The organism is Pusillimonas sp. (genome assembly GCF_035515275.1).
GTDB lineage: Bacteria > Pseudomonadota > Gammaproteobacteria > Burkholderiales > Burkholderiaceae_B > Pusillimonas.
The window spans coordinates 1-87,249 of sequence record NZ_DATJBQ010000178.1 but is presented as its reverse complement, the minus strand read 5'-3'; the positions used below and the strand labels follow the sequence as shown (position 1 = coordinate 87,249).

86 protein-coding genes and 1 tRNA gene are annotated in these 87,249 nt (G+C 59.6%); 51 read left to right on the top strand and 36 right to left on the bottom strand.

Annotated features, from left to right (window positions below; genetic code table 11):
- Positions 1-44: 44 nt before the first annotated feature.
- Entirely contained in the window at positions 45-557 is a 513-nt protein-coding gene (locus VL003_RS13285) for a hypothetical protein (RefSeq protein WP_325443255.1), read from the top strand.
- Here the strand turns inward: VL003_RS13285 and VL003_RS13280 are convergent.
- Positions 484-762 carry a helix-turn-helix domain-containing protein gene (locus VL003_RS13280; RefSeq protein ID WP_325443253.1) on the bottom strand — a complete coding sequence of 93 codons (279 nt, stop codon included), beginning with the start codon at positions 760-762 and terminating at the stop codon, positions 484-486. The two genes, VL003_RS13285 and VL003_RS13280, sit on opposite strands and share 74 nt — an antisense overlap.
- A 223-nt stretch (positions 763-985) precedes the next feature.
- Between VL003_RS13280 and metX the strand changes: the two genes are divergently transcribed.
- From metX to VL003_RS13255, 5 genes are all read left to right on the top strand, one after another.
- Complete coding sequence (gene metX / locus VL003_RS13275) at positions 986-2,254, top strand: homoserine O-succinyltransferase MetX (RefSeq protein WP_325443250.1); 1,269 nt, start codon at positions 986-988, stop codon at positions 2,252-2,254.
- Entirely contained in the window at positions 2,251-2,904 is a 654-nt protein-coding gene (gene metW, locus VL003_RS13270) for a methionine biosynthesis protein MetW (protein ID WP_325443248.1), read from the top strand. The genes metX and metW overlap by 4 nt, the downstream gene beginning before the upstream one ends.
- A gap of 39 nt (positions 2,905-2,943) precedes the next feature.
- A complete protein-coding gene (locus tag VL003_RS13265; protein ID WP_325443246.1) occupies positions 2,944-4,185 on the top strand; it encodes a muropeptide transporter in 1,242 nt (413 codons plus the stop codon).
- 47 nt (positions 4,186-4,232) lie between these two features.
- The gene (locus tag VL003_RS13260) at positions 4,233-5,015 is read left to right on the top strand and encodes an exodeoxyribonuclease III (protein ID WP_325443244.1); all 783 of its coding nucleotides are present in this window, start codon (positions 4,233-4,235) and stop codon (positions 5,013-5,015) included.
- Positions 5,016-5,129: 114 nt separating this feature from the next.
- Entirely contained in the window at positions 5,130-5,705 is a 576-nt protein-coding gene (locus VL003_RS13255; protein ID WP_325443242.1) for a YceI family protein, read from the top strand.
- Between the two features lie 82 nt (positions 5,706-5,787).
- On the opposite strand, the gene VL003_RS13250 is transcribed toward VL003_RS13255, so the two are convergent.
- On the bottom strand, positions 5,788-6,513 hold the full coding sequence (locus VL003_RS13250) for a hypothetical protein (protein ID WP_325443240.1): 726 nt from the start codon (positions 6,511-6,513) through the stop codon (positions 5,788-5,790).
- A 166-nt stretch (positions 6,514-6,679) separates the two neighbouring features.
- Here VL003_RS13250 and VL003_RS13245 point away from each other — a divergent pair, with 166 nt between their 5' ends.
- Positions 6,680-8,056 (top strand): diguanylate cyclase, encoded by a 1,377-nt coding sequence (locus VL003_RS13245; protein ID WP_325443238.1) that lies wholly within the window; start codon positions 6,680-6,682, stop codon positions 8,054-8,056.
- Between the two features lie 55 nt (positions 8,057-8,111).
- On the opposite strand, the gene VL003_RS13240 is transcribed toward VL003_RS13245, so the two are convergent.
- Complete coding sequence (locus VL003_RS13240) at positions 8,112-9,065, bottom strand: class I SAM-dependent methyltransferase (RefSeq protein WP_325443236.1); 954 nt, start codon at positions 9,063-9,065, stop codon at positions 8,112-8,114.
- A 130-nt stretch (positions 9,066-9,195) separates the two neighbouring features.
- Here VL003_RS13240 and VL003_RS13235 point away from each other — a divergent pair, with 130 nt between their 5' ends.
- Together VL003_RS13235 and pyrE are read left to right on the top strand one after the other, a co-directional pair.
- Complete coding sequence (locus VL003_RS13235) at positions 9,196-10,641, top strand: iron-containing redox enzyme family protein (protein WP_325443234.1); 1,446 nt, start codon at positions 9,196-9,198, stop codon at positions 10,639-10,641.
- A gap of 178 nt (positions 10,642-10,819) precedes the next feature.
- On the top strand, positions 10,820-11,494 hold the full coding sequence (gene pyrE / locus VL003_RS13230; RefSeq protein WP_325443232.1) for an orotate phosphoribosyltransferase: 675 nt from the start codon (positions 10,820-10,822) through the stop codon (positions 11,492-11,494).
- A gap of 46 nt (positions 11,495-11,540) precedes the next feature.
- Here pyrE and gatB read toward each other — a convergent pair whose 3' ends face one another.
- From gatB to gatC, 3 genes are read right to left on the bottom strand one after another with little or no spacing between them, the layout of a single operon-like run.
- The gene (gatB, locus tag VL003_RS13225) at positions 11,541-12,995 is read right to left on the bottom strand and encodes an Asp-tRNA(Asn)/Glu-tRNA(Gln) amidotransferase subunit GatB (RefSeq protein ID WP_325443230.1); all 1,455 of its coding nucleotides are present in this window, start codon (positions 12,993-12,995) and stop codon (positions 11,541-11,543) included.
- Positions 12,995-14,527: an Asp-tRNA(Asn)/Glu-tRNA(Gln) amidotransferase subunit GatA gene (gene gatA / locus VL003_RS13220; protein WP_325443228.1), complete on the bottom strand. Its 1,533-nt coding sequence runs from the start codon at positions 14,525-14,527 to the stop codon at positions 12,995-12,997. The genes gatB and gatA overlap by 1 nt, the downstream gene beginning before the upstream one ends.
- Before the next feature lie 2 nt (positions 14,528-14,529).
- The gene (gene gatC, locus VL003_RS13215; protein WP_325443227.1) at positions 14,530-14,835 is read right to left on the bottom strand and encodes an Asp-tRNA(Asn)/Glu-tRNA(Gln) amidotransferase subunit GatC; all 306 of its coding nucleotides are present in this window, start codon (positions 14,833-14,835) and stop codon (positions 14,530-14,532) included.
- A gap of 158 nt (positions 14,836-14,993) precedes the next feature.
- Here gatC and VL003_RS13210 point away from each other — a divergent pair, with 158 nt between their 5' ends.
- The 5 genes from VL003_RS13210 to rodA are packed head-to-tail and all read left to right on the top strand — an operon-like array spanning position 14,994 to position 20,716.
- Positions 14,994-16,037, top strand: coding sequence for a rod shape-determining protein (locus VL003_RS13210; protein ID WP_325443225.1), 1,044 nt, complete (start codon positions 14,994-14,996; stop codon positions 16,035-16,037).
- Positions 16,038-16,086: 49 nt separating this feature from the next.
- Positions 16,087-16,971: a rod shape-determining protein MreC gene (gene mreC, locus VL003_RS13205; RefSeq protein WP_325443223.1), complete on the top strand. Its 885-nt coding sequence runs from the start codon at positions 16,087-16,089 to the stop codon at positions 16,969-16,971.
- A 13-nt stretch (positions 16,972-16,984) separates the two neighbouring features.
- Positions 16,985-17,533 carry a rod shape-determining protein MreD gene (gene mreD / locus VL003_RS13200; RefSeq protein ID WP_325443262.1) on the top strand — a complete coding sequence of 183 codons (549 nt, stop codon included), beginning with the start codon at positions 16,985-16,987 and terminating at the stop codon, positions 17,531-17,533.
- 10 nt (positions 17,534-17,543) lie between these two features.
- The gene (mrdA, locus tag VL003_RS13195) at positions 17,544-19,583 is read left to right on the top strand and encodes a penicillin-binding protein 2 (protein ID WP_325443221.1); all 2,040 of its coding nucleotides are present in this window, start codon (positions 17,544-17,546) and stop codon (positions 19,581-19,583) included.
- Positions 19,580-20,716 carry a rod shape-determining protein RodA gene (gene rodA, locus VL003_RS13190; protein WP_325443219.1) on the top strand — a complete coding sequence of 379 codons (1,137 nt, stop codon included), beginning with the start codon at positions 19,580-19,582 and terminating at the stop codon, positions 20,714-20,716. Before mrdA ends, rodA begins: the two co-directional genes overlap by 4 nt.
- 211 nt (positions 20,717-20,927) lie before the next feature.
- On the opposite strand, the gene mutY is transcribed toward rodA, so the two are convergent.
- Genes mutY through VL003_RS13175 form a run of 3 tightly spaced genes read right to left on the bottom strand, consistent with a single transcriptional unit; the run spans position 20,928 to position 23,622 of the window.
- Positions 20,928-22,046, bottom strand: a complete 1,119-nt coding sequence (gene mutY / locus VL003_RS13185; RefSeq protein ID WP_325443217.1) for an A/G-specific adenine glycosylase — start codon at positions 22,044-22,046, stop codon at positions 20,928-20,930.
- Complete coding sequence (locus VL003_RS13180) at positions 22,046-22,954, bottom strand: cell division protein FtsX (RefSeq protein ID WP_325443215.1); 909 nt, start codon at positions 22,952-22,954, stop codon at positions 22,046-22,048. The genes mutY and VL003_RS13180 overlap by 1 nt, the downstream gene beginning before the upstream one ends.
- Positions 22,951-23,622 carry a cell division ATP-binding protein FtsE gene (locus VL003_RS13175; protein WP_325443213.1) on the bottom strand — a complete coding sequence of 224 codons (672 nt, stop codon included), beginning with the start codon at positions 23,620-23,622 and terminating at the stop codon, positions 22,951-22,953. The genes VL003_RS13180 and VL003_RS13175 overlap by 4 nt, the downstream gene beginning before the upstream one ends.
- A 92-nt stretch (positions 23,623-23,714) precedes the next feature.
- Here VL003_RS13175 and VL003_RS13170 point away from each other — a divergent pair, with 92 nt between their 5' ends.
- The 3 genes from VL003_RS13170 to VL003_RS13160 all read left to right on the top strand — a co-directional run bounded on the left by VL003_RS13170 (position 23,715) and on the right by VL003_RS13160 (position 26,849).
- Positions 23,715-24,893, top strand: a complete 1,179-nt coding sequence (locus tag VL003_RS13170; RefSeq protein WP_414708309.1) for an amino acid ABC transporter permease — start codon at positions 23,715-23,717, stop codon at positions 24,891-24,893.
- Positions 24,894-25,982, top strand: a complete 1,089-nt coding sequence (locus VL003_RS13165) for an amino acid ABC transporter permease (protein WP_325443209.1) — start codon at positions 24,894-24,896, stop codon at positions 25,980-25,982.
- Positions 25,983-26,177: 195 nt separating this feature from the next.
- The gene (locus tag VL003_RS13160) at positions 26,178-26,849 is read left to right on the top strand and encodes a YiaD family glycine zipper/OmpA-like lipoprotein (protein ID WP_487047256.1); all 672 of its coding nucleotides are present in this window, start codon (positions 26,178-26,180) and stop codon (positions 26,847-26,849) included.
- A 50-nt stretch (positions 26,850-26,899) separates the two neighbouring features.
- Here VL003_RS13160 and proB read toward each other — a convergent pair whose 3' ends face one another.
- From proB to VL003_RS13130, 6 genes are all read right to left on the bottom strand, one after another.
- Positions 26,900-28,048 carry a glutamate 5-kinase gene (gene proB / locus VL003_RS13155; RefSeq protein ID WP_414708310.1) on the bottom strand — a complete coding sequence of 383 codons (1,149 nt, stop codon included), beginning with the start codon at positions 28,046-28,048 and terminating at the stop codon, positions 26,900-26,902.
- 67 nt (positions 28,049-28,115) lie between these two features.
- Positions 28,116-29,240 (bottom strand): GTPase ObgE, encoded by a 1,125-nt coding sequence (gene obgE, locus VL003_RS13150; RefSeq protein ID WP_325443205.1) that lies wholly within the window; start codon positions 29,238-29,240, stop codon positions 28,116-28,118.
- A 129-nt stretch (positions 29,241-29,369) separates the two neighbouring features.
- Complete coding sequence (rpmA, locus tag VL003_RS13145) at positions 29,370-29,630, bottom strand: 50S ribosomal protein L27 (protein ID WP_325443203.1); 261 nt, start codon at positions 29,628-29,630, stop codon at positions 29,370-29,372.
- A gap of 30 nt (positions 29,631-29,660) precedes the next feature.
- The gene (gene rplU / locus VL003_RS13140; protein WP_325443201.1) at positions 29,661-29,972 is read right to left on the bottom strand and encodes a 50S ribosomal protein L21; all 312 of its coding nucleotides are present in this window, start codon (positions 29,970-29,972) and stop codon (positions 29,661-29,663) included.
- 103 nt (positions 29,973-30,075) lie between these two features.
- Positions 30,076-31,302, bottom strand: a complete 1,227-nt coding sequence (gene argJ / locus VL003_RS13135; protein ID WP_325443199.1) for a bifunctional glutamate N-acetyltransferase/amino-acid acetyltransferase ArgJ — start codon at positions 31,300-31,302, stop codon at positions 30,076-30,078.
- Between the two features lie 232 nt (positions 31,303-31,534).
- Positions 31,535-32,023, bottom strand: a complete 489-nt coding sequence (locus VL003_RS13130) for a MarR family winged helix-turn-helix transcriptional regulator (RefSeq protein ID WP_325443258.1) — start codon at positions 32,021-32,023, stop codon at positions 31,535-31,537.
- A 299-nt stretch (positions 32,024-32,322) separates the two neighbouring features.
- On the opposite strand from VL003_RS13130, the gene VL003_RS13125 reads away from it, so the two are divergent.
- Genes VL003_RS13125 through VL003_RS13100 form a run of 6 tightly spaced genes read left to right on the top strand, consistent with a single transcriptional unit; the run spans position 32,323 to position 39,599 of the window.
- Positions 32,323-34,662: a bifunctional salicylyl-CoA 5-hydroxylase/oxidoreductase gene (locus VL003_RS13125; protein ID WP_325443197.1), complete on the top strand. Its 2,340-nt coding sequence runs from the start codon at positions 32,323-32,325 to the stop codon at positions 34,660-34,662.
- Entirely contained in the window at positions 34,659-35,441 is a 783-nt protein-coding gene (locus VL003_RS13120) for an SDR family NAD(P)-dependent oxidoreductase (RefSeq protein WP_325443195.1), read from the top strand. The genes VL003_RS13125 and VL003_RS13120 overlap by 4 nt, the downstream gene beginning before the upstream one ends.
- Positions 35,442-35,467: 26 nt before the next feature.
- Complete coding sequence (locus VL003_RS13115) at positions 35,468-36,319, top strand: enoyl-CoA hydratase family protein (protein ID WP_325443193.1); 852 nt, start codon at positions 35,468-35,470, stop codon at positions 36,317-36,319.
- Positions 36,319-37,494 carry an acyl-CoA dehydrogenase family protein gene (locus VL003_RS13110; RefSeq protein ID WP_325443191.1) on the top strand — a complete coding sequence of 392 codons (1,176 nt, stop codon included), beginning with the start codon at positions 36,319-36,321 and terminating at the stop codon, positions 37,492-37,494. The genes VL003_RS13115 and VL003_RS13110 overlap by 1 nt, the downstream gene beginning before the upstream one ends.
- Before the next feature lie 29 nt (positions 37,495-37,523).
- A complete protein-coding gene (locus VL003_RS13105) occupies positions 37,524-39,164 on the top strand; it encodes an AMP-binding protein (RefSeq protein ID WP_325443189.1) in 1,641 nt (546 codons plus the stop codon).
- A gap of 27 nt (positions 39,165-39,191) precedes the next feature.
- The gene (locus tag VL003_RS13100) at positions 39,192-39,599 is read left to right on the top strand and encodes a RidA family protein (RefSeq protein ID WP_325443187.1); all 408 of its coding nucleotides are present in this window, start codon (positions 39,192-39,194) and stop codon (positions 39,597-39,599) included.
- Between the two features lie 439 nt (positions 39,600-40,038).
- Here the strand turns inward: VL003_RS13100 and hemL are convergent, their stop codons facing one another.
- From hemL to thiD, 3 genes are all read right to left on the bottom strand, one after another.
- Positions 40,039-41,316 (bottom strand): glutamate-1-semialdehyde 2,1-aminomutase, encoded by a 1,278-nt coding sequence (gene hemL / locus VL003_RS13095; protein WP_325443185.1) that lies wholly within the window; start codon positions 41,314-41,316, stop codon positions 40,039-40,041.
- Positions 41,317-41,431: 115 nt separating this feature from the next.
- Positions 41,432-42,097, bottom strand: a complete 666-nt coding sequence (gene thiE, locus VL003_RS13090) for a thiamine phosphate synthase (RefSeq protein ID WP_325443183.1) — start codon at positions 42,095-42,097, stop codon at positions 41,432-41,434.
- Complete coding sequence (thiD, locus tag VL003_RS13085; protein WP_325443181.1) at positions 42,090-42,893, bottom strand: bifunctional hydroxymethylpyrimidine kinase/phosphomethylpyrimidine kinase; 804 nt, start codon at positions 42,891-42,893, stop codon at positions 42,090-42,092. Before thiD ends, thiE begins: the two co-directional genes overlap by 8 nt.
- Before the next feature lie 158 nt (positions 42,894-43,051).
- Between thiD and VL003_RS13080 the strand changes: the two genes are divergently transcribed.
- The 4 genes from VL003_RS13080 to VL003_RS13065 all read left to right on the top strand — a co-directional run bounded on the left by VL003_RS13080 (position 43,052) and on the right by VL003_RS13065 (position 45,176).
- On the top strand, positions 43,052-43,216 hold the full coding sequence (locus VL003_RS13080; protein WP_325443179.1) for a rubredoxin: 165 nt from the start codon (positions 43,052-43,054) through the stop codon (positions 43,214-43,216).
- 41 nt (positions 43,217-43,257) lie between these two features.
- Complete coding sequence (locus VL003_RS13075; RefSeq protein ID WP_325443177.1) at positions 43,258-43,848, top strand: YqgE/AlgH family protein; 591 nt, start codon at positions 43,258-43,260, stop codon at positions 43,846-43,848.
- Entirely contained in the window at positions 43,841-44,239 is a 399-nt protein-coding gene (gene ruvX, locus VL003_RS13070) for a Holliday junction resolvase RuvX (RefSeq protein ID WP_325443175.1), read from the top strand. Before VL003_RS13075 ends, ruvX begins: the two co-directional genes overlap by 8 nt.
- 259 nt (positions 44,240-44,498) lie before the next feature.
- A complete protein-coding gene (locus VL003_RS13065; RefSeq protein WP_325443173.1) occupies positions 44,499-45,176 on the top strand; it encodes a lysophospholipid acyltransferase family protein in 678 nt (225 codons plus the stop codon).
- A gap of 175 nt (positions 45,177-45,351) precedes the next feature.
- Here VL003_RS13065 and VL003_RS13060 read toward each other — a convergent pair whose 3' ends face one another.
- From VL003_RS13060 to mpl, 8 genes are all read right to left on the bottom strand, one after another.
- Positions 45,352-46,200: a symmetrical bis(5'-nucleosyl)-tetraphosphatase gene (locus VL003_RS13060; RefSeq protein WP_325443171.1), complete on the bottom strand. Its 849-nt coding sequence runs from the start codon at positions 46,198-46,200 to the stop codon at positions 45,352-45,354.
- Entirely contained in the window at positions 46,197-47,375 is a 1,179-nt protein-coding gene (lptG, locus tag VL003_RS13055) for an LPS export ABC transporter permease LptG (RefSeq protein ID WP_325443169.1), read from the bottom strand. The genes VL003_RS13060 and lptG overlap by 4 nt, the downstream gene beginning before the upstream one ends.
- Positions 47,376-47,448: 73 nt before the next feature.
- Positions 47,449-48,168: a monofunctional biosynthetic peptidoglycan transglycosylase gene (gene mtgA / locus VL003_RS13050; protein ID WP_325443167.1), complete on the bottom strand. Its 720-nt coding sequence runs from the start codon at positions 48,166-48,168 to the stop codon at positions 47,449-47,451.
- Positions 48,169-48,172: 4 nt separating this feature from the next.
- The gene (gene aroE, locus VL003_RS13045; RefSeq protein ID WP_325443165.1) at positions 48,173-49,027 is read right to left on the bottom strand and encodes a shikimate dehydrogenase; all 855 of its coding nucleotides are present in this window, start codon (positions 49,025-49,027) and stop codon (positions 48,173-48,175) included.
- Positions 49,024-49,920 (bottom strand): energy transducer TonB, encoded by an 897-nt coding sequence (locus VL003_RS13040; RefSeq protein ID WP_325443163.1) that lies wholly within the window; start codon positions 49,918-49,920, stop codon positions 49,024-49,026. The genes aroE and VL003_RS13040 overlap by 4 nt, the downstream gene beginning before the upstream one ends.
- 21 nt (positions 49,921-49,941) lie before the next feature.
- Positions 49,942-51,828 (bottom strand): ribonuclease catalytic domain-containing protein, encoded by a 1,887-nt coding sequence (locus VL003_RS13035; RefSeq protein WP_325443162.1) that lies wholly within the window; start codon positions 51,826-51,828, stop codon positions 49,942-49,944.
- 62 nt (positions 51,829-51,890) lie between these two features.
- The gene (locus VL003_RS13030) at positions 51,891-52,478 is read right to left on the bottom strand and encodes a YqiA/YcfP family alpha/beta fold hydrolase (protein WP_325443160.1); all 588 of its coding nucleotides are present in this window, start codon (positions 52,476-52,478) and stop codon (positions 51,891-51,893) included.
- Positions 52,475-53,860 carry a UDP-N-acetylmuramate:L-alanyl-gamma-D-glutamyl-meso-diaminopimelate ligase gene (mpl, locus tag VL003_RS13025; RefSeq protein WP_325443158.1) on the bottom strand — a complete coding sequence of 462 codons (1,386 nt, stop codon included), beginning with the start codon at positions 53,858-53,860 and terminating at the stop codon, positions 52,475-52,477. Before mpl ends, VL003_RS13030 begins: the two co-directional genes overlap by 4 nt.
- A 110-nt stretch (positions 53,861-53,970) precedes the next feature.
- On the opposite strand from mpl, the gene VL003_RS13020 reads away from it, so the two are divergent.
- From VL003_RS13020 to VL003_RS12985, 8 genes are all read left to right on the top strand, one after another.
- Positions 53,971-54,465, top strand: a complete 495-nt coding sequence (locus VL003_RS13020; RefSeq protein ID WP_325443156.1) for a TlpA family protein disulfide reductase — start codon at positions 53,971-53,973, stop codon at positions 54,463-54,465.
- Between the two features lie 82 nt (positions 54,466-54,547).
- Complete coding sequence (gene aroQ, locus VL003_RS13015; RefSeq protein ID WP_325443154.1) at positions 54,548-54,982, top strand: type II 3-dehydroquinate dehydratase; 435 nt, start codon at positions 54,548-54,550, stop codon at positions 54,980-54,982.
- Positions 54,983-55,067: 85 nt separating this feature from the next.
- A complete protein-coding gene (gene accB, locus VL003_RS13010; RefSeq protein ID WP_325443152.1) occupies positions 55,068-55,523 on the top strand; it encodes an acetyl-CoA carboxylase biotin carboxyl carrier protein in 456 nt (151 codons plus the stop codon).
- A gap of 7 nt (positions 55,524-55,530) precedes the next feature.
- Positions 55,531-56,877, top strand: coding sequence for an acetyl-CoA carboxylase biotin carboxylase subunit (gene accC, locus VL003_RS13005; protein ID WP_325443150.1), 1,347 nt, complete (start codon positions 55,531-55,533; stop codon positions 56,875-56,877).
- A 60-nt stretch (positions 56,878-56,937) separates the two neighbouring features.
- On the top strand, positions 56,938-57,861 hold the full coding sequence (gene prmA, locus VL003_RS13000; RefSeq protein WP_325443148.1) for a 50S ribosomal protein L11 methyltransferase: 924 nt from the start codon (positions 56,938-56,940) through the stop codon (positions 57,859-57,861).
- 16 nt (positions 57,862-57,877) lie between these two features.
- Positions 57,878-58,885: a zinc-ribbon and DUF3426 domain-containing protein gene (locus VL003_RS12995; protein WP_325443146.1), complete on the top strand. Its 1,008-nt coding sequence runs from the start codon at positions 57,878-57,880 to the stop codon at positions 58,883-58,885.
- An 8-nt stretch (positions 58,886-58,893) separates the two neighbouring features.
- A complete protein-coding gene (locus tag VL003_RS12990) occupies positions 58,894-59,832 on the top strand; it encodes a carbohydrate kinase family protein (RefSeq protein WP_325443144.1) in 939 nt (312 codons plus the stop codon).
- Positions 59,833-59,864: 32 nt separating this feature from the next.
- Positions 59,865-60,365, top strand: a complete 501-nt coding sequence (locus VL003_RS12985) for an outer membrane lipoprotein (protein WP_325443142.1) — start codon at positions 59,865-59,867, stop codon at positions 60,363-60,365.
- Positions 60,366-60,518: 153 nt separating this feature from the next.
- On the opposite strand, the gene VL003_RS12980 is transcribed toward VL003_RS12985, so the two are convergent.
- The 5 genes from VL003_RS12980 to VL003_RS12960 form a co-directional block, all read right to left on the bottom strand.
- Entirely contained in the window at positions 60,519-61,082 is a 564-nt protein-coding gene (locus VL003_RS12980) for a YggT family protein (RefSeq protein WP_325443140.1), read from the bottom strand.
- 159 nt (positions 61,083-61,241) lie between these two features.
- Positions 61,242-61,844 carry a histone H1-like repetitive region-containing protein gene (locus VL003_RS12975; RefSeq protein WP_325443138.1) on the bottom strand — a complete coding sequence of 201 codons (603 nt, stop codon included), beginning with the start codon at positions 61,842-61,844 and terminating at the stop codon, positions 61,242-61,244.
- A 160-nt stretch (positions 61,845-62,004) separates the two neighbouring features.
- On the bottom strand, positions 62,005-63,171 hold the full coding sequence (locus tag VL003_RS12970; protein ID WP_325443135.1) for a ribonucleotide-diphosphate reductase subunit beta: 1,167 nt from the start codon (positions 63,169-63,171) through the stop codon (positions 62,005-62,007).
- Between the two features lie 18 nt (positions 63,172-63,189).
- Positions 63,190-66,099, bottom strand: a complete 2,910-nt coding sequence (locus tag VL003_RS12965) for a ribonucleoside-diphosphate reductase subunit alpha (protein ID WP_325443134.1) — start codon at positions 66,097-66,099, stop codon at positions 63,190-63,192.
- Positions 66,100-66,456: 357 nt separating this feature from the next.
- Positions 66,457-66,894 carry a CopD family copper resistance protein gene (locus VL003_RS12960; protein ID WP_325443132.1) on the bottom strand — a complete coding sequence of 146 codons (438 nt, stop codon included), beginning with the start codon at positions 66,892-66,894 and terminating at the stop codon, positions 66,457-66,459.
- A gap of 154 nt (positions 66,895-67,048) precedes the next feature.
- Here VL003_RS12960 and VL003_RS12955 point away from each other — a divergent pair, with 154 nt between their 5' ends.
- Positions 67,049-67,573: a hypothetical protein gene (locus VL003_RS12955; RefSeq protein WP_325443130.1), complete on the top strand. Its 525-nt coding sequence runs from the start codon at positions 67,049-67,051 to the stop codon at positions 67,571-67,573.
- 62 nt (positions 67,574-67,635) lie between these two features.
- On the opposite strand, the gene gltX is transcribed toward VL003_RS12955, so the two are convergent.
- The gene (gene gltX, locus VL003_RS12950) at positions 67,636-69,054 is read right to left on the bottom strand and encodes a glutamate--tRNA ligase (RefSeq protein ID WP_325443127.1); all 1,419 of its coding nucleotides are present in this window, start codon (positions 69,052-69,054) and stop codon (positions 67,636-67,638) included.
- 115 nt (positions 69,055-69,169) lie between these two features.
- Between gltX and VL003_RS12945 the strand changes: the two genes are divergently transcribed.
- Positions 69,170-71,635 carry a bifunctional acetate--CoA ligase family protein/GNAT family N-acetyltransferase gene (locus VL003_RS12945; RefSeq protein ID WP_325443125.1) on the top strand — a complete coding sequence of 822 codons (2,466 nt, stop codon included), beginning with the start codon at positions 69,170-69,172 and terminating at the stop codon, positions 71,633-71,635.
- Between the two features lie 19 nt (positions 71,636-71,654).
- Here VL003_RS12945 and VL003_RS12940 read toward each other — a convergent pair whose 3' ends face one another.
- The gene (locus VL003_RS12940; RefSeq protein ID WP_325443123.1) at positions 71,655-72,329 is read right to left on the bottom strand and encodes an alpha/beta hydrolase; all 675 of its coding nucleotides are present in this window, start codon (positions 72,327-72,329) and stop codon (positions 71,655-71,657) included.
- Positions 72,326-72,889 carry a ribosome biogenesis factor YjgA gene (gene yjgA, locus VL003_RS12935; RefSeq protein WP_325443121.1) on the bottom strand — a complete coding sequence of 188 codons (564 nt, stop codon included), beginning with the start codon at positions 72,887-72,889 and terminating at the stop codon, positions 72,326-72,328. The genes VL003_RS12940 and yjgA overlap by 4 nt, the downstream gene beginning before the upstream one ends.
- A gap of 61 nt (positions 72,890-72,950) precedes the next feature.
- On the opposite strand from yjgA, the gene pmbA reads away from it, so the two are divergent.
- From pmbA to erpA, 6 genes are all read left to right on the top strand, one after another.
- Positions 72,951-74,318 carry a metalloprotease PmbA gene (pmbA, locus tag VL003_RS12930; RefSeq protein ID WP_325443119.1) on the top strand — a complete coding sequence of 456 codons (1,368 nt, stop codon included), beginning with the start codon at positions 72,951-72,953 and terminating at the stop codon, positions 74,316-74,318.
- Positions 74,319-74,611: 293 nt separating this feature from the next.
- Positions 74,612-75,040, top strand: coding sequence for a 50S ribosomal protein L13 (gene rplM, locus VL003_RS12925; RefSeq protein WP_325443117.1), 429 nt, complete (start codon positions 74,612-74,614; stop codon positions 75,038-75,040).
- Positions 75,041-75,049: 9 nt separating this feature from the next.
- Entirely contained in the window at positions 75,050-75,442 is a 393-nt protein-coding gene (gene rpsI, locus VL003_RS12920) for a 30S ribosomal protein S9 (protein ID WP_325443115.1), read from the top strand.
- A gap of 183 nt (positions 75,443-75,625) precedes the next feature.
- Positions 75,626-76,684, top strand: coding sequence for an N-acetyl-gamma-glutamyl-phosphate reductase (gene argC / locus VL003_RS12915; protein WP_325443257.1), 1,059 nt, complete (start codon positions 75,626-75,628; stop codon positions 76,682-76,684).
- A gap of 40 nt (positions 76,685-76,724) precedes the next feature.
- A complete protein-coding gene (locus VL003_RS12910) occupies positions 76,725-77,507 on the top strand; it encodes a DUF6776 family protein (protein WP_325443113.1) in 783 nt (260 codons plus the stop codon).
- Positions 77,508-77,579: 72 nt separating this feature from the next.
- Positions 77,580-77,948: an iron-sulfur cluster insertion protein ErpA gene (gene erpA / locus VL003_RS12905; protein WP_325443111.1), complete on the top strand. Its 369-nt coding sequence runs from the start codon at positions 77,580-77,582 to the stop codon at positions 77,946-77,948.
- Positions 77,949-77,979: 31 nt separating this feature from the next.
- On the opposite strand, the gene VL003_RS12900 is transcribed toward erpA, so the two are convergent.
- On the bottom strand, positions 77,980-79,098 hold the full coding sequence (locus tag VL003_RS12900; protein WP_325443109.1) for an anhydro-N-acetylmuramic acid kinase: 1,119 nt from the start codon (positions 79,096-79,098) through the stop codon (positions 77,980-77,982).
- Positions 79,099-79,112: 14 nt separating this feature from the next.
- Positions 79,113-80,495 carry a M23 family metallopeptidase gene (locus VL003_RS12895; protein WP_325443107.1) on the bottom strand — a complete coding sequence of 461 codons (1,383 nt, stop codon included), beginning with the start codon at positions 80,493-80,495 and terminating at the stop codon, positions 79,113-79,115.
- Between the two features lie 130 nt (positions 80,496-80,625).
- On the opposite strand from VL003_RS12895, the gene tyrS reads away from it, so the two are divergent.
- The 8 genes from tyrS to VL003_RS12855 all read left to right on the top strand — a co-directional run.
- Positions 80,626-81,855, top strand: a complete 1,230-nt coding sequence (tyrS, locus tag VL003_RS12890; RefSeq protein WP_325443104.1) for a tyrosine--tRNA ligase — start codon at positions 80,626-80,628, stop codon at positions 81,853-81,855.
- Between the two features lie 10 nt (positions 81,856-81,865).
- A complete protein-coding gene (locus tag VL003_RS12885) occupies positions 81,866-82,504 on the top strand; it encodes a YbhB/YbcL family Raf kinase inhibitor-like protein (protein ID WP_325443102.1) in 639 nt (212 codons plus the stop codon).
- Between the two features lie 222 nt (positions 82,505-82,726).
- Complete coding sequence (gene glyA / locus VL003_RS12880; protein WP_325443100.1) at positions 82,727-83,971, top strand: serine hydroxymethyltransferase; 1,245 nt, start codon at positions 82,727-82,729, stop codon at positions 83,969-83,971.
- A gap of 46 nt (positions 83,972-84,017) precedes the next feature.
- Positions 84,018-84,494, top strand: a complete 477-nt coding sequence (gene nrdR, locus VL003_RS12875; RefSeq protein ID WP_325443098.1) for a transcriptional regulator NrdR — start codon at positions 84,018-84,020, stop codon at positions 84,492-84,494.
- A gap of 15 nt (positions 84,495-84,509) precedes the next feature.
- Positions 84,510-85,679 (top strand): bifunctional diaminohydroxyphosphoribosylaminopyrimidine deaminase/5-amino-6-(5-phosphoribosylamino)uracil reductase RibD, encoded by a 1,170-nt coding sequence (gene ribD, locus VL003_RS12870; RefSeq protein ID WP_325443096.1) that lies wholly within the window; start codon positions 84,510-84,512, stop codon positions 85,677-85,679.
- Positions 85,680-85,746: 67 nt separating this feature from the next.
- Positions 85,747-86,373 carry a riboflavin synthase gene (locus VL003_RS12865; protein ID WP_325443094.1) on the top strand — a complete coding sequence of 209 codons (627 nt, stop codon included), beginning with the start codon at positions 85,747-85,749 and terminating at the stop codon, positions 86,371-86,373.
- A gap of 89 nt (positions 86,374-86,462) precedes the next feature.
- Positions 86,463-86,553: transfer RNA gene (locus tag VL003_RS12860), tRNA-Ser, on the top strand.
- Positions 86,554-86,731: 178 nt separating this feature from the next.
- A partial coding sequence (locus VL003_RS12855) for a tyrosine-type recombinase/integrase (protein ID WP_325443092.1) occupies positions 86,732-87,249 on the top strand: 518 nt, incomplete at its 3' end.

Genomic DNA, 87,249 nt, shown 5'->3' with positions numbered 1-87,249 from the left:
CATAAATTTGCCCAGATAAGATCCAAGGTACACAGGAAGACGCCATGAGGCAAATTCAAATTTTTGTACTGGCCCTATTAATGACGCTGTTGGCGGGATGCTCTCCCGAGTACAACTGGCGCGAGGTCTCGGTGGACGACGGGGTCGGAATGGTGCTGTTTCCTGATAAGCCGCGTACTCACACCAGAGCCCTGCAGTTCTCGGGTCACGATGTTTCCTTCAACCTGACCACCGTCGACGTTGGCGATACGATTTTTGCAGTGGGGCACGCACGCTGGCCTGCCGCCATGGCCGGCGACCCCGCCTTGCGCGAAAGCATGGGTCAAACGGTTATTGCGTCGTTGTATCGCAATCTGGGTCTCGAGGCGCCGGTCGAACTGCCCGAATTTGGTCAACGATTTGAACTACAGGGTGGAAAATCCGGCAGTATGCTGCTTCAGGCGCAGGTGTGGGTAGCCGACACTGGCTTGGTCGAAGGCCTGGTCATGGGGCCCGCAGATGGCTTTGAACATGAGTCCGCACGGCAGTTTCTGGATTCGCTGGCAAAGACGCGCTAAAAACCGCCCTATGAAGCAGGCCTGCATGGTGCGCGGCGGTAATGGCGGCCTGGCGACCGCGCACCTGCAGCTTGCGACAGGCATTCTGAATATGAAAGTTGATGGTGCGTTCAGTTATGCCAAGGATGGCGCCGATCTCCCAGCTGGTTTTCCCCAGCGAAGCCCAATGCAGGCATTCGAGTTCGCGCCTCGATAGCGGCTTCATATGGTCTCCCGTGGTTCGCGGTGGTAATGCCCGCGTATATTTATATTTCTTTGAATAAGCAAATGTATCAACTTTATTCGTTTAGGTAAATCAAGGGCCTCCCCAATACAAGGTCGTAAATGTCGCGCGAAGGGCGCTGATGCTAGAATAGAAGGATGTATGTGGCGCCGATTTGCCTGATCCGCTTGCGGGCGCCTGATAAATCCAGCTAAAGAAGGTCCATATGGTCCCGCTGCATATTTCTTCCGAATCCGACGCATCCACATCCCCCGACGCCGTGGTGGTACCCGCAGGGTCCGTCGGTCTGGTCACCCCCCAATTCATTTCGTTCACCGAGCCGTTGCAGCTCAGCAGCGGCCAGGTATTGCCGTCTTACGAGCTGGCCGTTGAAACCTATGGCACGCTCAATGCCGACCGCAGCAATGCCGTACTGGTCTGCCATGCACTGAACGCATCGCATCATGTGGCCGGCATGTCGGCCGACAACCCCAAGGACATCGGCTGGTGGGACAACATGGTGGGCCCTGGCAAGGCGGTGGACACCGACCGTTTTTTTGTCATCGGCGTCAACAACATCGGCTCGTGCTTCGGCTCGACAGGGCCGGCCAGTATCAACCCGGCCACCGGCAAACCCTGGGGCGCCGCATTTCCGATGCTTACAGTCAAAGACTGGGTGCTGGCCCAAGCGCGGCTGGCCGACCACTTCGGCATTGAAAAGTTTGCGGCTGTCATGGGCGGCTCATTGGGCGGTATGCAGGCATTGGGTTGGGCCATTACTTGCCCCGAGCGCATTGGACATTGCATTGTCATAGCCAGCACGCCCAGGCTGTCGGCCCAGAATATCGGCTTCAACGAGGTGGCCAGGCGCGCGATTATTTCCGACCCGGATTTTCATGGGGGTGATTACTACGACCACGGCACGGTGCCCCGTAGCGGCTTGTCGGTGGCACGCATGATCGGCCACATTACTTATTTGTCTGACGATGACATGGCCGCCAAGTTCGGCCGCACACAGCGATCGCCGGGCAAGAACGGCGAATACCACTACGGCTACGGCGTTGAGTTCGAAGTTGAGTCTTACCTGCGGTACCAGGGCGAGAAGTTCTCGACCTACTTCGACGCCAATACGTATTTGCTGATCACCCGGGCGCTTGACTACTTCGATCCTTCCAGAGCAACGGGGGGTGATCTGGCCAAGGCGCTTAGTATGGCAACCGCCGAGTTCTTGCTGGTGTCGTTCAGCACCGATTGGCGTTTTCCGCCCTCAAGGTCGCGCGAAATCGTACAGGCCTTGCTCAAGAACAAAACGCCGGTTACGTACTCTGAGATTGACGCGCCCCATGGGCACGATGCCTTTTTGCTTGAAGACCCCCGATATCATGCGGTGGTGCAGGGCTACTATGACCGCATCGCACTGCAGTTGGGCTTGCCCGGGCGGCAATCCGTCAACGGCGTGCTGGCAAAGCAATCGCGAACCGGGGTGCCGACATGAGCCACACACCAAACCTGGCTGCGGGCAGCGCGGCAAGTCATGATGCCGGACTGGCGTTGCGTCCCGATCTGGCCCGCATCGCCAGTTGGATAGATCCAGGCAGCCGGGTGCTCGACCTGGGCTGCGGAGACGGCACCTTGCTGGCTTACTTGCGAGACCGGAAAAGCGTCGAAGGGGCGGGGGTCGAGTTTGACGACACGCGGGTCATTACCGCCGTGCGGCGTGGGGTGCGGGTGGTGCAGCAAAACCTTGAAGAAGGGCTGGCGCTGTTCGATGACCAGCAGTTTGACTCGGTGGTATTGTCGCAAACCTTGCAGGCCATGCATCATACCGAGCATATCCTGACCGAAATGGCTCGGGTGGCGCGTTGCGGCATCGTGTCGTTCCCCAATTTCGGCTACTGGCCGCACGGGTTTTCAATTCTGCGGGGGCGGATGCCGGTAACGGGCGAGATGCCCTATCAGTGGTACAACACGCCGAACATCCACTTGTGTACGCTTAAAGATTTCGAAGACCTGGCGGCCAAGCTCAAGCTGCGCATTACGCATCTGGCCACTTTCAATGGCGAAAACGAGGTAAAGTTTCTCGCCGGCTGGCGCAGTACCTTGGCGGTCTATCGCTTTGAATCGCCTATGGCGGCGCCAAAGTAAGAATCATCTGAACTCAATTGGGGGGCGATCATCGCTTCATTGACCAATGTTTACACCAGCCCGCGTGTGTTCCCGCTGCTGGTGCTGGGCTTTGCCAGCGGATTGCCGCTGGCGCTTACCAGCGGTACCTTGCAAGCCTGGGCCACCGTGGCGGGCGTATCGCTGCAGAACATCGGCTTTCTTACCCTGGTTGGTACAGCCTATACGCTGAAGTTTCTGTGGGCGCCGCTGATCGACCGCTATGCACCGCCATTTTTAGGGCGCCGACGCAGCTGGATGTTCTCCTGCCAGGTGCTGCTGGCCATTACCATAGCCTGCATGGGTCTCTTGTCGCCGGCAAACAATCTGCTGTGGCTGGCGCTGCTGGCGGTGTTGGTGGCGTTCTTGTCGGCCACGCAAGACATTGCCTTTGACGCCTATAGCACCGACGTGCTGCGCGACAACGAGCGGGCGGCCGGGGCCGCCCTGAAAGTGCTGGGCTACCGGCTGGCCATGATCGTGTCCGGCGGGCTTGCGCTGGTGCTGGCAGGTAGCTGGCTGGGCTGGGAGCATACCTACATGCTTATGGGTGCGTTCATGCTGGTTTGTGCCGTGGCCACTTTGCTGGCACCCGAGCCCGAGGTGGTGGTGGCGCCGCCGCGCACGTTGGCCCAGGCCGTGGTTCAACCCCTTGCCGAGTTCTTCAGCCGCCGCGGTGCGGTCATGATCCTGCTGCTGATTGTTCTGTATAAACTGGGCGACGCTTTTGCGGGCGCGCTTTCGACCACCTTCCTGCTGCGCGGCGCCGGCTTCAGCACCGAAGAGGTGGGCATGGTCAATAAGATATTTGGTCTGGCCGCCACTATTGTGGGCGCCCTGGCGGGCGGGGCGCTGATGTCGCGCATGGGCCTGTACCGCTCGCTGATGTGGTTCGGCATACTGCAGGCTGTGTCCAACTTCGGTTACTGGGTGCTGGCGGTTACGCCGCCTCATCTATATTCCATGGCCCTGGTCGTGGGCGTGGAAAACATCTGTGGCGGGCTGGGTACTGCTGCGTTCGTGGCGTTGCTGATGGCGTTGTGCAACCAACGTTTTTCAGCCACCCAGTTTGCCTTGCTTTCGGCCCTTTCGGCCGTGGGGCGTACTTATTTGGCAGGGCCGCTTACACCGCCGCTGGTCCAGAACCTGGGCTGGCCCACATTTTTTGTCTTGACGGTGCTGATCGCCGTGCCCGGCTTGCTTCTGCTGTGGTGGAAGCGCCGCGACATACGTGCTTTGGACGCCACACTGCAACAAGCCTGATGCGGCCGGCGAGGTTCACTGTTTTTTTGAGTTAGGGTGATGTTGTCATGCTTCGTGTCATTTCTGCCAACCTGAACGGCATACGTTCGGCAACCAACAAGGGGTTCTTGCCTTGGGCCCAGGCACAAAACGCCGATTTCATCTGCGTGCAAGAGCTCAAAGCGCAAGAAGCCAATATGACGCCGGAAATGCTGACGCTGCCGGGCGGCAAAGGCTATTTTCATTACGCTGAAAAAAAGGGCTATAGCGGGGTTGGCGTGTACACGCCCCACGAGCCCAACGACGTCATCGTGGGTCTGGGCGTACCCGAAATCGATGCCGAAGGCCGCTATCTTGAACTGGTGTACGACAAGCTGGCGCTAATTTCTCTTTATCTGCCCTCGGGTTCCAGCGGCGAGCACCGGCAAGCCGCCAAATTTGCATTCATGGAGCATTTCTTCGGCCATTTGAACGACCTCGCGCAGCGCGGGTGTCAGGTGGTCTTGTGCGGCGACTGGAACATCGCCCACAAAGAAATCGACCTTAAAAACTGGAAAGGAAACCTGAAAAACAGCGGCTTTTTGCCCGAAGAGCGTGCGTGGCTGACCCGAGTGTTTGACGAGCTGGAGTGGGTTGATGTGTATCGCAGCCTTTACCCGGACGCAACGGGAGACGCCTATACGTGGTGGAGCAACCGGGGCCAGGCGCGGGCCAATAATGTGGGCTGGCGCATTGATTATCAGATTGCCACGCCGGCCATTGCCGCCACGGCCAAACAGGCGTCCATATATAAAGAACAATGGTTCAGCGACCACGCGCCGTTGACCATCGATTACGACTGGGCGCTTTGACGGCTATCGCGCTGTCGCCCCATGGTTTATGCTGGCAGGTGCCTGACTTCCGGTGTCGCGGCGCCGCCATACTTGCGCCGGTTGATCTGGGCCTTTATCTGACCAGGAGCCATCATGAAGATTGTCGCCAGCGCCTTTTGCATAGCGGCCCTTGCCGCAACAAGTAGTGTTCAGGCCGCGCCCATACGCTACGAAGTCGAACCCACCCATACATTTGTCAACTTCGAGGTGATTCATTTCAATACCTCGACCGTGCGCGCCCGCTTTGACACGGTCAAGGGATTTGTCGAGCTTGATCGCGAAGCCGGTACCGGTAGCACCGAAATGACCATCGACACCGCCTCTGTCAGTTCAGGGATCGAAGGGTTCGACAAGCATCTTAAAACAGCCGACTTTTTCGACGTTGAAAAATTCCCCGAAGCCAAATTTGTCAGCAAAGAGTTCAAGTTCAACGGCGACAAGCTTCAATCGGTGAAGGGCGAGCTTACCCTGCTTGGCAAGACACAGCCCGTAACCCTGGACGGCAAGCGGTTCAATTGCTACGACCAGCCGGTACTTAAGGCGCCGGTGTGCGGCGGTGATTTCGAAACCACCATCAAGCGCAGCCAGTGGGGCATGAACTGGGGCATCGACATGGGTGTGCCCGACGACGTCCGGTTGTTGATCCAGATCGAGGCGGTAAGAAAATAAAAACCGGTCCCTTACATACGCACGAGCCGGCCTCTGACGAGCAGGCCGGCTCGTGCTTGTCTGGCGCGGTCAGGGCGCTGTGCTAGCGCACCGGCAGGAAGTTGAAGAACAGCAGGCCCTGCATGTAATTGATACCCACGCGGCGAATGTTTTCGTCAAGCAGGTTGGCCACCAGATCAAGACGACCAATCAATTGGCCGAACTCTCGCTCGAAGCTCAGGTTTGTTGATTCGTTGGAAATCTCGTTGGCCAGCAGCAGTGGTTGGCCATGTTGATTGCGTCGGCTGGCCAGCAGCCAGGCAGCGGCTTCGACGTTACGGGCTGCGTTGTACACGTGGGTGGCTTCCAGCATGTCCGAGGCATAAAAGCGGATTTTTCCCCCATGTGCCTGAACGATCATGTCGCTTAAACCCAGTACAAAGGCCGCAACCCGGTCACCCTGATATTGCGGGTCAAGCGCAACTGATAATATCTGGATGTCGCGCAGACCCTGCAGGCCCGGCGGCGGATGGCCTGACTCGATCGCCATGCGGCCGGCCAATATGGCAGCGTCAATGTCGGCAGCGCCCGTTTTGCGCCACTCGCTCGGGTTGCGGCGATATAATTTCTCTAGCAGCCGAGTCAGGCTGTTGAGGTTATCGCGCATGGCAATCGTAACGGTTCGATTGAAATCGGTCTGGGCCAATTGGTCAAACGACATCGTCTCGGAAGCCGGCCCCTCACCACGAGACACCGACGCAGGGCCTGTACACGCAGTTAGCCCTATTCCCAAGGTAACGATCATCAGCGCAATTCGGCTATGATTCATGCCGCTCCTGTTGCCATTGCTGTTTTTGCCAAGGCCGACCCTACCCTGGCCGGGTTTATCGCCCAAGACTTTATCAGAAAACCCGTGGCGCGCCTTTGACGGTGCCATGGGAGCCAAAATCGGGCCGGTCCAACCGCATCGGCCCACAGTTTGACAGGAACCACATATGTTCAGCTTTTCCACCGAGCAGCTAGCCCTTGAATGGCAAGCGGTGCTCGCGCGATTTCCGCGAGATGTCATCGAGCGGGTGGGCGAGCTCGGTGAGCGTAATCAGGTTGTTTTGGCCGACCATTTTTATGCTTGTTTGCTGAACGACCCTGCCGCCTCAAAGCTGTTGTCGCACGACCAGGTCCGAGACAGGCTGCACGGTTCACTGTGCGCCTGGGTATCCACCGTTTTTTCTGCACGTATCGACGACGACGTCAAGCCGCTGGTTGCCCTGCAAAAAAATGTCGGCCAGGTCCACGCGCGCATCAACGTGCCCGTTCACCTGGTATTGCGGGGCGCGCGCCACCTAAAAGAGCGTTTCGCTCAGGTTGTTCGCGAAGACACAGACCTTGAGCCGGAGAAACGGCTTGAAGGCATCATGTTCATGCAGTTGATCATTGACCTGGCCATGGAGATCATGGGCCAGACCTACTCCAGCTCGCACGAACGCAATAGCCGCAGCCAAGAGGCCTACCGGCTGTTCTCCGTCGTCCAGAACGTGGCGACAGAAAGGCAACGCCAACGTGCGGCGCTGCTTGATTGGGAAAACAAGCTTATGTTTGACCTGGCCGTGGGCCAGGATGGGGCGGTGCTGCCTCGCATCGGCGCCAGTGAGTTCGGCTTATGGTTCAGGCACAAGGGCGCCCATGCTTTCAGCGGGATGAGCGAGACTGCCGACATACTCAAAAGCATTCAATCCATCGACGACGAGCTGCTGCCCGCTTTCTCAGCTAAGAACGGCGAACCTGTCGATCGCTCGCAACTGCTTCGCGAGCTGCGTAACGTTTCTCAGACCGTGGCCTTGTCGCTTGATTCAATGTTCCAGCAGACCAGCGAACTTGAAGCCGGGCGCGATGCATTGACCAGGCTGTTGAACCGCAAGTTCCTACCGGTGGTTCTGTCCAAAGAGGTGGCCCACGCTCGTCAGCACGACACAGGTTTTGCCATACTTACTTTAGACGTCGACCACTTCAAAAGCATCAATGACGCACACGGTCACGAGGCAGGCGACATGGTGTTGCAACAGTTGGCCGTGCTGCTCAGTGATAACAGCCGGGCAGGCGACTATACCTTTCGCCTGGGGGGCGAAGAGTTTTTGATTTTGCTGGTCGATATCGACGAAGAGTCTGCGCTGCGGGTGGCCGAGAAACTGCGTCGTACCGTCGCAGCCGAGCCGTTCGATTTGCCCGGCGGCGACCATAAGCTTTCGATCACGATGAGCATCGGTGTGGCGCTATACGACGGCCATCCCGATTACCAGCATACCTTGCGTCGCGCCGACAAAGCCCTGTATCAGGCCAAGCATTCGGGCCGCGATTGCATTGTGGCTGCCTAGAAAAGCCGCGAAAGCGTCAACAGCCTGCGGCGCTGCTCAGGGGGCTTCGCGGCGTTCAAGGCTTGCTGACCTGCAGCAATACTGCGGCAATGCGTTCGGCGTCCCGGTAGCCCGGGTTATCCAGCTCTTCGCCGAATACGTCCGGATCCAGTTCGCGATAATGCCAATCTGCCGTGGCCTTTTCAAGGATCGGACGTGCGCTTTTCAGAAACGTATCCTGGCCGTCAACAATGGTCGCCCCGGTGTAAAGAAGCAGGGTTCCCCCTGGGGCCAGGCGCGACAGTGCGGCCGTTAGCATGGCCACCGCCAGGGCCTGCCCGTGGCTGCCGCCACCATGCCTGTAGGTGCGTTCCAGCGGGTCATTAAGGTAAGGCGGGTTGGCCACCACCAGGTCGAATTCGCCTGCCACGCCATCGAGCAGGTTGCTGCGACACAGCTGGAGCCCCCCCGCGCCGGCCATTTGAGCGTTCACCGCTGTAAGTCGCAAGGCGGCCTCATTGATGTCTCCGGCCCATACTTCGGCCTCAGGCCTTGCCAGTGCAATGCTCAGCGCGCCGGCTCCGGCACCGCAGCCTATGTCAAAAGCGCGCCGGATGGGTTGCCGGCGGCTTTGCAGGTAAAGCTGAATGGACTGAGTGAAGCGATAGGTGTCAGGGCCAAAAAATACCGCATCTGTTTCCGACGTGGGAAAGCCCGAGTGCCAGTAAAGCTGGTCATCAAGGGCGGAAAGGCGAAGGCGGCTTTTCCAGCCGCCTTTGATGCGCACCGGCAGCAGCGCCTGTTGCATCAGCTGGTATAGCTCGGGCGAGATTGCATCGGCCTTGAACGGGCGGTTCCACCCTAGAACGCCGCGCATGTCGGTGGCCCATTGGTTTTCGGGGCGGCTGTTTACACGGGCGTGCGTGCTGGGGCTGGGGGTGGTAAAAGAGTAGTCGTGCCGGCGTGCAAATGCGGCTAAACGCATTAGCGCCGGGTCTGCATGTTGCAAGAAAACGGGTTGATCCTGCATGGGTACCCCCGGGGGTGGGCAAGGGTTCCAAATTAGCATGGGGCCGAGCGCAGCGGCAAATGCCGCGCTTGGTCGGCCCCGGGCATGTGGGTTGCTATTCAAAGGCATTTGGCGAGCTTGGTGAAATCGAATGCAGAACAGAACTACTAGCGAATCAACCCTGGGCTGGGCCCTGAGCGAAGATCACCCTTCTGGTGTCGGCCAGGCACGTGCCCACTACGAGCTTCTGTATCAGGCGCCTGCACAACAAGGGTCGGAAGCCTCTTTCGACTACCTCGAGCAGTGTCTGGAACAGGCCGGCAAACTGCCCTGCGATCTCCCCGCGTGCGAGTCGGGCCTGATCGAATGGATGGCACAACGGCACGAGATCGTGGGACGCCAGTATCTCGACTACCTCCAGGAACGGGAAGCCGGTGCGCCCCGACGTTATTTTTCCAGTCGGTCGCATGCCTTGTACTTTTTGCGCGGGGTGGCGCCGACCAAGCTGGTGGACGGCGCCTGGCTTTACGGCGCTTTAAGTCAATGGTGGGACGACCGTTATCGGGGCCTGATCCGTATATATCTTGAAGAACTGGGCGAGGGGCTGCCGGCGGACAACCACGTGGTGATGTACCGGCGGCTGTTGGCGGCTAACGATTGCGAGCAATTGGATGCATTGGATGATGCGCATTACGTGCAGGGTGCGATTCAACTGAGCCTGGCGCGAAGCGCCTCGCACTATCTGCCCGAGATCATCGGTTTTAACCTGGGGTATGAACAGTTGCCGCTGCATCTGTTAATAACCAGCCACGAACTGAAAGAGCTGGGCATCGACCATTACTATTTTCAGGTGCACGTTACGGTAGACAACGCCGGTAGCGGCCATGCGCGCAAGGCCCTGGAAGCAGTAACGCGTTTAAAGCCGGCCATGGGCGACGACAAAAACTATTACCAACGTATACGGCGCGGCTATTTGCTGAACGAGTTGGGCAAGGGCACCGTCGAGGTCATTGACTCTTTTGATCTCGAGGCCGAAATGGCGCGCATTATGGCGCAAAAAGCGGTTCATGGGCGGCACATGCATTCCAACAGATGTAAGGTGGCGGGCCGTACGATCAATCAGTGGCTGTCCTGCGTCAACGATATTCCCCGTTTTTTGAACGAGCTCGAACGACACGGATGGTTCAAAAGAAATTGCAATCCCGAGCAAAGCCGTTTCTGGAATCTGCTTTCCCAAGGGGGCGATATGTTCGGTGTCTTCAGCGGCTACGAGCGCCAGGTCATTCACGATTGGATCTGGGGCGATGCCCTGCCCAGGAAGGCTCGCAGCCTTGGCCCGTCGGAAGGCAAGCACGGGCAAAGCATAATCGGCAGTATGTCGGCCGCCTCGTCCGGTGCAATCGATGCGGGCCTGCCCACTGACGCTGCGGGCGACTTTGCGGCAGAGATGCGCAAAATGGAAGAGCGTCTGGTGCAGGCCTCTGATCGTCGCGAATTGATGGCCGAGCTGGTGCGCATGCTGGACCCTTCGGTGCACCATACACCGCCGGGGTTGTTGGCGACACGGATGTTCAGTCGCTTGCTGCGCGCGGCCTGACTGTTGCGGAGCGCGCCTGGTGGGTCGGTAAAGCAGGCCCGGAATAGGGGCCAGGGATGCGTTAAATTTAGCTGATCGAACTTTTTTTGGCCGGCAATCGCTGCTTTTCGGGCCATCGGTTTTATGACCTGCGGTTTATGCTCGATAATACGGCTTTCAAGTATTTATCAGTTGAGTCATGGCCGACACCAATTCCCGCACCGACTTCGTTCGTTTTTCTCTAGAGCAGGGCGTATTGCGCTTTGGCCAGTTCAAGGTCAAATCGGGGCGTGTAAGCCCCTACTTCTTTAATGCAGGGCTGTTCAACTCGGGTTCATCCGTGGGCCGCCTGGCAAATTTCTACGCCGAGGCACTGATTGATTCCGGGGTAGAGTTCGACATGCTTTTCGGCCCTGCCTACAAGGGTATTCCCCTGGCAACCGCAACGGCCGTCGCGCTGGCCAACCACCCTGCAACCGCCGAGCGCAATGTGCCCTTTGCATTCAACCGCAAAGAAGCCAAAGACCACGGCGAAGGCGGCGTATTGGTCGGTGCGCCGCTCGAGGGGCGTGTGGTGATTATCGATGACGTGATTACGGCAGGCACCTCGGTGCGCGAGTCGGTGCAGATCATTCGCCATGCCGGCGCCGAGCCCGCGGCCGTGCTTATTGCGCTTGACCGCATGGAACGAGCCGGCGCCGACGACGCGCTTTCCAGCCACTCGGCTGTGCAAGACGTGGCCGGCACCTACGGCATTCCAGTGGTCAGCATCGCTTCGCTCAGCGACATCATGGCGCTGATGCAAGGCGACCCTCAATTTGGCGAGCATCGCGAGGCCGTAGCGGCTTACCGCGACAAATACGGCGTCAGCTGATGAATCCGGCCTGGGCCGCAGCATAGCGGCCCAGGCCGGTGCGCCGTCAACCCAGTTTTTCTTTCAATAACTGGTTCACTTGCGCCGGGTTGGCCTTGCCTTTGGCTGCCTTCATTATCTGGCCCACCAGCGAATTGAAGGCCTTGTCCTTGCCTGCCCGATATTGCTCGACAATGGCGGGGTTGGCGGCAAGCACGTCGTCGATCATGGCGCCAATGGCACCCGAATCGCTAATCTGCTTCAGGCCCCGGGCCTCGATAATGGCGTCGGGGTCGCCGTTGTTCTCACCCGACCACATGGCCGTGAACACGTCGCGCGCGATCTTGTTCGAGACTGTGCCGTCGATAATGCGAGCAATCAGTGCAGCCAGTTGTGGCGGCGCCACGCGGCTTTGATCAATGGGCAGTTCGTCGCGGTTAAGCGCAGCCGAAAGTTCGCCCAGTATCCAGTTGGCGGCGAGCTTGGCCTGATCCTTGGGAAGTTGGGCGGCGGCCTGTTCGAAGTAATCGGCGTAGGCGCGATCCATGGTGAGCTGAGACGCGTCGTAGCTGGTCAGGCCCAGCTCGGATTCAAACCGTTGGCGCTTGGCGGCGGGCAGTTCGGGCAGAGCCTTGCTTACTTGTTGAACCCACTCGTTGGTAATGACCAGTGGCGGCAGATCGGGGTCGGGAAAATACCGGTAATCGTCAGAGTCTTCTTTGCTGCGCATGCTGCGCGTTTCGTCGCGATCGGCATCATACAAACGGGTTTCCTGACGTACCGTGCCGCCGTCTTCGATAAGCTCGATCTGGCGGCGGGCCTCGTATTGAATGGCGCGCTCAAGAAACCTGAACGAGTTAAGGTTTTTGATCTCGCAACGGGTGCCGAATTCAGCCTGGCCCTTGGGGCGAACCGAAACGTTCGCATCGCAGCGAAATGACCCTTCTTGCATATTGCCGTCGCAAATGCCCAGCCACACCACCAGCCCATGCAGGGTACGAGCGTAGGCTACGGCTTCGGCGGCCGAGCGCATTTCGGGCTCAGAGACGATTTCGAGCAGCGGCGTGCCAGCCCTGTTCAGGTCAATGCCCGTCGACGACTCGCCGTGCGGCCCCGTGAAGTTTTCGTGCAGCGATTTACCGGCGTCTTCTTCGAGGTGCGCGCGTGTTAGGTTGACGGTGTGTTCTTGGTCGCCGACAAAAAAGCGCAGCGAGCCGCCTTGCACCACCGGCAGCTCAAACTGGCTGATCTGGTAGTTTTTGGGCAGATCGGGATAAAAATAGTTTTTGCGGGCAAAGATCGACTGCGATGCAATCTGGGCGCCCACGGCCAGACCAAAGCGTATGGCGCAGTCGACTGCGCCCCGATTGAGCACGGGCAGGCTGCCGGGCAAGGCCATGTCGACCTCGTTGGCCTGCGTGTTGGGCGCTGCGCCAAAGCGCGTGCTGCTGTTCGAAAAAATCTTCGATTCAGTAGCGAGCTGGGTGTGGGTTTCCAGCCCGATGACGATTTCCCATTCCATTATTGCTGTTCCGGTTTACGTTGATGCCAGTCGGTGGCTTGCTGGAAGCTGTCGGCAATGGCCAGCAGACGGCCTTCGTGGAAGTAGTTGCCGATAAGCTGCAGCCCAATGGGCAGCGGCTTGGCCCCTGAGCTGAAGCCGCAGGGAATGGACATGGCCGGCAGGCCCGCCAGGCTGACGCCCAGCGTGTAGATATCGGCCAGCCAGTCGGCGGTGGGGTCGTCGCGGTTTTCGCCGATACGCTTGGCTACCGACGGCGAAACCGGCCCCATGATGACGTCGCAATGGTCGGCAAAGGCCTGCTGGAAGTCGTTGGCGATCATGCGGCGAACGCGCTGAGCCTGCAGGTAGTAGGCGTCGTAGTAACCATGGCACAGCACGTAGGTGCCCACCAGTATGCGGCGCAACACTTCGGGGCCGAAGCCTTCGGCGCGCGAGCGGCTGGTCATGTCGGCCAAGTCGCCATAAGTGTCGCTGCGGTGGCCGTAACGCACGCCGTCGTAGCGCGACAGGTTGCTGGAGGCTTCGGCCGGGGCAATGACGTAATAGGCGGGTATGGAGAGCTTGGTGCGGGGCAACGAGATTTGCACTCGTCGGGCGCCCAGTGATTCGTACACCTGCAGCGCTGCTTCGACCGCCTGAGCCACTTCCGGTGCCAGCCCTTCGTTGAAGAACTCTGCAGGCACGCCGATGCGAAGACCTTGCAAGGGCTTGGCGCCGGCGGCTTGCTGCTGGGCCAATGCGTCGTTGAATTCGGCCCGCACCCGGCCGGGCTGGTTGGGCACGCCGTCGCAGTCGGGCAAGCTGGTGGCGTCGCGTTCGTCAAAGGTGCTGATGGGGTCGAGCAGCTCGAGCAGGTCGCGTGCGTGGCGGGCTAAAGGGCCAGCCTGGTCGAGGCTGGAGCCGTAGGCCACCATGCCAAAGCGCGACACGGTGCCGTAGGTGGGCTTGATGCCGCTGACGCCGCAAAACGCCGCGGGCTGGCGTACCGAGCCGCCCGTGTCGGTACCTGTGGCCGCCATGACCAGGCCCGCTGCCACGGCGGCGGCAGAGCCGCCCGACGAGCCACCGGGCACCGCGTCGGTATCCCAAGGATTGCGGGCCGGGCCAAAGGCCGAGTTTTCGTTGCCCGAGCCCATGGCGAATTCGTCGCAATTGAGCTTGCCCACCGAAACGGCACCGGCCTGTTCAAGCAAGGAAACCACGGTGGCATCGAAGGGGCTGGTGTACTGAGCCAGCATTTTGCTGGCTGCCGTGGTGCGCCAGCCTTTCGTGACGAAAACATCTTTGTGGGCGATAGGCACGCCGGTCAGGCTGCCGGCCTGGCCGCTTGCCAGAAGGGCGTCGGCCGCCCGCGCCTGGGTGCGGGTAAGCTCGGCATCGACGTGCAAGAAGGCGTTCAGGTGCGAGGCCGCCTGTACGGCATCAAGCGCGCTGTCGGCCAGCTCAAGCGCACTGACCTTTCTGGTTTTCAGGGCCGAGCGCAGCGCTTCGATGGAATCGAATTCGGAATGTAAAGGCATGGTGGGCATAGTTACTCGATGACGGTGGGCACCAGAAAGAGGCCCTGGGCGGTGGCAGGAGCGTTGGCCATGAGCGCGGCGCGTTGCGTTTCGCTGCCCGGTGCGGCCTCGTCCTTGCGCAGACGCAGGCTAATGGCCTGATGGGCCGAAAGCGGATGCGCCATAGGCTCGACGCCCTGCGTGTCGACAGCCTGAAGCTGTTCGATCAGGCCCAGAATGCCGTTCAGTTCGTGGCGGGTTTGCTCGGCCCCCTGAGGGGTAAGGGCAATGCGAGCGAGATTGGCGATGCGTGCAACGTCTTGATCGGTAATAGCCATAAGATTGGGGGATGTTATTGGGGGAATGCCCGCAATTTAAGGTAAGCAGGGCAAAATCACTGCTGGTTTGAGTAAATTATAAGTTATCATTAAAAGCTTAGCCGTCAATGGCCCGGTTGTCCTTTGTATTCCAATCTTTTCGACAATAATTCCTGCACATGTTCGGATTCCTCCGTAGTTATTTCTCCAGCGATATGGCGGTTGACCTGGGTACCGCCAACACGCTTATTTACGTCCGGGGCAAAGGCATTGTGCTTGATGAGCCCTCTGTGGTGGCCATTCGTCACGATGGAAGCGCCAGCGGCAAAAAAATCATTCAGGCGGTAGGCCGCGAAGCCAAGCAGATGCTTGGGCGTGTGCCGGGCAACATCGAAGCCATTCGCCCCATGAAAGACGGCGTCATTGCCGACTTTACCGTTACCGAGCAGATGCTCAAACAGTTTATTCGCATGGTGCACCCGCGCAGCATGTTTGCGCCCAGTCCGCGCATCATCATCTGCGTGCCTTGCGGTTCCACCCAAGTCGAACGCCGCGCCATTCGCGAATCGGCCCTGGGGGCGGGCGCCAGCCAGGTGTTCCTTATCGAAGAACCCATGGCCGCCGCAATCGGTGCCGGCCTGGCCGTGTCTGACGCCAGCGGTTCAATGGTGGTCGACATCGGCGGTGGCACCACCGAAGTTGCCGTTATTTCTTTGGGCGGCATGGTGTACAAAGGCTCGGTGCGTGTCGGCGGCGACAAATTCGACGAAGCCATCATCAATTACATTCGTCGCAACTACGGCATGCTCATCGGCGAACCCACCGCCGAGCTCATCAAAAAAGAGATCGGCTCGGCCTTTCCGGGCGCCGAAATTCGCGAAATCGAAGTCAAAGGACGCAACCTGTCCGAAGGCGTGCCCCGTAGTTTCACCGTCTCATCCAACGAAATCCTCGAATCGCTCACCGATCCGCTCAACCAGATCGTTTCGGCCGTTAAAACAGCTCTCGAGCAAACGCCCCCCGAGCTGGGCGCCGACATCACCGACAAGGGTATTGCACTGACCGGCGGCGGTGCGCTGTTGCGCGACCTCGACCGTCTTCTCCAAGAAGAAACCGGGTTGCCCGTGGTGGTGGCCGACGACCCGCTCACTTGCGTCGTTCGCGGTTGCGGCGAAGCCCTTGAACACCTCGAAAGGCTGGGTACGGTTTTTATTTACGATTAACGCGGCAGGCCTTGGGCCTCCGGGCATGTGAAGGCAAGCGCGGTCAACAATGCAAGAACAAGCGACGATCAGGCTATTCAAGCGTGGACCGACCGCCGAGTTTCGGCTGTTTTGCTTCGTAGTCCTGGCTCTGGTTCTGCTTATTGTCGACACCCGCTGGCGCGCGCTTGATCCAGCACGCGAGGTCATCTCGGTGGCTCTATACCCATTCCAGCGGGCCGTCATGGTGCCCCGAGACGCCATTTCCGCCGTCAGCGACTGGACCGACGCAGCCTCATTGGCCCGTACTGAAAAAGAAGCCCTGCAGCGTCAGCGCATTGAGCTGGCCCAGATCGCCACGCACGCGGCACAGCTTTCGGCTGAAAACCAGCAGCTTCGGCGCTTGTTAAGCGTGGCCGACATGGTGGTGCAGCCATCGGTGGCTGTTCAGGTGTTGTACGAGCCGCCCAATGCATTTACCCGGCACCTGGTCTTTGATAAGGGCCGCAACAGCGGCATTTTGCCCGGCATGCCGGTCATTGACGAGGGCGGAGTGGTGGGCCAGATCGTGCGGGTCACCCCTTTTACCTCCGAAGCAGCGCTGCTCAACGACGAAAAGGTGTCGATACCGGTGCAGGTGTTGCGCAATGGTTTGCGACTTATTGCCTTTGGTGGACACCCCGACGGCAAGGTCGAAGTGCGCTACCTGACCAACGACACTGACATCCAGCCCGGCGACGTCCTGGTCACCAGCGGGGTGGGTGAGCTGTTTCCGGCGGGGCTGTCGGTGGCCAAGGTTGACGAAATCATTCGCGATAACGCTTCTGGGTTTTCAACGGCCGTCGCCACGCCGTTGTCGCACCCAGAGCGCTACCGGCATTTTCTGGTGCTAAGGGTCGAGCCCGCTCACCACGACGCAGAGGACGAATCTGATGGCTCAGCGTCGCCCAATTAACACCACAGGCCGGATGCCCGTGCACGGCAAGTCTTCGCTCACCAAGCTCGAGCCCATCGACGTCACCCCCTTTCGTCGTCCGTCAGGGGGGCTGTTCATCTGGGGCTCCATTCTGCTGGTGTGGATCATTTCATTGCTGCCCTGGCGGTTGTGGCAACCGGCGCCCGATTTACTGCTGCTGGTCATACTGTTCTGGTGTCTGAACGAGCCGCGCCGCGTCGGCATGACCACCGCGTTTGTGTTCGGCCTGCTTATGGATGTGCATGACGCCGGCCTGATGGGCGAGCAAGCGCTGATTTACGTATTGGCCGCTTACGGAACCATTGTGCTGTCCAGGCGTCTACTACACTTCAGTGCTTTGGCTCAGGCCGTGCACATTTTGCCCATAGTCGTCGCCTCCGAAGCCGTAGCGCGCATCGTGCACGCCTGGCTGGCAGGCGAATGGACAGGCTGGACCTGGGTCTGGTCGTCACTGTTCACTGTGGCCTTGTGGCCGCTGGCCGACACCCTTTTACACCTTCCTCAGCGGCGTCGAGACGAAATCGATACCGGCGCCGGCTGAGGTTTCGAGCATGTTTGAGTACAAAAGAACCACCTTGCATCAGAAGCGCCGCATGATGCTGCGTATCTGGGTGGCCGGAATCTTTGCACTGGCCTGTTTCTTAGGGCTGGTGGGGCGGCTGTGGTATTTGCAGGTCGACCGTTACGAAGGCTTTGCCGCAAGGGCCGAAGAAAACCGCATTGCCGTCGTGCCAGTGCCTCCGCGCCGGGGCGAGATCCTTGATCGTAACGGCGTGGTTCTGGCGCGCAACTACCGTGACTACACGCTCGAGATTGTGCCGGCCAATGTCAAAAACATGGACGCCCTGCTCAAAGAGCTTAATCCCATTGTTCACATCAGTGCGTTTCAGCGGCGTCGCTTCGAGCAGGCGCTGAGTCAGTCCGGGCGGTACGCCAGCGTCATATTGCGCAATAACCTTACCGATCTCGAAGCCTCGTGGTTTGCGGCGCATGCGTACAAGTTTCCGGGCGTTGAGCTCAAGGCGCGGTGGGTGCGCGAGTATCCTCAGGGCGAGTCAGCCGCCCACGTCATCGGCTACGTGGGACGTATTTCTGAGTCTGACATGGAGCAGCTCGAAGAAGAGGGCACGCTAGGCAACTATCGGGGCACCAACAGCATCGGCAAAAAAGGCATTGAAAAAACCTGGGAGCGCACCCTGCACGGCCAGACCGGCGTCGAAGAAGTGGAGGTCACCGCTTCGGGGCGGCCCGTGCGCACCTTGCATCGCACCGACCCGGTGCCGGGTTCCGATCTGATGCTTTCTTTGGACATCGGCCTGCAGAAAATCGCCGAGGAGCAGTTTCAGGGCCGACGGGGTGCGCTGGTGGCCATCGAACCGGGTACCGGCGAGGTTCTGGCTTTTGTTTCGGCCCCCTCATTCGATCCCAACCTTTTCGTCGACGGCATCGATGTAGACAGTTGGCGCGAACTGAACGAATCACCCGACTATCCGTTGATCAACCGGCCGCTCTACAGCACCTACCCCATTGGTTCCACATACAAGCCATTTGTCGCCCTGGCCGCGCTCGAGCTAGGTGTGCGTTCGCCCACCTTGCGCATTTCCGACCCCGGCTACTACGAGCTGGGCGGACAGCGTTTTCGTAACGCCGCCGGTGCCGTGTATGGCCCGACCGATATGCACCGCGCCATTGTGGTGTCGTCCGATACCTATTTTTATTCGCTGGGGCCCGAAATCGGTGTCAACGCGCTGCACGATTTCAGCAAGCAGTTTGGCTTCGGCCAGCTGACCGGCATCGATCTGGATGGCGAAAAACGGGGCGTTTTGCCTTCTACCGACTGGAAGCGCCAGTCTTATCGCAAGCCGGAGCAGCAACGATGGTATGCCGGAGAATCCGTTTCGGTGGCGGTCGGGCAAGGCTATAACGCCTTTACCCTGCTGCAGCTGGCTCAGGCCACAGCTGTCCTGGCCGATGGCGGCGCTTATGTGGAGCCTCATTTGGTCAGCAAGGTTCATCACCCTGAAACCGGGGCGATCCTTCCTACCTCTAACAAGCCAACCCATGTCATCGATCTTGATCCCGCCAACCTGAAGGTCGTTCGTGACGCCATGGTCGATGTTCTGAAATCCGGAACAGCCCGCCGCGCCTTTGCCGATGCGAAGTACCGGGCGGCGGGCAAAACGGGCACCGCGCAGGTGTTCAGCCTTCGCGGTGCGAAGTACAACGCCGCCCAGATTGACGAGCGGCTGCGCGACCACGCCTTGTTCATGGCTTTTGCGCCGGTCGAAAACCCAAGCATTGCCCTGGCGCTCATCGTTGAAAATGGTGGTTGGGGCTCCACTGTTGCTGCGCCGGTTGCGCGCACGGTATTCGATTACTGGCTTGACCCTGAGCGCGTCGCCAAGCGCAAGCAAGACGCCCTGCGCGCCAAGAGTGTCCCGGCGGGCACGACGCCGGGCAAATCTCATCCGGGCGTCGATGGGCAAAAGGCGGATATCGAGCAGGTCCTGGCCCCCACTGACGGGGCTCCTGACTCGCCCGCTCCGACTGTTTCAGCCACGCCGGTAGCACGGCCCCCGGAGACATCGTGAAAACACTGCTGCATGGGGTGCTGAAGGCGTTGCGCTGCCTGGACTGGCCGCTGCTGGCCATACTGATATTGATGAGCCTGCTGGGTCTGGTGGTCATGCACTCAGCCGTCGGCGGAACCGATTGGCGCTTTGCCGACCAGTCGCGGCATTTCGTGTTGGCCTTCTTTGTCATGTGGATGGTTGCCGTCATTCCATTACCCAGACTGATGCAACTGGCGCCATGGTTTTATAGCGCTGGCATAGTTCTGTTGCTGGGAGTGGAGTTTTTTGGCGAAACGAGCAAAGGCGCCACACGATGGCTCGACCTGGGTTTTGCCCGTATACAGCCATCCGAAATGATGAAAATTGCGGTGCCGATGATGCTTGCCTGGTATTTTCACCGGCACCAGGGCAAGATCGGCATTCTCGATTTTTTTGCAGCGGCCGCGCTGCTGATCCTGCCGTTCGCACTCATTGTGCTGCAGCCCGACCTGGGCACGGCCTTGTTGGTGTTCGCCTCGGGTTTTTGCGTTATTTATTTTGGCGGGCTGTCGTTCAAGCTGCTGGTGCCTGTGTTTGTGTTGGTCCTGGGGGTTTTGGGTTCGGTCGTTTATCTTGAGGATCAAATCTGTGAGCCAGGGGTCGACTGGGTGGTACTGCATGAATACCAGAAGCACCGTGTCTGCACCTTGCTTAATCCGGGCTCCGACCCCTTGGGCAAGGGGTTTCATACCATTCAATCGATGATCGCAATCGGCTCTGGTGGTATTTATGGCAAGGGCTATATGCAGGGAACGCAGTCGCACCTCAACTTCATCCCCGAGCGCACGACCGACTTCATTTTTGCGGTCTATGCAGAAGAGTTTGGCCTGTATGGTGGTGTGATGCTGCTGGTGTTGTACGGGCTGTTGATATTGCGCGGCCTGGCAATTGCGGGGCGCGCCCATACGCAGTTCGGGCGGCTGCTGGCGGGGGCGATGGCCATGATGTTCTTTGTGTATGTATTCGTGAACATCGGCATGGTGATGGGCATTTTGCCGGTAGTCGGCGTGCCGCTGCCCTTCATGAGCTATGGGGGAACGGCGTTGCTGACGCTGGGAATTGCTTGCGGGATACTGATGAATATCAGTACTTATCGGCCGGTGCGGCGTTAGGGTTTTTTATCGCTACGTTTTACGGGCTGCGTTTCTTGGCTTATGTTGCTGTGTTCTTGGCCCGTTCCTGCGCTGCGGGTATAGCCTTGGTCGGGCGGAGGCACTCGGCCTTCGGCCCGCCTGTCCTGCTCGTTCGCGCCTTCGCGCTACCTACGCAGGCGCCTGGCTCTCGCGCCAACGCCCGCCCAAGGCTATACCCGCATCCCAGGAACTACGTTGGCGTCATGCGGCGGCCATACAGGCCATCGAGCAATTTTCGAACCGGCGTAGGCAAAGCTGCATCGGGCAGTTCCGCAGTTTGCAGCCAGATGTGGCTCGGCGCAGTCTCCATGACAAGCCCGCCCTCGGCCACCACCAGCCAGGGCTCGATATGCAGCTTGAAGTGTGTAAACGTATGCGAAAGCCCCGCCATTTTTTGGCTGGGCGAAAGCCTCAGCCCCCAATGAGCACACGCGCGCTGCAGCTCATCGTAGGTGTCGAACTGAGGTAGGCTTAACAATCCGCCCCAGATCCCAGAAGAAGGCCGCTGGTGCAGCAGCACAGAATCGGAGTGCTCCAGAATCAGCATCGCACAGTGTCGCTCAGCGGGCCGTTTGCGTGCCTTGGGCGTGGGCAGTTCATGTTGCCGTGCTTCTTGCCGCGCATGGCAGCCGTTAGTCAGCGGGCAGGCCGCGCAATTTGGCCGTGTGCGTGTGCATACGCCCGAACCAAGGTCCATCAGGCCTTGCGTGTAGGCCTTCATGTCCAGCTCGGTCGGGGCCGCCTCAAGAGCCTTTTCGGCCGTCTGCCAGAGCAACTGTTCTACCGCCCGCTTCGACGGGTCGCCTTCAATGCCGAAATAACGGGTAAAGACCCGTTTCACGTTTCCGTCCATGATGGGGCTGCGCTCGCCATGCGCGAACGCGGCAATGGCTGCGGCTGTCGAGCGCCCGATGCCCGGTAGCGTCATGATGTCGGCGGCAGCGTTCGGGAATCGGCCTTCCCACAACTCGCACAACACTTGGGCACATCGGTGCAGATTGCGGGCGCGAGCATAATAGCCCAGGCCCGCCCAGTACGGCATGACCTCTTCTTGTGTGGCCTGGGCCAGCGATTGCACCGTCGGAAAACGCTGCAGAAATCGCTGGTAATAGCCCATAACCGTGGCTACCTGCGTCTGTTGCAGCATGATCTCGGACAGCCAGATGCGGTAGGGGTCTTTGGTATCTTGCCAGGGCAGGCCGTGGCGCCCATGCGCACGCTGCCATAACGCTACGGTTTGTGCAAAAGCTTGAATGCCGGCTTCTACGCGCGGGGCGGCTTCCGGTTTGACGGTAATGCGGGCTGACATTAAAAGCGGGTGTTTCGCGTAACCGACCAGCGCGCCGAAAGTGCGCCCAGTATCGCTACGACCACAACTGCCAGCAACAAGCTGGCGGCGTCGGGCAGGCGCAGGGTCAGTTCAGTGCCGTAGCTGCGCGCCAGACGCATCAGTGCGGCGTTCAGCGGCATGAGGGCAAGGTATGCCAGCACAATAGCGGCCAGCCCGGCGGTAAGCCCTGTCAGCGCACCCAGATACAGAAACGGTCGGCGCACGAATGATTCGGTGGCGCCTACCAGTCGGGCCACGCCGATTTCTTCGCGTTGCGTCAATGCCTGCATTCGCACGGTGTTGAACACCGTGGCCAGTACCACCAGCGCCACGCCTATGGCCAACAACAGCAGCCCGATGCGCGCAAAACTTAAAATCGCCTCGAGCCGCTGAACCCAGGCGCTATCGTGTTGCACCAGGTCAACTTGCGGCAACCGACGCCACTGTGTGGCCAGGTTGTCGGCATGGCGGGCCAGGTCGGGATGGTCGTGCAAGGTGACAATTACTGCATCGGGCAGGGGGTTTGAAGGAAGCGCCGCCAACGCTTGCGTCCAGTTCGGGTTTGAGCGCAGTTTTTTCAGGGCTTCGTCGCGCCCTACCACGCTGATCGTGGCAATGTCGTTGCCATGCTCCGCCTTTAACGTTTGCGCCAGCTCGGCACCTGCCTTGGCGTCGGCTCCTGGCGACAGGAATACTGTCATTTCGGGCGAAACCGATAATTGCCGGGCCACGGGTTGCGCCGTGATCAGAATGGCAGCGCCTAAAATGGGCACGGTCAGCGTAAGCGAAATGACAAGCAAATTGGCCAGCGACGAAAAAGGCTGCGCCAGCAGCCGGCGCACGGCCACAGAAATGGCGTAACGGTGTTGCCTAAGCCAGCGCCTCATGCCGCCACCCCTTTGCTGTCAATGAATTTCCCGTGGTCGATCGAGAAGGTGCGTGAGGCGTAAGCCGCCATGAGCTGGCGGTCGTGGGAGGCGATAAGCGTGGTGACGCCCACTCGATTGAAGTCGCGGAACACATCCATGATGCGCCGCGCCGTATCCTGGTCGAGGTTGGCCGTGGGCTCGTCAACAATGAGAATTGCCGGGCGATTGACAATGGCCCGGGCAATGGCCAGGCGCTGCTGCTCCCCGCCCGAGAGCTCTATGGGGTTCATGTCTTCTTTACCCGACAGGCCTACTTTTTCGATGGCAGCGCGAGCCCGGGTTGCCGCTACGCCGGTTTCGAGCCCTATTACCTTGAGCGGCAGCAACACATTGTCGATGGCGTTGCGGTCGTAAAGCAGGTGCGTGTCCTGAAGGATGATGCCGACCGCCCGGCGCAAATACGGGCGCGCGCGCGAGGGCATTTTGTCGATACGCTGATTATTCACCGAGATGCTTCCGCGGCTGGCCGGCTCGAGCCCGCCTATCAGCTTGAGCAGCGTAGACTTGCCCGCGCCCGAAGGGCCTGACACGAAGATGAATTCGCCGGGCTCGACGCGAAAGTTGATGTCCGAAAGTATGTTTCGGCTTCGTCCGTAAGACTTGAAAACGTGCTGAAATTCGATCATGGCGGGGTGGAATCGGGAGCCTTGCGGTAGCGCGTGGTTGGTTATGCTATCTTGCCTGAGAATTGTATCTAATGAGCCCATAAAACGTTGCGATGACGACGAAAGTGCCTGTTTCTTCATCCCGACCACCTCCACGTCCGCATTCCGGCTTGCGTTGGCGGGCGCTGCTGTACCAGGCAGTGCTCCTGGCTGCGGTCGGGCTGGTGGTGTGGTACCTGCTTGCCAATACCCTGGACAACCTGCGGGCGCGCAACATTGCCACCGGCTTCGGTTTTTTAGGTGACGAGGCGGGGTTTGCCATTGGTGAATCGATGGTGGCCTACACACCTGCCGACACGTATGGCCGCGCCCTTTGGGTCGGGGTACTCAACACCCTTCGTGTAGCCGCCGTGGGCATTGTCGGGGCCACATTGCTTGGCACCCTGCTTGGTATAGCGCGCCTGTCGCACAACTGGTTAGTGTCGGCTGCGGCGGGCACCTATATTGAAACCATGCGCAACATTCCTTTGTTGCTGCAATTGTTTTTTTGGTATGCGCTTATTACAGAAAGCACGCCCAGCCCGCGTCAGGCGCTAAACCCCCTGCCGGGGGTCTTTCTTTCCAATCGGGGCCTGGCCATCCCGTGGCTGGAAGGGGGTGCACCCGGCATTACCGTCTTGATCGTGCTGCTGGCACTGGCGGTGTGCGTTGTGCTGTACCGTCGCGCCGTACGGGATCAATCAACAGAGGCTTACCTTGCTGTTCGCATGCTGCCGGTTTTGCTCATGTCGGTGGCATTGTTGACGGCCTGGTGGGCCGGGGGCCCGATGCAGTGGCAAGTGCCGCAACTTAAAGGCTTTAATTTTCAGGGTGGCCTTACACTCAGCCCCGAGTTCGTCGCCCTGTTGGTGGGCCTGGTGCTGTATACCTCGGCGTTCGTGGCCGAAGTGGTGCGTTCGGGTATTCAGGCAATCGGGAGCGGGCAATGGAATGCCGCGCGCGCCTTGGGCCTTGCGCCCCGGCAGGTATTGCGGTTGGTGGTGCTGCCGCAGGCGCTGCGGGTCATTGTGCCGCCCATGACCAGCCAGTATTTGAACCTGACCAAAAACAGTTCCTTGGCGGTCGCTATCGGTTACCCCGACATCGTTTCCATCGCCAACACCACCCTTAACCAGACCGGACAGGCCATTGAAGGAATCATGGTGATCATGGCCGCTTATCTGACTGTCAGCCTGTCCATCTCGGTTCTGATGAACTGGTACAACCGCCGGATAGCCTTGGTGGAGCGTTAGATGGCCGGACACACTACTGCCGCCTACCCGCACACCGCGCTCAAGTCATGGCCAGCGCGCCTGGCTGCCTCGCTGTTCGGCTCCCCGCTGAATGCAGTGCTGACAGTGCTGCTTGTATGGCTGTTGTTCATGGCTGTGCCAGCCGCGCTCGAATGGTTGCTGTTCGATGCGGCCTTCGACGCCGCCGACGCCCAGGAATGCCGCAGCGTTTCCGGTGCCTGCTGGGCGTTCGTGGCCCACAAGCACCGGCTCATCCTATTAGGCATCTACCCCTATGACGAGCAGTGGCGTCCTTTGTTGGCCAGCGTCATACTGGTCGCCGTCATTGTGTGTAGTTGCATTCGCCGGTTCCAGCGAAGATGGCTGGCGGGTGTGTGGCTTATCGGTTTAGCGGCCGCAGGCATCTTGATGTGGGGTGGGGTTTTCGGTTTGGTGCCGGTCGAAAACCGCCTGTGGGGAGGCCTGCCTCTGACGCTGATGCTGGCCACTTTCGGGGTGGCGGGCGCTTTTCCGCTAGGCGTGCTGCTTGCCTTGGGACGTCGTTCCGAGCTGCCTGCGATCAAGGCAGTATGCGTTGTTTACATTGAACTGATCCGGGGTGTGCCCTTGATCAGTCTGTTGTTCATGTCATCGGTGATGCTGCCGTTGTTTTTGCCCGAAGGTGTGGGCATTGACAAGCTCCTTCGGGCGCAAATCGCCATCATCATGTTTGCGGCGGCATATATTGCCGAGACCGTACGTGGAGGCCTTCAGGCCATACCCAAGGGCCAGTACGAAGGGGCCGCGTCGTTGGGCCTTGGGTATTGGCAGACCATGGGAACGGTCATACTGCCGCAGGCCCTGACCGTGGTCATCGGGCCGCTTGTGGGTATTTTCATCTCTTTGTTCAAAGATACCTCGCTCGTCATGATCATCGGCATCTTCGATCTGACCCAGGCGGCCAAGGTGGCCATATCCGACCCCCAGTGGCAGGGCTTCAGTGCCGAAGCCTATGTGTTCATTGGCGCCATTTATTTTGTCTTCTGTTTTGCCATGTCGCGCTACAGCCGTTGGCTCGAGCTAAGCCGTCGAACCGAATCCACGCGTTAGGCAATGCAAGCCGAAAGACTATTGAAGAGCGGGGGCACAGTGTTGTGCGCCGGGCGTCGAGGGCGCAGAAACCATCGGTATTGTGCCCAAGGGAGCTGCGGTGGCCGAATCAATATGTCACATTTTCTGCGCGTACGCTTGCTAGCATTAGGTTGCATCAGCAGGTTTTTAACGGTGACTCCAGGAGAACTAAAAATGAATACATCGACGCGTTTGAATCGCACGGCTGCGTGCCTGTTTTCGGTGGCACTGCTGGCTGGTTGCGCCAGTGTCAATGAAGGCATGAGTGGAATGAGTACCGGAGGGCGTACCGCCGTGGGTGCCGGAGCCGGTGCTGCGGTAGGGGCGGGCCTGGGCGCGCTGATCGGCGACAGCAGCAAGGCTGCCATGATCGGTGCCGGCATAGGCGCCGTAGCCGGAGGCATCGCCGGCTACAACTGGCAGGGGGTCAAGCAAGACGTTCAGCAATCGGGCGCCAGCAACCTGGGTATCGATGTCATTGAAATGCCCGATGGCACCCTCAAGGTCAACATTCCAAGCAATGTGTCGTTCGACACCGGCAAATATCAACTCAAGCCCGCCTTGTTGCCTGTGCTCGACAGCGTAGCGCGCGCACTGGTGCAACACCCCGAACTTCGCGCCAAGGCGATTGGCTATACCGACAGCACCGGCCCGGCGTCTGTAAACCAGACGCTTTCGGTCAATCGTGCTCAAGCGGTTACCAATTACCTGGGCAGTAAAGGTGTGCCGGCCGGCAACCTCATGGTCGAAGGTCGTGGGCCCAGCAACCCGGTTGCCGACAACAGCACGCCTGAGGGGCGGGCCATGAACCGTCGCGTCGAATTGTTCTTGTACGCGGTTCGCTAACAGGCAATATGCTTTTGAAAACAGCCGGTTGCGAAAACAACCGGCTGTTTCTATTTATGGCCGTCGTCAGGCCGGCGGCTAAACACCATGTTGTCGCGATGCATCAGCTCGGTGTCCGACATCACACCCAGAATTTCAGCGATCTTGTTGCTGGGCCGGCGCATGATGCGTCGGGTATCGCCGGCCGAATAATTGATCAGGCCGCGTCCGCACTCGACGCCGTTTTCATCGATGCACGCCACCACGTCACCGCGTTCGAATTCGCCCTCGACCGCTATGACGCCAATGGGCAGCAGGCTTTTATGGCCATGAGTCAGCGCCTGTACGGCACCTTGATCAAGCATGACGCGGCCGCGCAAGCGTAGCTGGTTCACCAGCCAGCGCTGTCGGGCTGAACGCACGGGAAGCAGCGCGCGTAATTCAGTGCCGATGCGTTCGCCTCGGGCCAGGCGCAGCAGAATATCGGGTTCGCGGCCCGACGCAATGACGGTGTTGCCCCCACTGTTGGCGGCCCGCCGGGCGGCAAGCACCTTGGTCAGCATGCCGCCTGTGCCGATGCCGCTGCCGGCCCCGCCGGCCATGGCTTCCAGGGCCGGGTCGCCGGCCTGTGCGCTGGTGATCAGTTGGGCCGTGGGGTCTTTGCGGGGGTCGGCGCTGTAGAGGCCGGGCTGATCGGTAAGGATAATAAGCGTTTCGGCCTCGATCAGATTGGTAACCAGCGCACCCAGGGTGTCGTTGTCGCCCAGGCGGATTTCGTCGGTAACGACCGTGTCGTTTTCGTTGACAATGGGCACCACACCCAGACCAAGCAGGGTGTAAAGTGTGCTGCGCGCATTAAGGTAGCGCCCGCGGTCGGAAAGGTCTTCGTGGGTCAGCAATATCTGGGCGGTGCGCAGCCCGTGTTTGGCAAAGGCGACTTCATATGCCTGCACCAGGCCCATCTGGCCCACGGCGGCGGCGGCCTGCAGTTCGTGCATGGCGTTGGGCCGGCGCGCCCAGCCCAGGCGGGCCATGCCTTCGGCGATGGCGCCGCTTGAAACCAGTACCACCTGCTTGCCCTGCGCATGCAGTGCCGCTATTTGTGCCGCCCATTCGGCTACCGCCGCTTGGTCAAGCCCGCGTCCTTCATTGGTTACTAAAGAAGACCCGACCTTGACGACTAGACGCCGGGATTGGGTAACGACGGGTTTGGCTGTAATGGCGGCGGGGGACATCTACTTGGACCCACTTAGGTTGAACGGTGCGACGCGGTGCGCGACGAATCGGCTATTTTAAGTCAGGGTCGCCGGCAGGTGTGCTGCGTGCGGGGTCGAAGCGCGGGTCGTCATCGACGGGCAGGCCGGCAGCGATGTCGGCATTGCGTTGCTCAAGCGCCTTCTGTTCGTCGAGCCAGTCTTGCAAAGCCCAGATCAACTGTTGCGTACCTTCGCCTGACAGCGCCGAGATGCCGAAAACCGGCCCTTCCCATTTCAGGGCCTTGCACAGGCGTTCTTTTACGTCTTCCGGGTCGGAAACCATGTCGAGCTTGTTCAGTACGAGCCAGCGGGGTTTGGCGTAAAGCTCGGCATCATACAAGCGAAGCTCTTCGACAATGGCCTGGGCGTCGGCAGCTGCTTGAGGCACGGGGTCGACTTCGGGGTCAGGGAAAGAGACATCGACAAGGTGCAGGAGCACCCGGGTGCGCGACAGGTGACGCAAGAACAGGTGACCCAAACCGGCGCCTTCAGAGGCGCCTTCGATGAGGCCGGGAATATCGGCCACAACAAAGCTGCGCGCAGGCGAGGTCCGCACGACGCCCAGGTTGGGATGCAGGGTGGTAAAGGGGTAGTCGGCAATTTTGGGCCGGGCATTGGATATCTTGCTGATAAGCGTCGATTTGCCCGCATTGGGCAGGCCCAACAAGCCGACGTCGGCCAATACCTTGAGCTCGAGCCGCAGCTTGCGGTGCTCGCCGGGCTTGCCGGGTGTCCATTGACGAGGCGCGCGGTTGGTGCTGGACTTGAAGTGCAAGTTGCCCATTCCGCCCTCACCGCCGGCAGCCAGCGTAACCTTTTCGTTATTGCGGTCAAGGTCGAATAGCTGTTCACCGGTTTCTGCGTCGAAAATGGTGGTGCCCACGGGTACGCGCAAAACAATATCGGCTGCCGCAGCGCCGTACTGGTCGGAGCCTCGGCCGTTTTCGCCGTTCTTGGCCCGATGCAGGCGAGCATAACGAAAATCGACCAGCGTATTGATGTTGCGGTCGGTGACAACATGGATGCTTCCGCCCCGGCCGCCATCGCCCCCGTCGGGTCCGCCTTTGGGAATGAACTTTTCGCGGCGAAAGCTGGCGACGCCATTGCCGCCTTTGCCGGCGATGACCTCGATGGTGGCTTCGTCTACAAATTTCATGGCTTTTGGCTTTTTATAAATAGGGGAAACTGACAGCGACCCCAGGGCCCGCAATGCGGGGGTCGATTCATTCTAAAACAAAAAAGCCCTGCCTTCGGGCAGGGCTCGTGGCCTGGCGACAACCGAAGCTTATTCGGCGGCCTCGACCGAGACGGTACGCTTGTTAAGTGCGCCCTTGATGGCGAACTTGACGGTGCCGTCGACCAGCGAGAACAGCGTGTGGTCTTTGCCCACGCCGACGTTGGTGCCGGGGTGGAACTGGGTGCCGCGCTGGCGAACGATGATGGAACCGGCGTTGATGGCTTGGCCACCGTACACTTTCACACCAAGACGTTTCGCTTGTGAGTCGCGACCGTTACGCGTTGAGCCGCCGCCTTTTTTCTGTGCCATGTTTAGCTCCTATGCAATACCGGTGCTCGATCAGGCCGTAACGGCGTCGATGCGAAGTTCGGTGTAGTTCTGGCGATGGCCTTGACGCTTCTGATAGTGCTTGCGACGACGCATTTTGAAGATCTTGACCTTGTCATGCCGGCCTTGCGCAAGAACTGTTGCCTTGACCAGGGCTCCGTTGACCAAAGGCGTGCCAATTTGCAGCTGCTCGCCTTCGCCCACGGACAAAACCTGATCCAGGGTGATTTCTTGCCCAATGTCTGCCGGTATCTGTTCTACTTTCAGTTTTTGTCCTGCGGTAACTCTGTACTGCTTACCGCCGGTTTTTATGACCGCGTACATGGGGGTAACCTCTAAATAAATATTTGGCAAAATGCCAAGCCTGCCATGTTAACGTAAATTTTCTTGTTAAGTCAAGCCTCTAGGCCTTTATGCTGCCACAGGCTTACGACCGATAGTCGGCGTTTATGGTGACGTAATCGTGCGAAAAATCGCAGGTGTAGACCGTTTCAGTGGTGTCGCCCCGGCCCAGCAATATGCGCATGGGAATCTCGGCTTCTTTCATGACGCGCTGACCGTCTTCTTCGCGGTAATCGGGGTGGCGTCGGCCCTGGCTGGCTACCAGAAGGTCGCCCAGCCACAAGCTTACGCCCGACACGTCAAGGTCGCCAATGCCGGCATAGCCGATAGCCGCCAGGATGCGGCCCAGGTTTGGGTCGGAAGCGTAAAAAGCAGTCTTGACCAGGGGCGACTGCGCCACCGCGTAGGCAACCTTCAATGCTTCTTCGGTGTTGGCCGCTTGCTCGACCCGAACAGTGATGAACTTGGTGGCACCTTCGGCGTCGCGCACGATTTTTTGAGCCAGTTCAACGGCCGAGGCAGCCAAAGCGTCGTACAGGGCCTGATAGTGGGGTGACGACTCTGAGTCGATGCTGACCCCGCTGCGACCGGTTGCCACCACAATGAACGAGTCATTGGTCGATGTGTCGCCGTCGACCGTGATGCGGTTGAACGACAGGTCGGCAAGGCTGCGCGTGATCTGGGCAAGCAGGGCCTGCGGCACTGCGGCGTCGGTGGCCAGGAAGCCCAGCATGGTGGCCATGTTGGGCCGGATCATGCCGGCCCCTTTGCTGATGCCGGTAATGGTTACTGTTTTGCCGCCTAGCGTAATACGCTGCGAAGCCACCTTGGGTTGTGTGTCGGTGGTCATGATGCTGTAGGCGGCGGGCAGCCAGTTGGCTGCGGCAAGGTTGTTTACAGCCGCCGGCAGGGCGGCTGTAAGCCGGTCGACGGGCAGCGGTTCAAGAATCACCCCCGTGGAAAACGGCAGCACCTGGCCGGGCTCGATTTCAAGCAACGAGGCAAGTGCCTTGCAGGTTTGCAAGCTGGCCTGCATACCGCTTTCGCCAGTACCCGCGTTGGCGTTGCCGGTGTTGATGACCAGGGCGCGAATGTCGTTGCCGGCGGCCAGATGGCTTTCGCACACCTGTACCGGCGCAGCGCGGAAACGGTTCAGGGTAAAGGCACCGGCCACCGCGCTGCCCGGCGCCAGCCGGAACACGGTCAGGTCTTTGTGGTTTGCCTTGCGGATGCCTGCTTCGGCAATGCCGATCTCGACCCCGTCAACGGGATGAATGTCGGATTCGGGCGGGATAATCAGGTTGACGGCCATGGCGCAGCTCGATGTCGAAATGAGTGAAATGCCGCCGCGCTGCATTGCCTGACTGAAGCGGTTGCATGCGGGGGCAACTAAGCGAAGAGTTTACTTTAAGGTGTTGCATGCCGGGGGCGGCACGTGGGCTTGAGGTCAGGATTGTGCTGAACGATATCACCCCACCGATGCGATCGGTTGGCTGTACATGTGTTCGGTCGGCTTTGCATGCGCGCGCCTTGGGCGCAGCGGGTCAATTACGCGGCGTGATGCGTGTTTGCGCTACCAGCTTGAGTTCGCCCAGTGCTTCGAACAGGTTTTTACGACTTTTTTCGGACAGACCCGAGAGCAGGTCTTGTATCCACTGCTCGTGCGAGTCGGCCATTTTCTTGAAGCTGCGCTTGCCTTTGGCCGTAAGCTTGATCAGCGAGCTGCGTCTGTCGGTAAGTACCTTGTTGCGCTGGACCATGCCTTCTTTTTCGAGCTGGTCGGTAATGCCGGTGATGTTGCCGTTGGTGACCATCATGTGGCGCGAGAGTTCGCTCATTTTCATGCCCTCGGGCGCACGCTGAAGCTGCGCCATAAGGTCGAAGCGAGGCAGGGTGGTTTCGTACTCGGTGCGCAGGCGGCCCCGGATATCGCCCTCGATGAGGTTGCAGCAGGTAAGCAGCCTTAACCACAGACGCAGGTCGTCGTGGTCTTCAGGGCCTGTAAGTGTTTCGAGGTCGGGGGTTTCTTCCAGAGCGGCCGAAGAGGCAAGTATGTTGTTCATGACGTCGCTGCAAAGCCCAATGCCGGTTAAGTTGTTTTAATCTTCAACTAAGATCATAACTGCAAATAATCGAAAAAACAGGCGTTTCTCGCCCGCTTGGGGGAAAGCCCCAACACGCTGCGGGAGCCGCTTCGAACCGGGTAGGTAAAAACCTATTGCGCCGTCGCTTTTTTGACTATATAGTTTAAGCCTAAACTAAATGACAATAGTTGTTGCGGCGGGGGCCGGCACCCGACCTTTCGCTTCTCATAGGCCAACTTGGAGATAGCATGAAAATAGTATGTATTGGCGGCGGGCCGGCAGGCCTGTATTTTGGTCTTCTGATGAAACTCAGCGACCCGCGCCATGAAATCACCGTCATCGAGCGCAATCGCCCCTACGACACCTTCGGTTGGGGAGTGGTGTTTTCAGACGCTACGCTCGAAAACCTGCGCGAGGCTGATCCGGTGTCCGCAGTTGAAATCGCCGAAGCCTTCAATCATTGGGACGACATCGAGATCAACTACCGCGATCGCAGCATACGCAGCAGCGGTCATGGTTTTATCGGCATTGGTCGTAAAAAGCTGCTTAATATTCTTCAAGAGCGCTGCGAACAAGTTGGTGTCGAGCTTGTATTCGAAACCGACGTCTCCGACGACCAGGAAATCGCCCAAAAATATCAGGCTGATCTGGTCATTGCTTCCGACGGCCTGAACAGCCGGGTGCGCGAGCGCTACGCCGCCACCTACAAGCCCGATATCGATACCCGCCAGTGCCGCTTTGTCTGGCTGGGCACCAAAAAGATCTTTGACGCGTTTACCTTTGCCTTTGTTCAGACCGAGCATGGCTGGTTCCAGGCGCACGCCTATCGCTTCGAGCCCGGCATGTCCACCTTCATTGTCGAAACGCTTGACGAAACCTGGAAGGCAGCCGGCCTGGACACCATGAGCCAGGAAGAAGGCATCGCCTATTGCGAGAAGCTCTTCGCCCCCTGGCTTGACGGTAATCCGCTAATCAGCAACGCCACCCATTTGCGTGGTTCGGCCATCTGGATCCGCTTCCCCCGTGTCATCTGCGACACCTGGGTGCATTACCAGGCCTTGCCCGACGGCCGCACGGTACCTGTCGTGCTAATGGGCGACGCGGCGCACACTGCCCACTTTTCTATCGGTTCGGGCACGAAGCTGGCCCTCGAAGATGCCATTGAGCTCAATCGTTCCATCGTTGCACAAAACAACGACCTCGAGGCGGGTCTGCGCCACTACCAAGAGGTTCGCAGCGTCGAGGTGTTGCGAATTCAAAACGCCGCGCGCAACTCGACCGAATGGTTCGAGAACGTGGCTCGTTATGCCGACATGGAGCCCGAACAGTTCAGCTATTCACTTCTGACCCGCTCGCAGCGCATTTCGCACGAAAACCTGCGCTTGCGCGACCCCAAGTGGATCGAAGGCTACGAGCGCTGGCTGGCCGACAAGGCCGGAGCAAGCTCGCTGTCGGGGCGCCCTGTGCCGCCCATGCTCACTCCCTTCACCGCTCGCGGCACAACGCTTGAGAATCGGGTGGTGGTCTCGCCCATGGCCATGTATTCGTGCGTCGACGGCGTTCCGGGCGATTTCCACCTGGTACACCTGGGCGCACGCGCCATGGGCGGCGCCGGCATGGTCATGGTCGAAATGACCTGCGTTTCGCCCGAAGCGCGCATCACCCCGGGATGCCCAGGCTTGTGGACCGACGAGCAGGCTGCAGCGTTCAAGCGCATTGTCGACTTCGTTCACACCAACACGCGCGCAAAAATCGGCATGCAGATTGGTCACGCCGGCCGCAAGGGTTCCACCAAAGTCAGTTGGGAGGGCACCGACCTGCCCCTGGATTCCGGCAACTGGCCGCTCGTCTCGGCCTCGGCCATTCCTTATATCGAGGGCGTCTCGCAAGTGCCTCAGGCCATGACGCGCGCGCAAATGGACGAGGTGCGCGACCAGTTCGTGGCGGCAACGCGTCGTGCTGCCGCGGCCGGCTTCGACTGGCTCGAGCTGCACTGTGCCCACGGTTATCTGCTGTCCAGCTTCATCTCGCCACTGACCAACCAGCGTACCGACGAATACGGCGGTTCGCTTGAAAACCGCATGCGTTATCCGCTCGAGGTCTTCAACGCGGTGCGCGAAGTATGGCCGCAGAACCTGCCCATGTCGGTGCGCATCTCAGCGCACGATTGGGTCGAGGGCGGCATCACGCCCGACGACGCTGTTGAAATCGCCCGCATGTTCAAGAAGGCAGGCGCCGACATGATCGACTGCTCGTCGGGTCAGGTCAGCAAGGACGAGCAGCCGGTGTACGGTCGCATGTTCCAGACGCCATTCTCTGACCGCATCCGCAACGAAGCCGGTATTCCCACCATTGCCGTGGGCGCCATTTTCGAGGCCGATCACGTCAACAGCATCATCGCCTCGGGTCGCGCCGACCTGTGCGCCCTGGCGCGGCCGCACCTGGCCGATGCGGCGTGGACCTTGCGTGAATCAGCCCGCATCGGGTTTACCGACATCACCTGGCCAAAGCAGTACTTCCCGGCCAAGAAGCAGCTTGAAACCAACTTCGAGCGGGCGGCGGCGTACGCCGAGCAGGTGGTCAAATGACCACCCCCGAAACCGAGCGCCATGCCCTGGTTACGGGGGCCTCGCGTGGAATCGGCCTTGAGGTGGCGCGCGCCCTGCTCAATCAGGGGTGCCGCGTCACCCTCATGGGGCGCGGCGAGGCCTCGTTGCAAAAAGCTTGCAACCAGTTGGGTGGCGGCGATCGGGTGGCTTATGTCACCGCCGATGTCTCCCAGCGTGCCGACGTTCAAGCTGCATTCGATCAGGCCAGGCAGCGCTTCGGCCTGATAGGCATTCTTGTCAATAATGCGGGGCAAGCCGTCAGCGAGCGCTTCGACCGACTCGACGAAGACGCCTGGCAGCAAATGATCGCTGTCAACCTTACCGGCACCTTCCATTGCATCCAGGCTGCCTTGCCCGACATGCTTTCGGCGCAATGGGGTCGCATTGTCAATGTGGCCAGCACCGCCGGCCTGTCGGGCTATGCGTATGTGTCGGCCTACTGCGCCGCCAAACACGGTGTGGTGGGGCTGACCCGTTCTCTGGCGCTTGAAGTGGCGCGCAAGGGCATTACCGTCAATGCGGTGTGCCCGGGCTACACCGAGACCGATATCGTGCGAGAAGCGGTCGACAACATCATGAGCAAAACCGGTATGTCGGCCGACGAAGCCAAGGCCTCGCTGGCCAAGGTCAACCCTCAGGGCCGACTGGTTCAGCCCGAGCAAGTCGCCGATGCGGTAGCCTGGCTATGTGGCGCCGGAGCGTCGGCAATCAATGGTCAATCCATCCCCGTCGACGGGGGAGAAGTCATGGTCGGTTAACCCGGCCACACAAGGAGCATAGAAAAATGGAACAAACAGAGCACACCATGGCGCATCACAGGCGTCCGATGGCGGGCTACCAGGCCAAGAACTTTCTGTGGTCGGTGTCTGAAGACGGCAAGGTCGCTACCATCACCTTGAACCGACCCGAGCGCAAGAACCCGCTAACTTTCGATTCGTACGCCGAGCTTCGCGATTTGTTCCGCAGCCTGAACTACGCCAGCGACATCAAGACTGTGGTCATTGCGGGCCAGGGCGGCAACTTTTGTTCGGGTGGCGACGTGCACGAAATCATCGGGCCGCTTACCAAAATGACCATGCCGCAACTGCTCGAATTCACTCGCATGACAGGCGATCTGGTCAAAGCCATGCGCAACTGCCCTCAGCCTATCGTGGCTGCCGTTGACGGGGTGTGCGCCGGCGCCGGCGCCATTCTGGCCATGGCTTCCGACATGCGGCTGGGTACGCCCGACACAAAAACCGCTTTCCTGTTTGCCCGTGTGGGCCTGGCCGGCGCCGACATGGGTGCTTGCGCCATCTTGCCTCGCATCATTGGTCAGGGCCGCGCGTCTGAACTGTTTTATACCGGTCGCGCCATGTCGGCCGACGAGGGGCTTGCGTGGGGCTTCTATAACGCCTTGCACCCGTCCGAGTCGGTACTTGAAGCGGCACATACGCTGGCCGGCCGCATTGCCTCCGGCCCCACCTTTGCTCACAGCATGACTAAAAAAGCACTGCATCAAGAGTGGAGCATGGGCGTGGACGAGGCCATCGAGGCCGAGGCGCAGGCACAGGCCATCTGCATGCAGACTGAAGACTTCCGCCGTGCCTACGAAGCTTTCGTGGCCAAGCAGAAACCCGTTTTCGAAGGTGACTGATGAGCATCGACACCACATGGCTTGACTGGCCCTTCTTTGACGAGCGCCATCCGCAAATGGCGCGCGAACTCCAGGGCTGGTGCGAGCAAACGCTGGGTAATATCGACCATTCCGACACCGACAACGCCTGCCGCGAGCTGGTCAAGGCGTTGGGCAAGGCCGGCTGGTTGCGTGTTGCCGTACCGCAAGGGCCCGACGGTTCCTGGGGCGGGCGTTGGCCTCAGATTGATTCTCGTGCGGTGTGCATCATGCGCGAAACACTGGCCCGCCACGACGGTCTGGCCGACTTTGCCTTTGCCATGCAGGGGTTGGGCAGCGGCGCCATTTCCATTGCCGGCAGCGACGAACTTCGCCAACGCTATTTGCCCAAGGTGGCTTCGGGCGAGGCCATTGCCGCGTTTGCGCTTTCCGAGCCCGAGGCCGGCTCCGACGTCGCCGCCATGTCATGTGAAGCCGTGTTCGACGGCGACAGCTACGTGCTCAACGGCGAAAAGACCTGGATCTCGAACGGGGGCATTGCCGACTTTTATTGCGTGTTCGTGCGTACTGGCGAAGCGCCGGGCGCCCGGGGCATTTCCGCCTTTGTGGTCGACGCCGATACCCCGGGGCTCGAGATTGCCGAACGCATCGATGTCATTGCTCCGCATCCCCTGGCACGGCTCAGGTTCAACCAGTGCCGTATTCCTGTATCGCAGCGCTTGGGCGATGCCGGCCAGGGCTTTAAGATCGCCATGATGACCCTGGACATTTTCCGGGCGTCGGTGGCGGCGGCAGCCTTGGGTTTCGCAAAGCGTGCCCTGCAAGAAGGCATGGGTCGCGCAAAGTCGCGTCGCATGTTCGGTCAGACCTTGGCCGACCTGCAGCTTACTCAGGCGGCCCTGGGCGACATGGCGACCGAAATCGACGCAGCCGCCCTGCTTACTTACCGTGCGGCATGGATGCGCGACGTCAAGGGTGTGCGCACCACGCGCGAGGCCGCGATGGCCAAGATGGCGGCTACCGAGTCGGCTCAGCGGGTTATCGACCGCGCGTTGCAGATGTTCGGCGGAGCCGGCGTCATGGTGGGCATGCCGGTCGAAAAACTCTATCGAGAAATACGCGCATTGCGCATCTATGAGGGCGCTACCGAAGTACAGCGACTCATCATCGCCCGGGAACTGCTCAAAGACGCCTGATGCCCGGCCGATCAACCAGGAGACAAAAAATGGCACGCTCTGCCCATATCGATACTTTCGCAAAAGACCACCTGCCGCCGATGGCGGAATGGCCCGAGTTTTTGCTAGAAGGTAACCCCGATGTCGATTATCCCGACCGCCTCAACTGCGTGGTCGAGCTGGTCGACGCTCACGTGGCCCGGGGCAATGGCGACCGAATCGCCTTGCGCTGGCGCGACGAACAAGGAAAACACGCTTTAAGTTACCGCGAGCTGGCCGAGCTCACCAACCGAATCGCCCATGTCCTAATTGAAGACATGAAGCTTGTGCCGGGCAACCGCGTGTTGCTGCGCGGCCCCAACAACGCCATGATGGCCGCCTCGTGGCTGGCGGTGGTCAAGGCGGGTTTGGTGGTGGTGCCCACCATGCCGCTGTTACGTGCGGTCGAGCTCAAGCCCATTATCGAAAAGGCCCGTATTTCGGCCGCTTTGTGCGACAAGCGACTGGCCGACGAAATCGAGCATTGCCTTGATGCCGGACATGCCGCGTATTGCCCCGACCTGACACAGATTATTTATTTTCATGACGAGGGCGCCGGTTCGCTCGAAAGCATCGCCAAGACGAAGCCCGCCCAGTTCACGCCTTGTGACACGGCGGTTGATGATGTCTGCCTGATTGCCTTTACCAGTGGTACTACCGGCAAGCCCAAAGGCTGCATGCATTTTCATCGCGACGTCCTGGCCATGTGCGACACGTTCTCGAAGCATGTCTTGCGCATGACACCCGACGAAGTGGTGTGCGGCACACCGCCCCTGGCGTTTACCTTTGGCCTCGGAGGGCTGTTGTGCTTCCCGCTACGAGTAGGGGGCTCGACGGTGTTGGTCGAAAAGCTGACGCCCGCCGAGCTTCTGGCCACGGTAGACGATTTCGGTGTGACCATGACCTTTACCGCCCCTACGTTCTATCGGCAAATGGCCGAGCTGGTGCCCAAGTACAAATTGACGTCGCTCAAGAAAACGGTCTCGGCCGGCGAGGCACTGCCCGACGCCACCCGCCAGCTTTGGAAGCAGGCCAGCGGCATCGAAATGATCGACGGCATCGGCGGAACTGAAATGATCCACGTGTTCGTGGCCAGCGCGCCCGAAGACGTGCGCCGGGGCGCCATCGGCACGGTCGTGCCGGGCTACGTGGCCCAGGTAGTCGACGAGAACCTCAACCCGGTCCCCAACGGCACGGTGGGTCGCCTGGTGGTCAAAGGCCCCACGGGCTGCCGTTACCTCGACGACGAGCGCCAGCGTGTTTTTGTGCAAAAGGGCTGGAATCTGCCGGGTGACACCTTTGTGCGCGACGACGACGGCTACTTCTTTTATCAGGCGCGCAACGACGACATGATTATTTCGGCGGGCTACAACATAGCCGGACCCGAAGTGGAAGACGCCATGCTGAAGCACGAGGCGGTGGCCGAATGTGGTGTGGTCGGTATACCCGACGAAGACCGCGGCAACATCGTCAAGGCATTTGTTGTGCTCAAGCCGGGGTTCACCGGCGACGCAGCCATGGTCAAAGCACTGCAAGACCACGTCAAGGCGCAGATTGCTCCTTATAAGTATCCACGAGCCATTGAGTTTGTCACGGCTCTACCTAGGACTGAAACCGGCAAGCTTCAGCGCTTTGTTCTGCGCCGCAATTAAGTCTTGTCTTTTTATCGAGAGGATTGAATGAAAGTTCTGCAACCATCCGACTGGGCACCGCCCCGCGGTTATTCCAACGGCATCATGAATGAGCTGACTGTTGGCAGCCGTATTATCTTTGTAGGTGGCCAGATCGCCTGGAACGCCCAGCAGGAATTCGAAAGCGACGACCTGGCCGAACAGGTTGGCCAGACCCTGCGCAATATTGTTGCTATCCTTAAAGAAGGCGGCGCAGGCCCCGAGCACATTACCCGCATGACCTGGTATGTGGTCGACAAAAAAGAGTATGTGGCTTCGCTGCGCGAAATCGGCCAGCACTATCGTGAAATCATCGGTAAGAATTTTCCTGCCATGACAGCGGTGGAAGTGGCTGATTTGGTTGAGGACCGTGCCAAGGTCGAGATCGAAGTCACGGCAGTGGTGCCGGGGGCGTAGTACCGGTGCCTTTGGTGGGTCTGCTTAACGGGTAGGCCCAGGCTGAAGAAAGCCCGCCAAATAAACTGCGCCCCAAAAGTTGGATTTGATCCGATTTTTGGGGCGCAGTTTATTTGGTGGGCTTTTGTTTATGTGGCGTTGGGCGGTCGCTATAGGGTGAGCTTACTATCTGGTGAGCGTGCTATTTGGGTTCTTGAGCGCCGTTGGGGGCGAGGGTGTGCCAAACGGGCGGTCGGGCGGTTTGTGGCAGCGCCCTCCAACGCCCGTTTGGCACACCCTCGCCCCCAACGGCTTGCGGAGACGGCTTGCGGAGACGGCTTGCGGAGACGGCTTGCGCCAGCGGCTTGCGCCAGCGGCTTGGGGCAGCGGTTGCGGCTGCAGCTGCAGCTGCGGGAAATGGCCGCGGCGGCGGCGGCCGGCAGGGTGGTCGATTCGCGGATTAAAGTGTGGCGAATGCCTCTTCGGCGGCGTCGAGCGTTGTTTGGATCACCGCGTCGTCATGGGTGGACGAGACGAAGCCCGCCTCGAATGCGGAAGGTGCCAGGTACACGCCTCGAATTAACATGGCGTGGAAGAATTTCTTGAAGCGCTCTACATCGGACGCCGACACTTCTTCGAAGGTCGTGGGGATGCCCTCGCGGAAATAAATGCCGAACATGCCGCCGACGGAGTCTGCGCTGAAAGGCAGTTTGGCCGCCTGGGCGCGTTCGATCAGGCCCGCGGTGAGCTTTTGGGTCTGTGCGCCCAGGCGCTCGTAGAAGCCCGGCTCGGACAGCAGGCGCAAGGTGGTCAACCCGGCGGCCACTGCCACCGGGTTGCCCGACAAGGTGCCGGCCTGGTACACGGGGCCAAGGGGCGCAACGTGTTCCATGATGTCGGCGCGGCCGCCAAAGGCGCCTACCGGCATGCCGCCGCCAATGACCTTGGCAAGGGTGGTGATGTCGGGCTTGACGCCGGTCAGGCCCTGAACACCCTGTGGCCCGGCACGAAAGCCCGTCATGACTTCGTCGAAAATAAGCAGGGCGCCGTACTGGGTGCACAGGGCGCGCAAGCCTTCCAGAAAGCCTGCTGCGGGCTTGACCAGGTTCATATTGCCGGCAATGGGCTCGACGATGATGCAGGCGATTTCGTCGGGGTATTGCTTGAATGCGGCTTCAACGGCTTCGAGGCGGTTGAAGTCGAGCACCAGCGTGTGCTGAATGAACTCGGCCGGAACCCCTGCCGAAGTGGGGTGGCCGAAGGTCAGCATGCCCGACCCCGCCTTGACCAGCAGGCTGTCGGCATGGCCGTGGTAGCAGCCTTCGAATTTGATGATTTTGGGGCGGTTGGTTACGCCTCGGGCCAACCGTATGGCCGACATGGTCGCTTCGGTTCCCGAGCTGACCAAGCGTACTTTCTCGATGGATGGAATACGCGCAACGATGGCTTCCGCAATGTCGATCTCGCCTTCGGTGGGCGCACCGAAAGACAAGCCATTGACCGCCGTTTCTTGCACGACACGAACGATCTCGGGGTGGGCATGGCCCAAAATGGCAGGGCCCCACGAGCCGACGTAGTCGATGTAACGCTTGTCTTCGGCGTCCCAGATGTAGGGGCCTTGTGCGCGCGTGACGAAACGTGGCACGCCGCCGACCGATCGGAAGGCACGTACGGGCGAATTGACGCCGCCCGGAATGGTTTGGCAGGCGCGTTCAAATAAGGAGGCGTTACGGGGCATGATGCAAGATCCGGTAGTAATACTTGGGCGGCCAATGAAGGCCGATATGAAGCCATAAGCATACCAAGCCGGCAGGCGCCGTGGGCGGGCGCGGCAGCGCTTGCAGCGTGGCGGGCTAGGCTGCCTTGAACAAAGCGCGGCAGCGTGCGGCGGCTGCCTGGATGTCGGGCGCCTCGAAAAGGCCGCTGATCAAGGCGATGCTGTCGGCACCTGCCTCGACAAGCGGTGCCGCATTGTCGGGAGTGATGCCGCCAATGGCCACGACGGCGGCGCGTGAGTGCTCTGTTGCGAAAGAGGCGGCCAGGTGCTGTGCGATGCGCAGGTGCTCGAGGCTCGCCTGCACTGCCTCGGGCTTTACCTGCGACGGATACATGGCGCCGAAGGCAATGTAGTCGGCACCGGCTGCAAGGGCCTGTTCGGCAAGCTGGGGTTGGTTGTAGCACGAAGCGCCCAGAAGGCGGTCAGGCCCCAGCGCCTTGCGTGCCGCCGTCAGCGGGCCGTCGTCGCGGCCCAGATGCGCGCCATCGGCCTCAAGCTGCAGGGCCGTTTCAAGGCTGTCGTTGACCATGAACACGATGCCCAGTGCGCTGCAGAGCCGGCGCAATGCCTTGCCCTGCGCAAGACGTTGGGCGTGGCTGCCGGTTTTGCGGCGCCATTGCAGCGCTGTCATGCCGCCCGCTGCGGCCTGCCGTACCGCTTCGGTCAGTTTGTCGGTGTCTTCCCAGTCGGGTGTGATGCCGTAGAGGCCTCGTGGAAACCGTGTAGTAGACGATTTATTCATGAGCAGAGCGATTGATGATTCGATAACCCATGCCTGGCTGAAACGTTGCCGAGGAAAGGCGCACGGCCTTCTTAAGAGCGGTTTCAATGGCTTGCGGCATTGCATGACCTTGCGCCAGCTCAAGCGTGGCCGCACAGGCAAGCGGGCCGTCGACGTCGACCAGTCGTGAGCTGGGGGCCTGCCATAACCAGTTGTAGGTGGCTTGCTCGGGCCCGTGCAGCAAATGAGCGCTTTGCCCTGGGCGTATTGGGGCGCCGGTGGTCATTACCCATTGTGCGCCGTATTTAAGCAGCAACTGGGCGGGTGTCATGGTTTCGTTCGTGGACAAGATGCCGTCGGATTGCCAGTGGGTAAGCAGGCCATGTTCGGCTATAACCAGGTTTGCCTGGGGCAACAATAGCTCGAACAGCGCGTCCAGCACCTCTTCCGGGTCGGTATCGTCGCCCGTATTGGTTTCAAGGGGCGCACCCAGCTGCAGCACCAGCGGAAGATGGCTGTAGTCGGCGGCAATCTGTGCCAGAACGCGCACAGCATCAGTGCTGTACAGGGGCCCGGCCTTTATGGCCTGAACATTCATGTCTTCAAGCAGGCAGCGCGCCTGGTCATCGATAAACTCGGGCGACATGGCGTGGATGTCTTCGATACCGGCGGTGTCCTGCACATGGATGGCGGTAACCACACTAAGCGCGTGTCCGCCCAGCGCGGCGCAACTGACTGCATCGGCAGGCAGATTGCTTGACCCGCTGGGATCGAACGGCTCAAAAAACAGTACCAGGGAAGGGTCAGGAACTAGCACAGGCAGGGAGTGGGGGAAGGCGAGTTTCGTAAACTTTGGCTTGAATCAAGGAGGGAAGCTATTGCGTTTAGTAATATTGACCCCATTCTAATTGAATCGCCAATCGGCGGGTCGAGATTTCGTCCTGCCCGAGTCGCCCTTTTTTGAGAGTAACGGATATGCGTACCTGGATGTGTCTGATATGTGGCTGGATTTACGATGAAGAGGCGGGTGTGCCCGAAGAAGGCATCGCGCCCGGAACCCGTTGGGAAGATGTTCCACCCAATTGGGTCTGCCCCGAATGTGGGGCTCGTAAAGAAGACTTCGAGCTTATGGAGGTGTAAGCTTATTGTCATGGCAACAGCCGCAAACAGGAGGGCGCATCATGTCAGCCAGTAAAGTTTCAGATTGCGCATCGGCCATTGATCTTTCCCGGCAATTTCTGCTGGCCATGCCCGGCATGGTAAGCGGCAACCTGGCCAACACCGTCATCTATGTGTGCGAGCACACCAGCCATGGCGCCCTGGGACTGGTCGTCAATCGCCCCACCGACCTCACAGTCGGCAACCTATTGCAGCGCATCGACCTTAATCTGTCGCTCGAGATCGGTCCCGTGCAAGACACGCCGGTGTTTTTCGGCGGGCCGGTGCAAACCGATCGCGGTTTTGTGCTGCATGCGCCGGCAGGTGAATACACCTCCAGTATTCCCTTGGGCGAACTGGCCCTGACTACGTCGCGCGACGTGCTGCAAGAAGTCGCCGAGGGGCGTGGCCCCGAGCGTCTATTGGTGACGCTGGGTTATGCAGGGTGGGGCGCAGGCCAACTCGAAAGTGAGATGGCGCAAAATGCCTGGCTCAATGTTACGGCGTCCGACGACATTCTTTTCAGGGTTCCGCCCGAAGAACGTTACGACGCCGTACTTGGGGTGCTGGGCATCAGTGCGGCCATGTTGGCCGGCGACGCGGGTCATGCCTGAAGAAACCCTGCTGGCGTTCGATTACGGCCTGAAAAAAATCGGCGTGGCGGTGGGCAACACGCTGACCCGGCACGCCCGGCCGCTGCGCATCCTTACGCCGGTTACGCGCGAGCAGCGCTTCAAGGCCATTGAGGCATTGCTGGCCGAGTGGGAGCCCGATCGCGTGGTGGTCGGCTTGCCACTGACCACTGAAGGCGGCGAACAATATGCGTCGTTGCGGTGCAGACGGTTCGCCAACCAATTGCATGGCCGGTTCGGCGTCAAGGCAGAGCTGGTCGACGAACGCGGAAGCAGTGTCGAGGCCCAGCAGGCCCTGGGCACCCACGCCCAAGACGACGCCATGGCGGCGGCCATTATCTTGCAGCGTTATCTTGATGCGCTGCCCTCGTAACACGCACGCGAAAGCAGCGCGGTGCTGCGGCCGGCTCAGAGTCTTGGGTGTTGATTTGCGGCGCTACCCGCTACGCTAAAACGTAATACTATTACGTTCCGTCCTGAGAACACGACATAAAAGTCAAAGAACAGTGAGTCTTATTTTGCGTTTTTTGCTAATTCTGCTTCGCCTGCCATTCGTTCTTCTATGGCTGGTTTCAAGTTTGCTGTCGGTCGCCACAATCTACCCCCTGGTTTCTCCATCCATGAGGGGCCGCATGAACAACGCATGGTCCCGCATGCTGATGCGACTGTGCGGTATCCGTATCGATGTCTTGGGCGAACCGCGCATGAAAGGAGCTGCCCTTTGGGTGGCGAACCACGTTTCCTGGATTGACATTTATATTCTGGCAGGCGTGCGCAGCGTTTTTTTCGTCGCCAAAAGTGAAATCCGTTCCTGGCCGGTGTTGGGTTGGCTGGTGGCCAAAGTTGGAACCGTGTTCTTGCAGCGTGGGCAGCGCCATTCCATTCGCCAGGTGGGCGATGAAATGCAGGCTCGGTTTCAGCGTGGTGAAGTCATCGGGCTGTTTGCCGAGGGAACGACTTCCGATGGCTTTGACGTATTACCCTTTCACTCCAGTTTGTTCGAACCGGCGGTACGGGCCCAGGTAGAGATTCAGCCGGTCGCGCTGCGATTCATGCACCATGGTCAGCGCAGCGATTTCGCCGCGTTTGTGGGCGACGAAACGCTGGTGGCCAATTTATGGACACTGCTGGGCGCTACAGGCGTTTCAGTAGAAGTGGAGTTCCTGCCGGTGATCAGCCCAGCGCAATGCCAGGCGCTTGGGCGCGTTCAGGTTGCGCGTCATACCGAGCGCCTCATAGGCGAGGCTGTACGCCTTGCGCCGGTGTGTCAGCCCGAGCCTTTCGAGCCCCGCTACGAACGATCAGCGTAAGTATGGTCCGGCTGGCCAAAACCCAAGCCTTCGTGGGGGTATAGCTATTTCAGGACGTTGGAGGGCGCTGCCACAATCCGCCCGACCGTCCTGAAATAGCTATACCCCCACGAAGGCGGTTAAAAACCCAAAAACAGCTCGCCGCTAAAGCCCCACCCATTCGCACCTGCGAGAGTTATTCGCCACCTGGCGCAGCATGTCCGCTGCAACTGACCTGAACGATTTTCCGGTCGCCCAGTCGTACGGCCGTCAGCGCGCGGCCCCACACACACCCTGTATCCAGACACATAACATCCGGGCGAATCAACAGCCCCAGGGTCGACCAGTGCCCAAACACCACCGTGGCTTCGTCGCGGGTAAGGCGTCCCGGCGCATCAAACCAGGGCAACAGCCCCGATTCAGTCCAGTCGCGAGCAGTGGGCGCCAGCTTGTGGTTGAATTCCATGCGGCCGTTTATATCGCACATGCGCAGCCTGGTCAGCGCGTTGATAATAATGCGCTGACGGTCTTCGCCGCGTAGCTTGTCGCGCCATCGCGCAGGCTCGTTACCGTACATGCTTTTAAGCCGTACCTGCCAGTCGGGTGCTCGCAGGCTTTCTTGTACCTCGGCGGCCAGCTTCATGGTGTCGGCTACCGTCCATTGCGGCAGAACGCCGGCATGCACCAACAGGTGGCCTTCTTCGTAATGGGCCAGCGGGCGGTGCCGCAGCCAGTCGATCAGTGCGTCGGCATCCGGTGCAGACAGTATTTCTTGAGTTGTGTCAGATTTGCCCGGCTTGCGTATGCCGGCCGCAATGGCCAGCAGATGAAGGTCGTGATTGCCCAGCACGGTTACGGCACGGCTGCCCAGGGCAATGACCCGCCGCAAAGTATGAAGCGAGGCCGGACCCCGGTTGACGAGGTCACCGGCAAACCAGAAGCGGGGTGTTTCGCTGGCGGTAATGTCAGGATGCTTAAGTAAGGTTTCCAGCGAGCGACAGCAGCCTTGCAGGTCGCCCACCATCCAGATATCGCTTGAGCTCATGCTGCAGCCTTGCTCCAAGGCCAGCGCGACAGCGCCATGCGCCGCACATTGTGCTGATTTTCCATAAGTACGAGACTGCCTAAGGCAAGTACGAGGGCGGCCAGGTTGGGCACGAGGGCGGTGACCCAGGGGGGCCATTGCCCCAGCATGCCCACGTTCAGGGCCAGTTGGTTGATCATGAAAAAGCCTACGCCGAGCAAGATGCCGATAAACACCTTGCCGCCTACGCCGCCGCGCCGGGTCTGCATGAAGCCGATGGGGGCGGCGATGGTGATCATGACGAACAAGGTGAACGGGTAGGCCACCTTGCGCCACAATGCCACGATCTGGCGGTCGGTTTGCAGGTGATTGCTTTGCAGGTACTTGATGTAGTCCAGCAGCACCGAGATCGACATGCGCTCGGGGGTCAGTACGCGTGCAATCAGCCGTTCGGGCGTCAGCGTGGTGACCAGTTGAGCTTGGTCGACCCGGGCGGTTTTCGTCAATGGCGTGGTGGGCGCTTGCGCATCAGCCAGGGCCATGAGGGCGTCATCGGCAATCACGGTTTCGGTGACTTCGGTCAGCACAAGCCTGCCTTGTTCGAAGTAGCCGTCGGTGGCGCGCGAAAGCTGTGAAAGCTCCTGGTTTTCGCGGAACTCATACACTGTAACGCCGCTTACACCCCCGTTTGCCCTGAGCTCGGAGATATTGATGATGCGGTTGCCGCCGTTTTCGCCTTCTTCCTTGAACCAATAACCGCTGTTTAGACGTCCGCCACCGGTGCGGCCCAACAAAGACAGATTGGTTTCGCTGTGCTTGATTTCAGCTGCCGGTGTAACGACCTCGGACAGCACGAAAGCGCCAATGACCCAGGGTATGGTGATCATCCATAACATGACCAGCAGCTTGATGCCGCTGACACCGGAAACCCGCAAGATCACGAGCTCGTTGCGCTGTGCCAGGCCGGCCAGCGCCAATATGGCGCCGATCAGCAGCCCGATCGGCAGCAGCTCGTATAACCGGGTGGGTAGTTGCAGTGCCTGTAGGTAAAACAGATTGAGCAGCGTAAATTTTGAGCCCACGTTGTCGAGTTCTTCGATGAGGGCGAAGAAAGTAAATAAACCGACCAGCGCCAGAAGCACGACGGCGCAGGAGCGATAGATTTCGCGGGCTAGATAACGGCGGGCGGTACGCATTGAAGTGGTTAGAGGATCTGGAAAATATTTGCCGGCCGCCTTTGGGCGGGAACGAAGAGCTTACCAAATTGCATCAGGGGATCTCGACCTGCCGCATGCGTTTCTGGATCGTGGCGGTGCGCGAACGCAGGTATGCGGTGTCGCCACGCTGATCATAGTACGCAGGGTTGGGCAGCATGGCGGCCAGCCTGGCAGCTTGCGAAGCGCCCAGCCGAGCGGCATCGCTGCGATAATAATGCGCCGCTGCCGCCTGGGCGCCAAACACATCGACACCCCATTGGGCCAGGTTAAGGTAAAGCTCAAGTATGCGCTGTTTGCTCATGACTGATTCGATCATGTAGGTTAACAGCAGTTCTTGCCCCTTGCGCCAATACGAACGCGAACTGGACAAAAAAAGGTTCTTGGCCAGTTGCTGCGTAATGGTCGAGCCGCCGCGCACCCGGTCGCCGCCACTTTCGGCCTGCCGCATATTGTATTCCCAGGCTTTGCGTATCGCCCGCCACTCGACGCCGGCGTGATCCATGAACCTGGAGTCTTCTGAGGCAATGACAGCGCGCTTCAGGTTGTTGCTTATTTTTTCGTACGGCACCCACTGATACCGTATGACGGCATCCGGGTTCTCACGACGCAGATCGGTACGGGTTGCCTTCATGAAGGCGCTGCTGCTGGGGTCGTAAAAACACAGCCACACCACCATTACAAACAATCCAAACTGGTATAGCAAGAACCCGAATACGGCCAGCAGCAGGGCTGTAAACGCCACCTTCAGTTTGGAGATCCGCCGTTGCGCCATCGGTTCAGCGCCCCGCCATCCTGGCGCGTAATTGCGCCAGCACCGGGGCGGTATCGGGGCGTACGCGATTCCAGATAAAAAAGGCTTCGGCCGCTTGCTCCACCAGCATGCCAAGCCCGTCGACAAGGTGTTCTGCGCCCACGCTTTTGGCCTGGACGAGAAACGGCGTGGGTCGGGCGCCGTACATCATGTCGTATGCAAGCGAGCCTGGCGCATATTCGACGCCGACCAACGGGGGCGCTTCACCCGATAAGCTGCTAGAGGTGGCATTGATGACCACATCCCACTGGCCGTGAGCCTGATCAAGCCCGCCTGCTGTAACCTTGGTTGCGTATTGTGCAAGCACGGTGTCTACGTGTTGCTTCAGATCGTGCGCACGTCCGGCGTTTCGGTTCACGACGCGCAGTACCGCGCAGTCAGCTTCCAGCAAGGGAAAGAGTACGCCCTTGGCGGCGCCGCCCGCACCAACCAGCAGCACACGCTTGCCCGCAAGCTTGATGCCAAGGCGACCGATATCGGCCAGCAGGCCGACCCCGTCGGTGTTGCAGCCGTGCAGCTTGCCGTCCTGCATCCACAGGGTGTTGACGGCGCCTGCCGGCCTGGCTCGTTCAGAAAGGCGGTTGCCGCACAGGGCGTAAGCCTCTTCTTTGAAGGGCACGGTCACGTTCAGGCCCTGGCCGCCGTTGGCGAAAAACTCGCTCACGGTGTGCGCGAACGCCTCCAGAGGGCTTTCGAGCAGGTCGTAGCTAAGGGCGATGCCCGTCTGGCGGCCGAATTGCTGGTGAATGGCGGGTGATTGACTGTGTTTGACGGGGTTGCCGACGACGGCAAACTGCCGGACGGGGGCGGGTGCATTCATGGAGTTTCCATAGACAATCGGTTATGGGTGAAATGCCAGGTGCGCGTAATGGCCAGCACATCGGTCTGGCGGGCGACTGAATCGGGCAACGGCGGAAACGGCGCGGCCAGTTGCACAATGCGTTGCGCAGCCAGGTTCAGTACCGCGTGCTCTGAAGGCTGGTTGATCTCGACGCGAAGCAGGTCGCCGTTGCTGTTTATGAAAGCGGTTAGTTGCAGCTTGCCATATACCTTGCCCCGCGCTTCGGCAGGGTAGTGCTGCGTGCCCAGCAGTTCGATCTTCTTGCGCCACGACTCCACATACTGGGCATAATCGGCCTCTTGGGCGGCGGGGCCGACAAACTGTTGCCGCGGTTGAGCGTTGTAGCGTTCGATCTGCTCTTTAATTGCGGTGATACGGGCGTTGAGAATCAGGCTCTCCTGCACCATGGCATCGTCGCCGGGCGCGTCCGACTGTTGCAGCAGATCGGGCTGGTCGCGTGGCTGAGCTACGGCTTGCACGGCGCTAAGCTGGGTGTAGAGTTTTTCTTGTTCGGCTTCCAGTTGTGCCTGACGCTTGCGCAGTGCTTCGAGCACAATCTGGTCGGGCGAATCGGCGGCGGTACGCGGCAAAGGCGAAGCAGCCACGCTGCTGCCGCCGTCGCCGCCCGCATTGACCTGTTGCTGGGCCAATACCTGGGGCTCGGCCGGAGCGGTTTCGGTACGGGCGTTTACCAGCGTTACTTCGAGCCTGGTTTCAGACTGCACTGCCGGCGGCCGTGGCTTGTGCCATTGCAGGGCCAGCAGTGCGGCATGAATACTAATGGAAAGCACCAGCGCCAGCGGCAGATAACCGCCGCCGGCGTGTGGTCGCGAAATCAGCGTCCAGATCAGAAGCGGGCCGGCGGTCTTCATGGGCGCTTGCCTTTGGCGGGCTTAAGGTTGTACAGCGCCCAGATAGCGGCACTGCAGCTCCAGGGCGAGTTCGTCGTGCCCAAGTATTTCCAGCTCGACTCCCTGGCCGCGTTCGAACTCGGGCATGCCTGCAACCCGCGTGACAAACGGCACGCCGTCCAGGCGGACCAGGTCGTCGCGCAGGACCTGACCGGTAACCCGCTTGATGTCTTGCTGTTGCAGCCACCGAAGGCACCAATAGCGTTCCATATTGTGCTGAAAGTCGCCCCAGGTGGTGTATTGCGAGTCGAAAGCGCCGATGATGGCAAACAGATCGGCTTCTTTGGGCTTGAACGGAGCCACCAGCCTGGCCGAGACGCCGTGTTCGGCAGCAGCCAGTATTTGCCCCTGGTTGATCAGGTCGACATAGCGCCGCAGCGGCGATGTAGACCAGATATATTGCGGGACACCGATGGCCTCATGCGGCAGGGGTTGCGTTGACATTCGCACACGAGCGGCCTGCTGAGAGCGATAGATGCCCGGCACACCATGCCTGGCCAGTAGTTCGCCCCATAAATTATTTGCCAGAATCATGTATTCGGCGACAAGGCGGTCGAGCGGCGCATTGCGCTGTCGGGGCACAATGTTGACCGTGCTGTTCGGGTCGTCGGGCGAACCTTCAAGACTGAACGAGTACTCGACCCTGGTGTTGTTTTCGGCTTTGCCCCGAACAGCGTCGCGCTGCGCACTCAGCGCCTTGGCCAGTTTCCATAAGGGGCGCAACCAATGGTCGTAGGGCAATGGCGCCTCGGGGTCATCCAGAGCCTCTTCGCTGACAAGGGGTTCAAGCGTGTTAAGGCGCAGGTTTTCGCGCACCTGCAGCATTTCGACGCGGGTGTCTGACTTTAGGATTTCGCCCGTGATGAGGTTGGCTTCTACATACAGCGACAAAGCAGGGCGCGGCGTGCCAGCGTCGAGCGAAAAGGCTTCAAGCAGCGCGTCGGGCAACATCGGTATCTTCTTGCCCGGCACATAAACAGTAGACATGCGCGAGCGCGCGATGTCGTCCAACTGCGTTCCCCGCATAACTGCCAGGCCGGGTGCGGCGATATGCACCCCCACCCGCACGACTTCGTCGGATACCGGTTGCACCGACAGCGCATCATCGACTTCGGTGGTCGAGGCGTCATCAATGGAGTAGGCTTCGACATCGGCCAGGGGCAGGTTCCAGTCCGAAGCAACCGGCTCCAATGCCGGAAACCCCGTTCCCTTGGGAAAGTGCTCGGTCAGGAATCGATGCCAATGCAAAGCCAGGGGATGCGGCCAGGCGCCCAGGCGCAACAAAAGTTGTTCCGGGCCGGCTCCGGTTTGAGTGCAAGCGGCCTCGAAGGCCTTCCATTCGATGGTGTTCTTGTCAGGCTTGGTCAGCAAGGTTTTGGCCACGGCGGCAATGGCTTCGGGCATGTGCCCGGCCACCATCTGGTCGGTCCATTCCTGTTGCTGATTCGCCTGCAAGCGTTTCTTTTCAATGGCGGCAAGCGCTGCCTGCAGAATGTCAGGCGGCGCCGGCCGGTAGCGGCCTTTGCCTCGTCTATGAAAATAAGCGGGAGCACTATTCAGGGCGAAGATCAGTGCTGCCTTCTCGACTGCGCTGGGCGTGTGGCCGAAATAATCTTGCGCGAACTCGCAGGCGTCCAGTTCGTCCTGGGGGGCGCATTCCCACAAGAAATCAATCTCGAGCGTGGCCGCCAGTTCAATGGCCTGCTCAAGCAAGGCGGCAGGGGCGGGCTGATCAAAGGCGAACAGCACGTTGGCCTTCTTGATCTTGCTTCGCTTGCCGGACGCGGCCTCCACCTGCATGGTGGAGTCGCTTTCAGAGAAGATTTTCTCGGCCTTGAAGTTGCCGCTGTCTTCGTAGAGAACGTACATAAATTAGTCGTTGGGGTGCCGGGGCACTTGGATAAAAAAGTAAAGACGATGCAGCAGTCGGCTCAGGGCAGGTGGTACGGTTCCAATACGAACTGCAGCACCTCGGGAAGCCATTGTTCGAAGTCTGATATGCCGTGGTCGCCACCTTGAATGATATGGCCGTGGCTGCCTGCATAGAATTGGGCCATTTCGCGCCAATCCAACACTTCGTCGCCTGTGGCGGCCAGCAAGAAATAACGCTTTGGGTCAGCCGGGGGCGCAACCGCCATCTGTGCCAGTTCGTCGACATATTCGGGCTTGAAGACGAAGGGCTCATTGTTATGAAACTGCGTGTGCCGCCCCACCTGGGTCGCCAGGTCGCGCGCGGCATGGACCACCGGGTTCAGCACCACCGCACGGCTTTGCCATGTTTCGGCAAGGCAAGTTGCATAATAACCGCCCAGCGACGAACCGATAATCGTCAACGCCTGGTCTTTTGTATGGTGTTGCCGGATAAGGTCTTGCGCCAGGGTCAGCGCCTGGGCGGGGCTGGCGGGCAATTGCGGGCAAAACCATTGTTCGGCCAGCCCGCACTGTTGCAGGGCGGCAGCCATTATTTGCGCCTTGGCCGACATGGGCGATGATCGAAACCCGTGCAGGTACAGAATCATGAGCCCGCCCCAGAGGTCGACGCAAGGCCGTCCAGCAGCTTCTGGTGGACCCCGCCGAAACTGCCGTTGCTCATGACCAGTACGTGGTCGCCTGGTCGGGCGTGCGCGACAATGGCCTGAACCATGGTGTCCAGATCAAAGTGGGCAAACGCGCGATCTTTCAGCGGCGCAAGTACCTGGGCCGGGTCCCAGCCCAGGGCGTGCTTGCCTTGCGTTTCGCCGTAGCAGAACACCAAATCGGCCTGCGCCAGCGCATCGGGCAGACGGGCTGCCATGGCCCCCAGCTTCATGGTGTTGGAACGCGGCTCAAGCACGGCCAATATGCGGTTTGAGCCGACCTGCCTGCGTAAGCCTTGCAAGGTGGTGGCAATAGCGGTGGGATGGTGCGCGAAGTCGTCATAAACGGTTATATCGCGTACGGTTCCGCGCAGCTCCATGCGGCGCTTGATGCCCCCAAAGCGCGACAGGGCCTCGATGCCCGCCTCGGGAGCCACACCCGCCTGATGCGCGGCCGCCAGGGCCGCCAGCGCGTTTTGTCGGTTGTGTTCGCCGCCCAGGCCCCAGTGCACCGTGCCAGCTGCCTTTGCATCGACCAGTACTTCAAAATCGGTGGGGTGGTTGTCGATGCTTCGTGCGCTCCAGCGCCCATTTAGGCCGAAGGTTTCCACCGGGGTCCAGCATCCTTTTTCCAGAACCGTGTCCAGCGCTTCGCTTTGGTGGGGCCGAATAATCGCGCCCGTAGAAGGTATGGTGCGGATCAGATGATGGAACTGGGTCTGAATGGCCGCCAGGTCCGGAAAAATATCGGCGTGATCGTATTCGAGGTTATTCAATATGGCGGTGCGCGGGCGGTAGTGCACGAATTTTGAACGCTTGTCGAAAAAAGCGGTGTCGTATTCGTCGGCCTCAATCACAAACAATTTGTTCTGAGGGTCAAAGCGCGCCGACACCTCGAGGTCGGGAGCAATGCCGCCGATCAGGAAGTTGGGAGACAAGCCGGCTTCTCGAAGCACCCAGGCCAGCATCGAACTGGTGGTCGTCTTGACGTGGGTGCCGGCCACCGCCAGCACGTGCTGGGTTCGCAATACGGCGTCGCCCAGCCACTGCGGGCCCGAGGTATAGGCCAGCCCCTGGTCAAGTATGGCCTCCATCAGCGGGTTGCCGCGGGTGACGACGTTGCCGACAACGTAAAGATCGGGTCGCAAGGCAGTCTGGTCGGCTGAAAAGCCCTGGATCAGTTCAATGCCCTGTTCTTGCAGCTGGGTGCTCATGGGGGGGTAAACCCCGGCGTCGCAGCCGGTAACCTTATGGCCGGCCGCCCTGGCGATTAGCGCAAGGCCTCCCATGAACGTGCCGCAGATGCCCAATATGTGTAGATGCATGGTTCAGTAACCCTCCAGGCGGTATTGTAGTGATTCTGGCGGGTCGGAGCAGCGATGCTAAAATCGCCTTCAATGATGAAAAGCCTTAATCCTCTTTGCCGGGGCACGCCATGAAGCGCCGTAGTTTTTTAGTGCGCACCGCAGTGCTGGCCGGTGCCGGCCTGGCTGCGAGCCTGCCGCTGCCCTCGTGGGCGGGCAATCTTTTTGACCAGGCCTTTCCCGATGCCGACGGCGTCGACCAGCCTCTGAAGCAATGGCTGGGCAAACCTGTGGTGGTCAACTTCTGGGCTACCTGGTGTCCGCCCTGTGTCAAAGAAATGCCCGACCTCGAGGCCCTGCATCAAAAGTATCCTGATGTGCATTTTCTGGGCCTCGCGGTTGATACAGCCGTTAATGTGCGCAAGTTCAACCAAAAAGTGCAGGTCAGCTACCCGCTGCTCATGATCGGGCATGGCGGCATCGAACGCATGCGTGCCATGGGCAACCGCGCGGGGGGCCTTCCTTTTACGGTGGTTTACGACTCGACGGGGCAGGTTGCCCAGACCATACTTGGTCAGGTCAAGCCCCACGAACTTGAAGAAACCATTCGTGGTCTGCTTGCGTAAAACGCTGCAAAAACAATGGTTTTCATGGACAAACACGGCCTTTTGGCGTAAAAAGACGTTCTAATACCTGACCGAAACCAACATGGCCCGAAACATTCTTGTCTTGCACGGCCCCAATTTGAACATGCTCGGCACACGCGAACCGCAACTGTACGGACGCGAAACCTTGGCCGACATCAATGCCCGCCTGCAGCAACTGGCAACCCAAAATGGGGCACAATGCTTCTCGTTTCAAAGCAACCACGAAGGCAGCCTGATCGACCGCATTCATGCCGCCGGCAGCGATGGTACAGATTTCATCGTCATCAATGCAGGGGCGTATACCCACACCAGCGTGGCGTTGCGCGACGCCTTGGCGGCGGTATCGATTCCGTTCATCGAAGTGCATATATCCAATGTATATAAGCGAGAGCCCTTTCGCCACCACTCCTACTTGTCCGATCTGGCGGTAGGGGTTGTTGCCGGTCTGGGCTCTTTTGGCTACGAAGCCGCCTTGCATCGAGCAATGGCGGGTTAGGGCCGACACCGTTTTTCGTTTCAACAATATTTCGTTCGCTGCGGGCCGGTTGTCGGCCACAGCGAAATGACATGGGAAAGTCTGTATGGACCTCAGAAAACTCAAGACCCTGATCGACCTGGTTGCTGAATCGGGCATTGCCGAGCTCGAAATCACCGAAGGTGAAGGCAAGGTGCGCATCGTCAAGTTCACGCCTCCCCCCCCAACGGTGGCTTACATGCCCGAACCGCAACAGGTTGTCGCCGCAGCAGCGCCGGCACCCGCTGCGGCAGCTCCAGCGGCGCCTGCGGCGCCGGCCGCTCCGCAAGGGCATGTGGTCAAGTCTCCTATGGTCGGAACCTTCTATCGCGCGCCTAACCCCGGCGCCTCGCCATTCGTCGAAGTCGGCCAATCGATCAAAGAGGGCGAACCTCTGTGCATTATCGAAGCCATGAAGCTTCTGAATGAAATCGAAGCCGACAAGTCGGGCGTCATCAAAGAAATCCTGGTTGAAAACGGCGAGCCCGTCGAGTACGGCCAACCCTTATTTGTCATCGGCTGACCCATTCATGTTTGAAAAACTCCTTATCGCGAATCGGGGCGAAATCGCTCTGCGCATACAGCGAGCGTGCCGCGAACTGGACATCAAGACCGTGGTTGTCTATTCAGAGGCCGATCGCGACGCCAAGTACGTACGCCTGGCGGACGAGGCCGTCTGCATCGGGCCGGCGGCCGCTCGCGACAGCTACCTGAACATGCCCGCCCTGATCTCAGCGGCCGAAGTCACCGACGCCGAAGCCATCCACCCCGGATACGGCTTCCTGGCTGAAAACGCCGACTTTGCCGAGCGGGTCGAAAAAAGCGGTTTTGTCTTTGTGGGCCCACGCCCCGAAACCATACGCATGATGGGCGACAAGGTCAGCGCAAAACTGGCCATGATCGAAGCGGGGGTTCCGGTTGTTCCAGGCTCGCCAGGCGCGCTGCCCGAAGACCCTGAAGAAATCCAGCGCATCGCGCGCGACATTGGCTACCCGGTCATTGTCAAGGCTGCGGGCGGCGGCGGAGGCCGGGGCATGCGGGTGGTCTACACCGAAGCGGCACTGCTTAACGCCGTATCCATGACCCGCACCGAAGCGGGCGCAGCTTTCGGCAACCCCGAAGTCTATATGGAGAAGTTCCTCGAGAACCCTCGCCACATCGAGATCCAGGTGCTTGCCGATGGCGGCCGCAACGCGGTGTGGCTGGGCGAGCGCGATTGCTCCATGCAGCGTCGGCATCAGAAGGTCATCGAAGAAGCGCCGGCTCCGGGTATTCCGCGCAGGCTCATCGAGCGCATTGGCGACCGCTGCGCCGATGCGTGCCGCAAAATGGGTTATCGCGGCGCCGGCACTTTCGAGTTCCTGTTCGAAAACGGCGAGTTCTTCTTCATTGAAATGAACACTCGTATTCAGGTTGAGCACACTGTTACTGAAATGATCACCGGCATCGACCTGGTGGTGCAGCAAATACTGATCGCCGCCGGCGAAAAAATGACGCTGCGTCAGCGCGACATTCAGTTTCGTGGTCATGCCATCGAGTGCCGCATCAACGCCGAAGATCCGTTCAAGTTCATTCCCAGTCCCGGCAAGATCACCAACTGGCATACGCCGGGCGGTCCGGGCGTGCGCATGGATTCTCACGTCTTTAACGGCTACACGGTGCCGCCTAACTACGACTCCATGATCGCCAAGCTGATTACCTACGGCGATACGCGGAAACAAGCCATCGCCCGCATGGAAATCGCACTGTCCGAAATGGTGGTCGAGGGCATTCAAACCAACGTAGCCTTGCATCGCGAACTGATGCGCGACGGTCACTTTGTCGAGGGCGGAACCAGCATCCATTACCTCGAGCACAAGTTGTCGCAACGTCCGTAGCCGATCAGGGTGTTTTACCAAAGGCCCGGACACTGTCCGGGCCTTTTTCAGGAAAAAACCATGCGAGAACTCGTGCTGCATTGCCAAGAGGCTCAGGCGGAGGCGCTGTCGGACGCACTGCTTGACGCAGGCGTGCTGTCCGTCTCGGTCGAAGACGCAGACAGCGATACCGAGGCAGAACAGCCGCTTTTTGGTGAGCCGGGGCTCGAGCCCGAAATACAGGCCTGGAGGAGCAACCGGGTGGTGGCGTTGTTGCCGGACGGCATCGATCCCGAGCAGGTGCTGGAACAAGCGCAGGCTGCAAGCGGCCTTGATTTCCTGGCAACGGGGTGGACCACTCGAGACGTGCCCGATGCCGATTGGGTCAAGCTCACCCAGGCGCAATTCGGTCCCATACATATCGGTGATCGGCTCTGGATTGTTCCAAGCTGGCACCGCGACGACCCGACCGTTCCGCAAGAAGCCCTCGCGCAGGCCGGCACGGGCGCCATCCACATCGAGCTGGATCCCGGCCTGGCTTTCGGAACGGGCAGCCACCCCACTACGCACCTGTGCCTGGAGTGGCTCGAAGTTAATCTTAAGGCGGGCCAAACGGTGCTTGACTATGGTTGCGGATCGGGCATTTTGGCCATTGCAGCTAAATTGCTGGGTGCCGGCCCCACCACCGGTGTCGACATCGACGAACAGGCTGTACGGGCGACCGAGTACAATGCAAAGGTTAATCGCAGCGAGGTGCTCGCCGTGCTGCCCGACGCTTTGCCCGATGGGCAGTTCCAGGTAGTGGTGGCAAATATTTTGTCCAATCCGCTTAAGGTACTTGCGCCAATGCTTGCCAATCGCGTTGCTCCGGGGGGGTGGCTGGTACTGTCGGGCGTGCTCGAGCGCCAGGCCCAGGAAGTTGCCGGGGCGTACGCGCCGTGGCTGGCCCTAAGCACCTGGCGTACGCGTGAAGGGTGGGTCTGCTTGAGCGGGCAGCGCGCCTGACGGTTTTTTATCGCATATGGATCTAACCACCCGTTGCCCTCATTGTGCAGTAGAGTTTCCCGTCAGCCTGCAAGAACTGCAGCTGCGCAAGGGTTATATCCGCTGCATCAATTGCGCGCATATCTTCGACGGCTACGAGGCCGTCGTACCCACTGATACAGCCGAACACACGCTGACACGTTCTCAGGCTCCTGCCGAAACCGCCATCGAGCCCCGGTTCTTGGCTTCAAGCGCGTTGCCCGCAACAAACCATGCCGAACCGAAGCACGTCGTTTCAACGCCGCAATCTTCCGCAGTGCCCATACGCACACGTGATGCCTCCGAACCTGTGCCGGAGGCGCCCGCGTTTACGCTGGGCGTACCGGCGGGGTCACGCGACAAGCCGCGCCATACCATCGGCGAAATCAGTCCTGAAGCACGTTACGACGGCATGCACGATCCAGCCTCAAGCCTGTATGTCGAACCGCGCCACGACCGCAGCGCAGGCCCCGAATTTATTCACGACGACGCACGCTCCGGGCTGGGTTTCGCCGGCGTGTTCTGGAGTCTGTTGCTGGTGCTGGGTCTGGCGGGCGCGGTCCTGCAGGCGGCCTATATTTATCGAGTTCAGATCGCGGGTGAGTTTCCTGCTCTACGGCCGGCGCTCGAACGCTATTGCGAAATGCTGGGGTGTACAGTCGAATACCCGCGTCGCTTGGCGCAAATCGCCATTATGGATTCATCGCTGCAGGCGGTGCGAGGCGATACAGACACCACGGCCAATCACTCCGACAGCCGCATGATGCTGAATGTCGTGTTGCGCAACAACTTCGATCGTCCTCAGCAGTGGCCGTCGTTGTCGGTCGATCTGGTCGATTTCTCGGGCGTGGTCGCTGCCCGGCGCTTGCTGCAACCGGCCGACTATCTGCCCGAACTATCGCTGCAGCGCCCCTTTCCCGCTCAAAGCGAGGTACGAGTTTCGGTGCCCATTACGGTCCAGGGCGTGCGCATCAACGGTTATCAGCTCAATACGTTTTTTCCATAAGGTTAAGAATGTCCAACAAGATTCTTGTGTGCGGTTCGGTTGCGTTTGACACCATCACGGTGTTCGAGGGGCATTTCAAGGATCACATCCTGCCCAACAGCATTCAGTCGCTTAGTGTGTCGTTCTTTGTGCCCACCATGCGCAAAGAATATGGTGGTTGTGCCGGCAACATTGCCTACAACCTGCGATTGCTGGGCGCAGACCCCGTGCCGGTGGGCACGGTGGGCGCCGATGCCGGCGACTATATCGATTACATGCGCGGCCTGGGCATCGATACGTCGCTGCTGCGTGTGCTGCCCGATATGTTCACCCCTCAGTGCTTCATTACCACCGACCTCGACAGCAATCAGATTGCCTCCTTCCACCCCGGCGCAATGACACGGTCTGCCGAAAACGATTTGTCGGGCACCAAGGCGGCCTGGGGCATTGTGGCACCCGATTCAAAAGAGGGCATGTTCGCCAACGCCCAACGACTTCATGCGCAAGGTACGCCGTTCATCTTCGACCTGGGCCAGGCCATGCCCTTGTTCGATGGCGACGATCTGCGAAAGATGATTGATATGGCGCAGATTCTTACTGCCAACGATTACGAGGCAAGCGTCATCGAACAGCGTACCGGACGCAGCATTCAGCGAATCTCTGAATCGTTGCGCGCGGCGGTGGTCACGCGTGGTGCCGAGGGCGCGATCTTGTATAACCAGGGCGAGACCACGCACATCGATCCGATCCGCGTTGACAACGTGATTGATCCCACGGGTTGCGGCGATGCACATCGGGCTGGTCTGCTCTATGGCCTGGTCAACGACTGGTCGCTGGTTGATGCGTGTCGCTTGGCGAATGTCATGGGCGCCATTAAAATTGCTTCAAGGGGTCCTCAAAACCATCAGCCGAACCGTGCCGAAATCGGCGCATTGCTAAAAGACAGTTACGGCGTCAGCCTGTCCTGATCCGCCGCCTCATGTCTCGAAAGGAGTTTTTCATGATTTCAACAACCGTAGTTCAGTCGGGCCGCGGCTACCGTCGCCTGTTGGCGGTTACCGCTGTGGCCGCCTCCCTGCTTGTGGTGGCGGGTTGCGCCAACAAGTCAGCCTCCAGCTCGGTGTATACCTACGGCCAGGCTCAGCAAGAACAAATCGTTCGTAACGGTACGGTCGTGTCGGTGCGCTCCATCACCATCCAAGACGACCGTTCCAGTGGCGCCGGCATGGTTGCCGGGGGCGCATTGGGCGGCGTGGCCGGTAATGCCATCGGCGGCGGATCGGGTCGTGCCATTGCCACGGTCGGTGGTGCCATACTCGGTGGCCTGTTGGGCAACACAGTCGAAAACCAGGTCAGCAAAAAGCAAGGCCTCGAAATCACCGTGCAGCTCGATAACGGCGAAACTCGTGTGGTCGCCCAAGAGGCCGACGTCGCGCTGTCTTCAGGCCAGCGTGTGCGCCTCATCAGCGGCGGCGGGCCGACTCGCGTCGTGCCTATGTAAACAAGTTGCGCATGGCAGTGGCGGGCCCCATTGGTGGGCCCGCCACATGCGCCAGGGCTTCAAAGCAAAACACCCCGCTGCGGTCTTCAGGCCGCGCCGGGGTGTTTGCATTAAGCGATCCTGTTGCGCCGTTGGGCAACAAGACCCGTGTGTCTACATGGCCAATACCGAGAAAGAAAGCCGTTGCACGACCATCATGCCGATTTGTGCAAGCACCAGCAAAACCAGCGGCGAAAGATCGAGCCCGCCAAGGTTGGGCATGATGCGGCGAATGGGGTTCAGCAGGGGTGCGGTAAGTGTGTGCAGCACCGGCATGACGGGCGCCATGGGATTGACCCATGACAATATCGCCTGGATCAGCGTGATCCAGACCACCAGATTCAGTGCCCACTTCAATACCGTAAGCAGGCTTGCTATCAGTGCTGGAACCAGCCCTTGTACCATGGGCAACTGCCCGGTAAGCACTACCCACGTTGCCAGCAAGTACACGAACGCGGTAAGCCAGCAGGCCAGCAGGCTGGGCAGATCGACCTTGCCGCGGGGGGGGACAATGCGGCGCAGTGGCTGCACAAGCCAGTCGGTCAAGCGGATGACCGCTTGCGAATAAGGGTTGAACGGATGAAGCCGTATTGCATAAGCCCAGGCTCGCACAATAAGCGCGATGCCGAACAACAGGAAGACGATGTCGAGGACGAATCCGAGAATGCCGCTGGCCATGGGTTCTGAGGTGGTGGTTTGCAAAGTGCCATTGTCGCACGACTAGTACCCCGCCGCATTAAAGCGAAAGCAGGCGGGCCCAAGCTGAAAAGGACGCCAAAAAAAGAACTGCCCGGTTGACCGGGCAGTTGAGATGCTTGCTTCTGTAAGGCGCTAGGGTCAGGGGCGGCCGCCGGTGGGGAAAGGCCACGATGCAGCAGGATTGACCGTTTTTGTGGCGGGCGTGGCCGTAGTGGCAGCCTTGCGTGCCTTGGCATCAGCCTTAGCGCTGTTTTTTTTTGCAGCGGCTGTTTTGGCTACGGCCTTTTTAGCCGGTGCTTTTTTTGCCGGCGCTTTTTTTGCGGTGGCAGTTTTAGCTACAGCTTTCTTGGCAGGTGCTTTTTTAGCGACTGTTTTTTTTGCAGCGGCTTTTTTAGCGGGTGCTTTCTTGGCTGCGGCTTTTTTAACCGGTGCTTTCTTGGCTACGGTTTTTTTGGCCGGTGCTTTTTTAGCGACCGCTTTTTTTGCGACAACTTTCTTAGCGGTGGTTTTTTTGGCTGCTGTTTTTTTGGTTGCTGCTTTTTTAGCGGGCGCCTTTTTGACTACCGTTTTTTTGGCTGCTGCCTTTTTGGCAGGTGCCGCTTTTTTAGCTGCTGCTTTTTTTGCCGGGGCTACTTTTTTAGCGACGACTTTCTTTGCGACTACTTTCTTGGCTGTTGCTGCTTTCTTTGCTGTTGCTTTCTTGGCAGCCGCTTTCTTTGCGGCCTTCTTGGCTGTTGCCATGATTAGGCTCCTTGAGAATGAATCGTAGAGGTACGTTCACCCATTTGATATGGCCCCCACGAAAGGGTGCGACCCATCTCAAATGGCGCAAGCGTGCAAGATGCATACACGACATCTTGCACGCTTAGAGTCTAACGTAAGGAGTTGTTGTCTCCAAGCATTATTCCCAGCTAAGTGCTCCGCCTGTTTGATATTCGATGACACGTGTCTCAAAAAAGTTGCGTTCTTTTTTAAGGTCGATCATTTCGGCCATCCAGGGGAAGGGATTTTCTTCTTGTGCAAATAATGGATCAAGACCGATTTGCTGGCATCGACGGTTGGCGATAAAGCGCAAGTAAGACTTGAACATTGAGGCATTCAGACCGAGCACGCCGCGAGGCATGGTGTCTTCAGCGTAAGCATATTCAAGCTCTACAGCCTTTTTGAAGAGCTCTTGTATTTCTTCGCGGAATGACGGGGTCCAGAGATGTGGGTTCTCGAGCTTGATAGTGTTGATGAGATCGATGCCGAAATTGCAGTGCATGGATTCATCGCGAAGAATATACATGTACTGCTCGGCAGCACCTGTCATTTTGTTTTGACGGCCCAACGCAAGTATTTGCGTAAAACCAACATAAAAGAACAAGCCTTCCATCAGGCACGCAAAAACAATCAGCGACTTGAGCAGTGTCTGGTCGGCTTCGGGCGTGCCGGTTTTAAAGTTGGGGTCGGCAATAGCGTCGATGAACGGGATCAGGAACTCGTCTTTATTACGGATGGACGGGATCTCGTGGTAAGCGTTGAAGATCTCGGATTCATCGAGGTCAAGGCTTTCGACAATGTACTGATAGGCGTGGGTATGAATGGCTTCTTCGAACGCCTGACGCAACAGGAACTGTCGGCACTCGGGTGCAGTGATGTGCCGGTAGGTGCCCAGCACAATATTGTTGGCCGCCAAAGAGTCGGCGGTAACGAAGAAACCCAGGTTGCGCTTGACGATGCGGCGTTCGTCTTCGGTAAGCCCTGTGGGGTTTTTCCAAAGAGCAATGTCGCGCGACATGTTGATTTCTTGCGGCATCCAGTGGTTGGCGCAGGTGGCGAGGTATTTTTCCCAGGCCCACTTGTACTTGAACGGCACCAGCTGGTTGACGTCTGTTTCGCCGTTGATGATGCGCTTGTCGGCGGCGCGCACGCGTTGGCTGCTGCCGGCTGCCTGCGCGGTGTTTGCGCTGGGAGCTGCCGGTGACGGCATGGCTGTGTCGTCGACCATGCGCGAAGGAGCAGCCCCGGCGGCCGGCCGGGCCGCGGGCGTGCTGGGTGTTTGAGGGGTGTCTTCCCAATTCAACATAGTATTAGCCTCTTTTAATTACTGGCAGGCTTCGCATTCTTCGAAGCCTTCGTCGCCGGGTCGCATGGTGCATACGGCACCGACGATCTCGGCTTCGGGCAGTGCTGCGGCAGGCGCGGCGGCCGATGCCGCGCTGCTGCTGGACGAGACAGCATTGAGTTCGCCGCCGCGCCCGGTGGATTTCTCGGCGTTGGTGGCGCCGCTGGAACGCAGGTAGTACGTGGTTTTAAGGCCGCGCACCCAGGCCAGCTTGTAGGTTTCGTCGAGCTTCTTGCCCGAGACGCCGGCCATGAAGATATTTAGCGACTGAGCCTGGTCGATCCATTTTTGGCGACGTGCTGCGCATTCGACCACCCACTGAGGGTCGACTTCGAAGGCGGTGGCGTAGAGCTCGCGCAGGTCTGCCGGGATGCGGTCGATGCGTGCCAGGCTGCCGTCAAAGTATTTAAGGTCGGCAACCATGACTTCGTCCCACAGGCCGCGTTCTTTCAGGTCGCGAACCAGGTAGTCGTTGACCACCGTGAACTCGCCTGACAGGTTGGACTTGACGTACAGGTTGCGATAGGTGGGCTCGATGCAGGGCGAGACGCCGATAATGTTGGAGATGGTTGCAGTAGGCGCAATGGCGATGCAGTTCGAGTTGCGCATGCCGTGCTCCTGGATGTGGCTGCGCAGGGTGTCCCAGTCGAGCGTGCTGCTGTCGTCGACTTCGACATAGCCGCCGCGTTGTTCGCGAAGCATGGCCAGGGTGTCTTGCGGCAAGATGCCGCGGTCCCATAGCGAACCCTTAAAGGTGGCGTACGAGCCACGTTCGATGGCCAGCTTGCTGGAGGCCCAGTAAGCGTAATAGCAAACGGCTTCCATAGAGCGGTCGGAGAACTCGACAGCCGCGTCGGAGGCGAACGGAACCCGCATCATGTGCAGGCAGTCTTGGAAGCCCATGACGCCCATGCCGACGGGGCGGTGACGCACGTTCGAGTTGCGCGCCTTGGCCACGGCGTAATAGTTGATGTCGATGACGTTATCGAGCATGCGCATGGCCGTATCGACAGTGCGCTGCAGCTTTTCGTGGTCGAGCACGTACTGGCCGTTGTCGTCTTGCTTAAGGTGCGCCGCCATGTTGATCGAGCCCAGGTTGCACACGGCAATTTCAGACTCGTTGGTGTTCAGGGTAATTTCGGTGCACAGGTTCGAGCTATGGACCACGCCCACATGCTGCTGCGGCGAGCGGATGTTGCATGGGTCTTTGAACGTAAGCCAGGGGTGGCCGGTTTCGAACAGCATGGACAGCATCTTGCGCCACAGCGACGTTGCCGGAATGGTCTTGAACAGAGTCAGTTCGCCGCTAACGGTTTTGGCTTCGTAGGCGGTGTACGCCTTTTCGAACTCGATGCCGTATTTGTCGTGCAGGTCAGGTGTGTCCGAGGGCGAGAACAAGGTCCAGTCGCCGTTCTCCATGACCCGCTTCATGAAGAGGTCGGGGATCCAGTTGGCAGTGTTCATGTCGTGCGTGCGGCGGCGCTCGTCGCCGGTGTTCTTGCGCAGCTCGAGGAACTCTTCGATATCAAGGTGCCAGGTTTCAAGGTAGGCGCAAACGGCGCCCTTGCGCTTGCCGCCCTGGTTGACGGCAACGGCGGTGTCGTTGACGACTTTCAGGAAGGGCACAACGCCCTGGCTTTCGCCGTTGGTGCCCTTGATGTGGCTGCGCAGGGCGCGCACGGGGGTCCAGTCGTTACCCAGGCCGCCGGCGTATTTGGCCAGCAAGGCGTTTTCTTTGATGGCGTCGTAGATGCCTTCAAGGTCGTCGGATACGGTGGTTAGGTAGCAGGACGACAATTGCGAATGCAAGGTGCCCGAGTTGAACAGCGTGGGGGTCGAGCTCATGAAGTCGAACGACGACAGGATTTCGTAGAACTCGATGGCGCGAGTTTCGCGGTCGATTTCGTTGAGGGCCAGGCCCATGGCCACCCGCATGAAGAACACCTGGGGCAGCTCGATGCGGCGGCCGCGCACGTGCAGGAAGTAACGGTCGTACAGGGTTTGCAGGCCCAGATAATTGAACTGCTGGTCGCGTTCGGCCTTCAGGGCACGGCCCAGACGAGGCAGGTCGAACTGGCCCAGCTTGTTGTCGAGCAGGCCGTTTTCAATGCCGGTCTTGATGAATTTGGGAAAATACTGCGCGTAGCCCTCGTCCATGGCCGACTGCGCAACTTCTTGGCCCAGTACTTCTTTGCGAATAGTGTGCAACAGCAGGCCGGCGGTAACCTGGCTGTAGGCCGGGTCGGTTTCGACCATGGCGCGGGCCGAGAGAATCGCCGATTTATAGACCTCGTCGACCGGAATGCCGTCGTACAGGTTCTTGACCGTTTCTTTAAGAATGCCGTCGACATCGATTTGAATGGGCAGACCCTGGCCGGCTTCTTCGATGGTGGTACGCAGTTTGGTCAGGTCGAGCGGACGCGAGACGCCGTTGTCGTTGACGCTGAGCGTGCTTTTTTCGACCGGAGCCTCTGGTACGCTGCGTGCACGCTCTTGAGCGCGTTTTTCGCGGTACAGCACATAAGCACGCGCCACATCGTGCTCGCCGGAGCGCATCAGGGCCAGTTCGACCTGGTCTTGAATTTCTTCGATGTGAAAAGTACCGCCGCTGGGTCGGTTGCGCACCAAGGCGTTGACCGCTTGCGAGGTGAGCTGCTCGACCAGTTCGCGTACACGCGCCGAGGCAGCGCCCTGGCCGCCGTTGACCGCCAAAAAGGCCTTGGTCATGGCAATGGCGATTTTGCTGGGCTCGAAGCCCACCACGGCCCCGTTGCGGCGAATGATATTAAAGTTGTGCCATTGCCCGCCGGCTGCGGTATGACCGCCGGACGCGGGCGATGAGGGAGGGGTGGCTTCTGGCCTGGACTCAGCGATAGAGGGGGTCTGCATGAGGGCTCCTGGAGTGTCAAGTGACTGCCTTTGGACGGCAGATTGGTGTTCTGGATGGTGGTGGTTGTGGGCATACCGGCGGTTGTGGGCTGGTACCGCTCTTTTTGGTTTCGACCACAATATGTTGTGGTTCTGATTGTTTCAACCACTAATTGTAGTGATAGAACCGGGGCGAGGCAAGCGCTTAAAGGGCTTGATTTTTTCAAAAAGCGGGTTGGCGAGGCCGGGTTTGAAGGGGCCGGCCGGCGGTAAGCCGCAGTGGGCTTCAGCTTGCGTGCTTCATGCGCCGCAGCATGGGCGGGCAAAAATTTTTATTAAACATTTGTTAGCGCTGCGCCCCGCAGCCAACGCCCGGCTTCAGCGTAAATAAAACATGGCTTTGGCCAAGAAAACAATAATAATCACATGAGCAAAAACGCTAAGGTGAATCACCCTTGAGCGCGCGGCTTTAAGCCGCCCTTGTGCGCCCAACCTGACGGCGTAGATAAAGTGGCCCAGCACGCTAAGCGCCAGCAGGATTTTCAAGGAAAGCAAGGTGCCCAGGGTGCTTTCAAAGGGCGCGGCCAACACGCCGCGATATTGCCACGCCATGCTCAGCCCGGCACCGTACAACACAAGAATGATCCAGGGCATGACACGCCGGGCGCGCTTCCCGACGGCCGACTCGACCGATCGCATGGCATCGCGTGGCACATGCCGACGTATGCCTTCCAGCATCATGACTTCGAAAAAAACCGTACCCACGAAAATAATGGCCGCAAATAGATGCAACAGCAGCAACGTCAGGTAATTCATGACACGATTCCTTTCTATAGAATGGTGGCGAAACGCTTCTATTGTAGGTTGGCGCTTGTCGATGCGGGGCCTAAGCCGCATGAGGCTTGTGGTTTTGATCCAATCGGTGAAGCGCCTGCTCAATGTTCAGTCACGAATTTTCCCGGGAGTCTGCATGAACCCTGCACAGATGGTGCACGATACCAAGGCCCGGCCGTCTTCAGGGCGCCGGCGTGCGTTAGGCTTCTTAACCGGCATGGCGGTGCTGCTTGCCGGTTGCGCCGGTGCCCCCAAGCCCGAGGCACCACGCACAGATGGGCACACTGCGTGTCAGGCCGCTGCCCAAGGCGACACCTGGGTGGGCAATTGGCTCGGAGTTGATAAGCGTAAAGGTGTGGCCGGCGAGCTGCGCGTGCAGATGATCTTGCGCCAGGACGGCACCATGGCCTATACCGAGCAGCTGAAGCGGGCGGGCAAGTCGCCTCAGTCGCTTAGCGAGTCTGGCTGCTGGCATCGCCAGGCCAACGAGCTGGTCATGCGCACCACTCATTCAAATGCGGTGGCGGTCGAGCAGGGCGACCCTATTTATACGAACTCGTACACGACGCGCACCAGCGGCCCGAACCTTGTACTAGACGGCCCCGAGGGCCCGCTGAGCCTCAAGCGCATGCCCGACGATTATCGTTTGCCGCTGCTCTAGTCCAGCCCGCGGGGCGGCGTGCGGGCCCGCAGCGCCCGGCCTTGCATGGCGAATAAGTTGCTTCAGGCGTCTTGAACCGATTCCAGGCGTTGCAGCACTACGTCGCGTCCAAGTATGGCCAGCACGGCGTCGATGGCCGGCGTTTGCTTGCGGCCGGTGGTCGCCAGACGCAAGGGTATTCCGAGCTTGGGCATTTTTATATTGTGCTTGGCCAAGGTTTCCTGGATCAAGGCGGCCAGGCTTTCGGTGTTCCATTGCTCAAGCACTTTGGCGCCCTGGGTGAAGTCGCGCAAAATTTCCTTGGCTTCGGGGGTCAGATGCTGAGTCGCCAGCTCGGGGTCGATGGCGACTGGCGGCGCATAAAAAAGCAGGGCGCCTTCGGCCAGTTGGTTAAGCGTTTCGGCGCGGTCTTTCAGCAAGGCCATGATTGGCTCAAGCGGCACGGCCTGCGGGTTTGCGCCCAGTTCGGCAATGCGCGGCGCCACCAGTTCGGCCAGGTCCTGGTCGCTGCTCTGTTTGATGTAGTGGGCATTGACCCAATTCAGTTTTTTCGGGTCCCACTGCGCGGCCGATTTGCTCAGGCTGCGTCCGTCGAACCATTCAATAAGCTGGTCGCGGTCGAATAGCTCGTCGTCGCCGTGGCTCCAGCCCAGGCGCGCCAGGTAGTTGACCATTGCTTCAGGCAGATACCCTTGCTTGTCGTACTCCATGACGCTGACCGCGCCGTGCCGCTTCGAAAGCTTGTCGCCGTCGGGGCCGAGGATCATGGGCAGGTGGCCGTAGGCGGGCGGTTCTGCGCCAAGCGCACGCAGAATATTGATCTGGCGCGGGGTGTTGTTGATATGGTCGTCGCCGCGCAGCACGTGGGTGATCTTCATGTCCCAGTCGTCGACCACCACACAAAAATTGTAGGTGGGGGTGCCGTCTGGGCGCGCGATGACCAGGTCGTCCAGCTCGGTGTTGTCGAAGCTGATGGGGCCTTTGACCACGTCATTCCAGCCGGTGCTGCCATCGGTGGGATTGCGAAACCGCACTACGGGCTTGCGGTCGGCGGGAACAGGCGGCAGGGTTTTGCCCGGTTCGGGCCGCCAGGTGCCGTCGTAGCGGGGCTTCAGGCCGGCCGCGCGGGCTTTCTCGCGCATGGCTTCAACCTCTTGGGGCGAGCTATAGCACAGATAGGCTGAACCCTGCTCAAGCAGTTGATCCACGACTTCACGGTATCGATCCATGCGCTGCATCTGATAAAACGGGCCTTCGTCGGGCTGCATTTGCAGCCACTGCATGCCGTCGAGTATGGCTTGCACGGCCTCGGGGGTAGAGCGCTCAAGGTCGGTGTCTTCGATGCGCAAGATGAAAACACCCTTGTGATGGCGTGCAAAGGCCCACGAGAACAAGGCAGTACGTGCACCGCCCAGGTGCAGATAGCCGGTGGGCGAGGGCGCAAAGCGGGTGCGAACGACAGGGGGTATGGACGATGACATGGATTGTGCTTTAGGCTTAATGTTTGTATGCGATTGGCGCGGCAAAGTGGTTTCGCCCGCCATGTGGCTTGGTGTATTTTAGAGTACACAAGGTTTATTGCCGAAACGGGGCGTTATGTTGCGTCATCATCTAGCCGCGCTTTTTCAACCGCGATCATTGCTGGTGGTCAGTCACCGTACGCTTCCGCTCGAGCACAGCGTGCCCCAATCGCTGGCGTCTGCCATTACCTTTGTTCGACATAAAGACACCTGCCCCGTGCAAGTGCCCGACACGCTTGCGGGGGTTCAGGCGGGCGATCGCGTCGATCTGGCCTTGCTGTGCGTTCATTCAATACAGTTGCCCGAGGCGCTTGCCGCCATCAGCGTGCACCGGCCTCGCGCCGTCATTTTGCTGGCTACCGACAGCGCCCCCGAGAACGCCCTTGAAGACATGGTGTATTGCCGAAGCTGGGCGCGGCTGAACGACTGCGCCTTGCTGGGCCCGCGCTCTTTCGGTGTGCAGAACCCTTCGCGTGGGCTTAACTTAAGCCACTTTGCGCAAATGGCCGAACCCGGCAATGTGGCTCTGGTGGCGCAATCAAGCTCCTTGGTTGCGGCCGTGCTCGATTGGGCGGTCGACGCCCGTCTGGGGTTCTCTTCAGTCGTTTCCCTTGGGGATGAAGCGGGCATCGAGGTCTCGCAGGTGCTTGATTATCTGGCCACCGACCGCAACACCGAAAGCATTGCCTTGTATTTAGAAGACACGTACACGGCACGACCATTGGCCAGCGCATTGCGCTCGGCGGCCAGTGTCAAGCCCGTGGTCGTACTCAAGGCAGGCCGGCTCGACCAGGAATCCGAGGCGGGTGAGGCGGTATTCAACGCCTTGCTTCGGCGGGTAGGGGCGGTGCGGGTACCTTATTTTGTACAACTGTTTTCCACCATCAAGGTGTTGCGCTACGCCAACTGGCCCCGCGGTCGCCGAATCGCCGTGATTTCCAACGGCGACGGCGCAGCACACTTGGCCATGACCGTCATTGGTCCGGGGTTTTCGGTGTTGCGCGCCGAACTGGGCAAGGACACGGTCAAGTCCTTGCAAGGTCTGCTCGAGCCGGGGGCGCAGGTGCACAACCCCGTCACGACCTCGGTGCCGCTTACCCCACAAACCGTGCAGGCCCTGGTTGATATTCTTGCGTCCGACGCGGCCGTAGACGGCGTGTTGATGTTGATCGCTCCCGACCCGCTTAGCGACATGACCAGCGTGGCGCAGCAGCTGGTGCGCACAGCATCTGCTGCGCGTAAACCGGTCATTACCTGCTTTCTGGGCGAAGACTCGGCGCGCCACCTGCGTCATATGCTGGACGAGGTCGGTGCGCCCGCGTTCCGCACGCCCGAGTCCGCCGCCAATGCGTTTGGCGTGCTGGCTTCTTATCACTACAGCCAGTTGCTGTCGCAACAGACACTACCGCCCGAACCGTTGCGTCGTCAGCCTTTGCTGGATCACGCACGTGCCCTGGTTGCCCAGGCACGTGCCGAACGCCGAGCCGAGCTGACTCCGGCCGAATGCTGGGAGCTGTTCGATTGTTTTCAACTGCCTCTGCGGCGCGCAATCGATGGCGCCGGCGGCGTCTGGGCACCCGACGAGCCGCTCATGTCCATCCACGCGCGGCAGCACCCTCGTTTCGGCCCATACATCAAGTTCGGCGGGGGTGGCACGCGGGGCCTTTCCGTCAACGATCAGGCGGTCGAGCTGCCGCCGCTCAATAGCTTTCTGGCTCGGCAACTGATCGAGCGCAGCTTCATCTGGACCCGCGTTTTGTCGCGCGAGATGAGCCCGGCCGCCTTTGACAGCCTGCGCGAAACGCTCGAGCGCATTTCCGAGCTGGTTAGCGAGCTGCCCGAAGTCGACAGCGTGGTGCTCGACCCTTTGGTGGCCGGCAGCACCGACGTCACCGCCCATTCAGTACACGTGTACCTGTCGTCCGCGCCGGTGCTGGTGTTGCCCGATTCTTCCGGGTATCGCCATATGGCCATTCATCCCTATCCCCGCGGGTTGGTGCAAAACAAAAGGTTCGACGACGAGCGAGAATGGACAATGCGCCCCATACGCCCTGAAGACGCCGAGGCACTGCAAGAGTTCATACGCGGCCTTTCTGCCGAGGCCCGCTACATGAGGTTTGTTTCCATGTTGCGTGAGCTTACGCCGCGCATGTTGGCCCGCTACACGCGTATTGATTACGACCGCGAACTGGCGCTGGTGGCCACCGTGCAGGTACCCAGGCCCGAACATCGCGGGCTGCTGCGCGAGCAGATAATCGGCTTTGCCCACTACTTGCGGCACCCCGACGGGCGCGGCGCCGAATACGCCCTGGTCGTGGGCGACGACTGGCAGCGTCGTCGCCTTGGAACCGTGCTGATGCAAGGCCTGATCGAGGCGGCGCGCATACAAGGCCTGTCGTATATAGACGGTTATGTGCTTAGCACCAATCGGGCAATGCTGCGTCTATTGGAAAGCCTGGGTTTTCGTAACGACGCCGTCGAAGACGACCCGGGGACCCGGCGTGTGTGGCTTGACCTGGGCCCGGTCGACCGGTTTTATTAAGCCTAGAACAGTTAACCCTTCAGGCCGCCAGTACTTTTCGCAAGAAAGCGGCGATGTCGTTGATTTCGTCAAGACACACCGAGTGCGGCATGGGGTAGGTTTTCCAGTCTACCGAATAACCCAGCTCTTGCAGCAATCGGTGCGAGTCTTGTGCACGCTGCAGGGGTACGACCGGGTCTTGCGTGCCGTGCGCCATGAAAATGGGTGTCTCGTGGTTGGCCGGATTGCGCTCGGCCTGCAATGTCTGGGCCAGCGGCAAGTAACCCGAAAGCGCAATCAGCCCGGCCAGCTTCTGGGGCAGGCGCAAGCCTGTTTGCAGTGTCATGGCGCAGCCTTGCGAAAAGCCCGCCAGCACAATGTTGTGCGAAGGAATGCCGCGCTGGTTTTCGCGTGCGATCAAGGCCTGCACCATTTGCTGCGACTGCAGTATGCCCTGGGCGTCTTCGCGTTGGGCAAGGTCGGCGTTTCGTATGTCGTACCACGAGCGCATGGCCATGCCGCCGTTTATGGTGACCGGCTGAACCGGTGCGTGCGGGAACACAAAACGCACGGCGGGCGTGTTGCCCAACTTCAATTCGGGAACAATGGGCGCGAAGTCGTGGCCGTCGGCCCCCAGGCCGTGCAGCCAGATGACGGCATGGGTTGGGTTGGGGGCGGTTTCAATTTCAAGGGCGTCAAGCAGTGTTGGTGTCATTCGGAATCATTTGCGTCGTTAAGCAGTTTCAGGGCCTGGAACAGGGCGCGGTAATGTTTGCGCTGGGGCTCTTGACCCGGTTGCAGGGCGGCATTGCGTTCAGCCTCTTTGCGGCCTTCGCGAATCAGGGTGCGCAATGGCTGAATATCGGCCGAAGGATATTCGTTAAGCAATTCGGTCAGGGCGTTGTCGTCGCGCAGCAATAAATCGCGCAAGGCTTCGACGCGGTGCAGGGCGGCCGTCTCGGCGCGCGAACCATGCTGCCAGACACTAAGCTGCGCACGTATGGCCTCGGCGTCGGCATGACGCATGAGCTTGCCCACATAATGAACCTGGCGGCGCAGGCCCTCGCGGCTGGTGGTGCGTTGCGCCAGCCGAATGGCCTCGTACAAGGCTTCTGAAAGCGGAAGCTGCTTTAGTTTGTCGGTGGGCAGGTCGACCAGCTCTTTGCCCAGGTCGTGCAGGGCGTGCATTTCACGCTTTACTTGCGATTTGCTGGGGCGGTCGTAGCCGAACTCGCTGCCGGGTTCGTTGTCGGGTTCTGTAGATTCGGGCGCCATGGCGGACAAAATGTTTTGAGATTAGCGATATGATAACTGGCTAATATATTTACGAGCTGCAATGAGCGACCAATCTAACTCCCACCTACCTATCGAACAAAACCAGCAAGTTTTTCGTGAGCTGGTTAAAAAAGCACTTGATTACGCCAAAAATCTTGGCGCCTCTGATGCCGCGGCCGAGCTGTCTGAAAGCCGCGGCTTGTCGGTTTCGGTACGCAATCAAGACATTGAAACGGTTGAGCAGACGCGCGACCGTTCACTGGACGTCACTGTATTTGCGGGCCAACAGCGCGGCTCGGCTTCCACGTCCGATTTTTCAGACAAGGCCCTGAAAGAGACCGTCGACGCAGCCTGGCACATTGCGCGCTATACGGCGGCCGACCCTGCTGCCGGCCTGCCCGATGCCGAGTTCCTGGCTACCGACGTTCTCGACCTGCAATTGCACCATCCGTGGGACATCGACACCCAGGCAGCAGCCCAACTGGCCTTGCAGGCCGAACGTGCCGCGCGCCGGGTCAGCCCCTTGGTCACCAACACTGACGGCGCCTCGGTAGGCACATTCGAAGGCCACTTCGTGCTGGGCAATAGCCGAGGCTTCCTGGGCGGCTACCCGTATTCGCGGCATACGATTTCAGTGGCGCCGATTGCGGGTCGGGGCGCAAACATGCAGCGTGACTACTGGTACAGCTCGCAGCGCGATCCACGTCGCCTGGCCAACCCGCAAGATATCGGTCGCTATGCGGCGCAACGCAGCCTCGCCCGCCTTTCAGCGCGACGCATCAAAACAGGCCGTTTCCCTGTGTTGTTCGAGGCCCCTCTTGCGGTGGGCCTGTTGGGTTCGCTGGTGCAGGCGACCAGCGGCGGAGCCTTGTATCGCAAGGCCAGCTTCCTGCTCGACTCTCTGGGCAGCCAGGTCATGGCCGACCACTTAAGCGTGGTCGAGAACCCGTTTGTGCCCGAAGCCATGGGAAGTTCTTCGTTTGACGACGAGGGCGTGCGTACGCAAGCGCGCAACGTCGTGGCGTCGGGCGTGCTGCAAGGCTATTTCCTGTCGACGTACACCGCGCGCAAGCTGGGCATGCGCACCACGGGCAATGCGGGCGGCTCGCATAACCTAAGGCTGTCTTCCCGATTAACCCGGCCAAGCGACGACTTTCAGGCCATGCTGCGCAAAATGGGCACGGGCTTTTTGGTTACCGAACTCATCGGGCAAGGGGTCAATTATGTCAGCGGCGATTATTCGCGTGGCGCATTCGGTTACTGGGTGCAAAACGGCGAAATTCAGCACGCTGTTCAAGAGGTGACGATTGCCGGCAACCTGGCCGACATGCTGCGCCAGATTGTTGCGGTAGGGGCAGACACGATTACACGTGGCTCTAAAACAACGGGCTCCGTTCTGATTGAGCAGATGTCTATCGCCGGGCAATAAGCGACGTTGTATCGGCCAGCCGTTGAGGACTGTCGCGGCCAGCTGCTGGCATTGCGCGCGAAAAGCCTTTAAAAAACCATGCTTTATGCTAATATAGAGAGCTTGCCCCTAGTTTTAATGGGTGGGCAAGTACAGATTTTTTGCACGGGCGAACGTACAACGCTTAGGCGAAAAGTAGAAGGGTATGGGGAAAAGACCCGGAATAGGCCCGGAATAGGCCCGGACTAAACCCAGGGAATAAACCCGAATATCCCTTTTTGCAGTTTAATAATTTTTTTATATCAGGAACCATCATGAAGACCTTCGTGGCCAAGCCGCATGAAGTCAAGCGTGACTGGTACGTGATTGACGCCAAGGGCAAAGTCCTGGGTCGTGTGGCCAGCGAAGTCGCACACCGTCTGCGCGGCAAACACAAACCAGAATTTACGCCTCACGTTGACACCGGCGATTACATCGTCATTATCAATGCGGCCGACATCGTCGTTACCGGAAACAAGGCGCAAGACAAGCGCTACTACCGCCACTCGGGCTATCCCGGCGGTATTACCGAAACCAACTTCGAGAAAATGCAACAGCGTTTTCCGGGTCGCGCCCTGCAAAAGGCGGTCAAGGGCATGTTGCCCAAGGGCCCGCTGGGTTACGCCATGGCCAAGAAACTCAAGGTTTATGCCGGCGCCGAGCATCCCCATGCCGCGCAACAGCCCAAACCTCTGGAAATCTAAGGACAGGTCATGATCGGTAATTGGAACTATGGCACCGGCCGCCGCAAAACTTCGGTCGCACGTGTGTTCTTGAAAAAAGGCTCGGGCAAGATCGTTGTTAACGGCAAGCCTGTCGACGAATACTTCGCTCGTGAAACCGGCCGCATGGTCGTGCGCCAGCCGCTCGAGCTCACCGGCCACCTCGAATCGTTCGACTTCCACGTCAACGTTCATGGCGGCGGCGAAAGCGGTCAGGCAGGTGCGGTGCGTCACGGTATTACCCGTGCGCTCATCGACTACGACGAAACGCTCAAGCCCTCGCTGAAGCAGGCCGGCTTGGTTACTCGCGATGCGCGCGAAGTCGAGCGCAAGAAAGTGGGTTTCCACAAGGCACGTCGCCGCAAGCAGTTCAGCAAGCGTTAATCGCCCAAGCGGTGCAATGGCGGTTCGCCGCCGTTGCCTTCGCAGCCCAAAGGCTCCGGCTTATGTCGGAGCCTTTGGCGTTTTTATTCCGGCGGGTTTGTATATTGTTTCTTGACGGCGCCGCCGAGGGCGCGCCGCATGTTGCATAATCTAGTTTTCAGCGATTCTTTCTGGGGCAGCGTCATGGCAGCAGGTAGTCAGATCAAGGTGGGTATTGTCGGCGGTACGGGTTATACGGGCGTCGAGCTTTTGCGATTGTTGGCGCAGCACCCCAATGTGCAGCTCAAGGCCATTACCTCGCGCAAAGAAGACGGCATGCCGGTGGCCGACATGTATCCCAGCTTGCGCGGCAAGGTCAAGCTTTGCTTCCAGACCCCCGAAACGGCGGCCCTCGATCAATGCGACGTCGTGTTTTTTGCCACGCCCCATGGTGTGGCCATGAGCCAGGCCCAAGCACTGCTGGATAAAGGGGTGCGGCTTATCGACCTGGCGGCCGATTTTCGCCTGCAAGATACCGGGGTTTTTGAGCAGTGGTACAAAATGCCTCATGCCTGCCCGCAAATTCTGGCCGATTCCGTGTACGGTCTGGTCGAGCTCAACCGCGAAAAAATCGCGCAGGCGAAAGTCATCGGTAACCCCGGTTGTTACCCCACCACCGTTATTCTGGGCTTGTTGCCCTTGCTCGAGCAAGGGCGCAAGCTGATAGACACCGGGCATGTCATTGCCGATTCCAAGTCGGGGGTGTCGGGCGCGGGGCGTACTGCTTCGGTGGGAACGCTGTACTCCGAGGCGGGCGATAACTTCAAGGCATACGGCGTGGCCGGCCACCGCCATCACCCTGAAATTTCCGAACAACTTGAAAAAATCGCCGGAAGCAAGGTGGGGCTTACCTTCGTGCCCCATCTGGTACCCATGATACGGGGCATGTTTTCAACGCTTTACGCCCGCATTCTGCCCGAGGCCCTGGACACCGACTTTCAGGCCTTATACGAAAAGCGCTATGCCGACGAGGCCTTCGTCGACGTGATGCCGTCCGGATCCATGCCCGAAACCCGCTCGGTAAGGGCTTCGAACCACTTGCGCATTGCCGTGCATCGTCCCGGTAACGGCGATCAGTTAGTGGTGCTGGTGGTGCAAGACAACCTTGTAAAAGGCGCGTCCGGTCAAGCGGTGCAAAACATGAACCTCATGTTCGGCCTGCCCGAAGACGCCGGCTTGGGCGCCATTGCGGTGCTGCCCTAGGGCACTGAACTTTTTCAGCTCCGGCATGGTCTGTTGATACATGAACCACTTGCAATCCGGGTCTGAAGACAGCAAGGTACAGAGCGCCGACCGGGGGCGCTGGGGTGACCCACGAATTTGGCTTTGGCTTTGCATGCCCTTGATGCTGCTGCTTGGTGGTGCCGGCGGTTTTTATCTGGCCGGCACCCTAGGCGAAGAATCCGCCGCAAACAGGTATAAAGAGCTTAAGTCTCAACACGAGGTCGTTACTGCCCAGCATCGCCACGATTATCAGGTCCTGCAAGCAGACATGGACACGCTGCGCGGCCAGATGCTGGTCGAGGAAAGCACCCGTAAAAGCCTCGAGGTGGCACTTCAGTCTACCCAGGCCGAGCTAAGCAAGGCCCGCGAACAGCTGGCGTTTTTTGATCGGCTGTTGCCTCCCGGCCCTAATGGGTCGATCAGCATACGCGCCCTTGATTTTGAGCAGCGCGGCCCCACTTTGTTATATAAGGTGGTGCTCATGCGTAATACCCCGGGGGCCGATGAGTTTGCCGGCCAAATGCAGTTTGTGGCCCAGGGCAGCCTTCAGGGTAAACAGGTAGAGATACCGCTTGATCCCGCTACGGCACCGGGCGCCGAAGTGGTTGATGCCGATGTTTCTGACGCCGACCTCCAAGACTCCGAGCAGGCGCCGTTGGCCTTGCGGTTCGAGCAATTTCAGCGCAGCGAAGGCCTGCTGAACATACCCGAAGGCTTCAAGCCCGACGCCATTACACTTAACGTTCTCGAAGGCAAGACCCTTCGTATATCGCGCAAGGTCAACTTGCCATCGGTCGAATAGACCTTACAATGTAGGTATATAAGTCGTTTCAGACTGAATTTATTGTGGCCGCCACGGTTACCGGAGTACTCAATGTCCACCCTTACCCAATCCGTCGATCTTCAAGCCCCCCCGCCGGCTCTTGTCTTTACCGACGCAGCTGCGGCCAAGGTCAAAGACCTTCTCCTCGAAGAAGGCAACCCCGATCTCAAACTGCGTGTGTTCGTACAGGGCGGCGGCTGCTCGGGCTTCCAGTACGGCTTTACCTTCGATGAAACCACCAACGAAGACGACACCACGGTCGACAAAGAAGGCGTTCAGCTGTTAATTGACCCCATGAGCTTTCAGTATTTGTTCGGCGCCGAAATCGACTACAAAGACGATCTCGAAGGCGCGCAGTTCGTTATTCGCAACCCCAATGCCACGTCTACGTGTGGCTGCGGTTCGTCGTTTACTGCATAAGCAGCGCCGCTAACCCTACATTCTTCGGCCGTCAGGCCCGATAACGGGCGCCAAGCACTCTGGGTGCTTTGGCGCCCGTTACGCTTGGTACGCCGGCGTCAATGCCCGAAATATGGGCAAGCGCGAGCCACGCAAAAGCCAAGGCTTCCACGCTTTGTACAGGCACGCCCAATTCACTGGTGGGACGCAGGGGCAGACCCAGTCGTCGCCGCAGCTCTTTCATAAGCCCCTGGTTGAAAGCACCGCCACCGCACACCAATACTTCGCGTGCGCTCGGTGCATGTATGGCTACCGCGTTTTGAACACTGACTGCAGTCAGGCTTTGCAAGGTGGCTTGTATATCTGCATTCGAAAGGCCCGTGGCACGAAATCGCTCGAGCCTGGCTAATAACCACGCCTCGTTGAAAAGGTCGCGCCCCGTGGATTTTGGAGGCGGTAGCGCAAACCAAGGCTCTTCGTCGTACAAGGCGGCAAGCAACGGGGGGCTGGTGGTGCCCGAGGCTGCCCACGAACCGTTGTCGTCGTACAGGGCGCCGGTTACTTGCTGGCACCACAGGTCAAGCAGCGCATTGGCCGGTCCTGTGTCAAAGCCAACCAACGGCCGACCGGGCTCTAGAATGGTAATGTTGGCAATGCCACCCAGGTTCAACACCACCCGTGTGTAGTTGCACGAAAATACAGACTGATGAAACGCCGGCACCAGGGGCGCACCCTGGCCGCCTGCCGCAATGTCGCGCGAACGAAAGTCGGCCACGACATCGATGCCGGTCAGTTCGGCCAGCAGGGCCGGCGCATTGATCTGCACGGAATAGCCGGCATTCGGGTTGTGCCGCACGGTTTGCCCGTGTGCACCAATGGCGCAGACGCGCTCGGGTGCAATACCGCTGCTTTCCAGCAGTTGCGTGCAGGCTTGGGCATACAGCCGGGCCAGTTGGTTGCCGGCTTGCGCTGCCCGCGCAATCTCATCGTGGCCGGAACGGTTAAGAGCAAGAAACTCGGCTCGCAAGGCTGCAGGCATGGGCAGCGAAACGCTGCCCATAATGCGGGGTGCAGAAACATGGGTAAAGTCGGCCAGCACCGCATCGACACCGTCGGTGCTGGTGCCCGACATAAGCCCGATGAAGAGCGGTGCTTGACTGAAACCGGGCATGCAGCCGCCGCAGCCTAGCGGCTGGCTAGCTGAACTTGGCCTTCTTGAAGCGCAGCCAGCATGTCGATTTGTTGCTTGTAGCCGGCAAGCACATTATTGAAAGCGACGCGGTCGGCGCCTTCGAGGTGGCGGGCGACGGGCAGGTCGACCGAAAGAGGGTCGACGTGCTTGCTGCCAATGCGGAACTCGTAATGAAGGTGTGGCCCGGTGGCCCAGCCTGTGGCGCCGACATAACCAATAAGCTGCCCTTGCTCGACCTTGCTGCCTTTTTTCAGACCCTTGGCGAAATTACGCTGGTGGGCGTAAAGCGTGGTGTACTTGCCGTGGTGCTGCAAGATAATGACATTGCCGTAGCCGCGTTGAGTGCCAATAAACGTAACGGTGCCGTCGGCAGTGGCATGAATGGGCGTTCCGCTGGGGGCGGCGTAGTCGGTTCCGTTGTGGTTGCGATAGGTGCCGTGTATGGGGTGCCTGCGTTGACCGAAGTTAGAGCTGACGCGGCTGAACTTGAGCGCTGAGCGAAGAAAGGCTCCGCGCATGCTGCGGCCCTCGAAATCATAATAGCCGCCGCTGCTGTCGCTGGCCTTGAACCACACGGCGTCGTGGGTTTTGTCTTTGTTGACGAACTGCAGGGCCAGAATGCGCCCCGAGCCGACATCGCGGCCTTGGGCGCTGTGTGTTTCGTAGATGACACGGAAGCGATCGCCCTGGCGCAGATCGCGCATGAAGTCGATTTTGCTGCTCAATACTTCGGCCATCTGCAAGGTGATCGCGTCGGGGATGCCGGCTGCGTCGGTGGCGCCAAACAGCGACGAGGTGATCTCGCCTTCGGCGACACGAACATGGGTGTCGGTTTGCTCGGCTTCTTCGGTGGCCGTGAAGCTGCCTTTGCCGTCGGGGCGTACTTCGAGCCAACGCGATACCGAGGTTCCGTTCTGTGTAGAGGCGGGGGTATGGTAATAACGCAGCCAGGCCAGGTCGCCGTGCTCGTCGAGCGCGGCCTGCACGGTACGGCCGGGGTACAGCTTATAGATGGACCGCGCCGATTCGTCGTGCGTTAAAAATGCCAGCAGGCCCGATTCATCGACATCGAGGCGCTGCAGCAGGGCTGACACAGTGTCGCCGGGCTGAATGCGGGTTTCGTCGATGAAGGGAGAGGAATACGTGGAAGGGGGCTGCGGGAACGGCGTGGGTAATGCGAGGCTGCGACTGGTTTCGGTGAACGTTGGCAGGTCGGCGTAGCTGTTGGGCTTGACCACGGCCAGCGCCGCTGCGGCAACGAACAAGCCCAGCGCGAAAGTAGCCAGGCTTCTGGTAAGGTAGTGGTGGCGGGTGGACCGGCGGACAAATGTGTTGTCGGCCTGCAGGGGCGCAGTGGGTTTCCCTGTTTTGGACATAAAGCTGGGGCCTGAGGATGGGTGTCGGGTTAGATGGGTTTCTTTCCGAAACGCACATTAACGCGTTATGCTAGCGTATTCACTCGGTTTTATCGAGTGTTTTTTGTTTTTTATATCATTTAGAAATTTTATGCCGTCTACGCCCCTACCCATTACGCCTCAAGTTGAAGCCGATCTTAACGTCGTAAAAAGGGGGTGTGACGAGCTCTTGGTCGAATCAGAGTTCGCGCAAAAACTGGCTCGCAGCCATCAAACTGGTCAACCTCTGCGCATCAAGCTTGGTCTGGACCCCACCGCACCCGACATCCACCTTGGTCATACTGTCGTGCTGAACAAAATGCGGCAGCTGCAAGACCTCGGCCACAATGTTATTTTCCTGATCGGCGATTTCACCTCCATGATCGGCGACCCCAGCGGGCGCAATGCCACGCGTCCGCCCCTTACCGCCGAGCAAATTCAAGAAAACGCCAAAACCTACTATGCTCAGGCCAGCCTGGTGCTCGACCCGGCCCGCACCGAAATTCGCTATAACTCCGAGTGGTGCGACCCGTTGGGCGCTCGAGGCCTGATCCAGCTGGCCTCGCGTTACACCGTGGCGCGCATGATGGAGCGCGAAGACTTCACTCGCCGCTTCAAGAGCGGCATCCCCATTTCAGTGCACGAATTTTTGTACCCGCTCATGCAGGGTTACGACTCGGTCGCCCTCAAGGCCGACCTCGAGCTGGGCGGAACCGACCAGAAGTTCAACCTGCTGGTTGGGCGCGAACTGCAAAAAGAGTACGGGCAAGAACCGCAGTGCATTCTGACCATGCCTTTGCTCGAAGGCACCGACGGTGTCGATAAAATGTCCAAGTCAAAGGGCAACTATATCGGCATCACCGAAAGCCCCGACTCCATGTTCGGCAAGCTCATGTCCATTTCCGACACGCTTATGTGGAAGTACTTCGAGCTGCTGTCGTTTCGCCCCATGGCCGACATCGCCAAGCTCGAAGAGCAGGTGGCCCAGGGAGCAAACCCCCGCAACATGAAGGTGATGCTGGCCCAAGAGATCGTTACGCGCTTTCACTCGGCGGCAGACGCCACCGAGGCGTTGGCCCGGTTCGAGGCCCGGTTCCGCGACGGCGCCATTCCAGACGACATGCCCGAGGTTCAGCTTGGCGGTGCGCCGTTGGGTATCCTGAAGCTGTTGCGCGAGGCCGGTCTGGCCGCGTCAGGGGCCGAGGCTCAGCGTAATGTCGAGCAGGGCGGGGTGCGTGTCGACGGCACGCGTATCGAAGACAAAAGCCTGCAGCTTTCCGCCGGGACCTATGTGGTACAAGTGGGTAAGCGCAAGTTTGCCCGAGTCACACTCAACGGCTAAAGGAGTATCCATGAAGCTCACCAGCACATCATTCGTCGATCAGTTGTTCATGTCCGAGCGCAATGCCTTCGGCAAGGCAGACGGCCCGGCGCATGTGGCCCTGGCGGGCAATGCCAATCCACATCTGGCATGGTCCGATGCGCCCGCCGGTACGCAGTCGTTCGCCATTATTTGTCACGACCCCGACGTGCCCAGCAAGCCTGACGACGTCAACCAAGAGGGGCGCGAAATACCGGTTGACCTGCCGCGTGTTGATTTCTTTCATTGGGTATTGGTCGATATCGCACCCGGCGTTACCGAAATTGCCGAGGGTGCCTATGCAAGCGGCATTACACCGCGCGGCAAGGGCGGCCCTGTGGCGCCCAACGATACCCGGCAGGGCCTTAACGACTTTACAGGCTGGTTTGCCGCCGACCGTGACATGAACGGCGACTACTTCGGGTACGACGGCCCTTGCCCCCCCTGGAACGACTCCATCGTTCACCGGTATGTCTTTACTGTTTATGCCCTTGATATTCCGCAAGTTCCCGTCCAGGGTGCGTTTACGGGCGCCGACGTGCTCAAGGCCATTCAGGGGCACGTGCTGGCACAGGCCAGCATTACCGGGCTATATACGCTAAACCCTCGCTTGCTTCCCAGCGCAGACTAAATCACTCCATCTGCCGGGGCCCCTGGCCAGCGCTTCGGCCAAGCCAACATGAATCCTGCTCATGTGGGCTTGAGCCGGGTTGGCGCAGCGGTGTGCGGCAGGGCCAAAAACCCGCTTTTATGTGCTTTCGGGCGGCTTTCCCAAGGTAATGTCGCGCATTCGCGCTAAAATGGCGATCTTGCCAAGCAGTAATTGCGCCATACCGTACCAATAGGAAGCCCCATGTTTGACCGTTCACGCACTCTTGACCAAGTCGACCCCGAATTGTGGGCCGCCATTCAAAAAGAAAACGTTCGTCAAGAGCAACACATTGAATTGATCGCATCAGAAAACTACACCAGCCCTGCCGTGATGCAGGCGCAGGGTACGCAGCTAACCAACAAGTACGCCGAAGGCTACCCCGGAAAGCGCTATTACGGCGGGTGCGAGCACGTCGATGTGGTCGAGCAACTGGCTATCGACCGTCTCAAGCAATTGTTCGGCGCCGAAGCGGCCAACGTGCAGCCCAACTCGGGCTCGCAAGCCAACCAGGGCGTTTACATGGCGGTGCTTAAGCCGGGCGACTCAGTATTGGGCATGAGCCTGGCCGAAGGCGGCCACCTTACCCATGGTTCGCCGGTCAACGCTTCGGGCAAGCTGTATAACTTCCACTCATACGGCCTGAACGACAAAGAAGAACTCGACTACGACCAGCTTGAGCAGCTTGCCAAACAGCACAAGCCCAAACTGATTGTGGGCGGCGCGTCGGCCTATGCGCTTCGTATTGATTTCGAGCGCATGGCACGCATCGCACACGACAACGGCGCCCTGTTCATGGTCGACATCGCCCACTATGCCGGCCTGGTGGCCGGCGGCGCCTACCCCAACCCCGTGCCCTTTGCCGACTTCGTCACCAGCACCACGCACAAGTCGCTGCGCGGGCCGCGCGGCGGCGTCATCATGATGAAGGCCGAGCACGAAAAAATCGTCAATTCGGCCATTTTCCCCGGCATACAGGGTGGCCCGCTCATGCACGTCATCGCCGGCAAGGCCGTTGCGTTCAAAGAGGCCCTGCAGCCCGAGTTTAAAGACTACGCCGCCCAGGTCATCAAAAATGCTCAGGTGCTGGCCAACACCTTGGTCGAGCGCGGTTTACGCATCGTCTCGGGCCGTACCGAAAGCCACGTCATGCTGGTCGACCTGCGCGCCAAGGGCATTACCGGAAAAGCCGCCGAAGAAGCGCTTGGCCGGGCCCACATCACGGTCAATAAAAACGCCATTCCCAACGACCCTGAAAAGCCCTTTGTCACCAGCGGCGTGCGTTTGGGTACGCCGGCCATGACCACGCGCGGATTCAAAGAAGGCGAAGCCGAACTGACTGCGCACCTTATTGCCGACGTGCTCGACAACCCCGACAGCGAAACGGCCATCTCCGACGTGCGCGCTCGGGTCAACGAACTTACCGCGCGCTTGCCGGTTTACAGCTAGCCAACCCTCATCGCCCGGGCAGCTTGCCTGCCCGGGTTGCGCTGCCATGAAATGTCCTTTCTGTAGCAGTTTTGACACCCAGGTCATCGATTCCCGGGCCTCTGAAGAGGGCGACACCATTCGTCGCCGCCGGCGCTGTACGTCTTGTGATCGGCGTTTTACCACCTACGAGCGCGTCGAGCTGGTCATGCCTGCGGTGGTCAAGCGAAACGGCACGCGCACCGAATACGACCCCGTCAAGCTGCGCGCCAGCCTTAACCTGGCGCTGCGCAAGCGGCCGGTCGGCACCGAAGACGTAGACGCCGCCGTGGCCCGCATCGAAGAAAAATTGCTGACCAGCGGACGACGCGAAATCAGTTCGGGCAGCCTGGGCGAACTGGTCATGGACGAGCTTCGTCAGCTTGATCACGTGGCCTACGTACGGTTCGCTTCCGTGTATAAAAGCTTCGAAAACATCGGCGAGTTCGTGCGGGCCATCGATGAGATCAAAGTTCCCTCCAAGCCCAAGGGCGAGGCTACCTAGCGCCTGGCGCAAAGCATGAGCAAGTTATCTTCATTGCAGCCTGCCGGGCACGGTAGCGACACGTACTGGATGCAACAGGCCATTGCATTAAGCCGCGAATGCTTGTTTATCACTACCCCCAACCCCCGCGTGGCCTGCCTGATCGTGCGCAACGGCGAACTCCTGGCATCGGGCACGACTCAGGCGGCCGGGGGGCCGCACGCCGAAGTCATGGCGCTACGCCAGGCGGCCCAACTTGGTGTTTCCACCCAGGGGGCCACGTTTTATGTCACGCTTGAACCCTGCAGCCATCATGGCCGTACCCCGCCATGTGTTGATGCGCTGATAGACGCTCAGCCCGCCCGGGTAGTGGTGGGCATGGTCGACCCGAACCCTCTGGTGGGCGGCAGGGGGCTGGCAAAACTTAAGGCTGCGGGCATCGAAGTGACCGGTCCGGTGTGTGCTGAAGAGGTCCTGGCCGTCAACCCGGGCTTTGTCGCACGCATGACGCGCGGCACGCCCTGGGTGTGGCTAAAGACCGGAGCGTCGCTGGACGGGCGCACGGCGCTGGAAAATGGTGTGTCGCAGTGGATTACCGGCCCGCAGGCGCGAGCCGACGGCCACCACTGGCGCGCCCGCAGCTGCGTGGTGCTGACAGGTGCCGGTACGGTGCGCGCCGACAACCCCATGCTGAATGTGCGAGACATCGCCACCCCGCGTCAGCCGTTCAAGGCGGTGATCGACACCGGCTTGCAGATTCCCCCTGATGCGCGCATGTTCGACGGTACGCCGACGTGGGTATTCACGGCCAGCGACGACCTCGACAAGGCACAGCGCCTGGCCGACCGCAACGTAACCGTCATACGCATGCCGCTGCACCAAGACCGCGTGCATCTGCCTTCGGTCATGCAATGGCTGGGTCAGAACGACATCAACGAGGTGCACGTCGAGGCCGGCTCGGTGCTCAGCGGCGCATTGCTGCAGGCCGATTGTGTCGACCAGTTGCTGGTCTATATGGCGCCGCTGTTATTGGGTCGGGGCAGACCCATTGCCGATCTGCCCGTCTTGCAGGCATTGGAACAAGCACAGCGCTTTGAGTTTTTTGATACGGCCATGTTGGGCGCTGATGTGCGTTTGCTGGCCCGGCGCCCCCAGGTTTGGCGCGAGTTGCTGGGCTCGGCGTCGGGTGCGGTGCAGGCCGGTTAGTGCGAAGCGGCGCCGGGTAAACTCAGCCTTGGCTTATTGATTATTCGAACCACAAAGGAAGCAGTTCATGTTCACAGGCATCGTTGCGGCGATAGGCACCATTATCAAAGTACAACCCCTGCGCGAAGCCGACCAGGACGCCGGCCTGCGTCTGACCGTACACGCGCCCGGCTTTTCGTTGCAGTCGACCCGGCTGGGTGATTCAATCGCCATCCAGGGCGCCTGCATGACAGTAGTCGAACTGGCCGACGACACGTTCAGTGTCGATGTCTCGCGCGAAAGCCTTAACCTTACGGCCGGCCTGGATGCCCCCGGCGAGGTCAACCTTGAACACGCGCTGCGCCTGGGCGACACGCTGGACGGTCATCTGGTTTCGGGTCACGTCGACGGTCTGGGCACCGTGGCCTTGTTCGAACCAGTGGGCGAGTCATGGGACCTGCGCATCGACGTACCGCCGCATCTGGCCAAGTACCTGGCCTACAAAGGGTCTATTACCGTCAACGGCGTAAGTCTTACCGTAAACAGCGTGGACGATCACGACCACGGCTGCCGCATTCGCATCAATCTTATTCCCCACACCGTCCAGGTTACGACGCTCAAGCACCTGAAGGCGGGTTCCGCCGTCAATCTCGAGGTCGACACCATTGCACGCTATGTCGAGCGCATGGTGTCGCTGGCGGCCAAGCAGGCGTAACGGGCGGGCAGGCTGCAACCCAAAAGAAACCGCTTTCTGTTAGAATGGCGGACTTCGCTTTGGAATTTGTGCAAAGCGAGACATAAATAGGACAGGTGGCCGAGCGGTTGAAGGCGCACGCCTGGAAAGCGTGTATACGTGAATAGCGTATCGGGGGTTCGAATCCCCCTCTGTCCGCCAACGAATTTTACAAAGCAGTCCAAAACATACCGAAAACCCCGTAGAAATAAGCATCTACGGGGTTTTTTGTTTCTGGGGCAGTCCAACGGCATCCGCCTGAAGCCAACAGGTTTGTTGGTATTGTTGTTGGTATTTTGATGTTATCTTTGAGATATCGCGAAAATACCAACAAACTGCCATGCCACTGACCGATCTGTCCATTCGTAATGCGAAGCCCGGCCCCCGCTTGCAAAAGCTGTCTGATGGGCGTGGTTTGCAATTACACATCACCTCTGCGGGCTCTAAGCTCTGGCGCTGGGCCTATCGCTTCGATGGGAAGCAGAAACTGATGGCGTTCGGTGTCTATCCAGATGTGTCATTGGCGCAAGCGCGTCAGGCCGCTGATGAGGCTCGTGCACTGTTGGCAACAGGCATCGATCCGATGGAGCAGCGCAAAGCCGATAGGGTCAATCTTGAGCGAAGCGTTGATAACACCTTTGAGATCATTGCCAGGAAATGGTGGGGGCACTGGTCGCCTGCGCGTAGTGCTCGGCATGCGGAGTATGTGATTCGGCGTCTTGAAGCAGATGTGTTCCCTGTCATGGGAAATCGCCCTATAGACGAGATACAGACGCCCGAGGTGGTAAGGATGGTCAAGGCCATTGGGGAGCGTGGGGCGCTAGACATTGCCAAGCGATCATTGCAGACCTGTGGTCA

Excerpts from the sequence above, each read along its gene's own strand:
- VL003_RS13285 (WP_325443255.1), top strand. The coding sequence starts at position 45 with ATGAGGCAAATTCAAATTTTTGTACTGGCCCTATTAATGACGCTGTTG.
- VL003_RS13280 (WP_325443253.1), bottom strand. The coding sequence starts at position 762 with ATGAAGCCGCTATCGAGGCGCGAACTCGAATGCCTGCATTGGGCTTCG.
- metX (WP_325443250.1), top strand. The coding sequence starts at position 986 with ATGGTCCCGCTGCATATTTCTTCCGAATCCGACGCATCCACATCCCCC.
- metW (WP_325443248.1), top strand. The coding sequence starts at position 2,251 with ATGAGCCACACACCAAACCTGGCTGCGGGCAGCGCGGCAAGTCATGAT.
- VL003_RS13260 (WP_325443244.1), top strand. The coding sequence starts at position 4,233 with ATGCTTCGTGTCATTTCTGCCAACCTGAACGGCATACGTTCGGCAACC.
- VL003_RS13255 (WP_325443242.1), top strand. The coding sequence starts at position 5,130 with ATGAAGATTGTCGCCAGCGCCTTTTGCATAGCGGCCCTTGCCGCAACA.
- VL003_RS13250 (WP_325443240.1), bottom strand. The coding sequence starts at position 6,513 with ATGAATCATAGCCGAATTGCGCTGATGATCGTTACCTTGGGAATAGGG.
- VL003_RS13245 (WP_325443238.1), top strand. The coding sequence starts at position 6,680 with ATGTTCAGCTTTTCCACCGAGCAGCTAGCCCTTGAATGGCAAGCGGTG.
- VL003_RS13240 (WP_325443236.1), bottom strand. The coding sequence starts at position 9,065 with ATGCAGGATCAACCCGTTTTCTTGCAACATGCAGACCCGGCGCTAATG.
- VL003_RS13235 (WP_325443234.1), top strand. The coding sequence starts at position 9,196 with ATGCAGAACAGAACTACTAGCGAATCAACCCTGGGCTGGGCCCTGAGC.
- pyrE (WP_325443232.1), top strand. The coding sequence starts at position 10,820 with ATGGCCGACACCAATTCCCGCACCGACTTCGTTCGTTTTTCTCTAGAG.
- gatB (WP_325443230.1), bottom strand. The coding sequence starts at position 12,995 with ATGGAATGGGAAATCGTCATCGGGCTGGAAACCCACACCCAGCTCGCT.
- gatA (WP_325443228.1), bottom strand. The coding sequence starts at position 14,527 with ATGCCCACCATGCCTTTACATTCCGAATTCGATTCCATCGAAGCGCTG.
- gatC (WP_325443227.1), bottom strand. The coding sequence starts at position 14,835 with ATGGCTATTACCGATCAAGACGTTGCACGCATCGCCAATCTCGCTCGC.
- VL003_RS13210 (WP_325443225.1), top strand. The coding sequence starts at position 14,994 with ATGTTCGGATTCCTCCGTAGTTATTTCTCCAGCGATATGGCGGTTGAC.
- mreC (WP_325443223.1), top strand. The coding sequence starts at position 16,087 with ATGCAAGAACAAGCGACGATCAGGCTATTCAAGCGTGGACCGACCGCC.
- mreD (WP_325443262.1), top strand. The coding sequence starts at position 16,985 with ATGCCCGTGCACGGCAAGTCTTCGCTCACCAAGCTCGAGCCCATCGAC.
- mrdA (WP_325443221.1), top strand. The coding sequence starts at position 17,544 with ATGTTTGAGTACAAAAGAACCACCTTGCATCAGAAGCGCCGCATGATG.
- mutY (WP_325443217.1), bottom strand. The coding sequence starts at position 22,046 with ATGTCAGCCCGCATTACCGTCAAACCGGAAGCCGCCCCGCGCGTAGAA.
- VL003_RS13180 (WP_325443215.1), bottom strand. The coding sequence starts at position 22,954 with ATGAGGCGCTGGCTTAGGCAACACCGTTACGCCATTTCTGTGGCCGTG.
- VL003_RS13175 (WP_325443213.1), bottom strand. The coding sequence starts at position 23,622 with ATGATCGAATTTCAGCACGTTTTCAAGTCTTACGGACGAAGCCGAAAC.
- VL003_RS13170 (WP_414708309.1), top strand. The coding sequence starts at position 23,715 with ATGACGACGAAAGTGCCTGTTTCTTCATCCCGACCACCTCCACGTCCG.
- VL003_RS13165 (WP_325443209.1), top strand. The coding sequence starts at position 24,894 with ATGGCCGGACACACTACTGCCGCCTACCCGCACACCGCGCTCAAGTCA.
- VL003_RS13160 (WP_487047256.1), top strand. The coding sequence starts at position 26,178 with ATGAATACATCGACGCGTTTGAATCGCACGGCTGCGTGCCTGTTTTCG.
- obgE (WP_325443205.1), bottom strand. The coding sequence starts at position 29,240 with ATGAAATTTGTAGACGAAGCCACCATCGAGGTCATCGCCGGCAAAGGC.
- rpmA (WP_325443203.1), bottom strand. The coding sequence starts at position 29,630 with ATGGCACAGAAAAAAGGCGGCGGCTCAACGCGTAACGGTCGCGACTCA.
- rplU (WP_325443201.1), bottom strand. The coding sequence starts at position 29,972 with ATGTACGCGGTCATAAAAACCGGCGGTAAGCAGTACAGAGTTACCGCA.
- argJ (WP_325443199.1), bottom strand. The coding sequence starts at position 31,302 with ATGGCCGTCAACCTGATTATCCCGCCCGAATCCGACATTCATCCCGTT.
- VL003_RS13125 (WP_325443197.1), top strand. The coding sequence starts at position 32,323 with ATGAAAATAGTATGTATTGGCGGCGGGCCGGCAGGCCTGTATTTTGGT.
- VL003_RS13120 (WP_325443195.1), top strand. The coding sequence starts at position 34,659 with ATGACCACCCCCGAAACCGAGCGCCATGCCCTGGTTACGGGGGCCTCG.
- VL003_RS13115 (WP_325443193.1), top strand. The coding sequence starts at position 35,468 with ATGGAACAAACAGAGCACACCATGGCGCATCACAGGCGTCCGATGGCG.
- VL003_RS13110 (WP_325443191.1), top strand. The coding sequence starts at position 36,319 with ATGAGCATCGACACCACATGGCTTGACTGGCCCTTCTTTGACGAGCGC.
- VL003_RS13105 (WP_325443189.1), top strand. The coding sequence starts at position 37,524 with ATGGCACGCTCTGCCCATATCGATACTTTCGCAAAAGACCACCTGCCG.
- VL003_RS13100 (WP_325443187.1), top strand. The coding sequence starts at position 39,192 with ATGAAAGTTCTGCAACCATCCGACTGGGCACCGCCCCGCGGTTATTCC.
- hemL (WP_325443185.1), bottom strand. The coding sequence starts at position 41,316 with ATGCCCCGTAACGCCTCCTTATTTGAACGCGCCTGCCAAACCATTCCG.
- thiE (WP_325443183.1), bottom strand. The coding sequence starts at position 42,097 with ATGAATAAATCGTCTACTACACGGTTTCCACGAGGCCTCTACGGCATC.
- VL003_RS13080 (WP_325443179.1), top strand. The coding sequence starts at position 43,052 with ATGCGTACCTGGATGTGTCTGATATGTGGCTGGATTTACGATGAAGAG.
- VL003_RS13075 (WP_325443177.1), top strand. The coding sequence starts at position 43,258 with ATGTCAGCCAGTAAAGTTTCAGATTGCGCATCGGCCATTGATCTTTCC.
- ruvX (WP_325443175.1), top strand. The coding sequence starts at position 43,841 with ATGCCTGAAGAAACCCTGCTGGCGTTCGATTACGGCCTGAAAAAAATC.
- VL003_RS13065 (WP_325443173.1), top strand. The coding sequence starts at position 44,499 with ATGAACAACGCATGGTCCCGCATGCTGATGCGACTGTGCGGTATCCGT.
- VL003_RS13060 (WP_325443171.1), bottom strand. The coding sequence starts at position 46,200 with ATGAGCTCAAGCGATATCTGGATGGTGGGCGACCTGCAAGGCTGCTGT.
- lptG (WP_325443169.1), bottom strand. The coding sequence starts at position 47,375 with ATGCGTACCGCCCGCCGTTATCTAGCCCGCGAAATCTATCGCTCCTGC.
- mtgA (WP_325443167.1), bottom strand. The coding sequence starts at position 48,168 with ATGGCGCAACGGCGGATCTCCAAACTGAAGGTGGCGTTTACAGCCCTG.
- aroE (WP_325443165.1), bottom strand. The coding sequence starts at position 49,027 with ATGAATGCACCCGCCCCCGTCCGGCAGTTTGCCGTCGTCGGCAACCCC.
- VL003_RS13040 (WP_325443163.1), bottom strand. The coding sequence starts at position 49,920 with ATGAAGACCGCCGGCCCGCTTCTGATCTGGACGCTGATTTCGCGACCA.
- VL003_RS13035 (WP_325443162.1), bottom strand. The coding sequence starts at position 51,828 with ATGTACGTTCTCTACGAAGACAGCGGCAACTTCAAGGCCGAGAAAATC.
- VL003_RS13030 (WP_325443160.1), bottom strand. The coding sequence starts at position 52,478 with ATGATTCTGTACCTGCACGGGTTTCGATCATCGCCCATGTCGGCCAAG.
- mpl (WP_325443158.1), bottom strand. The coding sequence starts at position 53,860 with ATGCATCTACACATATTGGGCATCTGCGGCACGTTCATGGGAGGCCTT.
- VL003_RS13020 (WP_325443156.1), top strand. The coding sequence starts at position 53,971 with ATGAAGCGCCGTAGTTTTTTAGTGCGCACCGCAGTGCTGGCCGGTGCC.
- aroQ (WP_325443154.1), top strand. The coding sequence starts at position 54,548 with ATGGCCCGAAACATTCTTGTCTTGCACGGCCCCAATTTGAACATGCTC.
- accB (WP_325443152.1), top strand. The coding sequence starts at position 55,068 with ATGGACCTCAGAAAACTCAAGACCCTGATCGACCTGGTTGCTGAATCG.
- accC (WP_325443150.1), top strand. The coding sequence starts at position 55,531 with ATGTTTGAAAAACTCCTTATCGCGAATCGGGGCGAAATCGCTCTGCGC.
- prmA (WP_325443148.1), top strand. The coding sequence starts at position 56,938 with ATGCGAGAACTCGTGCTGCATTGCCAAGAGGCTCAGGCGGAGGCGCTG.
- VL003_RS12995 (WP_325443146.1), top strand. The coding sequence starts at position 57,878 with ATGGATCTAACCACCCGTTGCCCTCATTGTGCAGTAGAGTTTCCCGTC.
- VL003_RS12990 (WP_325443144.1), top strand. The coding sequence starts at position 58,894 with ATGTCCAACAAGATTCTTGTGTGCGGTTCGGTTGCGTTTGACACCATC.
- VL003_RS12985 (WP_325443142.1), top strand. The coding sequence starts at position 59,865 with ATGATTTCAACAACCGTAGTTCAGTCGGGCCGCGGCTACCGTCGCCTG.
- VL003_RS12980 (WP_325443140.1), bottom strand. The coding sequence starts at position 61,082 with ATGGCCAGCGGCATTCTCGGATTCGTCCTCGACATCGTCTTCCTGTTG.
- VL003_RS12975 (WP_325443138.1), bottom strand. The coding sequence starts at position 61,844 with ATGGCAACAGCCAAGAAGGCCGCAAAGAAAGCGGCTGCCAAGAAAGCA.
- VL003_RS12970 (WP_325443135.1), bottom strand. The coding sequence starts at position 63,171 with ATGTTGAATTGGGAAGACACCCCTCAAACACCCAGCACGCCCGCGGCC.
- VL003_RS12965 (WP_325443134.1), bottom strand. The coding sequence starts at position 66,099 with ATGCAGACCCCCTCTATCGCTGAGTCCAGGCCAGAAGCCACCCCTCCC.
- VL003_RS12960 (WP_325443132.1), bottom strand. The coding sequence starts at position 66,894 with ATGAATTACCTGACGTTGCTGCTGTTGCATCTATTTGCGGCCATTATT.
- VL003_RS12955 (WP_325443130.1), top strand. The coding sequence starts at position 67,049 with ATGAACCCTGCACAGATGGTGCACGATACCAAGGCCCGGCCGTCTTCA.
- gltX (WP_325443127.1), bottom strand. The coding sequence starts at position 69,054 with ATGTCATCGTCCATACCCCCTGTCGTTCGCACCCGCTTTGCGCCCTCG.
- VL003_RS12945 (WP_325443125.1), top strand. The coding sequence starts at position 69,170 with ATGTTGCGTCATCATCTAGCCGCGCTTTTTCAACCGCGATCATTGCTG.
- VL003_RS12940 (WP_325443123.1), bottom strand. The coding sequence starts at position 72,329 with ATGACACCAACACTGCTTGACGCCCTTGAAATTGAAACCGCCCCCAAC.
- yjgA (WP_325443121.1), bottom strand. The coding sequence starts at position 72,889 with ATGGCGCCCGAATCTACAGAACCCGACAACGAACCCGGCAGCGAGTTC.
- pmbA (WP_325443119.1), top strand. The coding sequence starts at position 72,951 with ATGAGCGACCAATCTAACTCCCACCTACCTATCGAACAAAACCAGCAA.
- rplM (WP_325443117.1), top strand. The coding sequence starts at position 74,612 with ATGAAGACCTTCGTGGCCAAGCCGCATGAAGTCAAGCGTGACTGGTAC.
- rpsI (WP_325443115.1), top strand. The coding sequence starts at position 75,050 with ATGATCGGTAATTGGAACTATGGCACCGGCCGCCGCAAAACTTCGGTC.
- argC (WP_325443257.1), top strand. The coding sequence starts at position 75,626 with ATGGCAGCAGGTAGTCAGATCAAGGTGGGTATTGTCGGCGGTACGGGT.
- VL003_RS12910 (WP_325443113.1), top strand. The coding sequence starts at position 76,725 with ATGAACCACTTGCAATCCGGGTCTGAAGACAGCAAGGTACAGAGCGCC.
- erpA (WP_325443111.1), top strand. The coding sequence starts at position 77,580 with ATGTCCACCCTTACCCAATCCGTCGATCTTCAAGCCCCCCCGCCGGCT.
- VL003_RS12900 (WP_325443109.1), bottom strand. The coding sequence starts at position 79,098 with ATGCCCGGTTTCAGTCAAGCACCGCTCTTCATCGGGCTTATGTCGGGC.
- VL003_RS12895 (WP_325443107.1), bottom strand. The coding sequence starts at position 80,495 with ATGTCCAAAACAGGGAAACCCACTGCGCCCCTGCAGGCCGACAACACA.
- tyrS (WP_325443104.1), top strand. The coding sequence starts at position 80,626 with ATGCCGTCTACGCCCCTACCCATTACGCCTCAAGTTGAAGCCGATCTT.
- VL003_RS12885 (WP_325443102.1), top strand. The coding sequence starts at position 81,866 with ATGAAGCTCACCAGCACATCATTCGTCGATCAGTTGTTCATGTCCGAG.
- glyA (WP_325443100.1), top strand. The coding sequence starts at position 82,727 with ATGTTTGACCGTTCACGCACTCTTGACCAAGTCGACCCCGAATTGTGG.
- nrdR (WP_325443098.1), top strand. The coding sequence starts at position 84,018 with ATGAAATGTCCTTTCTGTAGCAGTTTTGACACCCAGGTCATCGATTCC.
- ribD (WP_325443096.1), top strand. The coding sequence starts at position 84,510 with ATGAGCAAGTTATCTTCATTGCAGCCTGCCGGGCACGGTAGCGACACG.
- VL003_RS12865 (WP_325443094.1), top strand. The coding sequence starts at position 85,747 with ATGTTCACAGGCATCGTTGCGGCGATAGGCACCATTATCAAAGTACAA.